This window comes from Azospirillum argentinense, from assembly GCF_000632475.1.
GTDB classification, from domain to species: domain Bacteria; phylum Pseudomonadota; class Alphaproteobacteria; order Azospirillales; family Azospirillaceae; genus Azospirillum; species Azospirillum baldaniorum.
Map to the genome: position 1 here is coordinate 305,001 of NZ_CP007794.1, position 113,200 is coordinate 418,200.

The following is a 113,200-nucleotide window of genomic DNA, read 5'->3' on the forward strand; positions in this document are numbered from 1 at the left end:
TAGGGGTGAAAGGCCAATCAAACCGGGAAATAGCTGGTTCTCCGCGAAAGCTATTTAGGTAGCGCGTCGGGCGATTGCCCACGGGGGTAGAGCACTGGATGGGCTAGGGGGCCTCGCGGCTTACCAAACCTAACCAAACTCCGAATACCGTGGAGCACAGCCCGGCAGACAGACGGTGGGTGCTAAGGTCCATCGTCGAGAGGGAAACAGCCCAGACCGCCAGCTAAGGTCCCCAAATCACGGCTAAGTGGGAAAGGATGTGGGAAGGCCATGACAACCAGGAGGTTGGCTTAGAAGCAGCCATCCTTTAAAGAAAGCGTAATAGCTCACTGGTCTAGTTAAGCCGGCCTGCGCCGAAAATGTATCGGGGCTCAAGCCGTGTACCGAAGCTGCGGATGTGATCTTTGATCACGTGGTAGCGGAGCGTTCCGTAAGCCTGCGAAGGGTGTCCGTGAGGCCGCCTGGAGGTATCGGAAGTGAGAATGCTGACATGAGTAGCGACAAACAGTGTGAGAAACACTGTCGCCGAAAGTCCAAGGGTTCCTGCGCAAGGTTAATCCACGCAGGGTGAGCCGGCCCCTAAGGCGAGGCCGAAAGGCGTAGTCGATGGGAACCACGTTAATATTCGTGGGCCAGCGGGTGTGTGACGAATGGGAAAGCGTGTCGGGCCTTATCGGATTGGCCCGGCTGGGGACCCGTTCCAGGAAACAGCCCCCGCATCAGACCGTACCCCAAACCGACACAGGTGGACTGGTAGAGCATACCCAGGCGCTTGAGAGAATGGTGTTGAAGGAACTCGGCAAATTGCCCTCGTAACTTCGGAAGAAGAGGGCCCCGTTGTGGCGCAAGCCATGGCGGGGGGCACAGACCAGGGGGTGGCGACTGTTTACTAAAAACACAGGGCTCTGCGAAGCCGTACAAGGCGACGTATAGGGTCTGACGCCTGCCCGGTGCCGGAAGGTTAAGAGGAGGGGTTCACGCTCCGAATTGAAGCCCCGGTAAACGGCGGCCGTAACTATAACGGTCCTAAGGTAGCGAAATTCCTTGTCGGGTAAGTTCCGACCTGCACGAATGGCGTAACGACTTCCCCGCTGTCTCCAACACCAACTCAGCGAAATTGAACTCTCCGTGAAGATGCGGAGTACCCGCGGTCAGACGGAAAGACCCCGTGCACCTTTACTACAGCTTTGCAGTGGTGCTAGGGATCTCATGTGTAGGATAGGTGGGAGGCTAGGAAGCCCGGGCGCCAGCTCGGGTGGAGCCACCCTTGAAATACCACCCTTGAGGTCTCTGGCATCTAACCGCGCTCCGTTCATCCGGAGCCGGGACCCTGCATGGCGGGTAGTTTGACTGGGGCGGTCGCCTCCCAAAGTGTAACGGAGGCGCGCGATGGTGGGCTCAGAGCGGTCGGAAATCGCTCGTCGAGTGCAATGGCATAAGCCCGCCTGACTGCAAGACAGACAAGTCGAGCAGAGACGAAAGTCGGCCATAGTGATCCGGTGGTTCCATGTGGACGGGCCATCGCTCAACGGATAAAAGGTACGCCGGGGATAACAGGCTGATGACTCCCAAGAGTCCATATCGACGGAGTCGTTTGGCACCTCGATGTCGGCTCATCACATCCTGGGGCTGGAGCAGGTCCCAAGGGTTCGGCTGTTCGCCGATTAAAGTGGTACGTGAGCTGGGTTTAGAACGTCGTGAGACAGTTCGGTCCCTATCTGCCGTGGGTGTCGGAGTTTTGCGAGGATCTGTCCCTAGTACGAGAGGACCGGGATGGACATACCTCTGGTGCACCGGTTGTCACGCCAGTGGCATGGCCGGGTAGCTAAGTATGGACGGGATAACCGCTGAAAGCATCTAAGCGGGAAACCCACCTCTAAACCAGAACTCCCTTGAGAGCCGTGACAGACCATCACGTCGATAGGAGGCATGTGGACGGGCGGCAACGCCTGAAGCTGAGCCTTACTAATCGCTCGATCGGCTTGATCCTTCCCAGCAGGCGGCCCGCGCGCAGCGGCAAGCCCTGGGCGCACGAGCCAACACCGCAAAGAACAAGAGCAAACGTCCTCGCTCAAACCAAACCTCTGCCGTCCCCGTCCGGATGGTTCGCGTGTGCCTTGGTGACCTGGTGGTCATGGCGAGGCTCCCAACACCCGATCCCATTCCGAACTCGGCCGTGAAACGCCTCAGCGCCGATGGTACTGCGTCTTAAGACGTGGGAGAGTAGGTCGCCGCCAGGTCACCACGGCACACGCCAAACTACACCGGACGTGGACGCAGCAAGGCTTCGCACTCGCTTGACAATCGTCGCACACGGTCCCTTCCCAAGGAACACCCGCGGGGTGGAGCAGCCCGGTAGCTCGTCAGGCTCATAACCTGAAGGTCGCAGGTTCAAATCCTGCCCCCGCAACCAAATTCAAACCCTTGAAAGCAAACAGTTTTCAGGGGCTTTCTGCATCCGGAATCACCCCTCTCCAGACCGCTTCCGGAATCAAACCGGAATCATTTGGGCGGAAAGTCCCGCGCGTTTTGGCATAGCGTTCTGGCGTAGGGCGCCGGGGCGTGGACGGGGAAATCCGCTTCGGAGCCCTCCAGCGTGCGCACGAAGGGAAACTTGGCGATGCCCAGGCCCATCTGGATGCGCCGCTCCTCCCGGTGCGCCACTTCCGCCTCGCACAGCAGGGCCAGGGTCTCGCGTAGGCTCAGCTCGCGCCGGGCGGCCTCGTCGAGCAGCGTGTCGAGGCGGTCGCGCAGCGCCGTCAGCTTCAGGCGTGCCAGCATCTCGGGTAGATGGTCGGCGTCCATCACCAGCCTCCCCCGATCAGTTGCTCGTACTCGCTCAGCGGTCGCAGCAACTCGGCCGACGGCAGGCGCGGGCCTCCGACGAGGGCCGGCGCTGGTACGACTGGCTGGCGAGTCGCTGATTCAGACCCGCCGCTCTCCCCTCCGGTAGTAGCCACCGCCATTCTCGACCGGCTGCTTCACCACAGCCACGTCATCACCATCCGCGGCGACAGCTACCGGCTGCGCGAGAAGCGGCGGGCCGGCCTGCTCAAGACGAATCCGGCCCCGGCGGTCACCGAAAACACACTATGACGTACGAGGGTCCAGTTCCTCGTGTCGTCCCCGGTCCAGTTCCTGAAGTCGTTTGACACGCGCTGTGGACAAGAGGCGGAACCTCTGCGGGATTCCCCTTAGGAAGGCGCCGGATGGTCGCCTCTGGCGGGATCCATGATACTGCCTGTCGCACGACTAAGATGGCGCAACCGTTCTGCTGCGGCCCGGGTCGAAGAGATTTCGAAGAGATTTCGCCGAGGAGTTTCCCCATGGACATTTGCGTGAAGCAGGCATGGCTTCGCCGGTTGGACGCGGAGTGCGCGCCCGATCCCGGCGATCAACCGCGTGAGGACGCACCGGGTGGGGTACCGGATGGATCGAAGGGAGGCCGAACGACCCGCTTTCGGGACGCTGCCGTCATGCGGGCCGGCTGCGGCGTCGTCCGAGCGCCGCTGCACATCAACGACGCTGCGTAACCCGGTGCCCCGGCTCCGGCGCACGTTCGTCCGTTCAACCTCGTCGCATCCGTAGACATGGGAGTCCGTGGTGGCATCCTCGGAAATCTTTGGGAAAACGCGACGCGCCTGGGACGCCTTGACGTTCTACCAGCGGTTCGAGCAGATCGTCTGCCTGATCCTGACGTTTCTCATCGCCGTCATCATCGCCGCCGCCCTCTGGCACCTCACGGTGCGGATCGTCCTGTTGGTCCTCCTCGACGCTGTGGATCCGGCCAACCAAGCGGTCTTCCAGAACGTCTTCGGCATGATCATGACGGTGCTCATCGCGCTGGAGTTCAAACACTCCCTGCTGGGCATCCTGGAACGCCGGCAGAGCGTCATCCAAGTCCGGACCGTTGTGCTGATCGCGCTTCTGGCGTTGGTGCGCAAGTTCATCATCATCGATGCCACGAAGACCGAACCGGCCACTTTGATGGGGCTGGCCATCGCCGTGCTGGCGCTGGGCGGGGTGTACTGGATGGTGCGCGAGCAGGATCCCCGGGAAAGCGAAGCCGATGCCGGCGATTCCGAACCGGCATCGCGGTTCCCGGGTGAATGATCTTAGCCCGCCGCTTCGGGGAGAGGGATATGCGCCTGGACATTGGGCCGTATGCCTACCGGATGCTCGTTACAATTCTCTTCGCAGGATTTTCCCTTTTCCTGCTGCGGATCGTCGATGTCCTTCTCCTGGCGTTCGCGGCTGTCCTGCTGGCGGTTCTCCTGCGCGGGCTCGCCGACTGGATCGGACAACGGCTTCACCTGTCCTCGGGGTGGGCGCTGGCTCTCGCCATCCTGATCCTGGTCGTCGCGATCGGCGGGAGCGTCTGGCTTTTCGGCCGGGAGGTGTCCGCCCAGGTCGACCAGTTGACGGGGATCCTTCCGGAGGCCTGGGACAAGGTGCGGAAGCGCCTGCAGGACCACGCCTGGGGACGGGGGCTGCTCCGGCAAATCCAGGACCTGGACGTCCGCACGCTGTCCGAGGGCGTCGTCAGCAACGTCACGTCCGTCGTGATGACGACGCTCGGCGCCCTTGGCAACTTTCTGCTGGTCGTGGCCGGCAGCGTCTACCTTGCCGCGCAGCCGGGGCTCTACCGCGACGGCGTGGTCGCCCTCGTCCCGCGCGATGCCGAACTTCGGACACGGGAAGCCCTTGACGGCGCAGGATACGCGCTGGGCCAGTGGCTCAAGGGGCAGGTGATCGCGATGGCGACCATCGGGATCCTGACCACGCTCGGCCTCTGGCTTCTCGGCGTCCCATCGGCGCTTGCGTTTGGCCTGCTCGCCGGACTGGCGGAGTTCGTTCCCCTCGTGGGGCCGATCGCTTCGGCGATTCCGGCCCTGCTGGTCGCCTCGTCCTCGGGGCTGGGCACGACGCTCTATGTTCTGGGGCTGTACGTTCTCGTCCAGCAGATCGAGAGCAATGTGGTAACGCCCCTGGTCGCGCGGAAACTGATCTCCATCCCGCCCGCGCTCACCCTGTTCGCCATCGTCGCCATGGGGCTGGCCTTCGGGGCCCTGGGCTTGCTGCTGGCCTCGCCGCTGACGGTGGTCCTCTTCGTGTTGGTCCGCAAGCTCTACGTCCAAGCCGCGCTCGGCAAGGGCGAGCACGCCGGCGCGGTGGACGACCGCGCCCGCTAAAGTGGATTGCAATCCGCTTTGGACCGCGACTGCGGTCCCGGCCGCACGTGCGGCCGAAGCCCGCCTCTCGCGGGAACGATGTTCCCGCGAGAGGCGGGCGGATGCCATCGGCATCCGCTGAGAGCCGGCAAGTGAGGCGATGTGAATCTAAAGCGAACGGAGGTTCGCTTTAATGGGCGATCACCAGCGGCGCCGGGGCATCGCGCAGGAGACGGTAGGTGGTGCCGCCAAGCAGCCACTCGCGCAGACGCGAGTGGCCGTAGCCGCCCATGACTATGAGGTCCGCCCCCAGTCTCCCCGCTTCCTGGATCAGGGCCGCCGAGACGCCGCCGAGGTCTGCGGCGCGATGCAACTGGGCTTCGATGCCGTGGTGCTTGAGGTAGGCGACGGCGTCGGCTCCGGCCGTGGCGTTCTGGCCGGGCGGCTCCCGGTCGACGACGATGACGGTCACAGCCCGCGACTCGTGCAGATACGGCAAGGCCTCGGCCATGGTGCGCGTGGCTTCCCGGCTGCCGTTCCAGGCGACGATGGCGTGATCGAAGCCGTTGTGAAACGGCTTCTGGCCCGTGGCCACGAACAGGTGCCGCCCGGAACCGAAGAGAACGCCTTCGTCCAGGCCTTCGGTTGGCCCGGAAGAATCGGCCGCGCCCAAGCGCAGGGTCACGAAAGCATCGGCCGTGCGCGCCTCCCGGGTGGCGACCGTCGCGACATCGCCGGCGAAGAGATCGAACCGGCGCAACTCGGCCGGTCCGTTCACCTCGGCCAGACGGTGCCGGAGCATCGCTTCCGTCGTGTCACCGGCCTTCCGTGCCTGTTGCATCAACCGAGCCCAGAACTCGGCATCGGCACCTTCCACGGTCGGCAGGGGCGTCAGGATGTTGAGGAACAGACCGACGATGCAAGCGTCGAAGAGTTTGGCCATGTCTTCGGCAGCGGTGAGGCGGACATCGTCGCCGACCGTTCCGTCAAGACGGACCATCGCCACCTTGATCATCGCGGCCTCCCGGCTTGTCGGTGAGCCGGCACCCGGAACATGACTGCCGGCGTCGTTTTCAGCATGCACAGGTACGGCAGCCTGTCCTTGACGGCCGTCAACATCGGCCGGTTTTTCTTCTACAATCGCGAAATTGTTGACGGCCATCAACGCGCAACGGTTGCACTGCGCCATAATCCGCTGCCGACGCCGGATGACCGCCACGCCGAGGCTCGGCGCGCCGAGCGGACCTCCGGTGAGCTGAGGGGCGCATTTCCAGGTCGAGAGAGGGGCCATGTCCATCAAAGACATTCTCATCCATGTCGACCCTGCTCCGGTCAGCGATGGCCGCCTCCACCTCGCCGCCGATCTTGCGCGCCGGTACGGGGCGCACATGATCGGTGTGGGCTTGGGGGACACCACCGCGGAAGGGATTTTCCGGACGACGCTGCATGGGGAGAACTTGGCGGGCGAGTGGCGTCCGACGACGGGGACAGAGGAGTCGCTGGCGTCTTTCGTCACCTGCCATGCCCGCGCCGCTGATCTCGTCGTGCTCGGGCAGTACGCCTCCGATCTGGGCATGGTCCTGGATTCCCCGGAGGATGTGATCCTCGCCTGCGGCCGTCCCGTGCTGATGGTGCCCTGCGCCGGTCACTTTGAGCGGGTTGGCGTCACCGTTCTGATTGCCTGGAACGGCGGCCGGGAGTCCATGCGCGCCCTGCACGACACGCTGCCGCTTCTGACCATGGCGGCGGGGGTGACCGTCCTGTCCGTCGATCCGGACCCCGACGAGGACTGGGGCACCGACGACGTGGTGCAGCATCTCGTCCGTCATGGCCTGAACGCCAAGGCCGAAACGCAGTCGCTGATCGACCTCACCCCGTCCGAAGCGGTGTTGTCCCGTACGGCCGACCTCGGAGCCGATCTCATAGTCATGGGCGCCTACGGACACTCGTGGATGCGCGAGGTGATCCTCGGCGGGATGACGCAGGAAATCTTGTCGACCATGACCGTTCCGATCCTGATGGCACATTGACGGTTCGATCCTTGGGACCGTTACCGAAAGCCGACCGTATTCGTGAGCCTCGTCGATGTCGTCAAGGGGCGCTGCGTCATCGCAACGCAACCGTACATCAGTATTCCCGTCCTTATCGCATCTGCTTTCCTTCCAGCAAACTTCGATCCGTGCAAGTCGAGACGGTCTATTGCTGGTATGGCGGCTATATTGGCAATTTACCTAGGGCTTTCCTGGTTCGCTTGGCACGCGACAAAGGAGACCCCTGCGACATCGTGATGGTCGCCCTCAATCCATTCCGGCGAACGGACCTCATGCCCCCACGGTCGGCATGGGACATCCAGGACCGCCTCACGAAATCACCTTCAATGCATCGATGGCGTTCTTGCGTCGCGCAGCGATTCCGAGCCGGTGGAGAACATCGATCCCCCCGTTCCTGCTTCCGGAAATCGCCCCTGCATCGGGATTCGAGTGACCTGGACCGGTCAACGTCGTTGTGAATGACGACGTTGATGGCGAAGCGGGCCGCCGCGGTTCACGGGCCTTCGCCACTCTGCACTCAAGATGTTGAGTGCATTGGGCGTTCCATAACACCTCATGTAGGGATCCAGCCCAAGACTAAGAAACTTGTCCGGACAGTCGATGGCGAATGACAGAAAGTTGATGACCGTCAAGGCGGCAAAATGATGCAGAGGCATAATCAGCCTCGCATGTGCCCAATCGATCGTTGAAACGGGAGCCTTTGACTGTGTCGGGGCTGGTTCGCGCGAACCGTGGCGATCCTTTCACCCCCAATGGGCCGAATCAAGCAGCCGAATCAAGCAGATGGCGGAGGAGAGCATGAGGAGCGACAGCGACGTCAAGCGGGATGTGGAATTCGAAATCCGCTGGACCCCGGCCCTCGATCCGACAGACATCGGGGTGGCGGTGAAGAACGGTGTCGTCACGCTGACCGGCTTCGTCCGCAGCTACCTCGAGAAGTTCGAAGCCGAGAAGGCGGTGAAGCGCGTGTCCGGCGTCGTTGGGGTCGCGAACGATCTAGAGGTGCGCATTCCCAGCGGCGAGGAGCGGCCGGATCCCGAGATCGCGCGCGACGCCGTCGCGGCGATCAAGAGCTGGCTGCCGCTGTCCTGGGAAAGCATCAAGGTCATCGTCAAGTCCGCCTGGGTGACGCTGGAAGGCACGGTCGAATGGAACTATCAGCGCGAGAGCGCCGAGAAGGCGGTCCGCCAAGTGCGCGGGGTCAAGGGCGTCACCAACCTGATCACCCTGAAGCCCCAGGTCGCCCCCTCCGAGATCAAGCAGAAGATCGAGCAGGCGTTCCGGCGCAGCGCCGAGGTCGACGCGAACCGCATCACCGTCGAGGCCAACGGCAGCGAGATCATCCTGAAGGGCACCGTCCGGTCCTGGGCGGAACGGCAGGAGGCCGAACGGGCCGCCTGGGCGGCGCCCGGCGTCACCAAGGTTGAGAACCGGATCGTCATCAGTCCGTGAGAGGAGGCTGCGATGGGCACGACTTTCAGCGCAGACAATGCCTTGCCCAATTCCGAGCTCGCGAAGTCCGGGGCGATGAACGCCATGCTGGCCCGGAACTGGTGGGTGATGGCGTTGCGCGGCGTGTGCGCTGTCCTGTTCGGCCTGATCGCGCTGCTGCTTTCGGGCGTCACGATCGCTTCCCTCGTTCTGCTTTTCGCCGCCTACATGCTGTTCGATGGCGTCTTCGCCATCGTCGCCGGCGTGCGCGCGGCGACCCGCCGCGAGCGATGGTGGCCCTTTATCCTCGAAGGGGTGATCGACCTCGCGGCTGGGGTGGTCGCCGTCGTCGCGCCGACCGCCACCATCCTCGCCTTCGTCTGGCTCAGCGGCGCCTGGGCGGTCGTTTCGGGCGTGATGATGATCGCCGCCGCCATCCGCCTGCGGACGTCGCACGGCAAGTGGTGGCTGGGCTTCGGCGGCCTGCTGTCCATCGTCTGGGGCATCCTGCTCTTCGTGGCGCCGATCGAGGGCGCGGTGGTCATGACGTGGTGGCTCGGCGCCTACGCGCTCGTCTTCGGCGGTGTGCTGATCGTGTTGGCGTTCCGGCTCAGAGGACACCGGAACGAGCCGCGGGGAGCGGTGCCACAGGGAGCCTGAGCGAGGTCCGATCCCTACCCATTCCATACCCGGCCCCATTCCATACCCGGCCAAGGCGGCGCACCCATGAACCCTGACCCGAGACGCACCGATCCCATGCCAGACGAGCCCCCCGTGGACCGTGTCGACGAGGCGTCCGCCGAGTCCTTCCCCGCGAGCGACCCGCCGGCCTGGACACCCGTTCGTGGCGAACGGGGGGCCATTCCCGAAACCGAAGGCACCGGCAAAAATAGGGACGGCAACGATGGGCGCGGCGGTGATGCGGCCCCGCCGCTCGAAGGCGAGGTGTCCCACCTCAAGGACCGGCTTTTGCGCGCGCTGGCGGAGCAGGAAAACATGCGGCGCCGGGCCGAGCGGGACCGTGAGGAGGCCGTGCGATTCGCCGCCTCGGGGTTCGCGCGGGACTTGCTGCCGACGGCCGACAATCTGCGCCGCGCCATCGAGAGCGTGCCGATGGAGTCCGCCGCGGCCGAAATGTGGGTCCAGAACCTTATGGCCGGCCTCGTGGCGACCGAGAAGGCGCTGCTCGACGCCTTTGAGAAGCACGGTATCCTCCGGATCGATCCGGTCCCCGGCGAGCCGTTTGATCCCCATCGCCATCAAGCGATGTTCGAAGTGGGGAACAGCGGGCTGCCGGCTGGCACCGTGGTGCAGGTCCTGCAACCCGGCTACGCCCAGCATGAGCGTCTGTTGCGCCCCGCGCTGGTCGGTGTCGCCGGGGACGGCACCGCGCCATCCGATCAACACCCCTGAGTGGAGGGAAGCATGACGGGCTTCAGACCGCTGCACGACCGTGTCCTGCTCAAGCGCGTCGCGGCGGAGGAAAAGACCCCAGGTGGCATCATCATCCCCGACACCGCCAAGGAGAAGCCGGACGAGGGAGAGGTGCTGGCCGTCGGCCCGGGTGCTCGGGACGAGGCCGGCAGGGTACAACCCCTCGACGTCAAGGTCGGCGACCGGGTGCTGTTCGGCAAATGGTCGGGCACGGAGGTGCGCATCTCGGGCGAGGACCGGCTGATCCTCAAGGAGTCCGACATCTTGGGCGTGATCGAACGAGGCGCGTAACGGAGGATTGATGCCATGGCTGCGAAGGACGTTCGGTTCAGCACCGATGCGCGTGAGAAGATGCTGCGCGGCGTCGACATCCTGGCGAATGCGGTCAAGGTGACGTTGGGCCCGAAGGGGCGCAACGTCGTCATCGAGAAGTCGTTCGGCGCCCCGCGCATCAGCAAGGACGGCGTCACCGTCGCCAAGGAGATCGAACTCGCCGACAGGTTCGAGAACATGGGCGCCCAGATGGTGCGCGAAGTGGCCTCGAAGACCAACGATGTGGCCGGCGACGGCACCACCACCGCGACCGTGCTGGCGCAGGCCATCGTGCGCGAGGGCGTCAAGGCCGTCGCCGCCGGCATCAACCCGATGGACCTGAAGCGCGGCATCGACGTGGCCGTGAACACGGCCATCGACGATGTCCGCAGGCGATCGCGGAAGATCGCCACCTCCGATGAGATCGCCCAGGTCGGCACGATCTCGGCGAATGGCGACCGTGAGATCGGCGAGATGATCGCCCGGGCCATGGAGAAGGTCGGCAACGAAGGCGTGATCACGGTCGAGGAGGCCAAGTCCCTCGACACCGAACTGGACGTCGTCGAGGGCATGCAGTTCGACCGCGGCTACACCAGCCCGTACTTCATCACGAACGCGGAGAAGATGATCGTCGAATTCGAGGATCTGTACATCCTGATCTATGAGAAGAAGCTCGCGAGCCTCCAGCCGCTGCTTCCCGTTCTCGAGGCGGTGGTGCAGAGCGGTCGGCCGTTGTTGATCATCGCCGAAGACGTCGAGGGTGAAGCGCTCGCCACGCTGGTGGTGAACCGGCTGCGCGGCGGGCTGAAGGTTGCGGCGGTGAAGGCGCCTGGCTTCGGCGACCGGCGCAAAGCCATGCTCGAGGACATCGCCACCGTCACCGGCGGCCAGCTGATCAGCGAAGACCTCGGCATCAAGCTGGAAAACATCACGCTGGACATGCTGGGCCGCGCCCGCCGCGCGCGGATCGACCGCGAGAGCACGACGATCGTCGATGGCGCCGGTCGGAAGGAGGACATCCAGGCCCGTGTGCAGCAGATCCGCACGCAGATCGAGGAAACTACGTCGGACTACGACCGCGAGAAGCTTCAGGAACGTTTGGCCAAGCTGGCCGGCGGCGTGGCGGTGATCCGCGTCGGCGGCGTCACCGAAGTCGAGGTGAAGGAGCGCCGGGATCGCGTCGACGATGCCATGCACGCCACCAAAGCCGCGGTCGAGGAGGGCATCGTGGCGGGTGGCGGTGTGGCGCTGCTCTACGCCACAAGGGTGTTGGACGGGCTGAAGCCGGAGAACGACGAGCAGAGGATGGGGTTCGACATCGTCCGGCGCGCCTTGCAGGCGCCGGTGCGCCAGATCGCCGAGAATGCCGGCACCGACGGCTCCATCGTCATCGGCAAGCTGCTCGACCAGAAGGACCCGAACTTCGGCTACGACGCGCAGGCCGGGAAATACTGCGACCTCGTCAAGGCGGGCATCATCGACCCCACGAAGGTGGTGCGCAGTGCCTTGCAGGACGCTGCGTCGGTGGCGGGGCTGTTGATCACCGCCGAGGCGATGGTCGCCGAAAGGCCGGAGAAGAAGGAGCCGATGCCCGCCATGCCGGGCGGCGGCATGGGTGGTATGGGCGGCATGGATTTCTGACAACCGGGACGGAACACGCCGGAGGGCGACATGGCCAAAGTTATCGGAATCGATCTCGGCACCACGAACTCGTGCGTCGCCGTCATGGAGGGCGGCCAAGCCAAGGTCATCGAGAACGCCGAGGGGATGCGGACCACGCCGTCCATCGTGGCGTTTGCCAGGGAAGGCGAAATCCTCGTCGGCACGCCGGCGAAGCGGCAGGCGGTCACCAACCCCGAGAACACCATCTTCGCGATCAAGCGCCTGATCGGCCGCCGCTACGACGACCCGATCACGGAAAAGGACAAGGCCCTCGTCCCCTATAAGATCGTGCGGGGCGACAACGGCGACGCCTGGGTCGAGGCGCAGGGCAAGAAATACAGCCCGAGCCAGATCAGCGCGCTCATCCTGACGAAGATGAAGGAGACCGCGGAAGCCTATCTCGGCGAGAAGGCAACCCAGGCGGTCATCACGGTGCCCGCCTACTTCAACGACAGTCAACGCCAAGCGACCAAGGACGCCGGTCGGATCGCCGGGCTCGAGGTGCTGCGCATCATCAACGAACCGACCGCCGCCGCGCTGACCTACGGCCTCGAGAAGAAGGGCCAGGGCAAGGTGGCGGTGTACGATCTGGGCGGCGGTACTTTCGACATTTCCGTTCTCGACATCGGCGAGGGCGTTTTCGAGGTCAGGGCCACCAACGGCGATACGTTCCTCGGCGGCGAGGATTTCGACAAACGCATCATCGACTATCTGGCCGACGAGTTCAAAAAGGAGCAGGGCATCGACCTGCGCAGCGATCGGTTGGCGCTCCAGCGCCTCAAGGAAGCCGCGGAGAAGGCGAAGATCGAGCTCAGTTCGACGGTGCAGACCGACGTCAACCTGCCCTTCATCACCGCCGATCAGCATGGGCCCAAGCACCTCAACGTCAAGCTCACCCGCGCCAAGCTGGAAGCCCTGGTTGACGACCTCGTGCAGCGCACCATCGAGCCCTGCAAGGCGGCGCTCAAGGACGCAGGCCTCAAGGCCGCGGACATTGCCGAGGTGATCCTGGTCGGCGGCATGACCCGCATGCCGAAGGTGCAGGAGGTCGTCAAAGACTTCTTCGGCAAGGAGCCGCACAAGGGCGTCAACCCGGACGAAGTCGTCGCCATCGGCGCCGCCATCCAGGCGGGCGTGCTCCAGGGCGAGGTGAAGGACGTCCTGCTGCTCGACGTGACGCCGCTGTCGCTCGGCCTCGAAACGCTGGGCGGCGTGATGACGAAGCTCATCGACCGCAACACGACCATCCCGACGAAGAAGAGCCAAGTCTTTTCGACCGCCGAGGACAACCAGACCGCGGTGACCATCCGCGTCTTCCAGGGCGAACGCGAGATGGCGGCGGACAACAAGCTGCTCGGTCAGTTCGACCTCGTCGGCATCCCGCCGGCCCCGCGCGGCGTGCCGCAGATCGAGGTGACCTTCGACATCGACGCCAACGGCATCGTCAGCGTCACGGCAAAGGACAAGGCCACCGGCAAGGAGCAGCAGATTCGCATCCAAGCCTCGGGTGGTCTGTCGGAGGCCGACATCCAGAGGATGGTCAAGGATGCCGAGGCGCACGCCGAGGAGGACCGGAAACGGCGCGAGTTGGTCGATGCCCGCAACCAGGCGGACGCCGCGATGTACACGGCCGAGAAGCAGTTGCAGGAGCATGGCAGCCGGGTGGGCGAGACGGAGCGCAAGCCCGTGGAAGACGCCCTGAACGCCCTGCGCGAGGCGGTCGGTGGCGACGACGTCGACCGCATCCGGCAGCGGATCGACACGCTCTCGCAAGCGCTCACGCGCTTCGGCGAGACGATCCACCGTGCCGCCGCCGACACCGGCACGCGCAGCGCGGCGGAGCAAGCAGCCGCCGCCAATGCCGGCCCGTCCGGTTCGTCTGGTGGCGGGGCCGGTGGCGGGAGCGAAGGCATCGTCGACGCCGAGTTCGAGGAAGTGGACGACCAGAATCGGCAGCGCGGCTGAGTGCCACGGGAAAGGAGCACCGCAGCCATGGACCTCGAAAAATACACGGATCGAGCGAAGGGTTTCCTCCAGTCGGCACAAACGCTCGCGGTGAGCCGCGGCCATCAGCGCCTGACGCCGGAGCACCTGCTCAAGGTGTTGCTGGAGGATTCGGAAGGGCTTTGCGCGAACCTCATCCGCGCGGCCGGAGGCGCCCCTAAGGCAGCGCTTTCAGCGGTCGACGCCGCGCTCGACAAGCTGCCGCGCGTCGAAGGGTCCGGCGCCGGGCAGGTTTACATGGCGCCGGAGTTGGCGCGCGTCTTCGAGGCCGCCGAGCAGCTGGCGCAGAAGGCGGGCGACAGCTTCGTCACCGTGGAGCGGCTGCTGCTGGCGATGGCCGCCGCTGCGGGCACGCCGGCCGCGAAGGCGCTGGCCTCGGCGGGTGTCAACGCCCAGGGCCTCAACAAGGCCATTGAGGACATCCGCAAGGGCCGCACCGCCGATACGGCGTCGGCCGAGGACGGTTACGACGCGCTGAAGAAGTACACGCGCGACCTCACGGCCGTGGCGCGCGACGGCAAGCTTGACCCCGTCATCGGCCGCGACGAGGAGATCCGCCGTACGATCCAGGTTCTCGCGCGCCGCACCAAGAACAACCCTGTGCTGATCGGCGAGCCGGGCGTCGGCAAGACCGCCATCGTCGAAGGCCTGGCGCAGCGCATCGTCAAAGGCGATGTGCCCGAAAGCCTGAAGGACAAGAAGCTGCTGGCGCTCGACCTTGGTTCCCTGCTGGCCGGGGCCAAGTACCGCGGCGAATTCGAGGAGCGGCTGAAGGCGGTCCTGTCGGAAGTCACCTCAGGCCGGGAAGGGGTCATCCTCTTCATCGACGAACTGCACACGCTGGTGGGAGCGGGCGGGGCGGAGGGGGCGATGGACGCCTCCAACATGCTGAAGCCGGCGCTGGCGCGCGGCGAACTGCACTGCGTCGGCGCCACCACGCTGGAGGAGTACCGCAAGCACATCGAGAAGGACGCCGCCCTGGCCCGGCGCTTCCAGCCCGTCCTTGTCGGCGAGCCGACGGTGGAGGACACCATCTCCATCCTGCGCGGGATCAAGGAGAAGTACGAAGTTCACCACGGCGTGCGCATCACGGACAGCGCCATCGTCGCCGCGGCGACGCTGTCGCATCGCTACATCACCGACCGTTTCCTCCCCGACAAGGCCATCGACCTGATGGACGAAGCGGCCTCGCGGCTTCGTATGGCGGTCGATTCCAAGCCCGAGGAGATCGACGAACTCGATCGCCGCATCGTGCAGATGAAGATCGAGCGCGAAGCGCTCAAGAGGGAGAGCGATCCGGCCTCGCGGGAGCGCCTGCAGAGGCTGGAGAAGGAACTCAGCGAACTCGAGCAGAAATCTGCCGAACTCGCGGCGACGTGGCGGGCGGAGAAGGAGAAGCTCGCCGGTGCGCGCACGCTGAAGGAGCGGCTCGACCAAGCCCGCATCGAGCTGGAGCAGACGCAGCGGGGCGGCGACTGGACCCGCGCGGGCGAACTCGCCTACGGCATCATCCCCGATCTCGAAAGGACGCTGAAGGAAGCCGAGGCACAAGGCGACCAGCGGATGCTCGAGGAGGCGGTCACCGCCGAGCACATCGCCGCCGTCGTGTCCCGCTGGACCGGGATCCCGGTCGACAAGATGCTGGAGGGCGAGCGCGAGAAGCTGCTGCACATGGAGGGCGCGCTGAGGCAGCGTGTCATCGGCCAGGACGAAGCCATCGTCGCGGTCTCGAACGCGGTGCGCCGCGCCCGCGCCGGGCTTCAGGATCCAAACCGGCCGATGGGATCCTTCCTGTTCCTCGGACCCACCGGCGTGGGCAAGACCGAGCTGACCAAGGCACTGGCCGAATTCCTCTTCGACGACGAGCACGCGATGGTGCGCATCGACATGTCGGAGTTCATGGAGAAGCACTCCGTGGCCCGCCTGATCGGCGCCCCTCCGGGCTACGTCGGCTACGAAGAGGGAGGCAGCCTGACCGAGGCGGTGCGGCGCCGGCCCTATCAGGTGATCCTGTTCGACGAGGTGGAGAAGGCGCACCCGGATGTCTTCAACGTGCTGCTCCAGGTGCTCGACGACGGGCGCCTGACCGATGGGCAGGGCCGCACGGTCGACTTCCGCAACACGCTGATCGTGATGACCTCCAACCTCGGCAGCGAGTATCTGGCGACCTTGGGGGAGGACCAGGACGTCGACACGGTGCGCGCCGAGGTGATGGAGGCGGTGCGGGCAGCGTTCCGGCCCGAGTTCCTGAACCGGCTCGACGAGATCCTGATCTTCCGCCGCCTCTCGCGCGAGGACATGAGCGGCATCGTCGACATCCAGTTCCGGCGGCTCCAACGCCTGCTCGACGACCGCAAGCTCGTGCTGGAGGTGGACGACGCGGCGAAGCGCTGGCTGGCCGACGCCGGCTACGATCCCGTGTACGGCGCCCGGCCCTTGAAGCGGGTGATCCAGCGCGAACTGCAGAATCCGCTCGCGGAGATGATCCTGCGCGGCAAAGTCCGCGACGGCGATACGGTCCGGGTCACCGCCACGGAGCTGGGTCTGCTCATCGAACCACCGCAGCATGGCGATGGGGCGACCGAGCAGCCGTCTCGAAACGCTGCGGAGTGACGCGATGTACGCCCGGATGACGCGGTTCCGTTTGAAGCTGGGAACCAGGGACGAATGGTTCCGGCTGCGGGACGGGATGGCGGCCGACATTCATGCCCTGAAGGGTCTGAAGCACTGGTTCACCCTTCAGGGGGACGACGAGGTCGTGGTCGTCGCCATCCATGACTCGGTGTGGAGCGCCGAGGCGGCCATGCCCGATGTCCTGAAGCTTTGGCAACGGATTGCGCACCTCATGGACGATCAACCCTCGACCAAGTTTTACGACGTGACGCGCTTCGACACGATCTTCGACAATGTCTAGCAAGCGCAAGGACCGGCTGCAAAAGGCGGAGGCAGGGCATGGCTTTCAGGCTGCCGCATCCACGCGATCACAACCTTTGGCGAAAGCCGCCGACCATGCCGGGCGTGTCGTTGCCGGCGACGACCGCCGTGCCGATGGCCTACATCCACCGGCCGTCGCCCTCCGTCACGCAATCGGGGCCCGGTCGCAAGCAGTGGGTTCTGGAGTTCGAGCCGACCGACCCGCCGTTTCCGCATCCGGTCATGGGGTGGACCGGGAGCGCCGACCCCTTCGCCCACATCCAGGTCTCCTTTCCGGATCTGGACAGCGCCGTGTCCTTCGCTGAGCGGCACGGCTGGCGCTTTCAGGTTGAGGAGTCGCCGAAAAGGAAAATGACCTCAAAGAATTTTTCGGACAAGTTCAAGTGCCGGTTTGCCGGATCCGTCCTAATTGCGAGACATTATAAGGAGGAGATGCCGTAAAAGCGTTGGCCTGTCGGCATTATTTTATGTTCTATGTGGAATTTATTTGTTCGGATCTTTGAAGTCATCATTTCAAAGAAACATGAAACATCAAGGAGGACAGCCATGGCGCAGCGTTCCCAACTCCCATCACTCTTCGGAGGCTCGCCGTTTGCGCGGTCGGGCGCCGATCACCGACATCGGCATCGATGACGGTTTCATGCGTGAACTCGGCGAAGCCTTCGAACCCGGCACCTCGGCGCTGTTTATCCTCGTCCGTGAGGCGAGGCTGGACAAGGTCCTGCCCGAGATCAGCCGCTACGGCGGCAAGGTTCTGCGCACCTCCCTGCCCAAAGAGCAGGAGGAGAAGATCCAGGCCGCGCTCATGGGCGAGGCGCGGAACCAAACCATGCAGCGGGCCGCCTGACGGCCGTCGGCCGTATCGCCCCATACTCATACGAATTCGGGAGAGCGAGACAATGAAGTCATTCCTAAGCATCCTGACGGGCGCGGCGCTGGGCGCCGCCGTCTTGGCCGTCCAAACCCCCTGGCCGGCGCTGTCGCAGGCCGTCACGTTGGTCGTCGTCGATGTGAAGGCCGTCGCGGCGGGCTACCGCGCGAGCAAGCTGACGGGCACGTCCGTCCTGAACGACAAGAACGAGAAGATCGGTTCACTCGACGACATCATCATCGGACGGGACAAGGTGCTCTTCGCGGTGCTCGAGGTCGGTGGCTTCCTCGGCATCGGCGCCCACATGGTGGCCATCCCGTTCAACGACCTGCAGTTGGACGAAACTGGCAAGAAGATTACACTGCCGGGAGCGTCGAAGGATGAACTCAAGAAGCTTCCGGAATTCAAGTACGTCGGTTGATAAGCCAGACCGGAGGTGAAAGTCAGCGATGGGTGTGGCCAAGTCCGAACGTTTCTTTCGCAATGCTGCGAGATTGCAGCCTTCTCTTGCGTGATCAGGCTACAGTGGAGGCGAATGGTTGCGACATTATCGGGCCATTCGACCTGCCGATCACCAAAGGACTGCAAGAGCGCATTCATGACTTCGAGCGCAGCGATGAAGAGATCCAACTGCGCTCCGTCCTGGATGGCCTGACCACGCGGCCCCGCTCGATCTCGGCTGCAGCGATGAAACCGAAGTCCGGCTTCCCCCATCGCCGGTAGACTTGGCATGGCTCTCGCCGACACCTTCAAGACGATCAATCCCGATCGCAATCCCGATCGCAATCCCGATCGCAATCCCAATGGGAAAGATCCTCAGACTGAGGATTGGGAATGCGCCTTCCGTCTTTTCGGCCTTCTGATGTGGCATCAAAGACGTTTGATGGAAGCGATCAAACGGCCTTGCTGCCATGCCGATTGCACCGGATGGCGCCATCGGCATGACCCTCTCGATCAATGCTCACGGGGCGGCATTGAGATGTGGGAGCACGTTCCGGCCGATCTCGTCGATCACCTCTGCCGCGTCGCGCGTGCCATATTTCACATTGAGAATGACATGGTTTACGCCCGCCCGGCGCAATGCGTCGAGGAATTGGAGCAGGACGTTCCGGCCGCCGCGGAATCCCAGGTGAATCGGCTGGGCAGGGTGATCCGGCTCCGTGGTCAGGTCGATGTAGAGCGATTGCACGAAGGGGGTGAAGACGCCCGGCCTCGCGGCCGCTACGGCGGCGTGCCAGTGCGCGGCGTGCTCCGCCTGTTGCGCGAGGGATCGCGGGTAGGTGATCCAGCCGTCGGCATGCCCGGCGATCCATTCCAGGCTCTGCCGGCTGGTGCCGGTGATCAGGATCGGCAGCGCGCCGACCGGCTTCGGCACGAGATCAACGGTCCCCTGCATCACGCCATAGGAGGACTGGATGCGGGGGAAGTTCTGGGTGAGCACGCTGCGCAGAACGGCGAGGTTCTCGCGGAAGAGGACGCCCCGCTTGTCCACGTCGACGCCGAACGCCGGGAATTCGATCGGTCGGTCGCCGGACGCGACCCCGAGCACGAGGCGGCCGCCGGAAAGCCGATCCACCGAAGCGGCCGCCTTCGCCGTGTGCAACGGGTGGCGCAGGGGCAGGATGATGGAACCGGTGGCGAGCGCGATGTCGCGCGTCTGCGCCGCGATCCATCCCAGATAGACCCAGGGATCGTAGACCTGCCCGATGTCGCCGAACGACGGGTCGCGCAACGGCACGTCCCGCACCCAGAGCGCGGCGAAGCCCAATTCCTCGGCCCGCTGGGCCAGGCGTTCCTGGTCGCGCATGGTCGGCTCGTCGCGCTGGAAGGCCTCGATGGGAAAGAAGACGCCGAGCGTCAACCGCCCCGGCGCGAACATCCGCCGGAAGCCCTTCGAATCGCCCGGCCGGGCCGTCGTGTTCGCCTCCAGCATGGCAGCTCCTTACTCCTTACCGAGGTGACGTCACGCCCGACCAGTTTGTCGGTCCGGGGAGCCGCATGGAGATCATGCGATCCTCGACCGTCCTGGGGGGAAGGGCGGCGAACTGCTCCGGCGTCAGGTCGACGAGAATGACCGCGGCCTGTTCCGGCGCATAGCGCGTGTTCGCCGGGCTCACGGCAACGAGATGAGCCTTGGGAACCGCCGGATGACCGCTCGCCACGACGATCTCGACCGGTTGGCTGTCGGTGCCGACGACCACATCGTGGACGACCCCCACGCGGCGGGTCCCATCCTCCGACAGGACGACGAGGCCGACCAACGTGGGTGCCGCGGGCATGGGTTCGGCCGCGGCGTATCGACGGTCTTCATGCTGGGGGCATGCGCTCGCGGTCATCAGGACGGTTGCGCACAGCAACGGCAGAATCGGTAATGGCAGAATCGGTGTCCGCATGGTCTGGATCTCCCTTCCTGGTCAACTGCCGACCGGCAGTGGCACGAACAGGGCGCCATCCTCACGCCGACGCTGGACGAGCACGTGGTCCTTCTTGGCTTTGCGCGCCTCCTCCACCGCCTTGGCCACATCGGCGGGACCGGTCACCGGGGCCGGACCGACGCGGGTGATGACGTCGCCGGGTTGCAGGCCGACACGGGCGGCCGGGCTGTTCGGTGCCACATCGACCACCACCGCGCCTTGGGCGTCGGGGTCGAGCCCGAACTCCTTGCGCAGTTCCGGGGTCACCGGCGCCAGCGCCAAACCCAACTTGCCCTCGCCCGGGTTCTGCGGCTGTGCCTCGGCCTGCCGGGTCGGTTGCAGTTCCAGGACATGGACGTTCAGCGGGATCACACGGCCGTCGCGCAGCACCGCGATCGGGACGGTGTCGCCCGGTTTGGTCTGCGCCACCATCCCGGTCAGGGCGTGCGGCTCGGACACGGGTTTGCCGGCGTATTCGGTGATGACGTCACCCGGTTGGATGCCGGCCTGGGCGGCGGGGCTGTCCTTGGTCACGTCGGCGACCAGCGCGCCCGAGCGGTCCTTGAGGCCGAGAGCATCGGCGACATCCGGTTCCACGGGCTGGATCATGACGCCGAGGTAGCCGCGCGTCACCCGCCCTTTGTCGCGCAGCGCGGCGATGACGGGCTTTGCCAAGTCCGACGGAATGGCGAAGCCGATGCCGACGTTGCCGCCGCTTTGGCTGAAGATGGCTGTGTTCACGCCGATCACCTCGCCCTGAAGGCTGAACATCGGGCCGCCGGAGTTGCCCTGGTTGATGGCGGCGTCGGTCTGCAGGAAATCGTCGTAGGGACCCGCACCGATGTCGCGGCCGCGGGCCGAGATGATGCCGGCGGTCACGGTGCCGCCGAGACCGAAGGGGTTGCCGATGGCCAGTACCCAGTCGCCGATCCGCGATCGGTCGCTGTCGCCCCACTGCACGCTGGGCAGCGGCTGTTTGGGGTCGACCTTGAGCAGGGCGAGGTCGGTCTTCTGATCGGTGCCGACGATCTTGGCGGGCAAGGTCTGCTTGTCGGACAGCGTGACCTCCACCTTGTCGGCATTCTCGACAACGTGGTTGTTGGTGACGACGTAACCGTTCGGGTCGATGACGAAGCCGGAGCCCAGCGCCCTGGCAGGCCGGCCGCGCGGCGCGGCGTCCGGGCCTTCACCCCGCTGCGGTGTCTGCCGGCGCATCAGATTTTCCAGAAAGTCGCGCAGCGGCGAATCCGGCAGCGTGGAGAACGGTCCCATGCCGGGGCCGATGTCCGGCTGCTCGGACTGCGCCGTCTGGCGTACCGGGGGAGCGCCGCTGGAGGCGATGATGGTGACGACGGTGGGCAGCTTGGCGGTGGCGAGCTCGGCGAAGGTGGGAGGCACCTCGCGCTGCTGCGCCACAGCTGGGTGCGACAGCAGCAGACAGGCGGACAGTGCAAGGCCGACGGCGTGCACATGGGCGGGCGGTGCCAGCGCGGCGGCTCGGGCACTTGATCGGCTGGGCAGGGTGTATGCGCTGGGCATGGCGGCCTCCGTGTTGCATCGGCCAAGCAGGGGTACGGGTCAGTGAGCCATCAGGACCGGCACGGTCACGTTCTCGAGGACATCTTGTGTCATCCCGCCGAGGATCATTTCGCGCAGGCGCGATCGACCGTAGGCGCCCATAACGATGAGGTCGGCTCCGATGTGGACGGCGCGGGACCGCAGGGCATCGGCATCGGCCAGTGCCTCCGGCTCGAACGTCTCCGCCCGGACGATGAGGCCGTGCCGCGCAAGATGCTGGACCACGTCGTCCGTCCCCCACTCATCGCCGGGCTCCGGATTGACGGAGAGGACGGTCACCGTCGCCGCCATCTCCATCAGCGGCAGGGCGTCGTGAACGGCGCGCGTCGCCTCGCGGCTGCCGTTCCAGCCGATCAGCACGGCCGCGCCGACCTGCTCAAAGAGTTTCGCATGCGGCACGACCAGCACGGGGCGGCCGCAGGCGAGGATGACGTCCTCCGGCGCGTCCAGGCCCGTGGGCTCATCGGGATCGTGCTGCCCGAGGATGACAAGGTCGGCGCCGCGCGCCTGACGGGCGACGAACGATTCGGGAAGCCCGATGATGCCTCGCCACTCGCCCACCACCCCGGCGCTCCGCAGCATGGTCCGGAAGCTGTCCTCGGCGGTGGGCGACTCCGGCGCGCCGGCACCGATCAGGTAGGCGTCGTACCGGCGCGCGAGATTGGCGGCGAGGGCGAGACGATCGGCGCACGCGGGCGAAGTGCCGACATGCACGAGGATGTCTTTGATGGGCATGGTGCTTCTCCCGGGCCCGACAGCCTAAAGCTGCGTGTCGATGGCTGCGACGAGATGGGGGAAGTCGAACGGGCCATCGTGTCGCCGATCGTTTATGAAGAAGGCCGGGGTGCCGTTCACCCCGCTGCGCACGCCGCCGAGGAAGTCGTCGCGGACCTTGGACATATATGTCCCTTCGGCCAGTGCGTCGCGGAGCTCGGCTTCGGACAGCCCCAACGACCGCACCGCGGCGAACAGAAGCTGAATGCTCAAGCGCTCCTGGTTCTCGAAGAGGAGGTCGTGCATCTCCCAGAACCGCCCATGCACCCCTGCGAACTCCGCACTCTCCGCCGCGCTTTGGGCATTGGGGTGGACTTCCGTCAGCGGGAAGTGCCGGAACACGAACCGGAGCTGCCTGCCGTAGTGCTTCTGCACGAGCTGGACGTGAGTGTGCGCGGCCCCGCAGTACGGACACTCGTAATCGCCATATTCGACCAGGGTAACCGGGGCGTGGGCGTCTCCCTGGATGTGGTCACTCGAAGTGACCGGCACTTTCAACACCGCCATGGCTGCTCTCCCGAAGCGAAGGTCCGTTCGGCATGAACGGCATATCGCCCTTGAGGTGAATCCGAACTAACTGGGCAACCGCTCCAGCGCATTGAGGATGCCGTCGGCACCGGGGTTGACGGCGAGCGGCGAGCGGTAGCTCCAGAAGATGACTCCGTTCCTGTCGATCACAAACAGCGCGCGTTCGCTGACCCCGTCCCCTTCCCGATAGGCCCCATAGGACTTCGAGACGCCGCCCTTGGGTTCGAAATCGGCAAGCAGCGGGAAGTGCAGGTTGCGAGCTTTTGCGAACGCCTGATGGCACCAAGCGCCGTCGACGGAAACGCCCAGCACCTCGGCTCCATGCTTCAGGAACTCGGGACGGACCTGGTTGTACAGCACCATCTGGTCGCCACAGACTGGGCTCCAATCGGCAGGGTAGAAGGCAAGGATCACCGGCCTGCCACGAAATTCAGAAAGCGACAAGCATTGATCGGGCGTGACATGGAGCGTGAAATCGGGAGCCGAAGTCCCCGGGGACAAAACTTGAGACATGTGTCACCTCGCTGGAGCAGACGGCAATGGTCTCCGCGGCGTTGCATGCATGGCATCGATTATGTTGCGGTGGCTGACGGCCGCGTTGACGAGCGTCAACATTTCTTGATTTTTGTAATTCGGATCGATCCCTACTTCGACCTATGGCCTTGCAAGCGGTTCGTCGCTGAGCCACGGGTCTGGACGCAGCGAAGCCAAGGGAAGATCCTCGAGACGTTTGTCGATCTCGATTTCATGCACACGAATGGCTTCGGCACCGTGCTCCCGCAGGATTCGCTGAGCCTTCTCCTCCTGCTCGGGCGTGCGGACGCGGACCCACAGGACGAGGCCGCCGGCAGCCATCAGCGTTTCGAGTTCCCCGGCCCGCTCCGCTCCGAGAACGCGGCTGATCAAGGCACCGACGCCGCCCCCGGCCGCCCCACCTGCGGCGGCCGCCGCGAGGGCCAGCGCCAACGTTCCTCCCGAGGCGACGACCCCAAGCGCCGCAGCCGCAGCGCCGACGTAGGAGAGGCCCCGGCGACCAGCGCGGTGGTGGTGGCCACGTCCTCATGCGCGATATAGGCGCGTCGCGGCACATCCGGCACATCGGCAAGTTCCTCGGCGGGCGCATAGACGCCGCCAAGTTTCTCCCGGATCGTGTCGGGGAGGGCCATGAGGCCAATGTCCGCTCGGTCGAAGCCTCCGTAAAGCAAGGCGCCGGCCGCTGCATCGAGCGCATCGGGCGAGCGGAATATACCAGCCACCTCGCGCACCTTGACCCGCTCGATCACCGTGTCGGAAGGCCGGTTCATTGCCATGCTCCTTTATGGCTTGCCCCACCCGAGCATCGCCTGCCCGGTGCATCGTCAGCGCAGCAGCGCCGCCATCGGGCCGCGGTCGCGCAGCAACTGTCGCGCCCGGTCGCTGCGTACCAACTCGAGTGCCGCCTTTCCGCGAGGGCCTTCTCGAGCGCCAACTCGACCACATCCTCGACGGGCTCAACCGCGTTGCTGCCGCAGTTTGGGCAATGCTGGATAACCGTTTCTCACAAAGCGGCACAGTTGCCGCAACGGGCGCCGGGCTTGGCGAATCTGTCGTCGATGGCGAGGGTCATCACCCGTCCCACGTAAAGGGCCTGGAGCGTCGGGCGCTTACCCCAGGCGGCGCTGTCCGGAGCGGCGTCGATGATCCGTTGGATGGTAGCGACCTCCTCGCGCTCCTCAACGGCACGCTGCACCGGTTCGGCTGCGGTCGCTACTTCGGCCGGCCGCGCATGGGCCTCGACGGAGAACGCGCCGCAGACGCGTTGCCGGGCCGCTTTGGAGAACTGCTCCATGAAGGCAGTGCGGAGCGCCGGATGCTGCGCCGAGACCAGCAGGTAACGGCCTTCAAACTGCGACAGGACCATCCCAGTTTCCGATGGAGCTGTTTTCGTCACCGTGACCGCTCCTGGCCCTGTTGGGCGCTCGGGCGGGCTTCCGGTGGGGGCGGCAGCATCAGCGGATCGCGCAGCGTGATGATTTGCCGGTTGTCGTCGGCATCAACGATTTCCAGACTCGCCAGGTTGCCCACGGCGAGATCGACGTACAGCTCCCGTGGCCGGTTCACCATGTGATCGACGCCTTCCAGGGCGATTTCGATGACATCGTCCTTGTGATCGTAAACGATCCCAAGCAGAGGCAGCCACTTCGCCTCGATCTGCTGGCCAAGAGCGAGGGATGTGACCTCAATCTCGGTGTGTTTGCCAACGAGGCCTTTCGATAGGTAATCGAGAAAGCTGTGCCATTCCGCCTTGTCGAGCTTCTGGAGGGCCATGGTCTATGTCCCCAATCGGGTTTTGCCTGCAGCGCTGGCGGCCAAGGAGTCGTCGCGCTGGAAGAAAGGATGCATCAATCTGTGCGGTATGACGTTGACGGATGTCAAATTGACGGATGTCATTTTGTTTGCAGTGTGTGGGGTTTATGGTTTTGTATATTTGTATGCTTATAGGAGTTTGCGTATCGGAGCTCCGGAATTATCAGATTAATGCACTTTTCTCTTTGAGAGTCATTTAAACAAATTGCTTGCCAATCCGTTCCTGTTGCTGGAGGCATCGTCGTGGAAGACCCCTATGAGGTGCTCGGGGTGAAGCGGGACGCGAGCGACGACGGCATCCGTCGCGCCTACCGCAAACTCGCCAAGAAATTCCATCCTGACCTGAACCCTGGCAACAGCCAGGCAGAGGAGCGCTTCAAGGCGGTGTCATCGGCCTACGAGCTTCTCTCCGATCCGGACAAGCGCGGCCGCTATGACCGCGGCGAGATCGATGCCTCGGGCGCAGAGCAACGGCCCGACTACTCCTATTACCGTGACTTCGCCGAGGGGCGGAACGGCGGCAAATACTACGGCGGTGATGGGGAGCAAACCGACGATTTCAGCGATCTGTTCGCGAACCTCTTCGGTGGCCGGTTTCGCACCAGGGCCACCGATGGCGGTGCCGGGCCGGAGATCCGGCTGCGCGGTGCCGACCGCCGCTATCTGCTGACGGTGGACCTCCTCGACGCGATCAATGGGACGACGCAACGACTGCAGCTGCCGGACGGAAAGACGCTCGACGTTGCGATCCCTCCCGGAATCGAGGATGGCAAGGTGCTGCGGCTCAAGGGGCAGGGTGATCCCGGTCTGGGCGGCGGCCCGCCGGGCGATGCGCTGATCGAGGTCCGCGTCACATCCCATCCGCTCTTCAAACGCGTCGGCAACGACCTTCACGTCGAGGTGCCCGTGACGCTTTCGGAGGCGGTGCTGGGCGGCTCCATCACCGTACCCACGCGGACCGGGCCGGTGACGATGACGGTGCCCGCGGGCTCGGACACCGGTCGGGTGCTGCGCTTGCGCGGCAAGGGAGTCCCGGCAGGGCGCGGTGGCCGGCCGGCTGGCGATCAGTACGTCACATTGAAGGTCGAGGTCGGGCCCGGTGCTGACGATGCTGAGCTCAAGGACTTTCTGCGGAACTGGGCGCCCAAGCATCCGTTCGATCCGCGCCGCAAACTGGGGATGACACCGTGATGATGACACTAAATGAGTTGCAACGGTCCTTCGCCGACCTCGATGCGGCGGACCTCGATCAATGGATCGACAACCGCTGGATCCGGCCGGAAGGGCGGCCGGGTGCTTATGTCTTTCATGAGATCGATGTTGCACGCACGCGCCTGGTTGCGGAGTTGCGTGAGCTGGCGATTGACGATGACGCCCTGCCGCTGGTGCTCTCGCTGCTCGACCAGCTCTACGGCGTGCGGCGGCAGATGAAACTGCTGTGCACGGCGATCAACGCTCAACCGGAGGAGGTCCGCCGGGCGCTCCTGGTTGCTGTACGCGTGAGCGCGGCGCCGATGGATGGCGCCGATGCCGATCCGGAGCGCGGTGGTGCTTGAGGATGGCGTTCGATCCGCCCGGGCGTCGATACCGCAAACGACCGACGCCTTGCTGCCGCGGAGTCCCAAGCCGCCTCGCGCCGCTCACCCCGTATGGTCGCGTGGGCACGCGTGACGATATCGCCACGATGTGTTCGTGGAGGGCGCGATGATCCTTTGTTGGACCTCTGTGAAGACGGGTGGGTGGAGCGGAAAAGAAGACGGCCACTCGCGGGGGGGAGTGGCCGTGAGTGTCCAGGAGGAAACGCAACGATGCGTTATGGCTCAAGTGTAGCGGGGCAGACCTCCTGCGCCATGACATTCGTCAAATTACTCCCCGTGTTTCCGAGCTGCGGTGCGTCCTCAGGAGTATCCCCTAGACGTGCAATGCTGTTTGATCCTGAAGTCCAGCGCAATCGGGCTTCCGGTGTCGTCTTCGATCCAAGTGTCGGTGGGATGTTGGTACAGAACCGTGCAGGCACAGTCGAGGGCGCCCGACAGCTTGGCGTATGATACCGGCTGGGCGAAAACCTCGTCTTGTCCGGCGAGAGTCCATTTCACGACGTACGGCCTGACCGCCTCTTGGTTGGATCTTTCTGCAGGAAAGGCCGGCGCCGGTCTAGTCCGCCGTTATTCCGGCGTGTTGCTGCGTCCACGCGATGAGTTGGGGCAGAGGCATGACACCGGCGGTCCGGGCGATTTCCCTGCCGTGCAGGACCAGCGCAAGCGTTGGAATGCTTCGCACCGCGAAACGCGCGGCGACATCCGGTGCGGCCTCGGTATCGACTTTTGCCAGCCGGACATGCGGCTCAAGCCGTTGCGCCGCCTGCTCGACGATCGGCGCCATCATGCGGCACGGACCGCACCAGGCGGCCCAGAAGTCGATCAGGAGCGGGATGTCGCTCCCCTCGGCGTGCTTGGCGAAGCGGCTCGGGTCGTTCAGGGGCAGGGGATGCCCCTCGAACAGCGGCCGATGGCAGGCGCCGCATTTTCCGCCAGCGCCCAGCCGCGCACGCGGTACCCGGTTGGTCGTGTCGCAGTGGGGGCAGACGACGTGCAGCGCTTCGGACATTTCATCCTCCTCGTGGAGCAGCCGGCCTCCTCATGGAGCAGCCGGCGTTTCGCCAGCGTTTCGTATGATGCGGCATGCGAAACCGCGGCGCCTTGACAGGCGTCAACGCCGTCGCCGCCCCGTTGCCTTACAGTGCTGGCTGCCGTTTCGAGGCGTAGCCCACCATGGATCAGCGTCGCACCGCAGCTTCCAGCTTCCATTCGGACGGGATCCCACCGTTCGAAGAAACGCCATCACCGGCGCGTCTGGAGGGATTCAGCGATGGCGTGTTCGCCATCATCATCACGCTGTTGGTGCTCGACATCCGCGTGCCGCGCGAGGCCACGCTGCATGGAGAACCTCTAGCTGCCGCGCTGCTGAAGCAATGGCCGGTCTATGTGGCGTACGTCCTGAGCTTTCTGCAGGTCGGGGTGGTCTGGGCCAACCATCACACGATGTTCCATCATATCCGCCGCAGCGATCACGTCCTGCTGGTCTGCAACCTCCTGCTCCTGCTCTGCGTGGCGGTGCTGCCATTCACCACGGCGCTGCTCGCGGAATACGCCCGCGCCGGTGAATCGGAACTCCGGCTGGCCGCGCTCATCTACAGCGCCGCGCTCGCCGGTGCGGGGATCTTCTTCAGCGCGATCTGGCAGCACGCGCTGAGCGCGGGGTTGGTGGACGCGCGTGCCGATCCCCACCGGCTGCACGCGCTCGGGTGGCATTGGGAATTGGTGCCGCTGTTCTACGGGGTTGCCTTCGGGCTTGCGTACGTGGCCCCGTACCTCAGCGTGGGCATGTACATGCTTCTGCTGATCTACTACGCGTTGCCCGGTCCTTTCGTCGTGCGATGGATGCGGGTGCAGCGGGCGCGACGCGCGGTGAAGACCTGAGCTGCGGCGCGGCACCGTCGTCGTTCAGGGGGCGCGCACGGTTCCCCCGTCTATTCGTCGCTGTCCTCGAGGGCGTCGTAATGGATGATTTTGACACGGCGGGTGCCCACGAGCCTGATGGCGCCGCGTTGCTTGAGGCTGGTCAAGGCGCGGCTCACCGTCTCGACCGACAGGGTAAGATAATCGGCGATGTCGTAGCGCGACATCGGCAGGAGAATCCCATCCCCGGTTTTGCTGGCCTGGGTCCTGCTGGACAGGCGCTCCGCCATCTCGAGGAGGAAGGCACTGACCTTTCCCAGCGAGCCGATACGCCCAAGGATGAGAATCCTCGTCTGCAGGCGGGCAATTTCCGCAGCCGTCACGGTACGGATTTCCCGTCCGAGATGGGGGTTGGCGTCGGCAAGGGCCTCGGCGCGCTCGCGTGGGTAGGCGGCCACGATCGTGCCCTCCACGATCGCCTCGACGGCGAAGAGATGCACGTTCCGGGATGCAAGGCCGAAAAAATCGCCGGGCAGCAGGAAGTCCACGATTTGCCGCCGTCCGTTGACCTGAACGGTAAAGCGCCGCGCCGCGCCGGAAACGACGCGGTACCAGTGCTCGGCCGGGTGATCCTGGGTATAGATCTCCTGCCCGCGGCCGTAGCGCGTGGTCATCGCCAGCGAGCTCAGAACATCGCCAGGGTTATGGCGATGCCTCGTGGGCTGGTCGTGGCGAAGCTGGCTGGAAACATGCATGAAGGCGGCTCCTCGTGCCTATCGAGACCGATCGAGCTGTCGAGACGTTGCAGTCGGAACGTGGTTGCGCCACCAGCTGCAAGACGATGTGCAATATCACGATGGGGGCGAGGCGCCGCAATCCGGCACATCCCTACGGCGTGACCCTACTCCTCCTGCGTTTCGCCCTGTGTCCGGAGCGGGGGGCGCAGGCCTGCCGCCGCGGCCATGAGCACGGCCTCGGGCAGGGTACGTGCGCCGAGCCGCTCCATCACGTGGGCCCGGTGGTTCTCCACCGTGCGCGGGCTGATCCCGAGATCCCTGGCCATGGTCTTGTTCGTACCGCCGGCGAGCAGCCCCTCCAGCACCGCCCGCTCACGGGTGGACATGTCCGCAATGCGCGCCCGCGCGATTTCCGCAACGCTGCTGCGTTCCGCCGTGTCCCGGATGTCGGCCAAGGCAGACGCCACCGCGGCCAGCAGCGCTTCACGCTCGTAAGGCACCTCCAGGAAATCCACCGCGCCCGCCTTCATGGCCCGCACCGCCAACCTGATGTCTCCATCGCAGCTGCCCATGACGATCACGGGGAGGTGTATCCGCCGTGCCCGGAGTTCCCTCGGGATCGCTAGGCCGCCCGTCTCCGGCGCCCTGATGTCGAGCAGCACGCAGCCCGGTATCAGCGCCGGCGCGATCTCGAGGAAGGCACGCGCGGACGTGAAAGCCTTCACGTCATACCCAACGCCTCGCAGCAGGAGGAGCAGCTCTCGCTGAGACGCTTCCTCGGCATTGATCACGTAGATCAGCGAGCCGCTGTGGTTCGTGATGTCCTGGGCGATACCGGCAACGCGCCGTATCCGGCCGCCCGTGCCGCGGATGGCGAAGAAGGTGTCGCGAATCCAGCGCACCGAGCCGTTGCCCCGGACGATGCGGTACTCCTGGTCGACAGTCTCGCCCCGCAGGACACGGTCCATCGCGCCGCTTGCAAGCTCCCGATCCTCCGGGTGCACGGTCCCGAGCCAGTGGGGACGCCAGTCCTGCAGCATCGCGTCCGGCGGCTCTCCCCAAACTTGCTCGTAGGCGGGACTGAGGTATTCCATGCGCATGGTCCCGACATCGACGATCCAGAGCACGCCGGCGGAGTGCGCGGCGAATTGCTGGAAGCGCTCTTCGCTCTCACGCAGGTCATCTTCCGCCCGCTTGTGCGCGGTGATGTCGAGCGCGGCCCCGATGAATCCGATGGGTCGCCCCGCGTCGAAGACGGTTTGGCCGTGCGTGGAGATCCACCGCTCAACCCCGTCCTCGATTCCGATGACGCGATAGGCGATGGCATAGACGCCGTCGCCCCGGGGATCGCGGCAGTGCGCGATGGCGGCTTCGACGCGCGGTCGGTCGTCCGGGTGAATCGCCCCCAGAAAGATGTCCACGTCCACGTGGGCCTCGGGAGGCAGGCCCCACATGGCCTTGAGGCGCTCATCCCAATCCAAGGCGTCCGTCATCGGGTCCCAGGAATAAAGCGTCATGCCGACGAGATCGACGGCCGCCCTCAGCTGCGCTTCGCTTCGGCGCACGCGGTCGGCCGCGTCGTGGCGCTGCCGTGACAGGGCAAGGGCGGAATTCACCCGAGCCAGCAGTTCGCGGGCGGCAAACGGCTTGATGACATAGTCGTCGGCTCCGGCGGCGAGCCCCTCCACCTGTGCCGCCTCGCCGGCGCGTGCGGACAGAAGAATGATCGGCACGTCCGCGAGCTTCGGTTCCCGCCGCAGAGCGGTCACTAGGTCGACTCCGCTCAGGCAGGGCATCATCACGTCCGACAGCACGAGGTCGGGCGTGCGCTGCCGCGCCGCCTCCAGCGCCTCCTGGCCATCCGGGACCGCCGCGACCTCCCAGTGCGCCGACAGCAAGCGGATCAGGTAGTCCCGCATGTCGGCGTTGTCGTCAGCCAGCAGAATCCTTGCGCGTTTCTTGGAGCGCGCTGCACCCGCCACCTCACCCGGAAGGCGCGGCATCTTGTCTGCGCGGTCGTCGCTGGGCAGCCATCGCAGCGCCTCCTCGACGTAGGCGGCCGCTCGCGCGGAGGTGGGGGACTGGGAGTGTGGAGCCCCGACCCGCTCCGCCGGCAGGGGGCCTGTCCCGAACGGCAGGGCAACCGTGAACGTCGTGCCCCGGCCGACCTTGCTCTCGGCCGTAATTGTGCCGCAATGCAGATGGACCAGTTCCTGCACGAGCGCCAGGCCGATGCCGCTGCCCTCGAACGAGCGGCCTTTCTGGCCCTCGATGCGGTGGAAGCGCTTGAAGATCTGTGGCAGGTCCGCGGTCGGAATGCCGATTCCGGTGTCGCTGACCCGCAGCGCGACGCCGTCGGCCGTCGCGGCCATGCACACGGTGATCCCGCCTTCGAAGGTATACTTGATGGCGTTGGAGAGCAGGTTGAGGACGATCTTCTCCCACATGTCCCGGTCCACATAGACCGGTTGCGGAAGCGGCGGGCAGGCGATGTCGAACCGCAAGCCGGCGCGTTCGCAGAGCGAGCCGAAGTTCGACGCCAGTTCCGCGGTGAAGCGCGAAAGGTCCGTCGGTTCGTAGGCCGCCTGCGCCCGGCCCGCTTCGATGCGGGAGAAGTCGAGCAGCATGTTCACGAGCTTGAGCAGGCGCAGGCTGTTGCGATGGGCCATCGTCACCAGAACCCGGCCGTCCTCCGGCAACTCGCCCTCGGGCTTGCCCAGCAACTCCTCGAGGGGGCTTATCATCAGGGTGAGCGGCGTGCGGAACTCGTGGCTGACGTTGGAAAAGAATATCGTTTTGGCCCGATCGATGTCCGCAAGCGCCTCCGCGCGCCGGCGTTCGCTTTCGAAAGCCCGTGCATCCGCAACACCTCCCGCGATGTGCCCCGCCACCAAGTCGAGAAAGCTGCGGTAATCCGCGTCCAGAACGCGCCGTGGGCTGATCCCGACAATGAAGAACCCCGCCAAGGCCGATTGGCTCTGCATCTCCAAGGGAAGGATGAGGGCGGTTTGGACGAGGTCGGGCCATAGGGGGGCGGTGAATATGCCGCCGCGGCTCGGGAGGTTGCGCACCTCCACGGCCTTTTGCGTCCGTGCGACCGCGGCCAACGGCCAGGGCTGGTGCGCGGCATGTTCGGAGAGCGGAAAAACCGTAGGGAACGTCGATGGATCATCGGACAGCCGCGCCCCCGCGGTCCGGCGAGCGGTTGCGCCATCCTCATCCAGGAGATAGATGGCCGCGAACGGGATGTCCAAGGGGTTGGCGTCCAGAACCTCGACGGCCTTCCGACAGGCGGCGTCGACCGTGCGTTGCTCGGACACCCGCAGGCCGAGGTCGCGCAGGGTCGAGAGCCGCCGCTCGCCGAGCACCCTCTCGGTGGTCTCCGTGCAGACACAGAAGACCCCTTCGAGCGTACGGGCATCCTCCGCCAGGATCGGGCTGTAGCTGAAGGTGACATAGACTTCTTCGAGCGGCAGCCGCCGGGCGAAGAAGAACTGGAGGTCTTCGACCCAGGTTGCTCGCCCGGCCCGGACCTCGTCGTGCATCGGGCCGATGGCCGGCCAGATCTCGCTCCAAGCCTCGCGCCCAGGGGCGCCGAGCATGGCCGGATGCTTCGTCTCGCCGAGGAACGGGATGTAGGCGTTGTTGTAGACGATGCGGAGCTCGGGGCCAAGCCAGAGCAGGATCGGGAAGCGGGAGTTTAGGCAAAGGCTGACGGCGGTCTTGATGCTCTGGGTCCAGGTCTCGGGTGATCCAAGCGGATGGGTCGACCAGTCCTTTGCGCGCATCAGCGCGCCAAGCTCTCCCCCGCCGCGGAGAAACCCTAGAGGCTCCTGTGACGATGACGCTGAGATCATGGCGAGTTCCCTCGTGTACGGTGGACGACCACGAGGCGGGAGATGGTCGCTTCATTAACTTTCCACTGCCGAAATAGTTCCTACCCCAATAGCAAGAGGATCCAAGAAGTCTGAAGTGTCCTGAAAGAATGAGGGCAGAATAAATAGTTTTGAGTCGCGCCTGGTGGAGGTGCCGGATGCGGTTGCGGCATTGCATGCCGAGCTGCCGATCAAGAAGCGGATCTTTCGGGTCTGCGCGTCCCTGCTCATCGATACGCTGGCCGCCGGACGGATCGACGTTGAGCCGTGTGCGCCCGCATCCGCCAATCCGCATCATCGCGTCCTGCGTTCACCGGCACCGGCATGTGCAAGGAATCGAGCATGGATGGCCCAGTAAAGCGCTGAGCCGCACGACGGCTGCCCGCTGTCCGAACTGTGTGGATTGGCCGCTCTCGTGGAAGCGCCTGTCGTGCAGCATCACTGAGGCCGTCGGTAAGGGATCTCCCTTAGGCACACGCCGGATGGCCGACCGGCGATGCGGCACGATCTTCGTGGCGTGAATACGGGAGAGCGGGTGTGCAGCGACCTCGTCCAGCGGCGTCAATCCCGGCGTTCCTCGAACCCACTGCCGCGCTCTCGAGGGTGACGACCGCCTCCGAAGCATGCTCTGCACACCGCCGCTGAAGGCCCTTCCACCCGCGGAAAGCTCGACCGCGGACCTCCGGCTCACCACCCCACGGTGGGCCGGAGGATCTCCGTCGACAGGCACGTTCGGGAGCATCCGATGGGCGTTTGCGTGAAGCGAGAATGGCTGCGTGAGGCACCGGGTGCCTCCGCCGAGGTGAAGGCCCCCTCCGGACTCCAGCAACGGCAGGCTGTCCGCAGTGAGGTTCCAGATCAGCCGCAGGAACGAGACGCATCGCGCGGCGAAAACACGAGGGACCGATAGCATGCCGTTCGCTCTATACAGCCCGGCCTTCCCGAACGGGCAGACGATCCCGTCAAGGCACACGGCGGGATGGCGACAACATCTCGCCACCGCTGGAATGGAGGGATGCCCCCGCCGGCACCCGCAGCTATGCCCTGATCGTCGACGACCCCGATGCGCCACGCGGCGTTTTCCATCATTGGGCCGTCTACAACGTAGCCGGCGAGCGCGACCGCCTGCCCGAGGGCGTCACCGCGGGCGCCAAGACCGAAAGCCTGGGGCACGGGATCAACGATTATGGCCACGCGCATTACGACGGCCCCAATCCCCCCCGCGGGCACGCCGCGCACCATTACCGCTTCCGCCTTATGGCGTTGGACGTGGACGCGCTCGGCCTCGGGCCCAACGCGACGGTCGACGAGGTGCGCAAGGAGGCCGGCAAACACCTGCTGGGCGAAGCCGAACTGGTCGGCACCTACGCGCACTGAAGCGGATTGCGATCCGCTTTGGCCCGCCAAAGGCGCAAAGAACGCGACAACCGATACGGAGGACAAAAATGGACAGACCAGCCGCCATCAACCGGACGGTGCAGGAAGCCGACATCTGGCTCAACGAACTCCGCGAGGACATGCAGGCCGCGAGCAAGGACACCGCCTATGCGTCCCTGCGGGCCGTTCTCCACGAACTGCGCGACCGGCTGACGGTCGATGAGGCGGCACAGCTCGCGGCACAGCTGCCGATGCTCGTCTGCGGCCTCTATTTCAACAGCTGGAAACCCGCGGCCAACCCCACGCGGGTGCGGACCGTCCAGGAATTCCTGGACGGCGTGCGCGACCGGGCTCCCGGCCACGAGGAGATCGATCCCAATCTGGCGACACGGTGCGTCTTCGCGCTGCTCGCCCGCCATGTCTCGCCGGGCGAAATCGACGATGTCATCCAGCAGCTTCCCACGGAACTGCGCGCCCTGTGGACCTTTCCGCGCGCGGAGCGCAACGCCATTGTGGAAGCCGCGGTGACGCTGGTGGAAATCGACCGTTGGACGGTCCTCGACGAGGATGCCGGCCGGGCCTCGCCGACACCGCCGACGGAGGTGGCGCGTTGATGTGTTGCGAGGGAGCCATGAACAGGATGTTGAAAGTCGACCTCAACCGCGCGAGCAAGGAGCAGTTGCTGTCGATCCCGGGCATCGGCGAAGAGCAGGCCGCCGCCATCATCGACTACCGCAAGACGCACGGCCGCTTTCGCCGCGTCGAAGAGATCGCCCTCGCCACGACACTGCCGGGCGTCACCATTGACGACCTGCTCGACCGGGTCGAGGTGTGAGACGCAGACGGATCTTGAACAGACTTTGAGAGGAGACAGCCATGACCGAAGACGACGACCATCTCCGTCGCAAGGCCGTCAGCGGCAGCAAGAGCCGACCGAACGACCGGGACGGCGGTGATCACATCCGCCAGGCGCAGGAATGGAACGGCGGGTCGAAGGGCCGCAAGGGGCCGATCACGCCCGAGGACAAGCGGAACCCGAACACCAGCGTCAAGAGCTGATCGTCGACCGTTCCCCCGGCCCTTCAGATGACGGTGATGATCCGGAGGTTTCCGGTCCGCTTGATTACGGAAACCGCAACCTGCGCGCCGTGCCGGCAGAACGACACGTCCGCGCAGGCCGGGCCGAGCGACACGCCACTCAACTGCACGGCATCAAGGAACAACGGCAGACGCGGGTTGTCGAAGCGGATTTCCCCGCCTGCAGGATCGAACGCGATGCCAAGCGACGCCTGCAGCAGGGCGAACAGCGTGGCGCTGGCCCAGGCCTGCGGCGCACAGGCGACGGGATAGAGGGTCGGGCCCTTGCCCGGCCGCCGCGAAAAGCCGCAGAACAGTTCCGGAAGCCGGCGCAGTTCCATGTACAGGCTCGCGTCGAACAGGCCGCCGAACAGGCGCAGGACCGGTTCCTTAAACCCATAGCGCGCCAATCCCAGAGCGATCAGCCCGTTGTCGTGCGGCCAGATGGAGCCGTTGTGGTAGGACATGGGGTTGTAGCGGCTCTCGCCCTGGGGAATGGTGCGGATCCCCCAGCCGGAAAAGGAATCACCGCTCATCAGGGTGGCCACAACCTGCGCTGCTTTGTGCGGGTCGGCGATGCCGCTGAACAGCGTGTGCCCGGCGTTGGAACTGCGGACCCGGCATGGGCGCTTTTGCCCGTCCAGCGCGAGCGCGTAGGTGCCGATGTCGTCGCACCAGAAGGCTTGGTTGAAGGCGAAGGCCAGTTCGGCCGCCTGATCGTCGAGGGCATCCGCCCTCGGGCCCATGTCCATCGCCCGCGCCAACCGCGCGGCCGCCCGCTTGGCGGCGTAGACGTAGCCCTGCACCTCGCACAGCGCGATCGGGGCTTGCGCCAGCGTGCCGTCGGCGTGGAAGATCGAATCGTGGCTGTCCTTCCATCCCTGGTTGGCGAGCCCTTCTTCCGTCCTGCGGCCGTATTCGACGAAGCCGTCGCCGTCGCGGTCGCCGTAGGCGTCGATCCAGGTCACCGCCGCCTCGATGTGCGGCCACAGCGCGCGGATCGTCGGCAAATCCAAGGTGCGCTCGAAATAGGCGCCGGCCAGCATCACGAACAGCGGCGTGGAATCGACGCCGCCGTAATACAGGCCGAAGGGCACCTCGCGCAGGTTGGCCATCTCGCCGCCGCGGGTTTCGTGCAGAATCTTGCCGGGCTCGGCATCGCGAAGGGGATCCTCGGCGGTCGCCTGCCGCGCGGCGAGCGCCATGAGCACGCCACGGGCAACCGTCGGATCGGCCCACAGCATCATGTGGGCGGTGATGATGGCGTCGCGCCCGAACATGGTGCTGAACCATGGGATGCCGGCGTAAGGGTAGGGACCCTCGTCGGTGTCGGTCATCAGCATGGCGAGGTCGGCCTGGGCGCGTTCCAGCGCCTCGTTGAGCAAGGCGTTGGCCGTCGTGACCGAGGCGGTCCGCCGCTTTGCCGCTCGCACCGCCCGGCGCGCCTGGCGCAGGCGGAAGAAATAGCGTTCGCCGCTGAAGGCGTGCGCCGGCTGCGCCGCACAGGTGACCGCCATCAGCACCACGTTGCGCTGCCCCGGCGCCAACGCGATGCGGAAGCGTGCGGCGGTGCCGGTCAGAAATTCCGGTTTCGGGTCGAACCGCACGGTGGTGACCCGCGTTACGTTGTCCAGTCCATCATAGGCCAGTACCACGCGCCCCGCACCGACGACGGGCTGGTGGCTTCTGCCGCGCTTCACGCGCCGCTGCCCGCGCGCCTCGAACAGGTCGGCGAAGTCGGCGGCAAAGCGGATCTCCACGGTCATCTCGTGCGCTTTGGTGTCGAAGTTCCGGAAGGCGAAGCGCTCGTAGCTGTGGCCCATCCACAGAAACTTGCTGCGCAGCAGGTGGATGCTGTCGCGGGATAGGTCGATTTGACGCCCGTCGAAGCGGTCGGGGTTGGTAAGGTCGACGGACATGAGCACATTCTCGTCATCGACCGTGGAACTCAGCAGAAGCGGGCGCTTGCCGTCGATGAGCACTTCCAACCGCGAGAGGTAGCGCGTGTCGCGGTGAAAGAGGCCCTGCGGGCTGCGGTCGGAGCGCAGGACGTCTCCGTAGTGATCGAACACCGCAAAGCTGTCGCCGTGCTTGAGGGTGCGCGGTTCCAGTTCCGCCAGCGAGGTCGTGGCCGGAATGTAGAACTCGGGCACAGGGTCGGCTTCGTCGTTCGAAATCCGATCGTCCATGGCGGTGCTCCCGTCTCAAGGCCGCGTATAGGGTGGGCCGATGGAGGTCAGGGCGGAGCTTCGGGCGCGATCCCTTCGGGACCGCGGCCACGCCCATGATGGTAGGCCCCCGTCACGCGGCATCGACCTCGACCAAAGGTTCATGACCGTCGAGCAGGCGGCGGTAGAGGGTAATATAATCCGCGGCCATGCGGGCGGCGGTGAAGCGCGTCTCGAAGCGGCGGCGGACGCCGCGCCGGTCGATTTCGCCCAGGCGTCGCACGGCGCCGACCGCGGCGTCGATGCCGTCGGCAATGAAGCCCGTGACGCCATCCTCGATCACCTCCGGCACCGATCCGCAGGGGTACGCGATCACCGGAGTCCCGGTCGCTATCGCTTCGATCATCACCAGCCCGAACGGTTCGGGCCAGTTGATCGGAAACAGCAACGCCGCCGCGTTGCCAAGGAAGGCGCTCTTCCGGTCTTCGCCGATCTCGCCGATGAAGTCGACGAGCGGATGATCCAGCAGCGGCTCGACGGTGTCCCGGAAATACTGACTGTCGGCCTTGTCCACCTTTGCGGCGATTTTCAGAGGCAGGCCGGCGCGCTTGGCGATTTCGATGGCGTGGTCCGGTTGCTTTTCGGCGGCGATGCGGCCAAGGAAGGCCAGATAGCCGCCCGGTGCGAACCGGGGGCGGAGCAGATCGGCGGGAATGCCGTGGTGCACCGTGCGGAGCCAGCGCACCGGTGGCATTGGTGCGCGCTGGTGATCGGAGATGGACACCAGCGGCATGCCGTCGAACTCCCTGTAGAACGGCTGCAGGTCCGGCAAGTCGAGCCGGCCGTGCAGCGTCGTCACCGTGCGGCCGGCGCGATCCCGGAACATGGGCATGTGCAGGTAGTCGGTGTGGAAGTGAATCAGGTCGAACGCGTCGCGTTGCTGGCGAACATGCTCCAGCATCAGGAGGTGATGGATGATCGGGTCCCGGACGGCGGAGTCGAGCCGCGTGGCCTGTCGGCAGCAGGGGGACAGGCGCGCCGTAGTGCGCGAGTCCGCCGACGCGAACAGCGTCAAGTCGTGCCCCTGCCGGACCAGTTCTTCGGTCAGATAGGAAACCACCCGCTCCGTTCCGCCGTACAGCCGCGGGGGCACCGCTTCGTAAAGGGGTGCGACCTGGGCGATGCGCAAGCCGGAGCTGCTGATTTTGATCGTGCGCATGGGGGAGCCCTTTCTTTGCACCCTCAACAGGGAAGCGCAGTCCTGTGACCCAGGGAGCATTCCCTAGGATGATACCGAAGGCGGGTGATCCCGGACGGCGTGGCGGCGGAGCAGCGGCGACCAGGCGCAGGCCTCAGTATCGCGGTTTTCAGCCGCATGCTCGATCTTGGGCGCCCGAACTCCGTCCGCGTCGTCTGAGCAAGGCGGGGGCTGGGGCAAGCCCTTGCACGTCTCGCCTCCCTGCAACACGCCGGCGTCCGTATGAGCCTACCCGGCGAGCAACTCGCGAATTGTGGTCAACCGAGTTCGCGGCAGCCGGATCGTTACGGTTGTGCCGACGTCCGGCTGGCTGTCGACATCCAAGGAACCCCCATGCTGTTCGGCCAGAGACTTTGCGATATGCAGCCCTAATCCAGTTCCGGCATACCGTCGCGAGTGTGCATCATTGTGAGCCTCCTCCGAATCGGTGGACACCGACGGCTATCCCTGGGACTTCATCCGCGGCGTTCTCGCCGACCTGTGTCAGTGCCGGGTGAATACTGGCTCTTCCGCGAATTCGACACTGCTGGCGAAATCAGGTGGCGCCTGCGAGCCCGACGAGTTGGCCGAAGTGCGAGCGCCGGGTTGGCGCGATCGGGACGCCGGCCAGCCAGTCGCCGATCCTGACCAGGTTCATGGCGGCGGCGATGGCGACGTGCTGGAGACGGGTCTTCGCGAGGCCGACGTACCGAGCCCGGCGCAGGCCGAAGCTGCGCACCCCCTGGGACAGGGTCGCTTCCACCCCGGCCCGCAGCGCGTGCACGGCCCGGAACTCCGGCGTCCGTTCGCGCTTGCGGGCGGCCTGAAGCGCTTCGAACTCCCATCGGTCGCGCAGCGTCATCACCCGGCGGGACGCCGTCGGACCGGCACAGTCCGTGCGGTTCGGACACGGTTTGCAGTCAGCCTGGGAGAACTTCACTTTCACCGTTTCCCAGCCGAACTCGGTGCTCGCTGTCCAACCCGAGCTTTTGGCCCCTCTGGGACACGTCACATGCTGGGCGTCCCAATCGACCTGGAAGGCGGCTGCGGCAAAGCCCGTTCCCCGGCGCGCCTGCCATTGCAGGTCGGGGCGGGTCGGCCCGACCAGATCAACGCCGAAGTCCCGTGTGGCCTCGATCAGAAGAGCGGCGTCGAGGTAACCAGTGTCCACCAAGTGCTGGGCGGGCAGCAGCCCTTTGGCGGCCAGAGCCCGGTGGGCCGGGGTCGTCACCTCGCCATCGGCGGTGGGCGCGGTTTCAGTCTGCACGTGGGTGATGATCCGCGGCCGTCCTTCGTCGCAAGCTTCGGTCAGGTGCGCCTTGTAGCCGACCCAGGTCGTGGTTCGCTTGCGCCCGTAGCGGGCATCCGGATCGTACGGCGAGCTGATGAAGCGTGATGACGGCGCATAGCCTTCAGCGGGACCGCGCCAGCGGACGCCGTCGTCGCACAGGTAGAATTGCTGGACCCAGATGCGGCGTAGGATTTCGACCGCGGGCAGCCGGCGCAGCCAGTCCGGAGCCTCGTCCGCCCAAATCGCCGCCAACAGGTGGTGGCCATCCTCGCCCAGTTCCCGAACATGCCCGTCGCGGCCGGCCCGCGCTTTGGCGGCGTGCCCCCAATCGCCATGCCCGCTGTAGCGATCGGCCCAGTGCGACCGCGTGTGGCCGAGCAGCCAAGCCGGCGCGGCGACGGCGAGCACGTTCAATGCCTGCCGGAACGCTTCGGTAGCGGCGTCGATACGGCTGCGCATCTTGACGGCGGCCAGAACGTGGGTGGAGTCGGTGCGTTGACGGCCCAGCGGGCGAACCAGGCGGCGGGCGATGGCCACAGTGAGCACCGTGTCCAGCAACTCGTGCTCGGCATGCCCGTCCACGAGCCTGGCCCGAAACTCACAGAGGACAGTGCTGTCGAAGCCCGGGTCATCAAGCGGCAGGGCCAGCAGGTACTTCCAATCCAGGCGGGCTCGCACCGCATCGGCGGCGTCGCGATCCGACAGGTTCTCGGCGAACTGAAGCAGGGTGATCAGCGCCAGCCGCCACGGGGCTTCGGCCGAGCGGCTGCGCGTGGAGAACAGCCGGGCAAAACGGGCGTCGTCGAAGACAGGCCCAAGGCTGTCGCGCACATCCATCAGCCGGCAGCCGCGGGGAAACGCCGCCCGGGCAACCTTGGCCGTTTCCTCGGGCACGGCAGTGGCCAAGCTAGGGCGAAGGGACATGGCTGGCGTCCTTTCGGAGAGGTCAAACCCTCTTCAACCCGACCAGCGCTGCACCATCGCAAATCCCCAAGGCATTTCGCCAGCAGTGTCGGGTTTGCGGAAGAGCCAAACTTCGTCCGGCCTTTACAACCTGACCGCGCTGACCGCAAAGGAAGCCTAGCGTGGCTCGTGCCTCTTCCACGTTTTGGGGTAGCGATTACAAGGAGTGCATCGGCTAAGGCCCGAAACCGCAGAAGCCATGTTCGGGTAGGAGAGCCGGGATCATTCGACGGCGAACAGAGGACACCTTGTTGCTGCATTGGTCGGGGGATTGCCGTCACCGTTATCGCCCGAAGGCACAGACCGAATGTGCACAATCAGGATAACACGCAGAACGCAAAGAACATTTTTCATGCGCACCGCCAGTGCGTCAAAATGACCGCCACTCTTTCGGGTGGCAGTAAAATTTATATTAACGGTTGCGGAAATATAATGATCGCCAATGATTTTGAAATCTGGAGAAAAGAGCAAGGTCGAAGGAATTTCCGCAGGAAAAAATAAATTTCCGATGAAATCTTCAGCGCCCACGATAATCTCTGTTTGTGTGAAAAATGTATGCCACCAATATTTTTAAGAAAGGAGAACGCCATCCGTTTTGATCGAAACGAATGGATGGGCAATGTGTCCATCTTAAGCGAAAGCCTACGCTTTCTGGCAAGTGCGGAAAAGGAGCCTTGTGCAGATGCGACGTCATTTTGAAGCAATCTCACCGATTCTGGAGCAAATCTTGTACGGAGGCTCCAGCGTATCGCTGAATCTGCTGTCCATTACCCAAAGTCTGCCAGAGGAGGCTCATCTCTTCCGGGCGCATGCCCTGAATCAGGTCATCCTGTTCAAGTATCCGAATTTCGACGAAAGCCAGGGCGACGGGCACGATTTCCTGAATTGCGACGCTGGGAACGCGCTCAGCAAGCGTCCGGTCGAAACCGGCATCTACATCCCCCATGACGACCGTCAATGGGAGACCGGTGGGGTCGCCATCTATCTGAGATCCCGCAACAGCACTGTTCTATTGGAGGAGCACTTCGGTCCCGAAGCGGTGGAACAGGAAAGTGTCCATAATGACCTTAGCCTCCTATCCCTGATCGACAACATTCCATCTCTGGATGCCTTTCTGCTGAAGACTTACTTCGAAGCGAAGAAAATTCGGCTCGATCAACGTTATTGGCAGATTGCCGCAGAAGAGGAGGCCCAGTTGCGTCGGCTGATCAGCCGGCGAGTGGAGCCAATCGTGCGCAAGGCCGTCAACGATGGTATCGGCAGCGAGGCAATCGTAGGTCGGTTTCTCGACGCCATCTGGAATCCCGACATGGAAGAGGCCGGGCATTTCGTATCGGCCTTCGGCATCGATCACTCCGAAGCCGACGCAATCTTCAGCGCCTGGAAGGGGATCACTTTCTATGAATATCAGCTCCGCCGCATCGCTCCGCGGGTCCGCACCATTATCACGTGGTTGAGATCCCGGGAATGCGTGCCGGCTGACTTGAAAATGCACCGTCCCTACGATGAGCATTTGCTGATGCACATTGACCGGGTGGGGCATATGCTCAACGCCACTCTGCTGGATATCCGCCACATTCTGGGCGAGTACGAGAAGAGCTTCAAAGCGCTGATGAACGGGTCCCCGTCACTGTTCCGCGAGTTTTTGCGCACAATCCATGCGCATTACTGGCTTCTGGGCTATTGCGTGTCGGCGCTGATCAGCGTGGTGCATCTGGACAACCGGTGCATGAAGAACCTGCCGTCCCGTCACGTCGATTTCGAAACGTTGAGCCGCCTGCTGCGCCAGTTCGATGTCGCTCTGGACCGGCGTCGGGAGCAGAAGTCAGCGTTTTGATTGTTCAACACCATGACGACGTCGAGCGATCGCCGCCAACGCTTCTGGGGCAGGAGATGCCCGATTGGGCTGTGCAGTCCAAGCCGGAACCTGAGACGGAGATCCGACAAGCGGGCGTCGCCCTTTATGGTGCGTTCCGTAATCTCCGTCCGGTTCGACCGAGTCCCCGCGCCTTGGCAAGCGCGGAGCAGGACGCTGAGTGGTTTGGAGCGGTCATCGGGTAGTTGTCCGGCAGTTTCCAGCGCGCCCGGTACTCCTCCGGCGACAGGCCATAGACGGTTCGTAGATGGCGCTTTAGCATCTTCAGCCTCCGGCCGTCTTCGAGACAGACGATGTAGTCGGGAGTCACCGAGCGGCGGATCGGCACCGCCGGTTCCCGTACGAGGTTAGGCGGTTCCGCGGGCGTGCCAAGGGTCGTCAGGGCCCGGCGCACGGCCGCGATCAGCGGCGGCACCTGCTCGACACCGACACGGTGGTTTCGGACGTAGGCGGCCACAATCCTGGTGGCCTGCTCGAGAACATCGGTCATGGCACAGAGCACTCGGCGTTGATGTTGCATACTATTGTATGCAATCGTTGCTGGCCGGTCAAAATCCATATTCCTTAAATGGCTTTTTGACCCTTTCGTGACGTTGCTGGGCACAAGGGCCGCTTCCACCCACGCGCTTGAGCGCTGTCACGAAAAGCCAAGCACGGTCTGGATGGCCGCGATAACCGGCGGGGGACTCACCGGTTTGGCCAGGATGACAATGCTGGCTTCCGTTGCGTCGCGCAGTTCGTCGAGGGCAGTGTCGTCCGGGGCGCCGGTCATCATGACCACCGGCAGCGCGGGGCGCGTTGCCCGTAACCGCCGGATCAGTTCCCGTCCGTCGAGGCGGGGCATCTGGAAATCGGTCATCAGCACGTCGACGGGGCCCTGGGCCTGGAGTGCGAGCGCCTGCACGCCGTCGTGGGCGAGCGTGACGTGGTAGCCAGCTTCCTCCACGATGGCGCGCAGCGCCCAGGCGACCAGCACGTCGTCCTCTGCGATGAGGACGTGGATGGGCGTGTCCTTGGTCATGGCTGATGTCCTCATTGCCCCTCGGGATGTGCCGGTTCGTACCGGCCGCGCGCCGACGATCACCGCTTCTCTTCGATCCAGGCCGACCGTGTCTTCCATACCGTTGTCGGCTCCTTCCCAGGCGTTTGCCGCCACGTGAGGCTGGGCGATGCCGGTGGCGGGGCGGGCATGTGGTCCGTCCATCACCGCTCTGTGGTCGGGAAAAGGCGGTGGACCATTGCGGCTCGGGAGTGTATCCCCATCGGCATTATAATGCGACTATAATAGTCGTCTTTGTGGCGCCGGACACGCGCTTCGGGAATGTGATCATCGATGATCACCCCCAGGCAAATACGGGCGGCGCGGGCGCTCCTCGGCTGGACGCAGGAAATGCTGGCGGACACGGCTCTGGTCGCCTTGACCGCCCTGAAGCGGCTTGAATCGGACCGCCTTGACGTGCGCGACACGACGCGCGACGCCGTGCGTAAGGCGTTGGAGGAGCATGGCGTCATCTTTCTGTCGTCGGCCCGCGGCCTCGGCGTCATGCTGGTCGATCAGCCGGAAGACACGCCCGCTGCGCCGCAGGACACCTCCGGGCAGAAGCGCGGCTGACCGCCCGTCGCCCGGCCCTTCCATTGCCTGTCTCTGTTGACCCCTTAAGGTTTCGTCCGTACGGGAGCTTATGGCCGCCGCGTGGCGGATCAGGACGACGGCTCCAGGTGGGGCAGAAGGCTCCTTAGACCGCACAGCCCGCCCCCTCTGGAGTGGGGGCGGCGGCTCAGCCCCCGGCATCTCTCAAACCGGTCGACAGCACTCCGCTCGTCGAAGCCGGAAGCGCGCTGCCTCGCTCAAGCAGAGGACGTTGCCTTGGCGGCCCGCCCCAAGCCAAGAGGGAGTCATGTGTGGACGGCCCCTCTGGCGCAAGAGGGAAATTCGTGGTGACTGGCCGAGAAGGATACATCTATGTGTCTGGCCTGTTGTTCCAGCCGCTGGCTGCTGGCCTTGACCTTGTCATCGTTCGCCCGCCCTGATGGGTCCTGCCTTGGCCGCCCTCCGGAGGAGGACAAGGAGCCCGTCCCCGCCGCGCCGGCGGAACCCGGGAACGCTGACGTCCAGCCTTCCGAGCCGATGAACCCGGCCTGACCCAAAGCGGGGCTTTTTCGCAAGGGGTTGGAGGTGCGCCTCATGCCGTCCCGGCCGCATGGGCTTTTTGAACCAAGCCAAAGAATCCGCGGACGGGTCCACGACCGATTTGGCGTCATCGGGTAAGCGGGACGAGCGTTTCATCCATTCGGTCGACCGGCACGCCAGCATCCACCGAGACGATCCCCGGCAGCATCCGTTTACACGGCAAGGTCGCCGGCCTCGGGCTCGACCATGAGCTGGAGGAATTGATCATGCTGTTTCGTGATGTCGGCAAAGATGTGATCGCCATCCCGCAGCCGAGCCATGCCTGGCTGTCAGGCCAGTTGCTCCGTGCCTGGGGCAACGGGATCTTCGCTCCGGTCATACCCTACGAGGAGGTCTGCCTTGGGGCGGAGCTGCATGACATCGGCTGGCTGTCCTGGGAAGCCGCCCCGACGCTGAACCCCCAGACCGCCCGCCCACACAGCTTCCAGGAACTCGGCGCCGCCATCCATACGAGCCTTTGGACGGAGGGTGTGCGCCGCGCGCTCGCGTTCGGGCGTTATCCGGCCCTTCTCGTCTCGCTGCACGCCGACACCATCTACGGCAGCCTTTTCAACTTCGCCAAAGCGCCGCCGGAGGATGCTGCGCTGGTTCGCCGCTTCCTGGACGACCAGCACCGCTTCCAAAGCGCCTGCGTCGAGGCGATGACGGACAACCCCCGTTATGCGACGATCCTCTCCCCGCAGGCGATCGAGCGCAACCGATTGCTCGTCGCTGCGGTGGACCGCATGTCTTTGCAGATCGGATGGGGTCTCACCAGCGAAGCGTGCATTCCCAATGTCCCGACCATTGGCGAGGCCCGGACGGAAATCCGCCTCCACTCACTGTCTGGCGACCCGGCGGAACTGGTCGTCGATCCCTGGCCCTTCGCTGCCGACCATGTCGAGGTGGTCTGCGAGGGACGGCTCCTGCGCGGCCGTTTCACCGACGAGCGAGCGATGCGTCAGGCGCTGGATAATGCGGAGACCGTCACCATCCCAACGGTGTTGAGGCACCCGTAACGCCGATTCCCCGCTCGGGCTGGAGCCTTATGGAGTGTTCGGCGTGATGGGTGCGCCGACCCGCAACAGGTTGCCGTCCGGATCGATGTGGGCAAACTCGCGCAGGCCATAGGGCGTGGCGGCGATCGCGGTCAGGCGGCCATCGACTTCGGCGGCCTGCCATGCCGCATGCAACGCGTCAACGTCGTCGACGTAGAGATAGCAGGCCGCAACCGAGCGTGCTGGGTCCAGGTCGGGAACCCGCGCCAGGTGGAGGCTCACGCTGCCCCAGGCAAGAAACCCGTAAATGGGATCGGCGGCCGCTTCCTCGTAAGCGGTCGCCTCGAAACCAAGACGCCGGTAGTGGGCGAGCGCCGCACGGACATCCCGGACTGGCAAAATCGGTGCTACCCTCGCGAACTGAACAGCCATTGCCCTTTTCCCTCCAGTCTCCAACCACAGTCCATGATGCAGAAGCAGCGCGGCGGACCACAAGCTTGAGGAGGCTGATCGGTAGGGGTTCGAAAGCGGCATTGTGGCGAAAGGAGAACTTGGCGCTTCGCTTCCGTTCGTTCGTCGATTGGCGGGTGCCCGCACAGGGCGGTGCTGCAACATCACCCCAATGTGAAGGCTTCGTGCACGGCGGACTGGACGGAGCCGCCGAGGACTGCACCACCACCCGCTACATGGATCCAGTCGCCGATCGTCACGGCTCCAACCGCATGGCGCGGCGTCGGCATCGGCGCATGGTGTTGCCAGCTGTCGCTGCCCGGATCATAGCTTTCCATCTGCCCGAACACTTTTGCCTGCCGCGGTACCCCGCCGTTGAGAATTCCGCCTTCTCCCCCCATGGCGAAGAGGCGGTCACGGTAAACGACAAGCCCATGGCCCGACCGGGCCGTCGGCAACGGCGCCCGCATCTCCCATGTGTCCCGATCCGGGAGGTAAACGTGGTGCAGATCGGTGTTGTACTCGAACGTGTTGAAGCGGCCGCCAACGACGTGGATCGCGCCGGCATGAACAACGCACCCGACATGATCGCGCCCCCCCCGGGAGCGGTTTGCGGGCCGACCAGCGATCGGTCTTTGGGTCATAGACTTCGTGCCAACCGACGCTCGCCCGTTCGCTGGCCGGCTCCGATGCGCCACCGATCAGATGAATGGCGCCATCGAGTACCACAGCCGCCGCACCGCGGGGGCGTGGCAGGGGCGCAATGGGGGTCCAGGCGTTGGTGGCCACATCGTAGGCGTAGGCGTTCGTATCGGACCGCCGGTTTTGCTCGATGAACCCGCCAAGCGCGTAGACGCGGCCAGCTTCTGCGGCGACCGCGACATGGTTGGCGCCACGCGGCAAGGCAGCGCCCTCATACCAGAGGTCGGCCACCGGGGTATAGATGTGGTGGTAGGCCCGATTGACGGCACCTTCGCCATAGCCGCCCACGACATGCATCCGTTCCGCACTGACGGTGGCCCAGGCCATTTCGCTGCGTGGGATCGGAAGCGCGGCGCGGCTGACCCAACGACCCGGCGGGCCGGCCGGAACTGGACTGTCGAAGACACGTTGCGCTTCCTGATCCGGCGTCAGATGGTGCGGCATGCCACCTTGGAGGCGAGCATAGGGGTCTGCGGCGGGCCGCAACTCCGGCAAGGGCGATTGCGCGTGTGACAATGGCACCCGGACAGCACCAAGCGCCAAAGCTCCAGCACTTGCGCCAAGGAATGTCCTGCGATCCATGTGACCTCGCTTTCTGCCTGTGTTGTCGTGATGACCCCGGTTTCGCCATGGAGGCCCACCGCTTTGCACTGTTCGCAGATTTGCAGGATCATCGTTCCTGATTTCAGCCGTTTTAGCCATCGACCAGAACGCCCATCCATATAACGTGCGCGTCCGACACCTTGGAACGCGTGGTTGCAGGCGGATGCACACATGAACACCATCCCTCCCACCGCAGAAAGCCAGTTTCTCTTTCCAAACGGACGGGAAACCCGCTGCCTTGAGATGATTTTCCCCGAGCAGGCCAACCATTACGGCACGCTGTTCGGAGGCACGGCCCTCAGCCTCATGGGAAAGGCCGCCTTCATCACCGCCAGCCGCGCCGCCCGCCATGCGGTCGTGATGGCCTCCTCAGAGCGGATCACATTCCATACCCCCGTCATGGTCGGCCAACTGGCCGACTTGGTCGGACGGGTCGACACGGTCGGGAAACGGTCGATGACCGTCCATGTCTCCCTCGTCGCCGAGACTTTGGCGACCGGGGAGCGCCGGCTGGCTGCCGAGGGATGGTTCGTCCTGGTCGCCGTCGACGGTCAGGGGCGGCCGGTTCCAGTCCCGGCCTTCCAAGACATCCAGCACGGCACGCAGCAGGGATGATCCGGAAAGCCCCCGGCGCGACGACTGGGAAAGACGAGGGTGGACACCGTGAAGCCTTGAGGCCTCCGACCGAAGCCAGCCGCGGGATGTCCGGACGCGCTTGATGCCGCCATCGTCGCAACAACGGTGGCGCTCGGCGCAGAGAAACATAAAGATGTCTTTATGTTTCTCTTGACAGGATTGCGGCGTTGCGGTTGGATCGCGGCGTCATGGTTCTGCCGGTTCCGCTCGGGGCCGGGAGCTAAGAGGGAAGCCGGTGCCGCCAGATCCGATGGCCAGTCCGGCGCTGCCCCCGCAACTGTAAGCGGAGAGTCATTTCGTCGCCTCAGCGCCACTGGTGCCTCGTTGGGCACCGGGAAGGCCGGACGGAATGGTGCCGACCTGCGAGCCAGGAGACCTGCCGTGACCGTTCGTTCGTCCTCGGGCGGGGTGTCCCGGTGGTCGCGTGGGCCGTGTCCAGCGTCTGTCGCCGGTCCCCTCTCGTGCGCCTGCTTGGGTTTCCTTTCCCGGACGTCCTTCTCACGACACCGATCCGCTGGCCGAGCGCTTGGCCGGACAGGGGAGAACCATGCCGATCGTCTTCTGCAGGCTCGGTTACCCGTTCATGGGACCACGCCGCGACGTGAGCCGAGAGCGGCGTTGGACATCCGTCGGGCCGGAGCGAACGCCGCCGCCGAGGCCGCCTGCCGGCCTTCGATCACCCTTCCGCTTGTGGAGAAACCGTCTTGGCCGGCTGCGGCACCTATGTGATCACCGTCCGGGGTTTTGTCGCCCCTTTCCAGATCGGGGTCTACGCCCACGAACGTGGCCGCCGTCAGCGCTTGCGCATCGATGTGCGGCTGGTCGTCGAACGCGGCCGACCGCGTTTCCTCGACGACGTGGCGACCGTCCTGTCCTACGAAGGGTTGGTCCTGGCGCTGGAGAAGCTGGCCGACGGGCCACACACCCAGCTCCTGGAATGCCTGGCGGACCGCATCGGCGACCTCTGCCTTGCCGACCAGCGCGTCGTCGAGGCCGAGGTGTCCATCGAGAAGCCCAACGTGCTCCCGCAGATCGATTCGGCCGGGGTGACCATCACCTACCGGCGGGACGCCGCCGCTCAAGCCGCGCCGGGAGAGCAGTGATGACCGCCCCTCTGTCCGCACCGCCGTCGATCAGCTTCGAGTTCTTTCCGCCGAAGACGGAGACGATGGAGCAGGGCCTGTGGCAGTCGATCCGGCGGCTGGCCCCATTGGCTCCAAGCTTCGTGTCGGTGACCCACGGGGCCGGCGGTTCGACCCGCGAACGCACCCACGCCACCGTCTGCCGAATCCAGGACGAGACCGGCCTTCCGGCGGCAGCGCATGTCACCTGCATCGGCGCGACGCGGGACGAGATCGACGCCATCGCCCACAGTTACTGGAATGCCGGCATCCGCCATCTGGTGGCGCTGCGCGGTGACCCGTCGGACATGCCCGGCGGCGGGCGTTGCGAACCGTCTCCCGGCGGCTACGCCTACGCCGCCGATCTGGTGACGGGAATGAGGCGCATCGCTGATTTCGAGATCTCGGTCGCCGCCTATCCGGAGTCCCACCCGGAAGCGCCAAGCGCGCAGTTCGACCTGGACAATCTGAAGCGCAAGGTGGACGCTGGGGCGACTCGTGCCATCACCCAGTTCTTCTTCGACAACGACGTCTATTTCCGTTTTCTCGACCGCTGCGCCGCGGCGGGCATCCATGTGCCGGTGATTCCCGGCATCCTGCCGATCACCAACGTCGCCCGTGCCGTGGAATTTGCTGCCAAATGCGGCGCCTCGATGCCGGCCAGGCTGGTCGAAACCTTCGAAGGGTTGGACGACGACCCAGAGACCCGCAGGCTCGTCGCCGCGACGGTGGCGGCGGAGCAGTGTCAGGCCCTTCAGGCTCAGGGCGTCCGGGATTTCCACCTCCACACCCTGAACCGTTCCGACATCACCCTCGCCACCTGCCACATGCTGGGGATAAGGGCCGCGGTTCCGGTACCGTGATCGCCACACGCGCCACGGCTACGCCGCCTTCGGCGCGTAGCCGTGGCGCTCGTTGAGGATGCGCAGCAGGTCTACCGCCGCCTCGCTGATGACGGTGCCCGGCGGGAAGATCGCCGTGGCGCCGGCGGCGTGGAGCGCGTCGTAATCCTGCGGCGGCACCACGCCGCCGACCACGATCAGAATGTCGCCGGCCCCGTGGCGCTCCAGCTCCGCCTTCAGTTGCGGCACCAGCGTCAGGTGCCCCGCCGCCAGCGAGCTGACGCCGACGATGTGGCAGTCGTTCTCCACCGCCTGCCGCGCGGCCTCCTCCGGCGTCTGGAACAGCGGCCCGACGTCCACGTCGAAGCCCAAGTCGGCGAAGGCGGTGGCGATCACTTTCTGGCCGCGGTCGTGGCCGTCCTGGCCCATCTTCGCCACCATAATGCGCGGGCGGCGGCCATCCCGCTCGGCGAACTCCGCCACCAGCGCCCGCACCCTGGCGATGGCGTCGGACTGCCGCCCCACCTCGCCGGCGTAGATGCCGGTGATGGTGCGGATCTCGGCCTTGTGACGGCCATACACCTTTTCCAGCGCGTCGGAGATCTCGCCGACCGTGGCGCGGGCGCGGATGGCGTCCACCGACAGGGCCAGCAGGTTGCCGTCGCCGGCGGCCGCCGCGTTGGTCAAGGCCTCCAGCGTCTGGCGGCAGCGGATGGGATCGCGCTCGGCGCGCAGCCGTTCGAACTGGGCGATCTGCTGGGCGCGGACGGCGGAGTTGTCCACCTTCAGCACCTCGATGGCCTCCTCCTGCTCCAGCCGGTACTTGTTGACGCCGACGACGGTCTGGCGGCCGGAATCGATGCGGGCCTGGGTGCGGGCGGCGGCCTCCTCGACGCGCATCTTGGGGATGCCGGTCTCGATCGCCTTCGCCATGCCGCCGGTCTCCTCGACCTCGCGGATGTGGCCCCAGGCGCGGGCGGCCAGTTCGCGGGTCAGCCGCTCGACGTAATAGCTGCCGCCCCAGGGGTCGATCACCCGGCAGGTACCGCTCTCCTGCTGGAGGAAAAGCTGGGTGTTGCGGGCGATGCGCGCGGAGAAGTCGGTCGGCAGCGCCAGGGCCTCGTCGAGCGCGTTGGTGTGAAGCGACTGGGTGTGGCCCTGCGTGGAGGCCATCGCCTCGATGCAGGTGCGCGTCACGTTGTTGAAGACGTCCTGCGCCGTCAGGCTCCAGCCCGAGGTCTGGGAATGGGTGCGCAGCGACAGCGACTTGTCGCTCTTCGGGGCGAACTCCTTGATCAGCTTGGCCCACAGCATGCGGCCGGCGCGCATTTTGGCGACTTCCATGAAGAAGTTCATGCCGATCGCCCAGAAGAAGGACAGGCGCGGCGCGAACTGGTCGATGGTCAGCCCGGCGGCCAGCCCGGCACGCGCGTACTCCACGCCGTCGGCCAGCGTGTAGGCCAGTTCCAGGTCGGCGGTCGCCCCCGCCTCCTGCAGGTGATAGCCGGAGATTGAGATCGAGTTGAACTTCGGCATGTGCTGCGAGGTGAAGGCGAAGATGTCGGAGATGATCCGCATCGAGGGCTTGGGCGGGTAGATGTAGGTGTTGCGGACCATGAACTCCTTGAGGATGTCGTTCTGGATGGTGCCGCTCAACTTGTCGGCGGTCACCCCCTGCTCCTCGGCGGCGACGATGTAGCCAGCCAGCACCGGCAGCACCGCGCCGTTCATCGTCATCGACACCGACATCTGGTCGAGCGGGATGCCGTCGAACAGCGTCTTCATGTCCAGGATGGAGTCGATGGCGACCCCCGCCATGCCGACGTCGCCGGTGACGCGCGGATGGTCACTGTCATAGCCGCGGTGGGTGGCGAGGTCGAAGGCGACCGACAAGCCCTTCTGCCCGGCCGCGAGGTTGCGCCGGTAGAAGGCGTTGGATTCCTGCGCGGTGGAGAAACCGGCGTACTGCCGCACCGTCCAGGGCTTGTCGACATACATCGTCGGGTAGGGGCCGCGCAGGAAGGGCGCCATCCCCGGCATGGCCGCCAGATGGTCGAGCCCGTCGAGGTCGGCCGCCGTGTAGAGCGGCTTGACGTCCAGCATCTCCGGCGTGCGCCACAGCGCCGTGGCCGGGTCGGTCCCGGTCTCCGCCGCGAAACGTCGGCTCCACTCGGCGGGAGAGGCGTTGGAAACGGCGGCGTCCAGGGGCAGCGTGGAGAAGTCCGGCAGACTGGTCATCGCGCTTTTCATCACGCTTTCCATCACAAGGGCACTCCCAAACGGGCCAGGGTCGCGCGCAGGACCGAGAGAACGTCGCAGCCGACCGACACGAATTCGTCGATGCCGGCGGCCGTGAGATCGGCGCGGCGGTCGCCGGGGTTTCCGGCCAGGAACAGGTGCTCGACACCCGCCGCCTTCAGGGCCTGGGCGAAGGGTGCGGCGTGGGCCTCGTAGAGCGCGTCGGAGCCGCACAGCACGGCGATGCGCGCTCCGGAGACACGGAAGGCCGCGGCCATGGATTCGGCGTCGGGGAAGCCGTTGTTGCCGAGCGCCTGGATGCCGCCGGCCTCGAAGAGGTTCTTGGCGTAGGTGGCGCGCGCCGTGTGCTGGGCGACCGGCCCGATGTTGGCGAGGAAGACCGTCGGCCAGGACCCATGGGCGAGCTTGTGGCGGTCGGCGGCGTCGCGCAGGGCCTCGAAGGATTCGTGCAGGCGGTGGCGTGGCAGCGGCTCGACGCGGGCCGGGGTTCCCCGCGCCAGGGCCGCCGTCAGGCCGGCCCGCGTCGCCCCGCCGGTGGCAGCCTCCACGAGATCGTCCAGCGACCCGGAGCCGACCGCTGCCGGTGCCACGGCGACGTCGTCATGGTGGCGCGGTACGGGGGATGGGCGGACGACCGGCTGCTCAAGGAGGTTGGGAAACTCGCTGACGCCGGTCAGCGGGTCCTTGCGGCGGGCGATGTTGGCTTCCCGTTGCGCCCAGGACCCGGCGATGGTGCGGGCGAGGCTGCCATCGGCCAGCACGGCGGCGATGCCGCCCCGCCGCTCGATGTCCTGGAATTCGGCCCAGGCGGCCTGGGCCAATTGCTCGGTCAGCGTTTCGACGTACCAGGAGCCGCCGGCCGGATCGGCGACGCGGGCCAGCGAGGATTCCTCCTTCAGCAGGATCTGGCTGTTGCGGGCGATGCGGCGGGCGAAGTCGTCGGATTCGCCCAGCGCCGCGTCGAAGGGCAGCACCGCCACCGCGTCGGCCCCGCCGACCCCGGCGGCGAAGCCGGCCACCGTGGTGCGCAGCATGTTCACCCAGGGATCGCGCCGCGCCATGATGCGCCGCGCCGTGCGGGCGGTCAGGTGCATGGCGCGGGCCGACTCCGAGGCGCCCGACGCCTCGGCGATGCGCCCCCACAGGCGCCGCGCGGCGCGCAGCTTGGCGATGGAGAGGAATTGGTCGCAGCCGACGGATAGGGTGAAGGCGATCTGCCGGCAGGCGGTGTCGATGTCCAGCCCGGCAGCGGTCAGGGCGCGCAGATAGGCGACCCCGGTCGCCATGGCGGCGGCGAGGTCCTGGCTTTCGGTCGCCCCGGCGTCGTGCCAGGGGGAACTGTCCACCCCGACGGCGGTGACGTGAGGGAAATTGCGGGCGGTCCAGGCGGCCAAGGCCGCCGTGTCGGCGAGCGCCGCCTCCAGACTGCCCGGCAGGGCGTCGGCCGCGGCCAGAGTCCCGATGGGATCGGCGTTGAAGGCGCCCCGCGCCTTGTCCGGCATCACCGAGCGGCGGCGCCACAGGGCGGCGAGCAGCGCCGCGCCGGCCACTGCGTCGCCTCCCGCCTCCAGCGACAGTGGCACCATCTCCGGATAGACGTTGGCCAGCGTGCGGTCGAGATCGTCCAACCGGTCGATGGCGATGCCGGGGCTGTCCGGCCTGTCGAGGCGCAGCCGGATGGCGGTGGCGCCGCGCAGCAGATCGGTCAGGATGGCGGCGTTGGCCGCCTTGGGATCGGCGGCGTCGTGTTCGGTCAGGATGTCCCAGCCGTCCGGTCCAGCGCCTCCGGCATGGCCGCCGCGGGTGAACGGGGCGAAGCCTGGCAAACCGGACGGATCGCCCGCGGCCGGCCAGTCTTCCGCCGTATAGAGGGGCTGCACGGCGATGCCTTCGTACAGCCGGGTGACCAACCGCTTCTCGAAGGGGGCGCCCTTCAGCCCCTTGTCGACGAGAACCCGCCATTGCTCGCGCGTGGCCGGAGGGAATTCGGTGGCGAAGATCGTCTCGGCATCGTCCCGGCGGTCGTCCATGCTGGCGAGATTCCTTCCCATCCGTGTTCCGAACATTTGCAAGATACGCCGAACGACCCGTGGGAATCAGGCGGAAATTGGCAAAATTTGGCGAAGGGCTGCGGGCAATCTTGCGAATTTTGCAAAAGGGACTTGCCGTGGCGCTCGCGCTTGACGCCGCCGGGTGCACCCTCTTACCGTTCCCGCCGGATACGGTCCCCGTTCGCCCCAGGGCGTCCGGGGCTAAGAGGGAAGCCGGTGAACCGTTCGCCTCGCCACGAGGATGATGGCGAAGCCGGCGCTGCCCCCGCAACTGTGAGCGGAGAGTGGGTCCGCCGTTTCAGCGCCACTGGTGCCCATCCCGGTTCGGGACGACGGCACCGGGAAGGCCGGACGGTCCCGCGACGACCCGTGAGCCAGGAGACCTGCCGGATCTGTCGAACGCGAGTCGGGCGGGGTGTCCCGGCGGGTGCGGCGTCGCCGGAGGTCTCCCGTGCCGCGTCGGCGTCCGTCCCATCCTTGCCCTTTGGGAGCGAGGGGTGCCACCGCCGATGTCCGTCCAACCAACGCCCGTTCCACCCAATCTCATCCGTCTGGCGTTCCGACGCCGTCCGGTGACGCCGACCCCCGCCGACCGGTCGGCACCCTTTGTCCTGACGGCGACGGAGGGACGCTGGTCCCTGCGGGGAACCAGGGAGCCGCTGGACGCCGCCGGGCTGGTCGCGGCGGCCGACACCCTGCGGGAGATCGCCCGCGCCCTGGTCGAGCAGGCGCATGCGGAAGCCGGCCAACCGGCGAACCGCTGCGTCGCCGAATTCGTGCTGCACCAGGACGGCGGCATCGACCATTGGCTGGCGCCGGGCGGGGATGCGGACGAGCGCCGCACCATTGCGCTCGGCCTGCGCAACGCCATCGGCAGCTTGCGGATGGGTGGCTGACCGGCGCGGCTTCGCCTGCCGCTACAACTGGGCGGTTCCACCGTCGCGATGGGCAAGCGCCAGATCGATGAAACCCCGCAGATAGCCGATGTCGGCGTCCGCCTCGCGGAAGCCCAGGAAAATCTGCTTGGCGACACCGTCCCGGCCCAGGCGCACCGGGCTCACGTCGAACTTGGCGCCATACTCCTCGACCAGCCAGCGCGGCAGGGCGGCGACGCCACGGCCGTGGGCCACCATCAGCAGCATGATGTCGGTCGTCTCGATCGGCTTGTGCTGCCTCGGGCTGATCCCGGCCGGCATCAGGAACTGGGTGTAGATGTCGAGACGGTCGGGCGCCACCGGGTAGGTGATCAGGACTTCGTCCGCCATCTGCTGCGGTTCGACGAAGGCGGCATGGCGCAGACGGTGCCCCGGCCCGACCACCAGAACCTGTTCGTAGTCGAACACCGGCTCGAAGCACAGTCCGGGCTTGAACAGCGGATCCGGTGTCACCAGCATGTCGATGTCGTGGCCGAACAGGGCCCCGATGCCGCCGAACTGAAACTTCTGCCGGACGTCCACGTCGACCTTCGGCCAAGCATCGACGTAGGGAGCGACGATCTTCAGGAGCCACTGATAGCAGGGATGGCATTCCATCCCGATGCGCAGGGTCCCGCGCCCGCCCTGGGCGAACTGCTGGAGGCGTTCTTCAGCATGGGCCAGTTGCGGCAGCAAGCGGTTGGCGACCGCCAGCAGCCATTCCCCGGCCTGGGTCGGCCGCAAGCGGCGGCCTTCGCGGTGCCACACATCCACGCCGAGCTGCTCTTCCAGCTTGCGGATGGCGTGGCTCAGCGCCGGTTGGGTCAGGTTCAAATGGCTGGCCGCCGCCGTCAGCGAGCCGTGACGATCAACCTCGCGGATGATCGAGAGATGGATGCGCTCCAGGATCGCCATACCGTCCACCTCATCCATGAATGAAATTTATCGAACGATAAAATCATACCATTTTTCATTCATGTTCTGAACTCCGTATGGTCCGCGCCGATCCCTCTTTTCAAGGCGCCCCCCATGGCAATGACCCACACCCTCGGATTCCCCCGCATCGGCGCCAAGCGCGAGTTGAAGTTCGCCTTGGAGGCTTATTGGAAGGGGGCGTCCTCCCGCGACGAGCTGGTCCGCGTCGGCGCTGACCTCCGCAAGCGCCACTGGCGGGACCAGGGCGCGCTCGACCTCGTTCCCGTGGGCGATTTCGCCTTCTACGATCAGGTGCTCGACATGAGCTTCACGCTCGGCAACCTGCCGGAGCGCGTGAAGGGCTTCCATGGCGATGCCCTGGACAATTACTTCCGCGTGGCGCGCGGCCGTTCGGCCGAGACCGCCGCCCATAGTGCCGAAGAGCACGGCGGATGCTGCAGTGGCGTCGCTGCCGGCGAGATGACCAAGTGGTTCGACACCAACTACCACTACATCGTCCCCGAGTTCGACGCCGAAACCCAGTTCAACCTCGACGCCTCCCGTCTGCTGCAGCAACTCGCTGAAGCCAAGGAGCAGGGTGTCAAGGCCAAGCCGGTGATCATCGGCCCGGTCACCTACCTCGCGCTGGGCAAGGCCAAGGACGGTTCGGACAAGCTGGCTCTGCTGCCCCGCCTGCTGCCCGTCTACGCCGAACTGCTGCAGGCCCTGGCCGATCAGGGCGTCGAGTGGGTGCAGATCGACGAACCCATCCTGGTGACCGAGCTGGAAGCGGCGTGGCGGGACGCCTTCACCCAGGCCTATCGGGATCTCGGTACCGGCGCGGTCAAGCTGCTGCTGGCGACCTATTTCGGCCAGCTCCAGGAGAATTTGCCACTGGTCTGCTCCCTACCGGTGCAGGGCCTCCATCTCGACGCCATCAACGCCCGCGACGAGGTCGATGCCCTGATCCAGGCCCTCCCGACCGACCGCGTCGTGTCGCTGGGCGTCGTCAACGGCCGGAACATCTGGAAGACCGACCTACACGCAACGCTCGACTGGCTGGAGCCGGTGGCCGAGAGGCTCGGTGAGCGGCTGTGGATCGCACCGTCCTGCTCGCTGCTGCACGTGCCGGTCGACCTCGCCGGCGAGCGCAAGCTGGATGAGGAGGTCCGCTCATGGCTGGCCTTTGCGGTGCAGAAGCTGGAGGAGATCCGGGTTCTGGCGACCGCGCTGACCCCGGGATGGGATAGGGGCCGTGCCGCCGTCGCGGCCGAGTTGGAGGCCAACCGCACCGCCATCGAAGCGCGCCGCCATTCGCCGCGGGTCAACAACCCGGCGGTGAAGGCGGCGGTTGCCGCCATCGACGCCCAGCTCGGACGGCGCAAGAGCGCCTTCGCCGAGCGCGCCGCCAAGCAGGCCGCCCGCCTGAATCTGCCGACGTTCCCGACCACCACCATCGGCTCCTTCCCGCAGACCAAGGAGATCCGTCAGGCGCGCAGCCAGTTCAAGGCCGGGACGATCGACGCGGTGGCCTACACCGAGGCGATGCGCGGCGAGATCGCGCGGAGCGTGCGCGAGCAGGAGGCGCTGGGCCTCGACGTGCTGGTTCACGGTGAGGCCGAGCGCAACGACATGGTCGAGTATTTCGGCGAGCAGCTCGATGGCTACGTCTTCAGCCAGTCGGGCTGGGTGCAGTCCTATGGCTCGCGCTGCGTGAAGCCGCCGATCCTGTTCGGCGACATCAGCCGCCCCAAGGCGATGACCGTGGACTGGATCACCTACGCCGCCTCGCTGACGGACAAGCCGATGAAGGGCATGCTCACCGGCCCGGTGACCATCCTCAACTGGTCCTTCGTGCGCGACGACCAGCCGCGTTCGGAATCCTGCCGCCAGCTGGCGCTCGCCATCCGGGAGGAGGTGCTGGACCTGGAGAAGGCCGGCGTCGGCGTGATCCAGATCGACGAGGCCGCCCTTCGTGAAGGTCTGCCGCTGCGCAGGTCCCAGTGGCAGGCGTATCTGGACTGGGCGGTGGAGTCGTTCCGCATCACCGCCAACGGGGTGGCGGACGAGACGCAGATCCACACCCACATGTGCTATTCGGAGTTCAACGACATCATCGCGTCGATCGCGGCGATGGACGCTGACGTCATCACCATCGAGACCTCACGGTCGGACATGGAACTGCTCGACGCCTTCGACGACTTCAAGTACCCGAACGAGATCGGTCCCGGCGTCTACGACATCCACTCGCCGAACATCCCGACCGAAGGGCACATCGTCGATCTGATGAAGAAGGCGGCCGAGCGCATTCCCGCCGAGCGGCTGTGGGTCAATCCGGACTGCGGTCTCAAGACCCGCCAGTGGGCCGAGGTGCTGCCGGCCCTGACCAACATGGTCAGTGCGGCCAAGACCCTGCGCGCCACCATCGCCTGACGTGGTCCGCACGGGGGCAAGCGGCCGGACGCCGCTTGCCCCTGTGTCTTTGCACCCTGAAGCTGCTGATGGCGGAACTTGCCTGGTAGCCGCGTCCTTTGCAATATACGCAGACCGCTTGTTTGGATGACCGCTGACATTGCCAAGATTTGCAAGGTGTTTTCAGTGAGTCGGCGAATTTTGCAAATGGGATTCCTGGTATGGCCAAGGCGTTCATGGGGGTGCGGCTGCAGCGGCTGCGCGAGGAGCGGGGGCTGACCCAGACAGCCCTGGCCCGCATCCTGGAGATTTCGCCGAGCTATCTGAACCAGCTCGAACGCAACCAGCGGCCTCTGACGGTGCCGCTGCTGCTGCGGATCAACGCCGCCTTCGGCATCGACGTCCAGATCTTCTCGGAGGACGAGGAAGCCCGGCTGGTCGCCGATCTGCGAGAGGCCCTGTCGGAGGCCGGAACCGGCGAGACCATCGCCATGGCCGAGATCAAGGCGCTCGCCACCAACATGCCGGCGGTCGGCCGGGCGCTGGTGGCGCTGCACCGGCGCGGGCGCGGGCTCGCGGAACGGCTGGATGCGCTCGCCTCGGGGATCGTCCCAGCCGGGCCGGACAGCGGGCGGCCGCCGCCGATGCCCTACGAAGAGGTGCGCGACTTCTTCTACCGCCATCACAACCACATCGCCGCGCTGGACGACGCGGCGGAACGGCTGTTCGGCGAGGCCGGTTTGGAGATCGGGGCGGTGGACCGCGGGCTGGAACGGCTGCTGGCGGACCGCCACGGCATCCGCACGCTGGTGACCGACGACACGGCCATGCCGGAGGGCGCGCTGCGCCAGTATGACGGCGATGCCCGGACGTTGCGGATCGCCCGGTCGCTGGAGCCTGGCCGCCGCGCCTTCCAGATGGCGACCCAGCTCGCCTTCCACCAGGAACCGGCCCTCCTGCTCCGGCTGGTCGAGGAGGGACGCTTCTCCGGCCCGCAGGCCCGCTCGGTCGCCCGCATCGGGCTTGCCAACTATTACGCCGGCGCCGTGGTCATGCCCTACCGCGCCTTTCAGGAGACGGCGGAGGCCGTGGCCTACGACATTGAGTTGCTGGGACAGCGCTTCGGCACCGGCTTCGAGACCGTCTGCCACCGGCTGAGCACCCTCCAGCGGCCGGGGATGCCGGGCGTTCCCTTCTTCTTCGTCCGGGTCGATCGCGCCGGCAACATGTCGAAGCGCCAGTCCGCCACCAGCTTCCACTTTTCCCGTGTCGGCGGAACCTGCCCGCTGTGGAACGTCTACGAGGCCTTCTCGACGCCCGGTCGTCTGCTGACCCAGTTGGCGCGGATGCCGGACGGGCGGGCCTATCTGTGGATCGCCCGCACGGTGGTCCATGGCCGCAGCGGTTACGGCGCGCCGTCGAAGAGCTTCGCGATCGGACTCGGTTGCGACATCCAGCACGCCGGCCGGCTGATCTATTCCCGTGGGCTGGCGCTGGGCGATCCCGACGCCGCCACGCCGATCGGGGCCGGTTGCAAGGTCTGTGAGCGTCCATCCTGCCCGCAACGCGCCTTTCCGCCGATCGGACGCACCGTGACGGTTGACGAAAGCCTCAGCCGGTTCGAACCTTATCCGGTGGCCCAGCCTCCGGTTTGATCGAGGACCCGCAGCATGGTTGCCGATGGCGCCGGCGTTTGGAAAAGTCGTTTTCTGGACATCCATCTTTGCGGGCGGACGGTGGCGGTGTCTCATCAGCGTTGCCTGGAGGAATGCTTCGGCCTGAGGGCGCGTGAACGGGAGTTGCGCCGGCGCATCCGTTCGGCGCTGAAGCGGCTTGGACCGCTCGAAGGACCGGCGCACGCCCACGTCCTGACGCTTGCGCCAAAGCCCGAGGCCGTGGCGACCGTTCCGGCAGCCCTGGCCGGCCTTGACGGTGCGATCGAGCGGATCGCGAAACGCCCTTTCTCTCCCCGTCAGATCGAGGAGGCGTTGGGCATCACCGCCCGGGAACGGTTGCGTTGGACAAAGGACGGGCGGCTGCCGCAATCGGGGTCGGCAACCATCATGAGGGGGCAGCGGATTACCCTCAGCACTTACGCGGTGGACACGGTCGCCAAGCTGGCGGGTGACGCCTCCATCATCGACGATTGGCGGCGAACCGACCGGGTCGGCTGCCTCGGCTGAGGCTGCGCCGGAGCGGGCGGTGACCCATGGCGGTGGCTTGCCCAACCTCCGCGCCGGCCCTGAGGAGGCAGCCCCCGCCATCCGTATGGCTTGACAGGCTGCGGGCTTCCCGCTACTTCATCTTGCGTTACGGTTCTCTGGATATCCAATATCTAGGGCTAAGAGGGAAGCCGGTGCGTCGTCACCCCGGACGGGGAATGGCGGCAATGCCGGCGCTGCCCCCGCAACTGTGAGCGGAGAGCGGTTTCGTCGTTTCAGCGTCACTGGTGCCCCCCATCCGTTGCGGAATGGGCCGGCGCCGGGAAGGCCAGACGAAACCGCCGTGACCCGTGAGCCAGGAGACCTGCCGTAACCGAATGAACGTCCACGGGCGGGGTGTCCCGGTGGTGCGCTTGCCCCCGCGCGGCGTTCCCGTCCGCGTTTGCGCAAGTCGTGCTCCCGTGCCTTCCCGCCGCACAAGAACAAGGGATCACGGATGCCGGCGCTCGCTCAAGACCTTGCCCAGGACTTCGCCAACGGCTTCGACCGTCACGGAAACCTGCTGACGCTGCCTCGCCGGACGCCCGAGCGGTCCGGCGGTCGTGCCCCGGCGGAGCGCTGGACGCCGCCCGATCCCTCCGTCATCCGCATCGACCGCAGCCGGGACGCCCTGCTGACCGCCTTTGGCAAGGCGACGCTGGACGACCGTTACCTGTTGCCGGGGGAAAGCTATCAGGACCTGTTCGCCCGAGTCGCCGCGGCCTATGCCGACGACGCGGCGCACGCCCAGCGCCTGTACGACGCGATTTCCCGCCTGTGGTTCATGCCGGCCACGCCGGTTCTCAGCAACGGCGGCACCACGCGCGGCCTGCCGATCTCCTGCTTCCTCAACGCGGTGCCTGATTCGCTCGACGGGATCGTCGACATCTGGAACGAGAACGTCCGGCTGGCCTCCAACGGTGGTGGCATCGGCACCTATTGGGGCGGGGTGCGCTCCATCGGTGAGCCGGTGAAGGGCTGCGGCAGTACGTCGGGCATCATTCCCTTCATCCGTGTGATGGACAGCCTGACGCTGGCGATCAGCCAGGGCTCGCTGCGGCGCGGCTCGGCCGCCGTCTACCTGGACATCCACCACCCGGAGATCGAGGAGTTCCTGGAGATCCGCAAGTCGTCGGGCGACTTCAACCGCAAGAGCCTGAACCTGCACCACGCTGTCATCGTCACCGACGCCTTCATGCAGGCGGTGCGCGACGACAGGCCCTTCTCGCTGATCAGCCCTAAGACCGGCGCCGTCCTGAAGCACATCAACGCCCGTCAGGTCTGGCAGAAGATCCTGGAAGCCCGCATGCAGACCGGCGAGCCGTACCTGCTGTTCGGCGACACGGTGAACCGCGCCCTGCCCAAGCACCAGCGCGACCTCGGCCTGCGCGTCTCCACCTCCAACCTGTGCAGCGAAATCACCCTGCCGACCGGCAAGGACCATCTGGGTAAGGAGCGCACGGCGGTGTGCTGCCTCGCCTCGATGAACCTGGAGACCTGGGACGAGTGGAACGGCGAGGAGGGACTGGTCGAGGACGTGCTGCGCTTCCTCGACAACGTGCTGACCCGCTTCATCGAGGAAGCGCCGGAGGGGATGGAGAACGCCGTCTATTCGGCGATGCGCGAACGCTCGGTCGGGTTGGGGGTGATGGGCTTCCACTCCTTCCTTCAGGCGCGGGGCATTCCCTTCGAAAGCGCCATGGCCAAGGTGTGGAACCTGCGCTTCTTCCGCAAGATCCGCCGCGACGCCGACGCCGCCTCGGTCCTGCTGGCCGAGGAGCGCGGCGCCTGCCCGGACGCCGCCGAACGCGGGGTCAAAGCGCGCTTCAGCCACAAGCTGGCGATCGCGCCGACCGCCTCCATCAGCATCATCTGCGGCGGCACCAGCGCCTGCATCGAGCCGATCCCGGCCAACGTCTACACCCACAAGACGCTGTCCGGCTCGATCAGCGTGCGCAACCCGCATCTGGAGAAGCTGCTGGCCGCCAAGGGCGCCGACCGGCCGGAGGTCTGGCAGTCGATCATCGAGCACGAGGGCTCGGTCCAGCATCTCGACATTCTGACCGCCGACGAAAAGGCGGTCTTCCGCACCGCCTTCGAGATCGACCAGCGCTGGATCATCGAGTTCGCCGCCGACCGCACGCCCTTCATCTGCCAGAGCCAGTCGATCAACCTCTACCTGCCGGGCGACATCGAGAAATGGGACCTGCACATGCTGCACTGGACCGCCTGGGAGAAGGGCCTGAAGAGCCTCTATTATTGCCGCTCCAAGTCGGTGCAGCGCGCTGCCTTCGCTGGCAAGGACCGGGCGACGGGCACGACGGAGATCCAGGCAACGTCGCGCACCGATTACGAGGAATGCCTCGCCTGCCAGTGATCGTCGGCCCTCCCGTCCGCCGCCCGTTCCCTTGCCATCACGGACCCCTTCGCATGAGCTCGCTTCTCCACATCAACCCGGTCAGCCTGATCGGCACCGGCCGCGTCGGCCTGTTGCAGGGCTCGGCCGCCTACAACGTCTCCCGCTACCCCTGGGCCTACGCCTACTGGAAGAAGCAGCAGCAGGTCCACTGGATGGGCGAGGAGGTGCCGCTGGGCGAGGACATCAAGGACTGGACCTCTGACCGCGTCACTGACGGCGAACGCAACCTGCTGACCCAGATCTTCCGCTTCTTCACCCAGAGCGACGTGGAGGTCAGCGACAATTACCTGAAGCGCTACATGCCGATCTTCCAGCCGCTGGAAGTGCAGATGATGATGGCCGCCTTCACCAACATGGAGACGGTGCACATCGACGCCTACGCCCTGCTGCTGACCACCATTGGGATGCCGGAGACCGAGTTCGCCGCCTTCCGCGACTATGCGGAGATGCGCGACAAGGCCGACTACATGCACAGCTTCGGCGTCGGCACGGTGGCCGACGTGTCGCGCACCCTGGCGATGTTCGGCGCCTTCACCGAAGGGATGGCCCTGTTCGCCAGCTTCGCCATGCTGCTGAACTTCCCGCGCCACAACAAGATGAAGGGGATGGGCCAGATCGTCACCTGGTCGGTGCGCGACGAGAGCCTGCACTGCGAGGGCATCATCCGGCTGTTCCACGAATGGAACCGCGAGACCGGCGCGATGACGCCCGCGGTGCGCGACGACATCCTGGACGTCTGCCGCACCATGGTCGGGCTGGAGGAGCGCTTCATCGACCTGGCCTTCGGGCTGGGCGCGGTGGAGGGCATGACGCCCGAGGACATCCGCGCCTATGTCCACTACATCGCCGACTGGCGGCTGACGCAGCTTCGGCTGCCGACGCTCTACGGCTATTTCAAGCCGGTGGACGGCGGCTACGAGCCGGCGAAGCCGCACCCGCTGCCCTGGCTGGTGGAGATCCTGAACGGGGTCGAGCACGCCAACTTCTTCGAGCAGCGCGCCACCGAATATTCCAAGGGTGCGACCAGCGGCCAGTGGGACGGGGCGGATGGCGTCTGGGCCGCCTTCGACCGTCTGCAAGCGCCCGGCACGGCGACGCCCTGAAGTCGGTGGAGCGCGCCGACATCCGGACGCGGTCTTCGCAAATTTTGCCAATTTGCAAGTTCCCCTCGGCAAATCTCCACCTTTTCAGCCATTCCCGGCGCGGGGTTCCGTTCCGATGATGCGCGTGTCGGTAGACGACGGGTCGGACAGGCCTGCCGTCCGCCGACAGGCAGATCTCGAACAGGGAACCACCCGATGTCCATGACCGCGCCCGAGACGGCAGCGCTTCCCCCCTTCAAGCCCAAGAAATCCGTGGCCCTTTCGGGTGTCACCGCCGGCAACACCGCGCTCTGCACCGTCGGCAAGTCCGGCAACGATCTGCATTACCGGGGTTACGACATCCTCGACATCGCCGAGCGCTGCGAGTTCGAGGAGGTGGCGTATCTGCTGGTGCATGGCAAGCTGCCGACCTTCGCCGAGTTGAAGGCCTACAAGGCCAAGCTCAAATCGCTGCGCGGCCTGCCGACCAACGTCAAACAGGCGCTGGAATGCCTGCCGGCCTCGGCCCACCCGATGGACGTGATGCGTACCGGCGTGTCGGCGCTGGGCTGCGCGCTGCCGGAAAAGGACGATCACAACGTCCCCGGCGCCCGCGACATCGCCGACCGCCTGATGGCCTCGCTGGGCTCCATGCTGCTCTACTGGTACCACTGGTCGAGCAACGGCCGACGCATCGAGGTCGAAACCGACGACGAGTCCATCGGAGCCCACTTCCTGCATCTGCTGCACGGCCGCAAGCCGTCGGCGCTGTGGGAGCGGGCCATGCACACCTCGCTGATCCTCTACGCCGAGCACGAGTTCAACGCCTCGACCTTCACCGGGCGGGTCATCGCCGGCACGGGTTCCGACCTGTACTCGGCGATCACCGGCGCCATCGGCGCCTTGCGCGGGCCGAAACACGGCGGCGCCAACGAGGTCGCCTTCGAGATCCAGAAGCGCTACGACACCCCCGACGAGGCGGAGGCCGACATCCGCCGCCGTGTCGAGAGCAAGGAGGTGGTGATCGGCTTCGGCCACCCGGTCTACACCGTTTCCGATCCGCGCAACGACGTCATCAAGGGCGTCGCCCACAAGCTGTCGGTGGACGCCGGGTCGACCCGGATGTTCGACATCGCCGCCCGGCTCGAAGCCGTGATGTGGGACGTCAAGCGGATGTTCCCCAACCTCGATTGGTTCAGCGCCGTCAGCTATCACATGATGGGTGTGCCGACGGCCATGTTCACGCCGTTGTTCGTCATCGCCCGCACGTCGGGCTGGGCCGCCCACATCATCGAACAGCGCATCGACAACAAGATCATCCGCCCCAGCGCCAACTATGTCGGGCCGGACGATCGCGTTTTCGTGGCCATCGACCAGCGCCAGTGAGGACGCGCCATGAACACCGCCCACCGCAAGCCGCTGCCGGGAACGCCGCTCGACCACTTCGACGCCCGTGCCGCCGTGAACGCCCTCCGTCCGGGGGCCTGGGACGGGTTGCCCTACGTGTCGCGCGTCCTGGCCGAGCAACTGGTGCGCCGCTGCGACCCGGCGCTGCTCGACGACGCCCTGCAGCAGCTCGTCGAACGCCGGCGCGACCGCGATTTCCCCTGGTACCCGGCCCGCGTCGTCTGCCACGACATCCTCGGCCAGACCGCCCTGGTCGATCTGGCCGGCCTGCGCGACGCCATTGCCGAGCAGGGCGGCGACCCGGCCAAGATCAACCCGGTGGTGCCGACGCAGCTCATCGTCGATCATTCGCTGGCCGTCGAGTATGGCGGCGATGACCCGCAGGCGTTCGAGAAGAACCGTGCCGTCGAAGACCGCCGCAACGAGGACCGTTTCCATTTCATCGACTGGACCAGACGCGCCTTCGAGAACGTCGATGTGATCCCGGCCGGCAACGGCATCATGCACCAGATCAACCTTGAGACGATGTCGCCGGTGATCCAGGTCCGTGACGGGGTGGCCTTTCCCGACACCTGCGTCGGCACCGACAGCCACACCCCGCACGTCGACGCCCTGGGCGTCATCGGCATCGGCGTCGGCGGGCTCGAGGCCGAAACGGTGATGCTCGGCCGCGCCTCGATGATGCGGCTGCCGGACATCGTCGGCGTCCGCCTGACCGGCGCGCGCCAGCCCGGCATCACCGCGACCGACATCGTGCTGGCCCTCACCGCGTTCCTGCGTGAACAGCGCGTGGTCGGCGCCTGGATCGAGTTCTTCGGCGAGGGCGCCGCCGGCCTGTCCGTCGGGGACCGGGCGACGATCTCCAACATGTGCCCGGAATACGGGGCCACCGCGGCGCTGTTCCACATCGACCAGCAGACCATCGACTATCTGAGGCTGACCGGCCGCGCGCCGGAGCAGGTGGCTTTGGTCGAGACCTACGCCAAGACCCTTGGCCTCTGGGCCGACGCGCTGCGGACCGCCGAGTACGAGCGCGTGCTGGCGTTCGATCTGGCCAGCGTCGAACGGACCATGGCCGGCCCGTCCAACCCGCACCGGCGTCTGCCGACCGCGGCGCTGAAGGAGCGCGGCATCGCCGTCGGTCTCGACACGGCGCAGGAGGAGGAGCGCGCCGGCCTGCTGCCGGATGGTGCAGTGGTCATCGCGGCCATCACCAGCTGCACCAACACGTCAAACCCGCGCAACGTGGTGGCGGCCGGCCTCCTGGCGAAGAAGGCCAACGCGCTGGGGCTGGTCCGCAAGCCTTGGGTCAAGACCTCCTTCGCGCCGGGGTCCAAGGTCGCCCGGCTGTACCTGGAGGAGGCCGGCCTGCTGGCCGAGCTGGAGACGCTCGGCTTCGGCATCGTCGCCTACGCCTGCACCACCTGCAACGGCATGTCCGGCGCGCTCGACCCGGCGATCCAGCGGGAGATCGTCGACCGCGATCTGTACGCGACCGCCGTCCTGTCCGGAAACCGCAACTTCGACGGCCGCATCCACCCCCACGCCAAGCAGGCGTTCCTCGCCTCGCCGCCGCTGGTCGTCGCCTACGCCATCGCCGGCACCGTGCGTTTCGACATCGAGCGGGACGCCCTGGGCGTGGACCGGGACGGCAAGCCGATCACGTTGAAGGACCTGTGGCCGTCCGACGCGGAGATCGATGCCATCGTCGCCTCCTGTGTCCGGCCCGAGCAGTTCCGCGCGGTGTACGATCCGATGTTCGCGGCGAACCGCGACGGTGTTGAAAAGACCAGCCCGCTCTACGACTGGCGCCCGGCGTCCACCTACATCCGCCGGCCGCCCTATTGGGACACCGAAGGGGTGGGCGCTTTGGCCGCCACCCCGCGCACCCTCACCGGCATGCGCCCGCTGGCGGTGCTGCCGGACAACATCACCACCGACCACCTGTCGCCGTCGAACGCCATCCTCGCCAATTCGGCGGCGGGTGAATATCTGGCGCGGATGGGGCTGCCGGAAGAGGATTTCAACTCCTACGCCACCCACCGCGGCGACCATCTGACCGCCCTGCGCGCCACCTTCGCCAACCCGCAGCTGGTCAATGAAATGGCCGTGGTGGAGGGGGCGGTGAGGAAGGGCTCGCTGACCCGTTTGGAACCCGACGGCACGGTCATGCGCATGTGGGAGGCCATCGAGACCTACCTGGAGCGCCGGCAGCCGCTGATCGTCGTCGCCGGAGCCGACTACGGCCAGGGGTCGAGCCGCGACTGGGCCGCCAAGGGTGTGCGTCTGGCCGGCGTCGAGGCCATCGTCGCCGAGGGCTTCGAGCGCATCCACCGCACCAACCTGATCGGCATGGGGGTGCTGCCGCTGGAGTTCAAGCCGGGCACGACGCGGCTGACGCTGGGCCTGGACGGCAGCGAGACCTACGATGTGACCGGCGAACGCCGGCCGCGCACCGACCTGACCCTGGTCGTCCATCGCCGCGACGGTGAAACCTTGCGGGTTCCGGTGACATGCCGCCTCGACACCGCCGAGGAGGTGTCGATCCATGAGGCCGGAGGCGTGCTGCAACGGTTCGCGCAGGATTTCCTGGCCTCGGAAAGCGCGCAGAAAGGAGCCGCCTGATGGCCTTCGCACCGCAAATCCGCATTCCCGCCACCTATATGCGCGGCGGCACCAGCAAGGGGGTGTTCTTCCGCCTCGACGATCTGCCGGAGCGCTGCCGCGTGCCGGGCGAGGCGCGCGACCGGCTGTTCCTGCGGGTGATCGGCAGCCCCGACCCCTACGCCAAGCACATCGACGGCATGGGCGGCGCCAGCTCCAGCACCAGCAAGTGCGTCATCCTGTCGAAGAGCGCGCGCCCTGGCCACGACGTCGATTACCTGTACGGGCAGGTCGCCATCGACGCCGCCTTCGTTGACTGGTCGGGCAATTGCGGCAACCTGTCCACCGCGGCGGGCGCCTTCGCCATCCACGCCGGGCTGGTCGATCCGGCGCGCGTTCCGGAGAACGGCGTCTGCACGGTGCGCATTTGGCAGGCCAACATCGGCAAGACCATCATCGCCCATGTGCCGGTCACTGCCGGGCAGGTCCAGGAAACCGGCAGTTTCGCGCTGGATGGCGTGACCTTCCCGGCGGCCGAGATCGTGCTGGAGTTCATCGACCCCGCCGACGAGGGAGAGAGCGAGGGCGGCGGGTCGATGCTCCCGACCGGCAATCCGATCGACGACCTCGACGTCCCGGACTCCCTCGTCCCCGGTGGCCGGCTGAAGGCGACGCTGATCAATGCCGGCATCCCGACGATCTTCATCGATGCCGCCGACCTCGGCTATCGCGGCACCGAATCGCAGGCCGCGATCAACGGCGATGCCACGGCTCTCGCCCGCTTCGAGGCGCTGCGCACCATTGGCGCGCTCCGCATGGGACTGATCCGGGAACCGGGTGAGGCCGCAAGGCGCCAGCACACGCCGAAGATCGCCTTCGTCGCCCCGCCCGACGCCTACACCGCGTCCAGCGGAAAGCGGGTGGAGGCCGGCGACATCGACCTGCTGGTGCGGGCCTTGTCCATGGGCAAGCTGCACCACGCGATGATGGGAACGGCGTCGGTCGCCATCGCCGCCGCCGCCGCGGTGCCCGGCACGCTGGTCAACCGGGCGGCCGGTGGCGGCACGCGCAACGCGGTCCGCTTCGGCCACCCGTCCGGCACGCTGCGCGTCGGTGCCGAGGCGGCGCTGGTGGACGGCCGATGGACCGTCACCAAGGCGATCATGAGCCGCAGCGCCCGTGTGCTGATGGAAGGCTGGGTGTGTGTGCCCGCCGATTCGTTTTGAACCCCAACGTTCGAAATTCCAAGGAAACGCCATGTCCACCCGCAAGTCGCTCAAGACCCTCGTCGAAGCCCGCCGCGGCGCCATCGTTCCCGGCGCCTTCAACGCCCTGTCCGCCAAGGTGGTGGAGGATCTGGGATTCGAGGCCATCTACATCACCGGCGCCGGCGTGACCAACATGTGGTTCGGCATGCCCGACCAGGGCTTCATGGGGCTGGCCGAGATCGCCGACCACACGGCGCGCATCCGCGACGCGGTGAGCGTTCCTCTGATCGTCGACGCCGACACCGGCTTCGGCAACGCGCTCAACGTCTACCACACCGTCCGCACGCTGGAGCGCGCGGGCGCCGACTGCATCCAGCTCGAAGATCAGGTGGCGCCCAAGCGCTGCGGCCATTTCTCCGGCAAGGACGTGATCTCCACCGAGGAGGCGGTGAGCAAGATCAAGGCCGCGGCCGATGCCCGCCGCGACGCGGATCTCCTGATCATGGCGCGCACCGACGCCGCCGCCGTGCACGGTTTCGAGGCGGCCGTCGAGCGCGCCCAGCGCTTCGCCGAGGCCGGCGCCGACATCCTCTTTGTCGAGGCCGTGACGACGGCCGACGACATCCGCGCTCTGCCGCGTCGTTTGGAAAAGCCGCAATTGATGAACATGGTGATCGGCGGCCGGACGCCGATCGTCAATGCGACCGAACTGGCGGAACTTGGCTATGGCATCGTCCTCTATGCCAACGCCGCCTTGCAGGGTGCCGTGGCAGGCATGCAGAAGGCGCTGACCGTGCTGCGCGACGACAAGGAGGTCAAGGAGTCGAGTGGCCTCGTCACGCCGTTCGCCGAGCGCCAGCGTCTGGTTGGCAAGCCCGAGTGGGATGCTCTCGAAAAGATCTACAGCTGATCCGTCGCCGGTGCGATGGATGAGGTGGAGTTGGTGCTAAATCTGCCGCACCAACTGGGATGGTCCTGCTGTGTGAGCGGCCGTACATTCAGCCTCAGGAACGCATGGCCAACTCCGTGCAACAGGTGGGCCGATGCAACGTGCATGCTTTAACTCCCATTATGGACGGACTCGGCCAGGACATTCCAGAGGTCTGGGAGCAGCACCATCCTTCGCTGATGAGGGCTTGCCGTGCCACTTGTGCTTTCCTTCATTAACCCTTGCCGACAAACGTTTCTGGAAAGGCCCCCCTGCACGGTGCGCCGCTCCGAACCGTGCAGGCTGACAGAAAGCACCTCTGATCGATCGGACCGTCAGAAGGTCATGGAGAAGGCCAGTTCGGCCGAGCGCGGTCGGCCCAACTTCCAGCTCGTCGTTCCACTGGCCACCGCGTAGACCTCGTCGAACAGGTTGAAGGCGCGCAGGCTGAGCTTGGTGTTGTCGGTGGGCCGGTAATCCAGGCCGGCGTTGACCACTGTATAGGCGGGCCGCGTGACGGTGTTGGCGACGTCGGCGTAGGTCTTGCCGATATACTGCACGCCGGCCCGCGCCTCCCAGCCCGGCAGGAAGGCCCAGCTTGCCCAGGCATTGGCGGTGTGTTCCGGCACGCCGAGCGGCACGTTTGCGGCGTAGGACACCGCGCGGCCTGACACCGTCTGGATGAAGTCGTCGTACTTCGTCCGCAGCAGCGCGCCGTTCACGTCCCCCCGCACCCCCTCCCACAGGCCAAGCGACAGGGACGCCTCCAGTCCACGTGACGACTGCTGGCCGACCTGCACGGTGATCCCCGGCCGGTTCGGATCGGTGGTCAGCAGCTTGTTCTTGACGATGTGGTAGGCGGCGAGCGTCCATTCGCCGCGTCCCTCCAGGAAGGACTGCTTGACGCCCACTTCGATCTGGCGGCCGGTAAACAGGTCGAAATCCCTCTGGGCAGGGGACAGCGAGATCAGATTGCCGACCGGATCGACCGCCGTGGCGTAGTCCGCCGACCAGCGCGAGGCGGTCGGTCACCGACAGCCGATCCTCCAGGAACAGCGCGTACTGGTCGGTCTTCGACCGGAGCCGCGCTGTGGTGCCGGCGAGGTTGACGAACAGGCCGGGCGAGGGGTCGAAGGGATCGACGCTGCTGGTTCCTCTATAGGGCGAATTCCTGCTGTTCTGGAAGTGATCCGGTTGACGTCGAAGCCGCCGACCAACTCGTTCCTCATGCCAAACAGCTGGCTGCGCCACGTCGCGTCGAAGCGGTCGCCGACCTGTCGCTGGTCGTGATAGATCTCGATGTAGCTGCTGCGGTTGACCCGCCGCGTGGCGGCGTTCCAGGCGTAGCTCTCCACATTCTTCCAGTGCCGATGGCTCGTCAGGTGATATGCAGTGATGCGCAGGGTGAGGGCGTCCGACACTGCCCATTCTGTCTCGAGTTGGGTCCAGTTGTCGCGGTAGCGGATCGCGCTGTCGACCACGTTGAAATTTCGGTGCCGCAGCGCGCGGTCGAGGCTGCCGTTAATGAGCGGCTTCCCGAAGTACTTAGTGTGTGTGGTAGTGTGGGTCTGGGATATTATTTGCCCTCATTGGCAACGGTTGCTGTTCAGATCAACATCGATATCCCACGTCTGTTCACAGCGTGGACCGCCTAACGGTCTACGCTGCTTCGATGCCATAAGGGTGTTATTGCTTAACCTCCAAATTCTTTTGCATCTTCTCGATGATCTGGTCGACCGTAAAGCTCGCTGCACGCTGCCGCGGTGGGAATTCCCGGAATGTTTCCAGAAATTTCCCAACCTCCGTCTGCGCGGCAAAGATGATGTATGGCTGGGATACGAACCAATCATAGTAGGTGTTGGAGGTGATGTCCGCCCGCTCATACGGGTCGGCGCGCAGGTCGAACAGCTTGGGCAGACGCAACGTCGTGAACGGCTCGGCCCAGATGCGCATGGTTCCCGGCGCTCGCTGCTCGGAGAACACGATCTTCCAGTTCTCGAACCTCATGGCAACCAGATCGCCGTCATCGTCGAAATAGAAGAACTCCCTTCTGGCGCCACGGTCCTGCTGGCCAAGCAGGTGTGGGAGCTGGTTGTAGCCATCGAGATGGACTTTGAAGGTTTTGCCGCCGGCACCGTGTCCTTTCAGCAGCTTGTCCTTGACGTCCGTATCCCCGGCGGCGGCCATGAAGGTTGGAACCCAGTCCAGGCCACTGACGATCTCGTTCGATACGGTCCCCGCTCGGATTTTCCCAGGCCAACGGATCATGCAGGGCACACGGAAGGCCCCCTCCCAATTCGTGTCCTTCTCGCTGCGAAAGGGGGTCATGGCACTGTCGGGCCAAGCGTTCATGTGCGGCCCGTTGTCCGTCGTGTAGAGCACGATGGTGTTGTCGGTGATTCCGAGGTCGTCGAGTTTCTTGAGCAGCAACCCGATGTGACCGTCGTGCTCGACCATGCCGTCCGCGTATTCGGTCCGGGCGGTCAAGCCGGGTGGGCTGCGGTGCTCCTCACGCACATGCGTTCGGAAATGCATGCGGGTGCTGTTGAACCAGCAGAAGAAGGGCTTGTTTGCCTTGACCTGCCGGTCGATGAAATCCATCGCCGCGGCCGAGGTCTCGTCGTCGATCGTCTCCATCCGCTTCTTTGTGAGCGGGCCGGTGTCCTCGATCTTGCCGTCGGCGGATGCCTTGAGCACGCCGCGCGGACCAAACCGCTTGCGGAATTCGGGGTCCCGCGGGTAGGTGCGCTGTTCCGGTTCCTCTTCCGCGTTCAGGTGGTAGAGATTGCCGAAGAACTCATCGAAGCCGTGGTTGGTCGGCAGAAATTCGTCGCGGTCCCCCAGATGGTTCTTCCCGAATTGGCCGGTCGCGTAGCCGAGGGGCTTGAGCAGTTCGGCGAGGGTGGCGTCCTCCTTCTGCAGGCCCACCGTGGCTCCTGGCACGCCGACCTTGGACAGGCCGGTGCGCAGCGTCGATTGCCCGGTGATGAAGGACGACCGCCCCGCGGTGCAGCTCTGCTCCGCATAGTAGTCGGTGAACATCATGCCTTCGCGGGCGATGCGGTCGATGTTCGGAGTCCGGTAGCCCATCAGGCCGAAGGTGTAGGCGCTGATGTTCGATTGCCCGACATCGTCGCCGAAGATCACCAGAATGTTGGGATGGGCGCCGGACGGCTGGGCTTGCGGCTGCCCCGGCTGTGGTTGGGGCTGGGCTTGCTGAGCTTTGGCGGAACCGATCAGGGCCGCGGGGTCGAGGGCGGATGCCGCGGCGAGGGTCGTCCCCGTCAGCAGCATGTTGCGGCGGCTGAGGACCCTTGGTTTTGGCTGCTCATCATCGTGGTTTGCGGAACCGCTCACATTTCCCTCCCTTTTCGGATGATGCACCGGAACCCGATGTGGGACATGGCGCTGTCGATCATCTGCGGCTGACGGGCCGCGGGCCGGTACCGCTCGCAATAGCTAGGGGCGCACAGGAACGAGCCCCCTTTCACCACCTTGCGCGGAATGCGGATGTTGGGCTGGGCCGGGTCGAGGCTGCTCTCCCGCGGGGCGCCGCGTGGGTTGCTCGGAATGCAGCAGGGCTTGCCCGCGTCGGCCGGATGCCGGGCGCTGTACCAGTCGCAAGTCCATTCCCACACATTGCCCGCCATGTCGAACAGGCCGTAGCCGTTGGCGGGATAGGAACCGACCGGAGCGGTGCGCTCGAACCCGTCGGACACCTGATTTTGCCAAGGAAACTGCCCTTGCCACGTGTTGGCCATGTAACGGCCGCCCGGCGTGAACTCGTCGCCCCAGCAATAGATCGTGCCGTCCAGGCCGCCACGCGCCGCGAACTCCCATTCGGCCTCCGTGGGCAGCGTCTTCCCGGCCCAGCGGGCATAGGCCTCGGCATCATCGTACGCGACGTGGACGACCGGATGGTCCAAGCGGTCGTCGATGCCGCTGCCCGGCCCTTCCGGATTGCGCCAGTTCGCCCCTGGCACATACGACCACCAGTTGGCGAGGTTCCGGAGGTCGACGGGGCGGCTCGCCTTGTGGAACACCAGGGCTCCGGGTTGCAGCATGCCGGGCAAGGCGCCCGGATAATCCGCCGGGTCGAGCGGGCGCTCGGCGACCGTGACATAACACGTGGCCGCGACGAAGCGCCGGAACTGTTCGTTGGTCACGGCAACGGCGTCCATCCAGAAGCCATCGACGGCGACGCGGTGGGTGGGGCTTTCTTCCCGGTAATGCCGATCGGACCCCATCCGAAAGGTGCCTCCGGGAATCCAGACCATTCCCTGGTCCTGAAGGTGATCCTGGCCCTGGTCCAGGGGCGTGGCTGGCTTCGGGCAGCACGCTGGCGCACCGGTGCTCATGGCTGACGTGTCATCCTCGTTCAAGGAATGGCGTTCGCAGGTCGACGCAACGGAAGCTGCAAAGCACCGGTCTCGCTGGCCCCCGACAACCGCGCCGATCGAGGCGTGGGCGGCTTCGCCAGAAGCGTGGTGCGGTGGTTGTGTTGCGGCAATCCTCGGCGGGGTAACTTACACGTAACGTTGAAGGGCATTGCGAGCCCCGCTCACCCCCGCAACCTGGTCGGCTCTCGCGTGTGCGGCTGCGGCTTGCTGCATTCCAGCATCGGTGGAGCGTCATCGAGGAGTGACCGGCATCCATCCATCGGATGGATCGTAGGCCCAGATGGACTGCGCAACCGCCACCGTGTCATTCCCCAGATCCTTTTGCAGAACATGGCCGTCCCGGCCGACCTGGAAACTCATGATGCCGTTTTCTCCGTAGTCGGATGGCCAAGCCAGGATGGCGAACCCCTTCTCAAGACGGTCGTTGACCAGATAGCTCATCGCTCCGCCCGGAGCGCCCGGCCCCTGCGCCGTCAGAATGCGGAACCAGTACCCACGGTACGGATCGCCGGGCCGCCGGCCCTCCAGAAAGGCACGCTGCCTTTCGACAAAGGCCGACAACGGGCTCGCGTGCGTGGCCTCGGTTCCGTTTCCAGCGGCTTTGCTATGGCCGGCTTGCGCGGGCCACCACAGCCCATCGGTGCTGCCCGGCGTGCTCTGGATGTAGCGCGCATAGGCGGCTGGGCGGCCTCCCGCTTTCGACCGCTCCATGTAATCCCGCTGAGCCTGGACGAAGGCGTGCAAAGCCGCGATGGCGTCCAGTTCGTCGGCGCCGATCCGGCGCACGAATATCTCTTCTTCGCCGGCGGGCGTGTCGAAGAACCACCGCGGGCCGATGCGCACGAGCGGTATCGGGAAGGGCCAGTTCTGGTGCCCAAGAAGAATGCCAGCCACGTTGCCCTCTTCCTGCAGGCGCATTCCTTCCTTCGCGGCGCGCGCCGCGCGTTGCCGATCCACGCGGGCGCTTGCCGGGTCGGGGCCTTCGACAAGGTCGGCATTGCCTGGGCCGAACATCGCCAACAGGCTTCGCGTGTCGTCCGCGGCAAGGGCGGCCACAAAGGCGTCCGCGGCTTCCCGAGCCGTTGCGAAGCTGCGCTGATCGGCGGACGGTGCAGGTGCTCCCATGGCGGGCGGCGTGGTCTGCGACTGGGCGAAGGCCGCCGCAATGGTGAACATAGCCACGATTGGCGCCAGGATGCCGGCCAGAATTGTTCGTCTCAGGCGGTGCGCTCCAGTCATCGTGATCCTCCGGATGCCGTCGTCGCGAACCGTTCAGCGTCTGTGGAAGCCGCCGTGAAAGCCTCCACCATGGAAACCGCCGCCATGGAATCCCCCAAATCCTCCCGCCCCCTGGAACCCACCCGCTCCCCCAAGGCTCTGGAGACCGCGCAGACTCTGATGCTCCGCAAGCGATCCATGTTCGATGTTGGAGAAGGCGTTGTGTCCGCCGGGATTGAAATGCTCCCCAGCCCCGGCAATGCCGCGGTTGGCCAGCGAGGCGGGCGCCCGGTCCAGACCCGCCGCCCCCTGTGGGCGCTGAGAGAATGCCCGGCGTTCCGGCGTTGCGTTGGCCAGCCCGCGGCGAACCTGCTCGGCGTTCAACGGCGCAACCGCGCGTCCTGCACCGCCCATCCGGTTCACATGGGCCTGCCGTCCCAGCTCGGTGTTGGCCGAATGCCAGCGATTTTCGCGATTTTGCGAAATGCCGTCGATCCGTGCGCGGACATTCTGCGTGTTGATGTTGACGTTGCGGTTGATGTTCACATCGCCATGGTAGATGTCGTGATTGTCCCATGACAGGGCGAAGCCCAAGGCCGTACCGAACACCGCCCCGGTGAAGAAAGCCGCCGCAGGGTCGTAATAATACGGATAAGGCGGTGACCAATAGTAAGGAGGCGGGGCGGCGGGCGGCGTTACATAAACGACCGTCGCGGGGTTGTAGGTCGGCACGTAAATCACCGTGGGGTCAGCCGAGTGCACCACGATGCTTTCCTTCTGCTTGGTCACCGTCTGCTTGTCGTTGGACACCAGATTGCCAGCCGCGTAGGCCTTCTGACGAAAGCTTTGGATCGCATCCATGACTTCGCTCTGCTGTCGCACCACGGCTTCGCCCAACTGCTGGGTCCAATCGAGGTCGTCGTTCATCACCTTGAGAGCATCCGGGTAATTGAGAAGCGCGACGACGCTCGGGTCCCAGCTCTTGGGAGGGCTGACCTTCGGATTGCCGCGGCGCTGCTCAAAGAGCCGTTGTGCTTCGACGACTTGAAGGGGTTGGGTGGAGGCAGGAAGCACGATCGCCAGAAGGTCGTCTGGGTATAGGGCCACCCGGCTCACCAGCGTCTGAAGCTGTGCGCTGCTCAGTTTGGCCGGCTCACTCGGCGGCGATTGTGCCTTGGCGGAAAAAGTGAAGAGAAGCATAAGCATCAGCGATGCGGTGACAACAATCAACTGGCCGCCGCTGGTCAGCCGGTGCAGCCAGGTCCAGGCATTCAATGATGCTCCTCCGTACGCATCGGATGAGCGCACGACGGATAAAGGTACGGGAACCATGGCGCTCTCCTTTTCCGGTCCCAGCCCGCTACAGCGGGCACATGGCGACGCGACGCGCGAGCGCTCACCTGGGAGAGCGGACCTGCGTGGCAGCGGAGCGAAGTAGGCAACCTTTGATGGGTAAGCCGTAACAGAGATGGACCGGACCGTCTTCTCCGAAACAGGTTAGTTACCGTTTCAATCGGGTGGGTGCTGTTTCAGCGTACGGCAAACACGTACAGCAACGGCAATGGAACTTTGCTCGTCATCAGGGCTGCCCCCAGACCACGCATCGCAATGCGCAAACCTACCGAGCCTGCCGGCTCCCACAAACGTTCGCCCCCTCCTGTGCCGACGGGGCCTCTCATAGGTAATAAACGCTCGGCGTTACGGTAAAATGCTTTCTCGTTCAGAAAATTATGCCAGACACCAACCTGAGATGGCGATGCATCAAATTCTCAGTCGGATAGCTATTCCAGAAATCAAAAAATTGTCAGAGAAAATGTAGATTGTTCTAGCGGTGCACATTGACCAAGCTGTGTCTCCGTTAATGGGCTATGTTTACATTAATGGTATGAATTATTGCCCTGAGTTAGCCAAGCTTTTTAGTGAGGTGTGGGCAAAAGGTGAACGGGCCTTAAAGGGCCGTTGCGTGATGCCAATCGGTCAATGCAAGGGGTGGCTCCCTTGTCAGGAGAAGTCAATGGATGACACGTCTCGCGGTTCGCTCGGAAGAGTGAGCAGCGTCTTTGTGGTCTTTGCTGCGTATGCCGCTCTCGCATCGACCTCGACGGCACAGGAGGCTGCAAAGCAGCCCAATGCGCCGAACAGCGGACAGAATGAGGCCAACAACCCATTGACTCCCAAGATCACTTTCAATCTTCAGGATTATTACATTCCCTCTTTCATCAGGGGGCCGGATCAGGACGCCAACCAGCTTCTGTTGCGTGGGTTGGTACCGTCCGACCTGTTCGGCGCTCCACAACTTTTCCGGTTCACGTTGCCCATCGCGACCGCTCCGACGCTTCCCGATGGCTCGGAAACGGGCTTGGGTGACTTGACGCTGATGGATCTTTTCATGTTTCCGGGAAAGGACGTTTCATTCGGCCTCGGTCCGATGCTGGTCGCGCCGACCGCTAGCAGCCGGGTGCTTGGCGCTGGAAAATGGCAAGCGGGGGCGGCAGGCGTTGCGGTCGCACCACAGTCGTGGGGGCTGGTCGGCGGTCTGTTGACCTATCAACAATCCTTCGCAGGCGACGACGATCGGGAAGCGGTCAAGTTGCTGACCGTCCAGCCCATACTCTTCTACAATTTGCCGGACGGGTATTATTTGCGGTCCTCCGCCATCTGGAACTTCGATATCGAGAACGACACACGCTATGCCCCCTTGGGGTTTGGCGTGGGCAAGGTCTGGCAAGTCAGCCGGACCGCATCGGTGAACGCCTATATCGAGCCCCAATACACAGTCCTGCACCATGGGGCGGGCATTCCCCGCTGGCAGGTCTTCGCAGGCCTCAATCTTCAGTTCAGCCTGGGGCAATGAAGGAACAACGGGGTAGGCCACCACCGGATAGGCCATCGGAACAGCCTGACAAAAGGGGCCGCCGGATAAGATCTCGAACCAGAACAGGATGGTGCCATGCCTTTCGACGTTGGCGCAGTCGGACCCGATCCGTGTGGCGATGTGCGGATGGTCCGCCAGCAGATCTCGCTCGGGCTTTCCTTGGGAACGTGGCTGTGCGGAGTCTGGGCCGCTGCGATCGGATGCGGCCTTCCGGTGCAGGAGGCACGCGCGGCCGAGAATGGGACCGGATTCTATCTGCTTGGATCACGCGGGCCGTTGGCCGCGGCCGTTCCGCCGCAAGGCGTCTTCTTCCAGAACGACCTCTACGTCTTCCACGCGGACCGAAGCAGTTCGCGGACGCTTCCGGTGCACGGCAATCTCGCCACGGATTTCCGCTCAAGCGCGTACATTGACCTGCCTACATTCCTGTGGTCGACGCCCTTGACAGTGGGCGGTGCCCGGCTCGCCTTTTCCGCGACCATCCCGTTCGGAGGGCCGGACGTATCGGCGAGCGCGGTGGTCGGTCCCTACAGCAGTTCCACCAGCGACAGCGCCTTCACCATCGGCGACCCGGTGTTTTCCGGCATGCTCGGCTGGGAGTCCGGGCGGTTTCGTGCCACGGGCATCGTGTCGGTCAACACGCCCGTCGGCGACTACCGCAAGGGCGCGCTCGCCAACATCTCCTTCAATCGCTGGGCGACCGACGTCAGCGGCGCGGTCACTTGGCTCGACACGGAGCGGGGGCTCGACCTGTCTGGGGTTATCGGCGTGACGTTCAACGGCGAGAACCCGGCGACCGACTACCGGACCGGCACGGAGCTGCATCTGGAATGGGCGGCGTCCCAGTATCTGTCGAAGGACTTCTCGATCGGGATCGTCGGCTACCATTACCAGCAGATCAGCGGCGACAGCGGCTCCGGCGCCGTGCTGGGCGACTTCAAAGGGCGCGTGACCGCGCTTGGCGGCACCGCGGGGTACAATTTCCAGATCGGTAAGGCGCCGGTCTCCACCCGCATCAAGGTCTACCGCGAGTTCGCCGTGGAAAACCGCGTCCCCGGCGGGACGACCGGGTTTCTCACCGTCTCCTTGCCGCTGTGGGTGCCTCAACCATCCTCGACACAGCACTGAGCGGCCATGCCGTTTCGGTTGAACAACAGGGGTGCGACCATGCCGTTGTCGTGTTGCCGGATGCCCTGGGTCCGATTGGCCGCTGCCCGATGGGTTGCCATGGCCTGCATCCTGGCGTTGGCCTCCGGCCTCCTCGCCGGACCGGGCGGAGCGGCGGAGCGCGATCCGCTGCCTTCGTGGAACGACGGCGCGGCCAAGGCCGCGATCATGGCGTTCGTCGCGCGGGTGACGACCGAGGGCGGTGCGGACTTCGTTCCAACCGAGCAGCGCATCGCCACCTTCGACAACGACGGTACGCTGTGGGCGGAACAACCCGGCTACGTCCAGGCCGCCTTCCTGATGGACCGCCTGAAGGACATGGCGCCGCAGCATCCGGAATGGCGAACTGAGCAGCCCTACAAGGCAGCACTGGAAGGCGACCAGAAAGCCGTCGCCGCGGGTGGCATGCGGGCCATCGACAGCTTGGTCATGGCCACGCACGCGGGCATGACCTCGGAGGAGTTCGCGGAGGCCGTCCGGTCCTGGATCACGACGGCCCGGCACTCGCGCTTCGACCGTCCCTACACCGACTTGGCCTACCAGCCGATGATCGAGCTGGTGACCTACCTGAAGGACCAGCGTTTCAAGGTCTACATCGTGTCCGGCGGCGGGGTCGAATTCATGCGCCCGTGGACGGAGGCCATCTACGGCATTCCGCCGGAGCAGGTCGTCGGCTCCAGCATCAAGCTCCGCTACGAGCTGACCGGCGACAGCCCGGCGCTGCGCCGGTTGCCGGAGATCGACTTCATCGACGACGGCCCCGGCAAGCCGGTCGGAATCGCCAAGGCCATCGGGCGCCGGCCGATCTTCGCGGCGGGCAACTCGGACGGCGACCTGCAGATGCTGCAATGGACCACCCTGGCACCGGGACCTCACTTCGCCCTGCTCGTCCACCACACGGACGCCGAGCGGGAATGGGCCTACGACCGCAACTCGGCGGTCGGAAAGCTGGACAAGGCGCTGGACGAGGCGCCGGGGCGCGGCTGGCTCGTCGTCGACATGAAGACGGATTGGAAGGCCGTCTTTCCCTTTCAGCGGTGAACATACATCGTGAACAATGGGCGGGGAGCGCCGACATGACGGCACGCGAGTCCATCCAGGAGCTTCAACAGCGAGTCAACCGGTCCATCATCGGACAGGCGCGCGTCGTCGAGCGGCTCGTCATCGCGCTTCTCGCGGATGGCAACGTGCTGATGGAGGGCCTGCCCGGCCTTGCCAAGACCCGCGCGATCAAGAGCCTGTCGAAGAGCCTGGAGTCCGACTTCAGCCGCATCCAGTTCACCCCGGACCTCCTCCCCTCCGACATCACGGGCGGCGAGATCTACCGCAGCGACGGCGTGGGCGATGCGGCCTTCAGCTTTCGCCAGGGCCCGATCTTCGGGAACCTGATCCTCGCCGACGAGATCAACCGAGCGCCGGCCAAGGTGCAGTCCGCCCTGTTGGAGGCGATGGAGGAGCGGCAGGTGACCGTTGCCGGCAAGCGGTACCCGCTGCCCGGCCTGTTCATGGTGCTGGCGACGCAGAATCCGATCGAGCAGGAAGGCACATACCCGCTCCCCGAGGCGCAGATGGACCGCTTTCTCATGCATGTCCGGATCGATTATCCGAGCGATGCCGACGAGGTGGAGGTGCTGCGGCTGGTGCGCCGGGAGCAGGCGGTAGCCCCCGAAGCGGACCGTGCGCCGCAAGAGGAGCGCATCGCCCAACGCTGTGTTTTCGACGCGCGGGCGGAGATCGCCGAGGTGACGACCGCCGAGGCGATCGAGAGCTACATCGTGGCCCTGATCGCGGCGACCCGGCGGCCCGAGGAGTATGGCGACACGCTCAAGGCCTGGATCGCGGTGGGCGCCAGTCCGCGCGGCTCGCTGGCGCTCGACCGTTGTTCGCGCACCCATGCGTGGCTGCAGGGGCGGACCTACGTGGTGCCCGAGGACGTGCAGGCCGTCGCCCATGACTGTCTGCGCCACCGCGTGTCCCTGACCTACGACGCCATCGCCGACGGCGTGACCAGCAATGGGGTGATCGACGAGATCCTGCGGCAGGTTGCCGTCGCGGCCTGAACCGGCGTGCGGAGGACGACGAATGGCGATGGATGAACCGAAGCGTTGGCAACGCAAGGCGCCGTCCGACGGCGCGGCGCGGGCCTATGTCACGCTCGACGCCCTGCAGCGCCTCCGGCATCGGGCGCGCGGCTTCAGCTTCCTGCCGCGGCAGCCGGTCCACAGCATCCTGACCGGACGCCACGCCTCACGGCTGCGCGGGCGCGGGCTGAACTTCGAGGAACTGCGCCGCTACGTCGAAGGCGACGACATCCGGACCATCGACTGGCCCGCCACCGCCCGGCTCGGCAGCCCCTACGTGCGCGTCTACACGGAGGAGCGGGACCGGAGCGTGCTGCTGCTGGTGGACCAGCGCCTGTCCATGTTCTTCGGCAGCCGGCGGGCCATGAAGTCGGTCGCCGCCGCGGAGGTCGCGGCACTGTCGGCCTGGCGCGTCACATCGCTCGGCGACCGCGTCGGAGCCATCGTCTTTTCCGAGAGTGAGGTGACTGAAATCAGGCCGCAGGCCCGGAGCGGGGCGGTCCCCCGCATCCTGGAAACTGTGGTCCGTCAGAACCGGGCATTGCGCGCCGGCGGCGAAACCCTGGCCGATCCGGTCCTCTTCAACGATGCCCTGCGGCGGGCCATCCGCCTGCTCCCGCATGACGGCCTGCTGTGCCTCATCACCGACTCCTTCGGCGCCGACGACGAGACTGTCCGGCTCGTCACGCGGATCGCCGCGCACAACGACGTGCTGACGGTGTTCATTCACGACCCGATGGAAGCGGCCTTGCCGGATATGGGCCGGGTGGTGGTCGCGGAGGGACCGGGTCAGATCGAGGTCGACACGGCGGCGCGCGGCCTGCGCGACCGCTTCGCCGCCGGCTTTGCCGAGCGTCGGGCGCGCATCGCCGGCTTCGCACGCGACCACGCCATTCCGGTCCTGCCCATCGCCACCGACCACGATGTGGTCGATCAGCTCCGCGACTTGCTTGGGCACCGCGTGGCACCTTCCGTGGCGGAGCGGAGAGGAGCGCGCGGATGAGCGACGATCCGGCGAGCCTGTCCAACCTCCGCGATCTTGCGCTTCCCGCCCCGGTTCCCTGGTGGCCCCCCGCGCCGGGCTGGTGGATTCTGGCCGCGGGGGTTCTGCTGGCCGGTTTCCTGTTGGCCGTCCACGCCATCGCCCGTTATCGCGCCAACGCTTACCGCCGGGAGGCCCTGCGTGTCCTCGACGCGCTGGAGGGTGACATCGGCAAAGCCGATGCGGGCCTGCTCGCCCAACGCATGGCCTCGCTGCTGAAGCGGGCAGCGCTTGCCGCCTATCCTCGGTCGGAGGTCGCCAGCCTCAACGGAGCCTTGTGGCTCAGCTTTCTCGACCGCACCGCGGGAACCGACCGTTTCACCACGGGGCCGGCGCGACGTCTTCCCGACCTCGCCTACGGGACCGGCGCCGAGGGCGGCACGGATGCCTTGCGGGAGATCGCTGCCGCGGCTCGCCTGTGGCTCCGGACCCACCGTGCTCCGGCATCGGGAGGGAGCGGCTGGCTATGCTGACGTTGGCCTATCCGTGGCTGCTGCTCCTGTTGCCCCTGCCGTGGATCGTCCACCGGATGGTGCCGCCGCGCATCGAACGGCGACCGGCGGTGCGCGTGCCCTTCTTCGCCACCCTGGTCGCGCTCACCGGAGCGGCACCCCAGGGGGGAGCCGCCGTTGCCCGGCGGGGCATCTGGCAGACCGCCGTGCTGATCCTGTGCTGGTGCCTATCGGTCGGGGCCCTGGCACGCCCGCAATGGATTGAGCCGCCGCTGCACCGGGACCGGCCGGCGCGAGACCTCCTGCTGCTGGTCGATCTGTCCGGTTCCATGGAGACGCGCGATTTTACCGACGCCACCGGAGCGGCGGTGGACCGGCTGACGGCGGTGAAGCAGGTGCTCGACGATTTCCTGTCGCGCCGTGACGGCGACCGGGTCGGCGTGGTGGTCTTCGGCAACGCGCCCTTCACGCTGGTGCCCTTCACCGCCGATCTTGGGCTCTGCCGCCGCCTCGTTCAGGAGATGCAGGTCGGCATGGCCGGTCCGCGCACCGTGTTCGGCGACGCCATCGGATTGGGCATCACGCTGTTCGAACGCTCGACGGTGCCGGCCAAGACGATCATCGCCCTGACCGACGGCAACGACACGGCGAGCCGCGTCCCGCCGGCGGAGGCCGCCCGCGTCGCCAAGGACAAAGCGATCACCATCCACACCGTCGCCATCGGCGATCCGACCGCGGTCGGCGAGGACGCGCTCGACGAGAAGGCCCTGCGGGACGTGGCGGACGCAACCGGCGGCGGGTTCTTCCGCGCGCTCGACCGGGCCCAACTCGCTGAGGTCTACCAACGGCTCGACGCTATCGAAACCCGGAAGGTCGACACCGTGTCCGTCCGGCCGAGGACCGACCTGTTCTGGGTGCCGCTGGCGGCGCTCACCATCCTGAGCATGGCGACCCAGATGTTCATCCTGCTGCCGAGGCTGCGCCGCGGCTCCCCGTCCGGGCGCGCCGATGGCCATTCAGCCGCGACGCCGGGAGTGCGCCCATGACCGATCCGTTGTCCGAGCTGCATGTGCTGCGTCCCTGGTGGTTGCTGCTGCTGATCCCCGCGGTAGCCTTGTGGTGGCTCGACCGCCGGACGGGCGATCCGCTGCGGCCCTGGCGGGCCGCCATGGCTCCGGAGCTGCTGGCCCACCTGACCGTCGGCGGCGGAGCCAATCGGCGCTTCGCACCCGGTACGCTGCTGCTGCTCGGGTGGTTCGTGGGGATCGTGGCAATGGCTGGACCAACGTGGCGGCGGGAGCCCTCCCTGTTCGCCGACGCAGCCCCGCCCGCCATGATCGTCCTGCGCGTGACGCCGACCATGACGACGCCCGACCTGCCGCCGACCCGGCTGGAACGGGCCCGGCAGAAAATCTCCGACCTCCTGGACCAGCGGGAGGGGGCGGCCACCGGCCTCGTCGCCTACAGCGGCTCGGCGCATCTGGTCCTGCCGCCGACGACGGACAAGGAGGTGGTGCTGACCATGGCCCGCGCCCTCTCTCCGGAGATCATGCCGCGCGAAGGCGATCAGCTTGCCCAGGCGGTGAACCTGGCGGCGCGGGTGCTGGCGGAGGGCAAGCGCGGCGGTTCGCTGGTCGTGCTGGCCGATGCGGTGGCGCCCGATCAGGCCAACGCGTTGCGGGGCACGGGCCAGAGCGCCGATCGGCCGCCAACCGTCCTATGGGTCATGCTGCCCCCGGACCACGTCGCCCAGGACACGGCTTTGCAGAACGCTGCCACCGCCTTGGACGCCCGCGTGGTGGAGGTGACCCCCGATCCCACCGACGCCGCATCCGTCGCCCGTCGCCTGGACTCCGCGACCGCCCCGGCGGCCACCGCCCATGGGGATGAGGCTCGTTGGCAGGATGCGGGCTACTGGCTGACCCCCTTGATCGCCGCGCTGGTGCTCGGGTGGTTCCGGCGCGGCTGGAGGCTGGCGGCATGAGGAACGCCATGGTTGGCATTCTCGCCATCGTTCTCCTATCGCTGGCCGGCGCCACGCTGCTCCTCGGCTGGAAAGACCTGTGGACGACGCCCGACCAGCGTGGTCGCTGGCTTATGGAACGGGGGCGGTACGCCGAAGCCGCCGACGCCTTCATCGATCCGATGTGGCGCGGCGTGGCGCTGATGAAGGCCGGCAACTTCAAGGACGCGGCGTCGCAGTTCGCCGGCATCGACACCGCGGACGCCGCCTACGATCAGGGCAACGCCTTGGTGATGCGGGGAAAATACGACGATGCGGTCGCCCGCTACGACCGGGCGCTCGCCCTCATGCCCGGCTGGGCGGATGCCGAGGCCAATCGGACGCTCGCCCGTCTGCGCGCGGACCGTGTCCGGGCGAAAGGGGGCGACGACGGCGACACCGAGGATGACCCGGACGACGTCGTCTATGACCGGACCAAGAAGGACGGCGGCAAGGACACGGAGGCCTCCGGCGGTGCCCCGATGAGCGACGAGGCGATCCGCGCCCTGTGGCTCAAGCGGGTGCAGACACAACCGGCCGACTTCCTGCGGGCGCGCTTCGCCTACCAGCTTCAGGCAGCGCCCGAACCCGGCACTGCTCCGGGAGGTGTGCCATGAGCCTGGCTCGCAAGCCGCAGCGGTGCGGTTGGATGGCGGTCTGGCTGGCAATGGTGCTGTCCATCGGCGGCATGGCCACCGGTTCGGCGCGCGCGGAGGAGGGAACGGACACGCCCCCGGTCGTGGTTCGCATGTCGAGCCGCCCGGACCAGACCGCCATCATCGGGCAGCATGTTCGCGTGTTCGTTGACGTCCTGTTTCTGGACGGGATGATCTACCCGCCGCGTGTCACGTTGCCGGCCATGGACGCCGCGCAGATCTTCCGCTTCGAGACCCAGGCGACCTCGCTGAGCGACGGCATCCGGGGGCGGACCTATGTCGGCCAACGCTTTGAATTTGCCCTGTACGCACGGCGCGGTGGCACCCTGACCATCCCGGCAGCCAATGTCGTGCTTCTCGACCGCGACGGACATGAAAGCGGCGTGGTTTCCGGCACCGCGCTGACGCTGTCCGTCACCGTGCCCCCGGGGGTCGACCCGTCGCAGGCGGTGACCGCGTCCACACGGCTGAGCGCGCATGAGACCTGGGCGCCGGCGCCGGACGCGGCATACAAGGCCGGGGACGCCCTGGTCCGCACCATCACGCGGGAGGTTGCCGATGCTCCAGGCAGCGCGCTCCCGGACATCCGCATTTCGGCGCCGGACGGGGTGCGCGTCTATGGGGAGCCTGCCCGGATCGACGACCGGATCGAACGCGGCGATCTGACCGGGGAGCGCACCGACCGGGCGACCTACGTTTTCGAGACGGCAGGCCGCTTCAACCTGCCGGCCGTGTCGCAGACATGGTGGGACCTGGAGTCCGACCGTCTGCGCACCGTCACTTTCCCGGCGGTTCGCGTGACCGTTGCCGCTCCGCCGCCATCGGCCATGCCGCCGGGCGGTTCGCCGGCTGCTGGTCCAGTGCGGGCCTGGATGCTGGCAGTGGTTTTCGGCGGCATTATCCTGCTGACCGTCCTCGCCGTTTTGGCAAGGGACCGTCTTGCTCAAGCATGGAAAGCGTGGCGCCTTCGGCGGCAGCAATCGGAACGCAGTATGTTCAATACACTGCTGCAAGCTTGCCGGGGGAACGACCCACGCGCCATCTACACGACCTTCACCCGATGGCGTGATCGGTTGGCCGGACGGTGCCGGCTGGAGGATCACCCGGAAGGGGCAACCCTCATGCTTGCCACAAAGGACTTGGAGCGTGTCCTGTTTTGTGGTGGGGGTTCGCCGCAGATGTGGTCGGTGGAACAAAGCCGGAGTTTGGCGAAGGCCTTGCGGACCCTCCGCCCGGATGTCCTGCAAAGGCTAACCTCGGCAAACACCCGCAACCTTCCACCACTCAATCCTGCCCGCCTCTCGTCCATCCGGCCTCGGCTGCTGACAGCCCGTTTCAAAAGCTTGGTGAAGGAAGCCGCTTGCGACCCTTGACCTTCCTGGCCGCGTCGAAGCCACGCGCGCCCCCTTCCCGTGGTTTTAACGTTCTGGGTGTCGAGAATGGCGGCCGAGGGGGTCGGATCGCGGCCCTCCTGCTCGCGCAGCATCACCACCAGATGGTGGCGCAAGGTCTCCCACACGCCGGCTTCCAGGAAGGCGCGGAAGTAGTGGTAGACCGTGGGCCAGGGCGGGAAGGCTGGCGGGGGCGGTAGGGGGCGCCATTGGCAGCCGGTCCGCACCACGTAGAACAAAGACAGCCGGTGCATGTCCGTGCTGCGGGGGGCGTCCGCCGGGCTTGGCCGACGGGATCAGGGGTTCGATCAACCGGTACTGGTCATTGCTCAGCGCTTGGCTGGTGCCGTAATCGCCAACCAACCGGCGTTCCTCGGGCGTCCACATCGGCGGCCTCCGGCAGTGGGGTTCAGCGCGCCATTATCAAAGCCAAAGCCGCCGCTCAACTTGCGATGTGCATCGCCAAGGATGAGCCATCGTTCGGAAGGGTTGGGGTGGATTATTTTGAGAATGAAGAAGCAACAGTAAAGTTACGTTTATGTATTTTAACCAAACAAGCATATCTTCATAGTTAACAAATATTCACCGCCTCCGTAGCTAATCGTCGATTGAATGCAGCGCATTGTTGACTCTCGGTATTTATAGGTTATGTTTGCGCGGAGTTTGGGTTTTCAACTCATAATCCGTCACCCGCAAAGATTGTTGTTCGAGCCCATCAGAATGATTCGGAAAGCGCCATTTGCCTCAATGTCCTTGCAGCGGCAGTTCATGGCCCTGATCGGGATCGGCCTGTCGTTGCTGTCGGCTGTCTGCCTGTTTGGCGTCGCCTGGCTCCAGACGGACCAGATGGAGCACAACATGGAAGAGTTTAGCCGCAATGAGTTGGACTCGCTGCACGCGCTCATCGTGAGCGTGATGGCCAAACGCCCGACCGACGCCGAGGATGTCGGGATCGGGGTGTTCAACGACTGGTTCCGCCAGCGCAACACCGACTATCCCGGTCAGATCTGGAGCGCCTGGTCGCCGTCGGTCGCCAGCCACATGGCCGAGGGCTCCCCGAGCACCCCGCCCAAGGAACCGCGCGACGACATCGACCGGGAAGCGCTCCGTTCGGGCAAACCGGTCGGCCGGTATGTGCGCGACGCCTACCGGATGACGCTGCCCATTGTTCTGGGTGAGACGCCGGGTGCCGACCAGGAGGTCTGCTTCACGTGCCACAGTGCGATGGGACTGCGGAAGGGCGACGTCATCGCCGTGCTGTCCAGCCAGCTCGACGTCGGTGCGGAGCAAAGCCGCCTGCGCGACATTCTGCTGAAATTGCTCGGCTGCGGCGTGCTGCTGACCGTGACCAGCATGCTGGTGGTCCGCTGGACCTTGGTGAAGCGCGTCACCGGCCCGGTCGCCACCATCACCCGCTCGATGGAGCGCATGGCCGCCGGGGATTGGGTGGTCGATATCGCGGGCGCGGAACGCCGCGACGAGGTCGGCGCCATGGCCCGCGCCCTAGCGGTGTTCCGCGGCAATGCGGAGAAGCGGGCCGAACTCGAAGCCGGTCAAGCGGCCCAGACAGCGGAACGGGAGCGGCGCATGCGTCACATCGAAGAGTTGGTCCACCATTTCGAAGGCACGATCGCCCAGGTCCTGGGCAACCTCTCCTCGTCCACCGAACAATTGGTCGGTACGGCGCGCAGCATGACCGAAACGGCCGATGCCGCCACGCACACGTCCGAGCGGACCGCGGAGGCGGCCGGGACGGCGTGCGGCAGCGTGCAATCGGTCTTCGCGGCCGCGGATCAGTTGGCAAGCTCCATCCACGCCATCGGCGACGAGGTGTCGCGCTCCACCCGGGTGTCGAAGGACGCCGTCGCTTCAGTGGTGCGTTCGACAGAACGGGTCCGCGCGTTGGAGGAAACGGCGCGGCAGGTCGCCGGCATCGTCGATCTCATCTCCAGCATCGCCGGGCAGACCAACCTTCTCGCCCTCAATGCGACCATCGAGGCGTCGCGGGCCGGTGCCGCCGGGCGCGGGTTCGCGGTGGTGGCCTCCGAGGTCAAGGCGCTCGCCGCGCAGACCATGGGGGCGACGCGCGAGATCATGGAGCGCGTCGGCGCCATCACCGAAAGCACCGCCGAAGCCGTTCAGGCGGTGCGGACGGTTGCGGCCACCATCGATTCCATCGACGGCGCTCTGGTGACGATCGCGGAGTCCGTGGAGCAGCAGGACGCCGCCACGCGCGAGATTGCAGCCAACAGCCGGCAAGCTGCGGAAGGTACCGAGACCGTGACGGACAACATCCGCATCGTCGGCTCAAGCATCCATAAGGTCGAAGAGGTCGGCCATACCCTTCAGGCCGTTGTCGATGATCTCGACCGGCAGGCAAAAGTCCTCCGCGAGGAGGTTGATCTCTTCCTTTCCGGTATTCGCACCGCATAAGGCCCTTCTTCTCGTTTCGGGACCCAACCCATGCTGAACGTCATTCGAAAAACCCGCCTCGCCAGCCGGATCACGGCAACCACCATATTTGGTCTTCTGCTCATGTCGGGGACGCTCATTCTGCTGGTGGGCAACGATCTGAACGCCCACCTGTCCAAGCAGGCGAACCAGCGCCTGGACGAAAACGTCTCTGCGATGCGGGAACTGGTGCTGTCGCATGGAGGCGCGTTTCGATCCGAGGAAGGGACCCTCTGGGTCGGTGCCCGCAAGCTCGACGGGCAGAACGCGCTGCTGGACCGATTTGCCGGCGCTGTCGGTGGCGTCGCGACGATCTTTCATGGGGATGTCCGGGTGGCGACGACCATCGTGACGGACGGCAAGCGTGCGACCGGCACCCGACTGGCGCCGGGACCGGCCTACGAGGCGGTGTTCACGCACGGTCGGTCGTATCGTGGCGAGAACACGATTCTCGGCAGGCACTACATGACGGCCTATGATCCGATCCGCGACGATTCCGGCCGCGTCATCGGCATCCTGTTCGTCGGCGTGGAGAAGAGCCAGTTCTACGCAGCCATCGACGCGCTGATCCGGCGGGTGACGCTGGCCGCCTTGCTGGTGACGGCCATCGTCGCGGTCGCCGTGTTCGTTGCGATGCGGGTCACCTTCCGCCCCTTCGACGCGCTCCGCCGGGTCATGCTCGACCTTTCGGAAGGCCGCAAGGTGGCGTCCATCCCCGGACTCGGCCGTGGGGACGAGCTTGGCGACATGGCGCGCACCTTGGAGGGCTTCCGCGAGAACCTTCTTCGGGTGGAGCGGCTGCGGGCCGAGCAGGAGGAGCATGAGCAGCAGGTCGTCATCGAGCGGAAGCGCTCGATGCTCGCGATGGCCGACACCATGGAGCAGCGGGTCAAGGGCATGATCGCCGCCATCGGCCGGCAGATCGAAAGCCTGCACACGGCGTCCGGCGCCATGTCCGCCGAGGCGCAGCAGACCAGCGCCCAGAGCGCGGCCGTTTCCAGCGCCTCGCAGCAGGCCTCGGCCAATGTGCAGACCGTCGCCTCGGCCACCGAAGAGCTGAATGCGGCCAGCCAGGAAATCAGCCAACAGATCGAGCGGTCGACCGATGTCGCCCGTCTGGCGGCGGACCGCTCCCGCCGCACCGATCAGATCGTCCAGGGGCTGGCGCACGCCGCCGGGCGGATCGGCGAGGTGGTGGACATCATCCGTCAGATCGCCAGCCAGACGAACCTGCTGGCGTTGAACGCCACCATCGAGGCCGCCCGCGCCGGCGAGGCCGGCAAGGGCTTCGCCGTGGTGGCGCACGAGGTGAAGAACCTGTCCAGCCAGACCGCCCGTTCCACCGACGAGATCGCCCAGCAGATTGCGGTGGTGCAGGACGCGACCGAAAAGGCCGTAGCGGCCATCGAGAACATCGTCGGCACCATCCAGGAGGTCCACGAGACCTCCTCGTCCATCGCCGCGGCCATCCATGAGCAGCACGCCGCCATTGCGGAGATCAGCCGCAACGTCCAGCAGACCGCGGCCGGAACCGCGGACATCAACAGGCACATCGCCGACGTCTCCGCGGGCGCACAGGGAACGTTGCAAGCCGCCCACATCGTCACCCTGGCGGCGGACGAGCTGGTCCGGCAGTCCGAAGCCCTGGAACAGCAGGTCGAGGACTTCCTGAGCGAGGTTCGCCAGTCGAACCGCCTGAGCGAGGCAGCGTGAGCAAGGGCACAGCAAGCAAGGATATGGCCCGATGGCAAACAGGCATCACCCGCTGACCGGGTTTGAACGCACCTTCGATCCCGGAGAGCTGATCGTCACGAAAACCGATCTGAAGGGCCGGATCACTTACGCAAACCGGGTTTTCCTGCGCATCTCCGGGTATGACGAACATGAAGTGATCGGAGCGCCGCACAACATCCTGCGCCACCCGGACATGCCGGCCTGCGTGTTCAAGCTTTTGTGGGACACCATCGGTGCCGGCCGGGAAATTTTCGCCTATGTCGACAACCGTGCGAAGACCGGCGACCATTACTGGGTGTTCGCCCACGTGACGCCGAGCTTCGACGAAAACGGCACAGCCATCGGCTATCACTCGAACCGGCGCGTTCCTCGCCGTGACGCCGTCGAAACGATCCGGCCGCTGTACGCGCAACTCCTGGCCGAGGAGCGACGCCACGCAAACCCCAAGGCCGCCATGGTCGCCTCCACCGCTCTGTTGAGCGACCTCCTCAAGCGGAATGGCACAACCTATGATAAATTTATCTTCGCTTTATAGGTCGGGCATCCTCACCGCCGGCTCGACCGCCCTGCTGTTGGGGTCGGCCCTGTGGGAAACCGCGACGGGCGGAGCGGCGCTGCCGATGGCCGTGGTCACGCTGCCGGCGGGGGCGGCATTGCTCGCCGCCTTCTTCTTCCAATGGCGGGTGGGGGAGGCGATCAAGAGGGCGACCGAGGTGTGCCGCCAGGGGGCTTCCGGACGGTTCGAGGCCCGCCTTGTCCGCATGCGCGAGAGCGGAGAGGTCGGGGCTCTGTTCGATGCCATCAACGACCTCCTCGACCCGGTGGACGCGTTCGTCCGTGAGGCGACCGCCTCCCTGGACGTCGTCGCCAGGGGCGAGTTCAGCCGTTGTCTGGTCGAAACCGGCCTGCACGGCGCCTTCGCGCGGGCGGCCGGGGCGATCAACCGCTCCTCCGCGCACATGGCCGCCCGGATGGCCGATCTGGAGCGCAGGACCGCCGATTTCGAGAACCGCACGCTCGCCATCGCCACGACGATGGCCGACGCGGCGGCGTCGCTGCGCGCGGACGCAGCCATTCTGGCGGAAAGCTCCGAAGGGACCGTAGCGATCGTGTCGGACGTCGGCGCTGCCGGCCGGGCCACGTCCGATGTGGTTCGCCGGGCGCTGGAAACCCTGTCCGCCTTCGCCGAACGGGTGACGGAGGTCGAGCGCCATTCCGCCGTGTCCGCGGCGCAGATCGTGCGGACGGTCGCGCAGGCTCGCGAAACGGATGAGCGCATGAACACGCTGGCGACGGCGGCCCACCGCATCGACGACGTCATCGCCGTCATCGAGACGGTGGCCAAGCAGACCAACCTGCTGGCGCTGAACGCCACCATCGAGGCGGCCCGCGCCGGCGAGGCCGGAAAAGGCTTCGCGGTCGTTGCCGGCGAGGTCAAGCACCTCGCCAACCGGACGGCCGAGGCGACCGGTGAGATCACCAGGGAAGTCGCGCACATGCAGCAAGCCACGGCCGCCGCCGTCACAGCCATCCAGGGCATCATCGCGATGGTCGGGAGCCTGGACGGGCTGGCCAAGTCCACGGCGACCGAGATGCGGACCCAGAAGGAAGGCCTGAGCCATGTGTCCACAATGCTGGCGGACGCGGTCTCCACGGCGGACACGGCCGTGTCGCAGGTGTCCGGGATCGCGATGGCCGCCAGCGACACGGAACGCAAAGCCGGCGCGGTGCTCGACGCGGCGGATCGCATGCGCACCGAAGCCTGCGCCTTGCGCAGGGAAGTCGACGCTTTCCTGACGGCGGTGCGCTCCACATGATTTCGAGGACGGCGACGACAACCGGTGGCGCCCGTGGCGCCGCCTGCGACCCCGCGGCGGGTGTCCGCTTCAGCGGTTGAAGGGCATGACCATGGCAGACCAAACTCAGAAACCATCCGACTCCCAGACCGTGCTCGGCCGCGACCGTTTCGTGGCCTTTGCCTTCGCGTCGGCCCATCTCCTGTTGGAGACCGATAATGAGGGCCGCATCGTCTTTGCGGCGGGCGCGCGATGCGGACTGACGGACCGGCGCGCCGAGGACTTGGTCGGCTGTTCCTTGTTCGACCTTTTGCCGCCTGGGGAGCACACCTTCTTCCGCATGCTGCTGACGCGGCTGATCGACTCCGGAAAGCTCGACCCCACCCACGTCTTCCTAAAGACCGTCGCCGGGCAACCCTTTGCGATGCTGATGGGCGGATGCCGCCTGCCGAATTACGCGGATCGCTGCTTTCTGGGGTTCTCGATTGCCGCGCGGGTGTCAGGGCGGACCGTCGGCCGCTGCCTGTCCGACCTGAAATCCTTCGCAGAGAGCTTGGAAAGCCGCCTGTGCGCGGCGGGCGCGACCGAGCGGGGCCAGCGGCTGTCCCTGCTGGACATCGTCGGGCTTGCCGATCGGGACAACGCTCCTGAAATGCGCAACTCCCTGGAGGCTTATCTGCTTTCCGTTTCGACGGACGGGGACGCGGCGGTCCGCCTCAACGACGAGCGCTACGCCGTTCTCCACCGCGACGACCTGACGCGCGAGGAGATCATTCTCGACATCGGCCGCCTGCTGGCCCGACACGGTGCGGACGAACTGCGCGATGCCCTGCATGTCTGGCAAATCCCCGTGCAGGGTGGCGAAATGCCGATGTCTGATGTCGCGCGGGCTCTGTCCTACACCCTGCATAAGTTCGCCGCCGAGGAACCCGGGGCTTTCGGCATCGCCGACATCAACGAGGCGGTGGTGGACATGCTCCACAATACGGTCGGCCGGGTTGCCCAAGTCCGGCGCATCCTGGAACAGCGCGATTTCCATCTGGCGTTCCAGCCCATCGTGAGTCTGGCGACGGGGAAGCTGCACCATGTCGAAGCCCTGATCCGGGTCGGCGATTGCGGCTCCCCCGCCGAGTTCATCGCCTTCGCCGAACGGATCGGGCTGATCTGCGATCTGGACCTTCTGGTCTGCCAAGCCGCCCTCGACGTGCTGAAGCAGGCCGAAGATCAGGGGCGTACCGTGCCGGACATCGCCATCAACCTTTCGGCCGTGTCCCTGGCCAGCCCGCTGATCATCGAGCAGCTGCAGGCGCTGCTCCGGCCCCACCAGGGGCTCACCCGCAAGCTGCTGGTCGAGGTGACCGAGACGGCCACGGTCAACGACTTCCAAGGTTTGAACCGGGTTCTGGGGCACCTGCGCAAGCTCGGCCTGCGGATCTGCCTGGACGACGTCGGCAGCGGCACGACGTCGTTCATGTCGCTCAACGAGCTGCGTGTGGATTACGCCAAGCTGGACGGTCGGATCGTGCAAGGGGCGCTGACCAACAGCCGTGATCTGACCATTCTGCGGTCCATCGTCGAGATTGCCCGTCATCTCGGCACCGACCTCGTTGCGGAGCAGATCGAAACCGAGGAGCAGCTTCGATACCTGCGCAAGCTCGGGGTCCGCTACGGACAGGGCTACTTGTTCGGGAAGCCGTCGCCCGTCCTGCCCGGCTTTGTCCTCGCAACCCCCAGTCGGCCGTCGCGGAGAACCGGAGAGCGCGTGTCCTGGGAGTGAGGGAATGAGCGCCTGTCGTTCGGATGCGGCATGTCCTTCAGCGTACGTGGGAGGGGAGCCCATGGTCAGGATCGAGCTTCATATCGGGTCGTTTTCGGAGGATTGCTTTTACGCCATGGGGGAAATGCCGTTTTTGGACATGAAGGAACCGCTGGGACACCAAGGCGGCCTCTCCTATGCCGTCGCTCGGTTCAGCTTTGAAACATGGGAACATTTTTTTGGCGAACTGAAGAAGGTGGCCCCAGCGTTTGCTGCGGAACTCCGGTCCATGCGGGAGGCGGAGCGTAGGGCTTTCTTTGACAATCCCTCAGGGAAGGCTGTCTTGCGCATTCTTTGGAGGCATACGGATTTCGGCATGAGTTGCCGCGGCTGATGGGCCAATCATATATTATAATGAATATTGAATATTTCTTCTATTCATGGACTGTTTTGCCATACATGGAAAGTCTATATTGATAGTATCAAATATTATTTTATTTGTTCTTTCTAAGTATGGGGTTGGCAATGGAATTGCGGCAACTGCGTTATTTAAATATTCTGGCTGAAGCTGGCAGCTTTCATCGTGCTGCCCATTGGCTCGGCCTACGCGCAACCAGCGCTCAGCCAGTCGATCCGAGCATTGGAAATGGATATTGGTGTGCAACTGGTGACACGTACCAGTTCAGGCAGCCGCTTGACGGCTGCCGGCAGTGCCTTCTTGAGCGAAGCACAACGCATTCTTGCTGCTTTGGATGCGGCGGCCGTCATTGCTCGGACCACAGCAAGCAGAGGAAGTGCGCCGATGCGTCTTGGTATAGCCGCTGACGCTGCCACAGGATGGATGGCAAAGACGCTTCAAGCATTCCTACATGGAGATCCGGAATATGGTTTGGTTGTCTATGGTGGATCCCTCCAAAATCTTCTGGCCATGCTCGATAACGGGCATTTAGATTTATGTCTAATCCCGTTTTTAGATCCTGTTGGCAATGCAACGACTGAGCCGTTATGGCGAGAAGATGTTCATCTTGCATTGCCGGCTACTCATCCGTTGGCGGCGGAGCCGTCCGTCGATGTTCGTCGCCTGGCTGACGAACTTCTACTCGTCGGATCCGTGGAGTACGATAGTATGGCAGCCAGATTGCTAGTATGGCAGCCAGATTGCTGCTTGATGCTTGCTATTCAGTAGGTGTCAAGCCGCGCATTACCACAGCTCTTCCCCACCAGGAAGTTCGGCTGGCGTTGGTGGCGGCTGGCTTTGGCATCGCTGTGCTGCCTGCTTCCAACCAATCCCTTGTAACTGCGATCGGAATCACCAGTCGTCCGTTGACGCCACCGCTGGTTATGACTATCGCCGCTGTTTGGCCGGCAACTGGTCTAGTTCCATCTGCTCAACATTTTATCAAGGTCGCACGTTCGTTCGAAACAGGTCCTAGGATTGATGGGGGTGCAGGGTTGTGAATGAGGGCGCTTTATTCTCATGATGGTGCTCAGGATTGACTGATTCAATCAGCTTTGATGTGTGGCCTTTCTGAGAGGGTGGGCGAGGGCGCTTGCGATAGCATCCGCTACTTTGTCGGCTGCAGCTTTGATCGGATCGGTCTTCAGGTGAGCATACCGGGCGGTCGTCTGAACCTGGGTATGTCCCAGCAGGCGGCCGATCATCGGCAGGTCCTCGCCGAGTTGTAGCGCGTCGGAGGCGAAGGAATGCCGCAGGTCGTGGATGCGCACATCCTCCAGCTTGGCGCGCTTGCGCAGCCGGCGCCAGGGACGCTGCATATCGGTCAGATGCTGGCCTTCTATTCGGCCGGTGATGACATAGGGGTTGTCTGTCACCTTGGGGATGTCCTTGAGCACCTCGACGGCGGCTTTCCCGATCGTCACCAGTTTTGCCCCGGTCTTGGAGTCAGGCAACCGGAGCACACCGGCGTTGAGATCGACGTAGTCCCATTTGAGCGTCTGGATCTCGCTGAGGCGGCAGCCTGTCAGAAGGAGAAGGTGGATGCAGTTGACCGCTTCCGGTTCGGAAGTGGATTCGCGCAGCACCTTGCCAAGGCGGGCGAGTTCATCCGGTGTGAGGTAGCGTTCGCGCTTGACCTCCTTGTAGCGCTTCACCTTCCAGCACGGATTGACGCCATCGGTCCGGACGCCCCAGGTGTGGGCAACGGTGAACATGACGGAGAGAACGCCCAGGGTGCGGTTGGCCTGATAAGGGGTAGCTTTCAGGGATTGGTGAAGCTCGACCACCTCGGCGCGGCTCACATCGATGATGCGGTGGCTGCCGAGCTTGGGGTTGATGAACAGTTCGATGGAGCGTTTGTATTCGGCCCGGGTCGTCGGCTTGCAGTGGGAGGCGACGTGGTCCTCCAGGAAGCGCTTGCCGAATTCCTTCATGGTGGGGGATGCCTTGCGTCGGTCGTGCTCGGACGCTGGGTCGCTGCCGCGCCGCACATCGGACAGGTGCTTCATGGCCTCGGTCCGGGCGACGTCGGGCGTCAGGACGCCGTGGGGGCCGATGTTGACGCGGCGCAGGCGGCCGCCGGCCCGAAACTGGGCCAGATACATCTTCCGGCCGGAGGGATAGATGCGCAGTCCGAAGCCCTTCAGCTCTTCGTCCCAAAGGAAGAATTCCTGCTCGCCGGGGACGGCGGCATCGACGGACCGTTTCGTGATCTTGGTCATGGAGCACCCCACGAGCGCCGGAATCTCCGGAATCAAATCGGAATCACTTGGGAGGAAATGAGAGCGTTTCCGATGAAGCTGTAGCGTAGTTTGCCTTCCAAAAAAACGTCAATAGTAACAGAGTATTATAGCGCAATCGGATGTTCTGGCGTGGTGCCGGAAATGTGTGAGGAGGGGCTTGAAAACGAACTCATAACCTGAAGGTCGCAGGTTCAAATCCTGCCCCCGCAACCAAAAAGCGTTGAAAGCCCGTCTCGCAAGAGACGGGCTTTTGGCATTTCAGACCAGCGGCGCCCGAGCCGGACTTGGTGTGTGGGAGGCCTGCATCAGGCCCCATCGAACGTTTTCCTGTTTTTTATCGCGTCGGCGCGGGTCACTTCGCTCAGCGTGTCCCGGTGACCTTGCTGTGGGTGGACAGCTGTTGCGCTATGGCCGTTGGTGGATGGCAGGTGCATCGGAAATTCACCTCCCATACACGGCCGTGACCAACGCTCTGGTGGCGTGGTTGGACGAACCCGTCATCGATGCCCAGGCAAGTCCATGCTTTCGGCGTTAGTATTTACTAATATAACAGTTGTTTTTTGTGGCATACCAGAGATGCTTTTGTGTGAAATCATATTGACCTCCCGGCGGTCGCTGGGCTTAATCGGCCGCCTTACACAGTTCGCGCCGGAGAGCAGCATGATGGGACGGGATTCGCGGGTCGCAGGTGGCATCCGCCGGAGGTTGGTGGTGGCCGTGGCGGCGATGATGACGGCCGCGGTGGTGGTCGGCGTGCTCCCCGGCTCGATGGGAGGCGCCGCGGCGCAGGAAGCGCGCCAGGGCGGCACCCTCAGCATCATCCTGCAGCCGGAACCCGTGACGCTCACGCCCTCGACCAACATGGCGCAGCCGACCCAGGTGGTCGCCGGCAACATCTTCGACGGTCTCGTCACCTACGACTTCGAATTGAAGCCGAAGCCCGCGCTGGCCGAACGCTGGGAGGTGGCGCCCGATGGCCTGACCATCACGTTCCACCTGCGCAGCGGTGTGAAATGGCATGACGGCAAGCCCTTCACCGCCGCCGATGTGAAATGGTCGCTGGAGAATGTCTGGAAGACCATCCACCCGCGCAACAAGTCGCTGTTCGAGAACGTCACCCAGGTCGATACTCCGGACGACGCCACCGTCATCCTGCGCCTGTCCAAGCCGTCGCTGCCGATCCTGTCGGTGCTGAACGGCGTCGGCGCCCCGATCCTGCCCAAGCACCTCTACGAGGGCACCGACGTTCTCAACAACCCGTACAACAACAAGCCGGTCGGCACCGGCCCCTTCGTCTTCAAGGAATGGAAGCGCGGCGAGTTTGTCGAACTGACCCGCAACCCCGATTATTGGGAGGCCGGCAAGCCGCACCTCGACCGGCTGCTGTTCCGCATGATCCCCGACGCCGCCGCCCGCGCCGCCGCCATCGAGAAGGGGGAGATCCAGTACGCCCCCTACAACCCGGTGCCCTTCCGCGACGCCGAGCGGCTGGCCAAGCTGCCGCGCCTGAAGGTGGACACCCGCGGTTATGAATGGCTGTCGCCGCTGCTCTATCTCGATTTCAACGTCGAGAACCAGTATCTGAAGGACGTGCGCGTGCGCCGGGCCATCGCCCACGCCATCGACCGCGCCGCCCTGGCGAAGATCGTGTGGTTCGGCTACGCCAAGCCGGCGATCAGCCCGGTGCCGTCGTCGCTCGTCACCTTCCACAACGCCAAGCTGCCGCAGTACCCCTTCGACGTGAAGAAGGCCGAGGCGCTGCTGGACGAGGCCGGCCTCAAGCGCGACGCCAACGGCGTGCGCTTCACGCTGACCCATGACTTCCTGCCCTACGGCGACGATTACCGCCGCACTGGCGAGTTCCTCAAGCAGGCGCTGAAGCGCGTCGGCATCGAGGTGACCATCCGCTCGCAGGACAGCGCCGCCTTCATCAAGCGGGTCTATGTCGACCGCGATTTCGACTTCGCCATCTCCTACAACAACGCCTTCCCCGATCCGCAGATCGGCGTGGTGCGCGCCTTCTGGTCGGGCTGGCTCGGCACCGGCACGCCCTGGACCAACGGTTCGGGCTACCGCAACACCAAGGCCGATGCCCTGATCCAGGAAGCCGGTGTCGAGGGCGATCCGGCCAAGCGCGTCGCCCAGTTCAACGAGTTCCAGGACATCGTCCTGAGCGATGTGCCCTCATTGCCGCTGCTGGAGCTGAACTTCTTCTCGGTCTATTCGGCCGATCTCGAGGGCATCGTCGAGCAGGGCGATCAGGTCTATTCCTCGCTGAAGAACGCCCGCTTCGTGAACGCCCCGAAGGGGAACTGACGCGCCGTGCTGACCTATCTCAGGCGCAGCGCCGCCCAGGTGGTCTTCGTCCTCCTGGGCATCGCGCTGATCAACTTCTTCCTGCTGCATCTGGCGCCCGGCGACGCGGCCCAGGTGCTGGCGGGGGAGTCCGGGGCGGCGACGCCGGAGTATATGGAGGCGCTGCGGCGGCAGTTCGGGCTGGACCAGCCGCTCTACGTCCAGTTCCTCCGCTATCTCGGCAATCTGGTGACCTTCGACCTCGGCTATTCCTTCCGCCAGTCGCTGCCGGTGTCGGAGCTGATCCTGCAACGCCTGCCGGCGACGCTGCTGCTGATGGGAACCGCCATCGGCTTCGCGCTGGTCGCCGGCTGCGCGCTGGGCTTCCTCGCCGCCCGGCGGGCGGGGAAGCTGACCGACACGGTGATCTCCATCGTGGCGCTGCTGTTCTACGCCACCCCGGTCTTCTGGGTCGGCATCATGCTGATCGTCGTCTTCTCCGTCATGCTGGATTGGCTGCCGGTCGGCGGGATGACCAGCGTCGAGGCCAACCTGAGCGGCCTCGCCCTGGTCGGCGACGTGGCGCTGCATCTGGTGCTGCCGGCGGTGACGCTGGGGCTGTTCTACCTCGCCATCTACGCCCGGCTGATGCGGGCGGCGATGCTGGAGGTCTACGGCCAGGACTTCGTCCGCACCGCGCGGGCCAAGGGGGTGCGGCCCCGCCGCATCGCCTGGCGCCATGTGCTGCGCAACGCCCTGCTGCCGATCGTCACCACGCTCGGCGTGCAGCTCGGCTCCATCCTCGGCGGGGCGGTTCTGGTCGAGACGGTGTTCTCCTGGCCGGGGCTGGGCCGGCTGGCCTTCGCGGCGCTCTTCCAGCGCGACCTCAACCTGCTGCTCGGCATCCTCTTCTGCTCGTCGGTGGTCGTGGTCCTCGTCAACATCGCGGTCGATCTCGTCTACACGCTGCTCGACCCGCGCATTGAACTCAACTGACCAATGGCGCTTCCCGAGATTGTTTCCCTCCCGCCGGCGCGGACGGATTTCCGCGACACCACCGTCGGACGGCTGCTGCGCCGCCCGTCGGCGCTGCTGGGGCTGATCCTGCTGGCCGGCATCCTGGCCATGGCAGCCTTCGCCGACATCGCCTTTACCGGCGACCCGCTTGACATGGCGGGGATGCCGCTGCTGCGTCCGGGCGAGGACGCCACGTTCCCGCTCGGCACCGACATGATGGGCCGCGATCTGGCGTCGGGCATCTTCCACGGCGCCCGCGTCTCGCTGCTGATCGGCGGGGTGGCGGCGCTGGTGTCGCTGGTGATCGGCATCGGCATCGGTGCGCTGTCCGGCTATTACGGCGGGCGGATCGACCGGGCGCTGATGCGGGTGACCGAGCTGTTCCAGACCATCCCGCCCTTCCTGTTCACGCTGGCGCTGGTCGCCATCCTGCAGCCGTCCATCGCCACCATCACCGCCGCCATTGGCATCACCTCTTGGTCGGGGCTGGCGCGGCTGGTGCGGGCGGAGGTGCTGCGCCTGCGCAACAGTGAGCTGGCCCAGGCCTCGATCATCCTCGGCGCGTCCGACGCGCGGATCATCTTCCGGCACATCCTGCCGAACGCGCTGGCGCCGGTGATCGTCTCGGCCTCGATCCTGGTGGCGACCGCCATCCTCACCGAATCCTCGCTGTCCTTCCTCGGGCTCGGCGATCCCAACGTCGTCAGCTGGGGTGGTATGGTCGGGGCGGGGCGCGAGACGATCCGCACCGATCCGCACGTCGCCGCCATCCCTGGCGTCGCCATCGTCATCGCCGTTCTGGCGCTGAACCTGCTGGGCGATGGCCTGAACGACGTGCTGAACACAAAGGGCGAGCGGCGATGAGCGGTCCTGTGTCGAGCGAGCCGGTCCTGGCCGTCGACGGCCTATCGATCGGCTTCCAGACCCGCCGCGGCCTGCTGCCGGCGGTGCGCGAGCTGTCCTTTTCGGTCAAGAGCGGCGAAATGCTCGCCATTGTCGGCGAGAGCGGCTGCGGCAAGTCGCTGACCGCGCTGGCGCTGCTCGGCCTCGTGCCACCGCCCGGCCGGGTGACCGGCGGCACGGTGCGGCTGGAGGGCCGCGACCTGCTGGCGCTCGACGAGGCGGCGTTGCGGCGCGTGCGCGGTGCCCGCATCTCGATGATCTTCCAGGAGCCGATGACCGCGCTCAACCCGGTGCTGACCGTGGGCGAGCAGATCATGGAGGCGATCCTCGAACATGAGCCGGTCAGCCGCAAGGCGGCGCGTGAGCGGACTCTGGCGCTTTTGGAGCGGGTGCGCATTCCCGATCCGGAGCGCCGCTTCGCCGAGTATCCGCACCGCCTGTCGGGCGGGATGCGCCAGCGGGTGATGATCGCCATGGCGCTGGCCGGCACCCCGGCCGTGCTGGTCGCCGACGAGCCGACCACCGCGCTCGACGTCACCATCCAGGCGCAGATCCTCGGCCTGATCGACGAGCTGCGGCGCGAGCAGGGGACCGCGGTGGTCTTCATCACCCACGACCTCGGCGTGGTGTCGCGCTACGTCGACCGCGTGCTGGTGATGTACGCCGGCCGCAAGGTGGAGGAGCGAGACACCCGCGACCTCTTCTCCGACCCTCTCCATCCCTACACCCGCGGCCTGATCGCCGCGCAGCCGCGCGCGGGGAGCGGCGCGGCCGGCGCGGTGCGGGAGCGTCTGGCCGAAATTCCCGGCACCGTGCCGGCGCTGGCGGCGATGCCCCAGGGTTGCGCCTTCGCTCCGCGCTGTCCGCTGGCCGACGCGCGTTGCGTCCAGGCCGTTCCGCCGCCGCGCCGGGCCGGCAGCGGCCTCATCGCCTGCCATCATGCGGGAGAGACCCATGCCGTCTGACGCCGCCCTCGCCATGCCCGCGGTTGCCGCCACCGAAGCGTCCACCGTCGCCCCGGTGCTGCGGGTGAGCGGGCTGTCCGTCGAGTACCGGACGGCGCGCGGCGTGGTCCACGCGCTGGACGATGTGTCCTTCGATCTCGCGCCCGGCGAGACGCTGGGCATCGTCGGCGAATCCGGCTGCGGGAAATCGACGCTGGCGCGGGCGGTGGTCCGGCTGCTCGACCCCAGCGCCGGGACCATCCGTCTCGGGGACACGGACATCACGCACGCCTCGCGGCGGCGGATGCGCGCGGCGCGGCGCGACCTCCAGATGGTGTTGCAGGACCCGGCGGCCTCGCTCGACCCGCGCTGGACGGTCGGCGACCTGCTGGCTGAGCCGCTGGAGATCCATGGCATCGGCAGCCGGGCCGAGCGGCGCGCGCGCGTCGCCGACCTGCTGCGCAAGGTGGGGCTGCCGCCCGAAGCGGCGCAGCGGCGGCCGCATGAATTTTCCGGCGGCCAACGCCAGCGCATCGGCATCGCCCGCGCGCTGGCACTGGAGCCGAAGATCGTGGTCCTGGATGAGCCCGTCTCGGCGCTCGACGTTTCGGTCCAGGCGCAAATTCTCAATTTGCTGAGCGATCTCCAGCGCACGCTGGGCGTCAGCTTCCTGTTCATCGGCCATGACCTGTCGGTGGTGGAGCACATCTCCGACCGGGTGGCGGTGATGTATCTCGGCCGGATCGTCGAGCTGGGTGGCCGCGACAGCCTGTGGCGCCGGCCGGCCCACCCCTACACCCGCGCCCTGCTCGACGCGGCGCCACGGATTGACGGTCCCTCCGCTCCCGCCGGACCGGGACTGACCGGCGACACACCCAGCCCCTACGATCTGCCGTCGGGCTGCCGCTTCCACACCCGTTGCCCGATCGCCGCCGATCGGTGCCGGCGCGAGGCGCCGGTCACGCGGGCGCTGTCGCCGGGCCACCTCGTCGCCTGCCATTTCGCGGAGGGTGGGACGCCGTCGTCGGGTTGACCCGCGGGCTGACCGGCCATACGGGGAATCGCGTATTCCCGTCCACCAGCCACTCCCCGATGATCGGTCGGGACGAAGAAGCGTGCGAAAACAATGCGGAAACCGGATGTCGAACCCGCTTCCCGCGCGCGCCGCCCCGTGCCCCCGTCACGCAAGGGAGATCGAGATGATCCACGGCGATATCACCAGCAGCAACGACACCGTCGGCGTCGCCGTCGTCAATTACAAGATGCCGCGCCTTCACACCAAGGCGGAGGTGCTGGAGAACGCGCAGAAGATCGCCGACATGCTGATCGGCATGAAGACGGGCCTGCCCGGCCTCGACCTCGTGATCTTCCCCGAATATTCCACCCACGGAATCATGTATGATTCCAAGGAGATGTACGAGTCCGCCGCGACCATCCCCGGCGACGAGACGGCGATCTTTGCCGCCGCCTGCCGCAAGGCGAAGGTGTGGGGCGTCTTCTCCCTGACCGGGGAGCGGCACGAGGAGCACCCCCACAAGGCGCCTTACAACACGCTCATCCTGATGAACGATCAGGGCGAGATCGTGCAGAAATACCGCAAGATCATGCCCTGGGTGCCGATCGAGGGTTGGTACCCCGGCACCTGCACCTACGTGTCTGAGGGGCCGAAGGGGCTGAAGATCAGCCTGATCATCTGCGACGACGGCAATTATCCCGAAATCTGGCGCGACTGCGCCATGAAGGGGGCGGAGCTGATCGTCCGCTGCCAGGGCTACATGTACCCGGCCAAGGACCAGCAGGTGCTGATGGCCAAGGCGATGGCCTGGGCCAACAACACCTACGTCGCGGTGGCCAACGCCGCCGGCTTCGACGGCGTCTATTCCTACTTCGGCCATTCCGCCATCGTCGGCTTCGACGGCCGCACGCTCGGCGAATGCGGCGAGGAGGAGTACGGCATCCAGTACGCCCAGCTCTCCAAGTCGCTGATCCGCGACTTCCGCAAGCACGGGCAGTCGGAGAACCACCTCTTCAAGCTGGTCCACCGCGGCTACACCGGCATGATCAACAGCCACGACGGGGTGAAGGGGGAGGCGGCCTGCCCTTACGACTTCTACCGGCAATGGGTGAGCGATCCTGAGGGCACGCGGGCCATGGTGGAGTCCTTCACCCGCCCGACGGTCGGCACGCCCGAATGCCCGATCGACGGCATCCCGGCGGATGAGCCGGCGCACCGCTGATCCCCGGCAAGCGCATCGCGAAAGGCGGACGGCATGGCGCTCCAGACCTACCGGATCGCGCGGGAACCCTATTACTGCCCGGCCGGTGACGAAATCGCCCTGTTCGAGGCGGCCCACGCCGACCGCCTGCCGGTGATGCTGAAGGGGCCGACCGGCTGCGGCAAGACCCGCTTCGTCGAGCATATGGCGTGGCGGCTCGGCCGGCCGCTCGTCACCGTGGCCTGCAACGAGGACCTGACCGCCGCCGACCTCGTCGGCCGTTACCTGCTGGAGGCGGAGGGGACGGTGTGGCAGGACGGGCCGCTGACTTTGGCGGTGCGCCACGGCGCCATCTGCTACCTCGACGAGATCGTCGAGGCGCGCGCCGACACCACGGTCGTCATCCATCCGCTGACCGACGACCGGCGGGCGCTGCCGCTCGACAAGCGCAACGAGCTGCTGGCCGCCCACCCCGACTTCCAGCTCGTCGTCGCCTACAACCCAGGCTACCAGAGCGTGGCGAAGGATTTGAAGGAATCCACCAAGCAGCGCTTCGCCGCGCTGGAGTTCGGCTATCCAACGGCGCCCGTCGAGGCCGCGATCGTCGCTCACGAGGCCGGGATCGAACCGGCCCTGGCCCGGCGCGTGGTGGCGGTGGCGGAGCGCAGCCGCAACCTGCGTGGCCGCGGGCTGGAGGAGGGCGCCTCGACCCGCATGCTGATCCACGCCGGCCGGCTGATCGCCCGCGGCGTCGCGCCCGAGGCCGCCTGCCGGATGGCCATCGTCCTGCCGTTGACCGACGATCCCGACCTGCGCGACGCGCTGGCGGCGGCGGTCGGCGCCTGCTTCTGACCGGCGATGGACAGCGTTGGTGGAGACATCGCCCTGGCCGATGTCGAACGCCGGCTGAGGGCCTACGGGGCGGCGCTGTGGGGAAGCGATCCGCCCTTGCGGCCCTTGGTCCAGGACGGCGATCCGGCGGCGCTGCGCTCCTGCTTCGACGCCGACCTCGTCCGGCTGCCGGCGGTCTGGCCCTCCCTGGAGCTCTACCGGGCGGCGCTGGCGCATGTCGGGGCGCATCGGATGTTCTCGCGTTCCTGGCCGGCCAAGGGGCTGAAGCCCCTGCTGACCATCGTCGTCTCGCTGGTCGAGGACGCGCGGGTCGAGCATCTGGCCATGCGGCGCCTTCCCGGCCTGCGGCGGCTGTGGGCGCCGTTCCATCGCGTCGAACCCTCGCCGTCTTTGATGGCGGCGGACCTGCTGGAGCGGCTGGCGCGCGCCCTGTTCGATCCCGGCTTCCGGGACGGCAACGCCTGGGTCGACAAGGGGCAGCGCCTGTTCTTCGAGCGGCCGGATCGCTGGGACGAGCCAGAGTTCAGCCTGCGGCTCGGCGGTGATCTGGCCGGCGACCTGGGAAAGACGCGGGTCCAGATCAACGCCCGGGGTCACCGTGTCGACCCCGCCTACCGCGACGACAACAGCGGCCTCTGGCTGTACGACACCCCGCCGGAGCCGCCGCGCGGCGCCGACGACCCGTTGGAGGCGGTTCGGCCGGAGCCGGCGGAGGGGGAGGGGAACCGCCGAAACGGACCGCCGCAGGCCATACCGGCCCCGGCCCCGCTTGCCGTCGCCGAAACCACCGCGCTGCGGCCGGTGGCGCGCTACCCGGAATGGGACCACCGCATCGGCCTGCACCGGCCCGACTTCGTCCAGGTGATCGAGGGCGTCCCTGAGCATGGACCGCCGCTGGACGCGCCCGCCGATCCCCGCCTCGTCCATCGGGTCCGCGCGCTGGTCCGCCACGCGGTGGTGGCGCGGCCGGAGCGGGTGCGGCGGCAGCGGGAGGGTGACGCTCTCGACCTCGACGCCTGCATCGCCGCGAGCGCGGCCCGGCGGCATGGCCATGTTCCGGACATGCGGGTCTACCGGCGGGTGCGGCGGCAGGGCCGCGACCTGTCGGTCCTGCTGCTGCTCGACGCCTCGCACTCCACCAACGACCCGGCGGGGGACGGTACGGTGCTGGACCTCGAACGCCGGTCGGTCGATTTGCTGGCCGGTGCGCTGGCCGCGGCCGGCGACCGCTTCGCCCTGGCCGCCTTCCGCTCCGACGGGCGGGAGGCGGTGCACTGGCTGCCGGTCAAGCGCTTCGCCGACGCCTACGACGCGGCGGCGCGCGGGCGTCTGGCCGGGCTGGACGGGCGCTGGTCGACGCGCATGGGGGCGGCGATCCGCCACGCCGGCGCGACGCTCGCCGCCCAGCCGACGCTGCGCCGCCTGCTGCTGCTGGTCACCGACGGCGAGCCGTCCGACATCGACTGCCCCGATCCCCGCCATCTGGTGGAGGACGCCCGCAAGGCGGTGCTGGAACTGGCCGGGCGGGGCATTGACGTGGTCTGCGTGGCGCTGGGCGGCGATCCTCACACGCATCACCGCATCTTCGGCCGGCGCAACGTGCTGCCGGTCGACCGGGTGGAGCGGCTGCCCGAGATCCTGCCGGCCGTCTATGTCCGGCTGACCGGCTGAGGCTCCCTACCGGCCGTTCAGCGCCCGCACCGCCATCGCGGCGGCGGCGGCGCGGTTCTCGACGCCGAGCTTCGCATAGATCTGCTCCAGATGCTTGTCGACCGTGCGCGGGCTGAGGCCGAGGATTTCGGCGATGTCGCGGTTGGGCTTGCCGTTGGCGACCCACATCAGCACCTCCGCCTCGCGCGGGGTCAGGGACAGCTTGTCCTTGAGCTGCGTGTCCTCGCCGGCGCCCGACTCCTCGGCCAGTTGAAGAAGGATTTCGTCGGGACCGGTCTGGCCGACCGGGCTCAGGCGCAGGCGGCGACCGTCCGCGCCGGTGGCGATCACCACGCTGTCGGCCTTGCGCCCCGGCCCGCCGGCCTGACGGTCGGCCAGCCAGCGCCGCGCCTCCTCCGGCAAGGAGACGCCGCCCCCTCCGGCGGTTCCGAAGGCCGCCTCCAGCATGCGGGTGGTCTGCGGCGTGCACCACAGCACCTCGCCGCGGTGGTTGGCGGCCAGCAGGGTGCGGCCGGTGACGTCCAGCGCCGCCCGCGTGCTCTGGGCGACGCGGGCGTTGGCGAGGTGGGCGTACATGCGGGCGATCAGGGTCTCGGCGACGATGGGCTTGGTGACGTAATCGACCCCGCCGGCGGCGAAGCCCTTCAGGATGTGCTCCGTCTCGGTCAGCCCGGTCATGAAGATCACCGGGACATGGGCGACCTGGCTGCTGCGCTTCAACTGCCGGCAGGTCTCGAAACCGTCCAGCCCCGGCATGATGGCGTCCATCAGGATGACGTCGGGCGTCACCTGCTCCAGCAGGGCCAGCGCCTTGCGGCCGTCCAGCGCCACCAGCACGGTCACCCCGGCCTCCTCCAGCGCGTCGGTCAGGAAGCTGAGGGCTTCGGGTGAATCGTCGACGACCAGGACGACGTCACGCGGTTTGGTTACGGGCTTCATCGTCATGGCTGGACTCGTCATGGCAGGAATTGTCATGGCGGGGTTTGTCATGGCTGTCATCGCGGTACACCGCCTCCAGCGCGGCCATATACTGGTTGAGGTCGTAATTGCTGACGAGCGTGCGCATGCGGCCGACGAAGCGCTCCAGCTCCGGATGGGCGGCGGCGATCTCGGCGAGCTTGGCCTGCATGCCGCGGACATAGCCGATGCGGCCGAGATGGATCAGCTCCGCGATGTGGTGCTGCGGCGGCAGTTCCGCCGCGGCGAAGGCCGGCGGCCCGGCATCGGTGTCGGCCGGCGCCTCGTACTCCCATGCGATGCCGCGCAGGCGGCCGATGCAGGCCAGCAGCTTCGGGATGGACACCGGCTTGGCGGCGAAGCCGTCGTGGGGCTGATCGCCGTCGGCGCCGGAGCGGTCCTCCCGCGTGTCGGCGGACACCAGAATGATGGTGGTGTCGCTGTGGCCGGCGGCGCGCAGGCGCCGCGCCACCTCCAGCCCGTTCATGCCGGGCATGGAGATGTCGAGCAGCAGGATGTCCGGCCGGTGCAGCTCCGCCATGGCGAGGCAGGTCGGTCCGTCGGTCGCCTTGAACACGGTGAAGCCCAGCTCCGCCAGCAGGTCGGACAGCAGGCTGCGGTGGGCGAGGTCGTCGTCGGTGACCAGCACGGTCAGGCGCGGGCCGCGATAGCCGCGGATCGGATGGTCGGGCTGGCTGGCGGCGTTGGACAGCATCGCCGCCGACATCATCAGCCGCACCCGGAACAGGCTGCCCTTGCCGGGGGTGCTGCTCACGGTGATCTCGCCGCCCATCACCTCGGTCAGCAGCTTGGTGATGGTCAGGCCGAGCCCCATGCCCGGCACCATCGGGTTGGCGGCCGACCCGCGCTCGAACGGTTCGAAGATGCGCTCGCGGTCGGCCTCGGCGATGCCGGGGCCGGTGTCCTCCACCTCGAACTCGGCGATCTGGCTGCGGTGGCGCACGCGCAGGCAGACCGAGCCGGAATCGGTGAACTTGATGGCGTTGGACAGCAGGTTGATGAGGATCTGGCGGATGCGCCCCTCGTCGGTGAAGACGACGGGCGGCAGATCCTCCGGCGCGTCGAAGCGGAAGGCGATGCCCTTGGCCTCCGCCTGCAGATGGAACATGCCGACGAGCTGGTCGAGCAGGTCGCCGAAGCGCACCTCTCCGCGGTTCAGTTGCAGCCGGCCGCTTTCGATCTTCGACACGTCGAGCAGCCCGTCGAGCAGTCCGGCCAGATGCTCGGCGCTGCGCCGGATGACGCGGACGGCGTCGACCCGGTGCGGCGGCATGGCGGAGTCGCGCTCCAGGATCTGCGCATAGCCGAAGATGGCGCTCAGCGGCGTGCGGAACTCATGGCCGATGCCGACCAGATAGCGGCTCTTGGCGAGGTTGGCCGCCTCCGCCGCCTCCTTGGCCTTCTGGAGCTGGGCGTCGGTGCGCTCGTGGGCCTCGATCTCCTGGATCAGCAGGGCGGTCTGCTTCTGCGTTTCCTCCTGCGCCACCTTGCGGCTTTCCCGCGCCAGAACGAACAGCCAGGTGGCGACGCCGGCGACGATCATCAGGATGAAGTAGACCTTCCACAGCGTGCTGCCGATCAGCGCCTGCGCCTCGGCGTTGACCGAGGCGACCTCGACATAGACCAGCGCCAGCACCGCGCCGACCGCCAGCGCCAGCATCAGCAGGACGCCCAGATAATGGCCGAGCCGCGCCTTCAGCGCCGTCGCCGCCCGCGGCGGCAGCACGGCGTCCAGCGCGCGGCGCAACTGCACGCCCAGCCGGGCGTCGGTCTTGCAGCCGTCGCCGCAGCGGGCGTCCAGCGAGCAGCAGAGCGAGCAGATCGCCCCGGCATAGACCGGGCAGTGGGCCATGTCCTCCGGTTCGAAGGCGTGCTGGCAGATGCAGCAGCGGATCGCCTCCGCGCCGTTCCAGTCGTCGAAGGGGCGGCGCGCGATGTAGGTGCCGCCGCGCGTTGCCCAGGCGATGGCGGGGGCCGCGACGAAGGCGGTGGCGAAGGCGACGAAGGGCGCGCAGACCTTCAGCGTCGGCCCCAGCGCGTCGAGGAAGGCCAGCATCGACAGCACCGTCGCCAGCAGCATCGCGCCGACGCCCACCGGGTTGATGTCGTAGAGGTGGGCGCGCTTGAACTCGACGTGGCGCGGGCTGAGGCCCAGCGGCTTGTTGACCACCAGATCGGCGACCAGCGCGCCGATCCAGGAGGCGGCGACGCTGGAATAGAGGCCCAGCACCGGCTCCAGCGTCTTGTAGATGCCCAGCTCCATCAGCATCAGGCCGATGACGACGTTGAACACCACCCACACCACCCGGCCGGGATGGCTGTGGGTCAGGCGCGAGAAGAAGTTCGACCAGGCGATGGAGCCGGCGTAGGTGTTGGTGACGTTGATCTTGAGTTGCGACAGCACGACGAACAGGCCGGTCAGGCCGAGGGCCAACTGCGGCGACGGCGTCACATACTGGAAGGCGACGAGGTACATCTGCGTCGGCTCCGCCGCCATCTCCAACGGCACGGCGTTCTGCAGCGCCAGCACCACCAGGAAGGAGCCGAGCAGCAGCTTGATCGTGCCGATGACGATCCAGCCCGGCCCGGCGGCGACCAGCGCCGCCCACCAGCGCAGCCGCTTGGTGCCGGTGGCGGCGGGGTCGTAGGGCAGGAAGCGGATGAAATCGACCTGCTCGCCGATCTGCGCCAGCAACGAGAACACCACCGACGCCGCAGCACCAAACAGCATCAGGTCGAAGGCGCCGCCGGCGTCGGCCGCTTGGCCGTTGAAGCTGGTCCAGGCGCTGAAGGCCTCGCGGTCCTGGACGGCGATGAACAGGAAGGGCAGGGCGTGCAGCGCCAGCCACAGCGGCTGGGTCCACAGCTGGAGGCGGCTGATGACGGTGAAGCCATAGGCGACCAGCGGGATGACCAGAAGCGAGCTGACGACGTAGCCGGCGGCCAGCGGCAGGCCGAAGACCATCTCCAGCGCCGTCGCCATGATTGCCGCCTCGATGGCGAAGAAGATAAAGGTGAAGGAGGCGTAGATCAGCGACGTGATGGTCGAGCCGATGTAGCCGAAGCCGGCGCCGCGCGTCAGCAGGTCCATGTCCACGCCGTAGCGGCTGGC

General features: G+C 66.1%; 99 protein-coding genes, 1 tRNA gene, 2 rRNA genes, 3 pseudogenes and 3 riboswitches (2 of these 108 only partly in view). Of the genes and pseudogenes, 68 read left to right on the top strand and 37 right to left on the bottom strand.

Annotated features, from left to right (window positions below):
* The 3 genes from ABAZ39_RS15600 to ABAZ39_RS15610 form a co-directional block, all read left to right on the top strand.
* Window positions 1-1,990, top strand: a 23S ribosomal RNA gene (locus ABAZ39_RS15600); it begins 757 nt to the left of the window's first position.
* A 134-nt stretch (window positions 1,991-2,124) separates the two neighbouring features.
* Window positions 2,125-2,240, top strand: a 5S ribosomal RNA gene (gene rrf, locus ABAZ39_RS15605).
* Window positions 2,241-2,336: 96 nt separating this feature from the next.
* A tRNA-Met gene (locus ABAZ39_RS15610) sits at window positions 2,337-2,413 on the top strand.
* An 89-nt stretch (window positions 2,414-2,502) separates the two neighbouring features.
* On the opposite strand, the gene ABAZ39_RS15615 is transcribed toward ABAZ39_RS15610, so the two are convergent.
* The gene (locus ABAZ39_RS15615) at window positions 2,503-2,805 is read right to left on the bottom strand and encodes an ATP-binding protein (protein ID WP_051658156.1); all 303 of its coding nucleotides are present in this window, start codon (window positions 2,803-2,805) and stop codon (window positions 2,503-2,505) included.
* A gap of 144 nt (window positions 2,806-2,949) precedes the next feature.
* Here ABAZ39_RS15615 and ABAZ39_RS34205 point away from each other — a divergent pair.
* The 3 genes and pseudogenes from ABAZ39_RS34205 to ABAZ39_RS15625 all read left to right on the top strand — a co-directional run.
* Window positions 2,950-3,096 (top strand): annotated as a pseudogene (locus tag ABAZ39_RS34205) (ATP-binding protein); the annotation flags it as partial.
* A gap of 504 nt (window positions 3,097-3,600) precedes the next feature.
* Window positions 3,601-4,113, top strand: a complete 513-nt coding sequence (locus ABAZ39_RS15620; protein WP_014197836.1) for a phosphate-starvation-inducible PsiE family protein — start codon at window positions 3,601-3,603, stop codon at window positions 4,111-4,113.
* A gap of 29 nt (window positions 4,114-4,142) precedes the next feature.
* Window positions 4,143-5,192: an AI-2E family transporter gene (locus tag ABAZ39_RS15625; protein WP_014197835.1), complete on the top strand. Its 1,050-nt coding sequence runs from the start codon at window positions 4,143-4,145 to the stop codon at window positions 5,190-5,192.
* 169 nt (window positions 5,193-5,361) lie between these two features.
* Here ABAZ39_RS15625 and ABAZ39_RS15630 read toward each other — a convergent pair whose 3' ends face one another.
* Window positions 5,362-6,468: a universal stress protein gene (locus ABAZ39_RS15630; protein WP_247881693.1), complete on the bottom strand. Its 1,107-nt coding sequence runs from the start codon at window positions 6,466-6,468 to the stop codon at window positions 5,362-5,364.
* Here ABAZ39_RS15630 and ABAZ39_RS15635 point away from each other — a divergent pair.
* From ABAZ39_RS15635 to ABAZ39_RS34215, 13 genes are all read left to right on the top strand, one after another.
* The gene (locus ABAZ39_RS15635; RefSeq protein WP_040133923.1) at window positions 6,461-7,201 is read left to right on the top strand and encodes a universal stress protein; all 741 of its coding nucleotides are present in this window, start codon (window positions 6,461-6,463) and stop codon (window positions 7,199-7,201) included. The genes ABAZ39_RS15630 and ABAZ39_RS15635 overlap by 8 nt on opposite strands.
* 819 nt (window positions 7,202-8,020) lie before the next feature.
* Window positions 8,021-8,674, top strand: coding sequence for a BON domain-containing protein (locus ABAZ39_RS15640; RefSeq protein ID WP_081863220.1), 654 nt, complete (start codon window positions 8,021-8,023; stop codon window positions 8,672-8,674).
* A 12-nt stretch (window positions 8,675-8,686) separates the two neighbouring features.
* The gene (locus ABAZ39_RS15645) at window positions 8,687-9,313 is read left to right on the top strand and encodes an HdeD family acid-resistance protein (RefSeq protein WP_040133925.1); all 627 of its coding nucleotides are present in this window, start codon (window positions 8,687-8,689) and stop codon (window positions 9,311-9,313) included.
* A gap of 114 nt (window positions 9,314-9,427) precedes the next feature.
* Window positions 9,428-10,066, top strand: coding sequence for a nucleotide exchange factor GrpE (locus tag ABAZ39_RS15650; protein ID WP_051658157.1), 639 nt, complete (start codon window positions 9,428-9,430; stop codon window positions 10,064-10,066).
* 12 nt (window positions 10,067-10,078) lie between these two features.
* Window positions 10,079-10,378: a co-chaperone GroES gene (locus tag ABAZ39_RS15655; RefSeq protein ID WP_040133926.1), complete on the top strand. Its 300-nt coding sequence runs from the start codon at window positions 10,079-10,081 to the stop codon at window positions 10,376-10,378.
* Window positions 10,379-10,393: 15 nt separating this feature from the next.
* Window positions 10,394-12,040 (top strand): chaperonin GroEL, encoded by a 1,647-nt coding sequence (groL, locus tag ABAZ39_RS15660; RefSeq protein WP_040133927.1) that lies wholly within the window; start codon window positions 10,394-10,396, stop codon window positions 12,038-12,040.
* A 30-nt stretch (window positions 12,041-12,070) separates the two neighbouring features.
* Complete coding sequence (dnaK, locus tag ABAZ39_RS15665) at window positions 12,071-14,026, top strand: molecular chaperone DnaK (protein ID WP_040133928.1); 1,956 nt, start codon at window positions 12,071-12,073, stop codon at window positions 14,024-14,026.
* Window positions 14,027-14,053: 27 nt separating this feature from the next.
* A complete protein-coding gene (gene clpB / locus ABAZ39_RS15670) occupies window positions 14,054-16,678 on the top strand; it encodes an ATP-dependent chaperone ClpB (protein WP_040133929.1) in 2,625 nt (874 codons plus the stop codon).
* Window positions 16,679-16,682: 4 nt separating this feature from the next.
* A complete protein-coding gene (locus ABAZ39_RS15675; RefSeq protein WP_040133930.1) occupies window positions 16,683-16,979 on the top strand; it encodes a hypothetical protein in 297 nt (98 codons plus the stop codon).
* Window positions 16,980-17,017: 38 nt separating this feature from the next.
* Window positions 17,018-17,440 carry an NADH dehydrogenase ubiquinone Fe-S protein 4 gene (locus ABAZ39_RS15680; RefSeq protein ID WP_014197819.1) on the top strand — a complete coding sequence of 141 codons (423 nt, stop codon included), beginning with the start codon at window positions 17,018-17,020 and terminating at the stop codon, window positions 17,438-17,440.
* Between the two features lie 151 nt (window positions 17,441-17,591).
* The gene (locus ABAZ39_RS15685) at window positions 17,592-17,846 is read left to right on the top strand and encodes a DUF1269 domain-containing protein (protein ID WP_014197818.1); all 255 of its coding nucleotides are present in this window, start codon (window positions 17,592-17,594) and stop codon (window positions 17,844-17,846) included.
* A gap of 52 nt (window positions 17,847-17,898) precedes the next feature.
* Window positions 17,899-18,291, top strand: coding sequence for a PRC-barrel domain-containing protein (locus ABAZ39_RS15690; RefSeq protein WP_014197817.1), 393 nt, complete (start codon window positions 17,899-17,901; stop codon window positions 18,289-18,291).
* Between the two features lie 86 nt (window positions 18,292-18,377).
* A complete protein-coding gene (locus ABAZ39_RS34215; protein WP_201042961.1) occupies window positions 18,378-18,593 on the top strand; it encodes a DUF1931 family protein in 216 nt (71 codons plus the stop codon).
* A 238-nt stretch (window positions 18,594-18,831) separates the two neighbouring features.
* Here the strand turns inward: ABAZ39_RS34215 and ABAZ39_RS15700 are convergent, their stop codons facing one another.
* The 10 genes from ABAZ39_RS15700 to ABAZ39_RS15740 all read right to left on the bottom strand — a co-directional run bounded on the left by ABAZ39_RS15700 (window position 18,832) and on the right by ABAZ39_RS15740 (window position 25,471).
* Complete coding sequence (locus ABAZ39_RS15700) at window positions 18,832-19,803, bottom strand: LLM class oxidoreductase (protein WP_014197816.1); 972 nt, start codon at window positions 19,801-19,803, stop codon at window positions 18,832-18,834.
* Between the two features lie 16 nt (window positions 19,804-19,819).
* Window positions 19,820-20,263, bottom strand: a complete 444-nt coding sequence (locus ABAZ39_RS15705) for a hypothetical protein (RefSeq protein WP_081863079.1) — start codon at window positions 20,261-20,263, stop codon at window positions 19,820-19,822.
* Window positions 20,264-20,284: 21 nt separating this feature from the next.
* Window positions 20,285-21,823: a DegQ family serine endoprotease gene (locus tag ABAZ39_RS15710; protein WP_040133931.1), complete on the bottom strand. Its 1,539-nt coding sequence runs from the start codon at window positions 21,821-21,823 to the stop codon at window positions 20,285-20,287.
* Window positions 21,824-21,862: 39 nt separating this feature from the next.
* Complete coding sequence (locus ABAZ39_RS15715; protein WP_040133932.1) at window positions 21,863-22,597, bottom strand: universal stress protein; 735 nt, start codon at window positions 22,595-22,597, stop codon at window positions 21,863-21,865.
* A gap of 24 nt (window positions 22,598-22,621) precedes the next feature.
* Window positions 22,622-23,143, bottom strand: coding sequence for a DsbA family protein (locus ABAZ39_RS15720; protein WP_040133933.1), 522 nt, complete (start codon window positions 23,141-23,143; stop codon window positions 22,622-22,624).
* 66 nt (window positions 23,144-23,209) lie between these two features.
* Window positions 23,210-23,677: a redoxin domain-containing protein gene (locus tag ABAZ39_RS15725; protein ID WP_040133934.1), complete on the bottom strand. Its 468-nt coding sequence runs from the start codon at window positions 23,675-23,677 to the stop codon at window positions 23,210-23,212.
* 141 nt (window positions 23,678-23,818) lie between these two features.
* Window positions 23,819-24,070, bottom strand: a complete 252-nt coding sequence (locus ABAZ39_RS36925; protein WP_247881694.1) for a hypothetical protein — start codon at window positions 24,068-24,070, stop codon at window positions 23,819-23,821.
* Window positions 24,067-24,468, bottom strand: coding sequence for a hypothetical protein (locus ABAZ39_RS36930; RefSeq protein ID WP_247881695.1), 402 nt, complete (start codon window positions 24,466-24,468; stop codon window positions 24,067-24,069). Before ABAZ39_RS36930 ends, ABAZ39_RS36925 begins: the two co-directional genes overlap by 4 nt.
* A gap of 233 nt (window positions 24,469-24,701) precedes the next feature.
* Window positions 24,702-25,064 carry a hypothetical protein gene (locus ABAZ39_RS15735; protein WP_040133936.1) on the bottom strand — a complete coding sequence of 121 codons (363 nt, stop codon included), beginning with the start codon at window positions 25,062-25,064 and terminating at the stop codon, window positions 24,702-24,704.
* A gap of 26 nt (window positions 25,065-25,090) precedes the next feature.
* Complete coding sequence (locus tag ABAZ39_RS15740; protein ID WP_040133937.1) at window positions 25,091-25,471, bottom strand: DUF5335 domain-containing protein; 381 nt, start codon at window positions 25,469-25,471, stop codon at window positions 25,091-25,093.
* A 282-nt stretch (window positions 25,472-25,753) separates the two neighbouring features.
* On the opposite strand from ABAZ39_RS15740, the gene ABAZ39_RS15745 reads away from it, so the two are divergent.
* Window positions 25,754-26,701 carry a DnaJ C-terminal domain-containing protein gene (locus ABAZ39_RS15745; protein WP_040133938.1) on the top strand — a complete coding sequence of 316 codons (948 nt, stop codon included), beginning with the start codon at window positions 25,754-25,756 and terminating at the stop codon, window positions 26,699-26,701.
* The gene (locus tag ABAZ39_RS15750; protein ID WP_063922670.1) at window positions 26,701-27,066 is read left to right on the top strand and encodes a hypothetical protein; all 366 of its coding nucleotides are present in this window, start codon (window positions 26,701-26,703) and stop codon (window positions 27,064-27,066) included. Before ABAZ39_RS15745 ends, ABAZ39_RS15750 begins: the two co-directional genes overlap by 1 nt.
* 598 nt (window positions 27,067-27,664) lie before the next feature.
* Here the strand turns inward: ABAZ39_RS15750 and trxC are convergent.
* Window positions 27,665-28,117, bottom strand: coding sequence for a thioredoxin TrxC (trxC, locus tag ABAZ39_RS15755; RefSeq protein ID WP_040133939.1), 453 nt, complete (start codon window positions 28,115-28,117; stop codon window positions 27,665-27,667).
* Between the two features lie 164 nt (window positions 28,118-28,281).
* On the opposite strand from trxC, the gene ABAZ39_RS15760 reads away from it, so the two are divergent.
* Complete coding sequence (locus ABAZ39_RS15760) at window positions 28,282-28,989, top strand: TMEM175 family protein (protein ID WP_040133940.1); 708 nt, start codon at window positions 28,282-28,284, stop codon at window positions 28,987-28,989.
* A gap of 50 nt (window positions 28,990-29,039) precedes the next feature.
* Here the strand turns inward: ABAZ39_RS15760 and ABAZ39_RS15765 are convergent, their stop codons facing one another.
* A complete protein-coding gene (locus tag ABAZ39_RS15765) occupies window positions 29,040-29,723 on the bottom strand; it encodes a helix-turn-helix domain-containing protein (protein WP_051658160.1) in 684 nt (227 codons plus the stop codon).
* 146 nt (window positions 29,724-29,869) lie between these two features.
* Entirely contained in the window at window positions 29,870-33,493 is a 3,624-nt protein-coding gene (locus tag ABAZ39_RS15770; RefSeq protein WP_051658161.1) for a response regulator, read from the bottom strand.
* Between the two features lie 1,089 nt (window positions 33,494-34,582).
* Here ABAZ39_RS15770 and ABAZ39_RS34240 point away from each other — a divergent pair.
* The 4 genes from ABAZ39_RS34240 to ABAZ39_RS15785 all read left to right on the top strand — a co-directional run bounded on the left by ABAZ39_RS34240 (window position 34,583) and on the right by ABAZ39_RS15785 (window position 36,016).
* Window positions 34,583-34,957, top strand: coding sequence for a YbhB/YbcL family Raf kinase inhibitor-like protein (locus tag ABAZ39_RS34240; protein ID WP_308217015.1), 375 nt, complete (start codon window positions 34,583-34,585; stop codon window positions 34,955-34,957).
* A 68-nt stretch (window positions 34,958-35,025) separates the two neighbouring features.
* Complete coding sequence (locus ABAZ39_RS15775) at window positions 35,026-35,571, top strand: DUF2267 domain-containing protein (RefSeq protein WP_051658162.1); 546 nt, start codon at window positions 35,026-35,028, stop codon at window positions 35,569-35,571.
* Window positions 35,572-35,588: 17 nt separating this feature from the next.
* Window positions 35,589-35,792: a ComEA family DNA-binding protein gene (locus tag ABAZ39_RS15780; protein WP_014197792.1), complete on the top strand. Its 204-nt coding sequence runs from the start codon at window positions 35,589-35,591 to the stop codon at window positions 35,790-35,792.
* Window positions 35,793-35,833: 41 nt separating this feature from the next.
* Window positions 35,834-36,016 (top strand): hypothetical protein, encoded by a 183-nt coding sequence (locus ABAZ39_RS15785; RefSeq protein WP_014197791.1) that lies wholly within the window; start codon window positions 35,834-35,836, stop codon window positions 36,014-36,016.
* Window positions 36,017-36,039: 23 nt separating this feature from the next.
* Here the strand turns inward: ABAZ39_RS15785 and ABAZ39_RS15790 are convergent, their stop codons facing one another.
* From ABAZ39_RS15790 to ABAZ39_RS35640, 5 genes are all read right to left on the bottom strand, one after another.
* The gene (locus ABAZ39_RS15790; RefSeq protein ID WP_040133942.1) at window positions 36,040-38,223 is read right to left on the bottom strand and encodes an amylo-alpha-1,6-glucosidase; all 2,184 of its coding nucleotides are present in this window, start codon (window positions 38,221-38,223) and stop codon (window positions 36,040-36,042) included.
* A 112-nt stretch (window positions 38,224-38,335) separates the two neighbouring features.
* Window positions 38,336-39,391 carry a glycosyltransferase family 4 protein gene (locus ABAZ39_RS15795; protein ID WP_040135290.1) on the bottom strand — a complete coding sequence of 352 codons (1,056 nt, stop codon included), beginning with the start codon at window positions 39,389-39,391 and terminating at the stop codon, window positions 38,336-38,338.
* Between the two features lie 297 nt (window positions 39,392-39,688).
* Complete coding sequence (locus ABAZ39_RS34245; RefSeq protein ID WP_081863084.1) at window positions 39,689-39,895, bottom strand: ATP-binding protein; 207 nt, start codon at window positions 39,893-39,895, stop codon at window positions 39,689-39,691.
* Between the two features lie 100 nt (window positions 39,896-39,995).
* Complete coding sequence (locus tag ABAZ39_RS15800; protein WP_040133943.1) at window positions 39,996-41,654, bottom strand: IS1182 family transposase; 1,659 nt, start codon at window positions 41,652-41,654, stop codon at window positions 39,996-39,998.
* A 261-nt stretch (window positions 41,655-41,915) separates the two neighbouring features.
* Entirely contained in the window at window positions 41,916-42,221 is a 306-nt protein-coding gene (locus ABAZ39_RS35640) for a hypothetical protein (protein WP_144243569.1), read from the bottom strand.
* A gap of 154 nt (window positions 42,222-42,375) precedes the next feature.
* On the opposite strand from ABAZ39_RS35640, the gene ABAZ39_RS15805 reads away from it, so the two are divergent.
* Window positions 42,376-43,530 carry a hypothetical protein gene (locus ABAZ39_RS15805; protein WP_051658383.1) on the top strand — a complete coding sequence of 385 codons (1,155 nt, stop codon included), beginning with the start codon at window positions 42,376-42,378 and terminating at the stop codon, window positions 43,528-43,530.
* 124 nt (window positions 43,531-43,654) lie between these two features.
* Here the strand turns inward: ABAZ39_RS15805 and ABAZ39_RS34250 are convergent, their stop codons facing one another.
* Entirely contained in the window at window positions 43,655-44,059 is a 405-nt protein-coding gene (locus ABAZ39_RS34250; RefSeq protein WP_081863085.1) for a Ros/MucR family transcriptional regulator, read from the bottom strand.
* A gap of 147 nt (window positions 44,060-44,206) precedes the next feature.
* A complete protein-coding gene (locus ABAZ39_RS15810; RefSeq protein ID WP_040133945.1) occupies window positions 44,207-44,590 on the bottom strand; it encodes a response regulator in 384 nt (127 codons plus the stop codon).
* A gap of 312 nt (window positions 44,591-44,902) precedes the next feature.
* On the opposite strand from ABAZ39_RS15810, the gene ABAZ39_RS15815 reads away from it, so the two are divergent.
* Both ABAZ39_RS15815 and ABAZ39_RS15820 read left to right on the top strand, forming a co-directional pair.
* Window positions 44,903-45,181, top strand: coding sequence for a helix-turn-helix domain-containing protein (locus ABAZ39_RS15815; RefSeq protein ID WP_040133946.1), 279 nt, complete (start codon window positions 44,903-44,905; stop codon window positions 45,179-45,181).
* 785 nt (window positions 45,182-45,966) lie between these two features.
* Window positions 45,967-46,758 (top strand): DUF3891 family protein, encoded by a 792-nt coding sequence (locus tag ABAZ39_RS15820; RefSeq protein WP_040133947.1) that lies wholly within the window; start codon window positions 45,967-45,969, stop codon window positions 46,756-46,758.
* Between the two features lie 27 nt (window positions 46,759-46,785).
* On the opposite strand, the gene ABAZ39_RS15825 is transcribed toward ABAZ39_RS15820, so the two are convergent.
* Entirely contained in the window at window positions 46,786-47,169 is a 384-nt protein-coding gene (locus tag ABAZ39_RS15825) for a bleomycin resistance protein (RefSeq protein WP_051658163.1), read from the bottom strand.
* Between the two features lie 182 nt (window positions 47,170-47,351).
* Window positions 47,352-48,471 (bottom strand): annotated as a pseudogene (locus tag ABAZ39_RS37830) (Kelch repeat-containing protein).
* 264 nt (window positions 48,472-48,735) lie between these two features.
* Between ABAZ39_RS37830 and ABAZ39_RS15835 the strand changes: the two are divergent.
* The 3 genes from ABAZ39_RS15835 to metF all read left to right on the top strand — a co-directional run bounded on the left by ABAZ39_RS15835 (window position 48,736) and on the right by metF (window position 51,112).
* Window positions 48,736-49,107 (top strand): acyl-CoA thioesterase, encoded by a 372-nt coding sequence (locus ABAZ39_RS15835; RefSeq protein WP_040133948.1) that lies wholly within the window; start codon window positions 48,736-48,738, stop codon window positions 49,105-49,107.
* 194 nt (window positions 49,108-49,301) lie between these two features.
* A riboswitch (cobalamin riboswitch) is annotated at window positions 49,302-49,526 on the top strand.
* Window positions 49,527-49,832: 306 nt separating this feature from the next.
* Window positions 49,833-50,231 carry a dihydroneopterin aldolase gene (locus ABAZ39_RS15840; RefSeq protein WP_051658164.1) on the top strand — a complete coding sequence of 133 codons (399 nt, stop codon included), beginning with the start codon at window positions 49,833-49,835 and terminating at the stop codon, window positions 50,229-50,231.
* Window positions 50,231-51,112: a methylenetetrahydrofolate reductase [NAD(P)H] gene (gene metF / locus ABAZ39_RS15845; RefSeq protein WP_040133949.1), complete on the top strand. Its 882-nt coding sequence runs from the start codon at window positions 50,231-50,233 to the stop codon at window positions 51,110-51,112. Before ABAZ39_RS15840 ends, metF begins: the two co-directional genes overlap by 1 nt.
* Before the next feature lie 18 nt (window positions 51,113-51,130).
* Here metF and scpA read toward each other — a convergent pair whose 3' ends face one another.
* Together scpA and ABAZ39_RS15855 are read right to left on the bottom strand one after the other, a co-directional pair.
* Window positions 51,131-53,329 (bottom strand): methylmalonyl-CoA mutase, encoded by a 2,199-nt coding sequence (gene scpA, locus ABAZ39_RS15850; RefSeq protein WP_040135297.1) that lies wholly within the window; start codon window positions 53,327-53,329, stop codon window positions 51,131-51,133.
* A gap of 23 nt (window positions 53,330-53,352) precedes the next feature.
* Complete coding sequence (locus tag ABAZ39_RS15855; protein WP_051658165.1) at window positions 53,353-55,380, bottom strand: methylmalonyl-CoA mutase family protein; 2,028 nt, start codon at window positions 55,378-55,380, stop codon at window positions 53,353-53,355.
* Window positions 55,381-55,555: 175 nt separating this feature from the next.
* Window positions 55,556-55,806: riboswitch (cobalamin riboswitch) on the top strand.
* A gap of 104 nt (window positions 55,807-55,910) precedes the next feature.
* Here ABAZ39_RS15855 and ABAZ39_RS15860 point away from each other — a divergent pair.
* Window positions 55,911-56,297 carry a hypothetical protein gene (locus ABAZ39_RS15860; protein WP_081863089.1) on the top strand — a complete coding sequence of 129 codons (387 nt, stop codon included), beginning with the start codon at window positions 55,911-55,913 and terminating at the stop codon, window positions 56,295-56,297.
* Between the two features lie 21 nt (window positions 56,298-56,318).
* Here ABAZ39_RS15860 and ABAZ39_RS15865 read toward each other — a convergent pair whose 3' ends face one another.
* Window positions 56,319-57,248, bottom strand: coding sequence for a LysR family transcriptional regulator (locus ABAZ39_RS15865; protein WP_247881697.1), 930 nt, complete (start codon window positions 57,246-57,248; stop codon window positions 56,319-56,321).
* A gap of 96 nt (window positions 57,249-57,344) precedes the next feature.
* Between ABAZ39_RS15865 and metE the strand changes: the two genes are divergently transcribed.
* The 9 genes from metE to ABAZ39_RS15910 all read left to right on the top strand — a co-directional run bounded on the left by metE (window position 57,345) and on the right by ABAZ39_RS15910 (window position 71,473).
* Window positions 57,345-59,663 (top strand): 5-methyltetrahydropteroyltriglutamate--homocysteine S-methyltransferase, encoded by a 2,319-nt coding sequence (gene metE / locus ABAZ39_RS15870; RefSeq protein WP_040133951.1) that lies wholly within the window; start codon window positions 57,345-57,347, stop codon window positions 59,661-59,663.
* Window positions 59,664-59,863: 200 nt separating this feature from the next.
* The gene (locus ABAZ39_RS15875; protein ID WP_040133952.1) at window positions 59,864-61,297 is read left to right on the top strand and encodes a short-chain fatty acyl-CoA regulator family protein; all 1,434 of its coding nucleotides are present in this window, start codon (window positions 59,864-59,866) and stop codon (window positions 61,295-61,297) included.
* Window positions 61,298-61,312: 15 nt separating this feature from the next.
* Window positions 61,313-61,825, top strand: coding sequence for a hypothetical protein (locus ABAZ39_RS33075; protein ID WP_051658166.1), 513 nt, complete (start codon window positions 61,313-61,315; stop codon window positions 61,823-61,825).
* Between the two features lie 113 nt (window positions 61,826-61,938).
* A riboswitch (cobalamin riboswitch) is annotated at window positions 61,939-62,190 on the top strand.
* A 110-nt stretch (window positions 62,191-62,300) separates the two neighbouring features.
* Window positions 62,301-64,220, top strand: coding sequence for a ribonucleoside-diphosphate reductase subunit alpha (locus ABAZ39_RS15885; RefSeq protein ID WP_040133953.1), 1,920 nt, complete (start codon window positions 62,301-62,303; stop codon window positions 64,218-64,220).
* A gap of 53 nt (window positions 64,221-64,273) precedes the next feature.
* Window positions 64,274-65,365: a ribonucleotide-diphosphate reductase subunit beta gene (locus tag ABAZ39_RS15890; protein ID WP_081863090.1), complete on the top strand. Its 1,092-nt coding sequence runs from the start codon at window positions 64,274-64,276 to the stop codon at window positions 65,363-65,365.
* 201 nt (window positions 65,366-65,566) lie between these two features.
* Window positions 65,567-66,730 (top strand): bifunctional 2-methylcitrate synthase/citrate synthase, encoded by a 1,164-nt coding sequence (gene prpC, locus ABAZ39_RS15895; protein ID WP_040135308.1) that lies wholly within the window; start codon window positions 65,567-65,569, stop codon window positions 66,728-66,730.
* A 9-nt stretch (window positions 66,731-66,739) separates the two neighbouring features.
* A complete protein-coding gene (gene acnD, locus ABAZ39_RS15900) occupies window positions 66,740-69,376 on the top strand; it encodes a Fe/S-dependent 2-methylisocitrate dehydratase AcnD (protein WP_040133954.1) in 2,637 nt (878 codons plus the stop codon).
* Window positions 69,376-70,581, top strand: coding sequence for a 2-methylaconitate cis-trans isomerase PrpF (prpF, locus tag ABAZ39_RS15905; RefSeq protein ID WP_014242174.1), 1,206 nt, complete (start codon window positions 69,376-69,378; stop codon window positions 70,579-70,581). The genes acnD and prpF overlap by 1 nt, the downstream gene beginning before the upstream one ends.
* 31 nt (window positions 70,582-70,612) lie before the next feature.
* Window positions 70,613-71,473, top strand: a complete 861-nt coding sequence (locus tag ABAZ39_RS15910; protein WP_014242175.1) for an isocitrate lyase/PEP mutase family protein — start codon at window positions 70,613-70,615, stop codon at window positions 71,471-71,473.
* Between the two features lie 353 nt (window positions 71,474-71,826).
* On the opposite strand, the gene ABAZ39_RS36945 is transcribed toward ABAZ39_RS15910, so the two are convergent.
* From ABAZ39_RS36945 to ABAZ39_RS33080, 6 genes are all read right to left on the bottom strand, one after another.
* On the bottom strand, window positions 71,827-72,402 hold the full coding sequence (locus ABAZ39_RS36945; RefSeq protein WP_247881698.1) for a TonB-dependent receptor domain-containing protein: 576 nt from the start codon (window positions 72,400-72,402) through the stop codon (window positions 71,827-71,829).
* A gap of 117 nt (window positions 72,403-72,519) precedes the next feature.
* Window positions 72,520-72,972 carry a hypothetical protein gene (locus ABAZ39_RS36950; protein WP_308217012.1) on the bottom strand — a complete coding sequence of 151 codons (453 nt, stop codon included), beginning with the start codon at window positions 72,970-72,972 and terminating at the stop codon, window positions 72,520-72,522.
* A gap of 205 nt (window positions 72,973-73,177) precedes the next feature.
* Complete coding sequence (locus tag ABAZ39_RS15920) at window positions 73,178-74,785, bottom strand: arylsulfatase (RefSeq protein ID WP_051658167.1); 1,608 nt, start codon at window positions 74,783-74,785, stop codon at window positions 73,178-73,180.
* Between the two features lie 59 nt (window positions 74,786-74,844).
* On the bottom strand, window positions 74,845-75,768 hold the full coding sequence (locus tag ABAZ39_RS15925) for a formylglycine-generating enzyme family protein (protein ID WP_247874771.1): 924 nt from the start codon (window positions 75,766-75,768) through the stop codon (window positions 74,845-74,847).
* A gap of 354 nt (window positions 75,769-76,122) precedes the next feature.
* Window positions 76,123-77,130: a DUF2950 domain-containing protein gene (locus ABAZ39_RS15930; protein ID WP_051658169.1), complete on the bottom strand. Its 1,008-nt coding sequence runs from the start codon at window positions 77,128-77,130 to the stop codon at window positions 76,123-76,125.
* A gap of 33 nt (window positions 77,131-77,163) precedes the next feature.
* On the bottom strand, window positions 77,164-78,441 hold the full coding sequence (locus tag ABAZ39_RS33080) for a DUF3300 domain-containing protein (RefSeq protein ID WP_247881699.1): 1,278 nt from the start codon (window positions 78,439-78,441) through the stop codon (window positions 77,164-77,166).
* Window positions 78,442-79,123: 682 nt separating this feature from the next.
* Between ABAZ39_RS33080 and ABAZ39_RS15940 the strand changes: the two genes are divergently transcribed.
* The 10 genes from ABAZ39_RS15940 (at window position 79,124) to ABAZ39_RS15985 (ending at window position 88,757) form a co-directional block, all read left to right on the top strand.
* On the top strand, window positions 79,124-79,963 hold the full coding sequence (locus ABAZ39_RS15940) for a hypothetical protein (protein WP_040133956.1): 840 nt from the start codon (window positions 79,124-79,126) through the stop codon (window positions 79,961-79,963).
* 96 nt (window positions 79,964-80,059) lie between these two features.
* The gene (locus ABAZ39_RS15945) at window positions 80,060-81,112 is read left to right on the top strand and encodes a SphA family protein (protein WP_040133957.1); all 1,053 of its coding nucleotides are present in this window, start codon (window positions 80,060-80,062) and stop codon (window positions 81,110-81,112) included.
* A gap of 99 nt (window positions 81,113-81,211) precedes the next feature.
* On the top strand, window positions 81,212-82,192 hold the full coding sequence (locus ABAZ39_RS15950) for an HAD family hydrolase (protein WP_247881700.1): 981 nt from the start codon (window positions 81,212-81,214) through the stop codon (window positions 82,190-82,192).
* 35 nt (window positions 82,193-82,227) lie between these two features.
* On the top strand, window positions 82,228-83,211 hold the full coding sequence (locus tag ABAZ39_RS15955) for an AAA family ATPase (protein WP_040133959.1): 984 nt from the start codon (window positions 82,228-82,230) through the stop codon (window positions 83,209-83,211).
* A 22-nt stretch (window positions 83,212-83,233) separates the two neighbouring features.
* On the top strand, window positions 83,234-84,235 hold the full coding sequence (locus ABAZ39_RS15960; RefSeq protein WP_040133960.1) for a DUF58 domain-containing protein: 1,002 nt from the start codon (window positions 83,234-83,236) through the stop codon (window positions 84,233-84,235).
* Complete coding sequence (locus ABAZ39_RS15965) at window positions 84,232-84,747, top strand: DUF4381 domain-containing protein (protein ID WP_040133961.1); 516 nt, start codon at window positions 84,232-84,234, stop codon at window positions 84,745-84,747. The genes ABAZ39_RS15960 and ABAZ39_RS15965 overlap by 4 nt, the downstream gene beginning before the upstream one ends.
* The gene (locus ABAZ39_RS15970) at window positions 84,741-85,772 is read left to right on the top strand and encodes a VWA domain-containing protein (RefSeq protein ID WP_051658171.1); all 1,032 of its coding nucleotides are present in this window, start codon (window positions 84,741-84,743) and stop codon (window positions 85,770-85,772) included. Before ABAZ39_RS15965 ends, ABAZ39_RS15970 begins: the two co-directional genes overlap by 7 nt.
* Window positions 85,769-86,710 carry a VWA domain-containing protein gene (locus ABAZ39_RS15975; RefSeq protein ID WP_040133963.1) on the top strand — a complete coding sequence of 314 codons (942 nt, stop codon included), beginning with the start codon at window positions 85,769-85,771 and terminating at the stop codon, window positions 86,708-86,710. The genes ABAZ39_RS15970 and ABAZ39_RS15975 overlap by 4 nt, the downstream gene beginning before the upstream one ends.
* Entirely contained in the window at window positions 86,707-87,345 is a 639-nt protein-coding gene (locus ABAZ39_RS15980) for a tetratricopeptide repeat protein (RefSeq protein WP_051658172.1), read from the top strand. The genes ABAZ39_RS15975 and ABAZ39_RS15980 overlap by 4 nt, the downstream gene beginning before the upstream one ends.
* Window positions 87,342-88,757, top strand: a complete 1,416-nt coding sequence (locus ABAZ39_RS15985; protein WP_051658173.1) for a BatD family protein — start codon at window positions 87,342-87,344, stop codon at window positions 88,755-88,757. Before ABAZ39_RS15980 ends, ABAZ39_RS15985 begins: the two co-directional genes overlap by 4 nt.
* A gap of 143 nt (window positions 88,758-88,900) precedes the next feature.
* Here ABAZ39_RS15985 and ABAZ39_RS37720 read toward each other — a convergent pair.
* A pseudogene (locus ABAZ39_RS37720) lies at window positions 88,901-89,029 on the bottom strand (transposase); the annotation flags it as partial.
* Window positions 89,030-89,543: 514 nt separating this feature from the next.
* Between ABAZ39_RS37720 and ABAZ39_RS15990 the strand changes: the two are divergent.
* The 8 genes from ABAZ39_RS15990 to ABAZ39_RS37725 all read left to right on the top strand — a co-directional run bounded on the left by ABAZ39_RS15990 (window position 89,544) and on the right by ABAZ39_RS37725 (window position 97,970).
* A complete protein-coding gene (locus ABAZ39_RS15990) occupies window positions 89,544-91,208 on the top strand; it encodes a methyl-accepting chemotaxis protein (RefSeq protein ID WP_247881701.1) in 1,665 nt (554 codons plus the stop codon).
* Between the two features lie 102 nt (window positions 91,209-91,310).
* Window positions 91,311-92,939 (top strand): methyl-accepting chemotaxis protein, encoded by a 1,629-nt coding sequence (locus tag ABAZ39_RS15995; protein ID WP_051658175.1) that lies wholly within the window; start codon window positions 91,311-91,313, stop codon window positions 92,937-92,939.
* 31 nt (window positions 92,940-92,970) lie between these two features.
* Window positions 92,971-93,495 (top strand): PAS domain-containing protein, encoded by a 525-nt coding sequence (locus tag ABAZ39_RS16000; RefSeq protein WP_014242200.1) that lies wholly within the window; start codon window positions 92,971-92,973, stop codon window positions 93,493-93,495.
* Window positions 93,470-94,777 (top strand): methyl-accepting chemotaxis protein, encoded by a 1,308-nt coding sequence (locus ABAZ39_RS16005; RefSeq protein WP_081863093.1) that lies wholly within the window; start codon window positions 93,470-93,472, stop codon window positions 94,775-94,777. The genes ABAZ39_RS16000 and ABAZ39_RS16005 overlap by 26 nt, the downstream gene beginning before the upstream one ends.
* Before the next feature lie 85 nt (window positions 94,778-94,862).
* Entirely contained in the window at window positions 94,863-96,533 is a 1,671-nt protein-coding gene (locus tag ABAZ39_RS16010) for a sensor domain-containing phosphodiesterase (RefSeq protein WP_051658176.1), read from the top strand.
* A 61-nt stretch (window positions 96,534-96,594) separates the two neighbouring features.
* Entirely contained in the window at window positions 96,595-96,906 is a 312-nt protein-coding gene (locus ABAZ39_RS36545; protein WP_040133966.1) for a hypothetical protein, read from the top strand.
* A gap of 189 nt (window positions 96,907-97,095) precedes the next feature.
* On the top strand, window positions 97,096-97,698 hold the full coding sequence (locus ABAZ39_RS34285) for a LysR family transcriptional regulator (protein WP_160174832.1): 603 nt from the start codon (window positions 97,096-97,098) through the stop codon (window positions 97,696-97,698).
* On the top strand, window positions 97,659-97,970 hold the full coding sequence (locus ABAZ39_RS37725; protein ID WP_081863095.1) for a LysR substrate-binding domain-containing protein: 312 nt from the start codon (window positions 97,659-97,661) through the stop codon (window positions 97,968-97,970). Before ABAZ39_RS34285 ends, ABAZ39_RS37725 begins: the two co-directional genes overlap by 40 nt.
* A gap of 48 nt (window positions 97,971-98,018) precedes the next feature.
* On the opposite strand, the gene ABAZ39_RS16020 is transcribed toward ABAZ39_RS37725, so the two are convergent.
* A complete protein-coding gene (locus ABAZ39_RS16020) occupies window positions 98,019-99,191 on the bottom strand; it encodes a tyrosine-type recombinase/integrase (protein ID WP_040135325.1) in 1,173 nt (390 codons plus the stop codon).
* A 684-nt stretch (window positions 99,192-99,875) separates the two neighbouring features.
* On the opposite strand from ABAZ39_RS16020, the gene ABAZ39_RS16025 reads away from it, so the two are divergent.
* From ABAZ39_RS16025 to ABAZ39_RS16060, 8 genes are all read left to right on the top strand, one after another.
* Window positions 99,876-101,528 carry an ABC transporter substrate-binding protein gene (locus ABAZ39_RS16025; protein WP_372684169.1) on the top strand — a complete coding sequence of 551 codons (1,653 nt, stop codon included), beginning with the start codon at window positions 99,876-99,878 and terminating at the stop codon, window positions 101,526-101,528.
* Window positions 101,529-101,534: 6 nt separating this feature from the next.
* Complete coding sequence (locus tag ABAZ39_RS16030) at window positions 101,535-102,503, top strand: ABC transporter permease (protein WP_040133967.1); 969 nt, start codon at window positions 101,535-101,537, stop codon at window positions 102,501-102,503.
* A gap of 3 nt (window positions 102,504-102,506) precedes the next feature.
* A complete protein-coding gene (locus tag ABAZ39_RS16035; RefSeq protein ID WP_040133968.1) occupies window positions 102,507-103,388 on the top strand; it encodes an ABC transporter permease in 882 nt (293 codons plus the stop codon).
* Complete coding sequence (locus ABAZ39_RS16040) at window positions 103,385-104,392, top strand: ABC transporter ATP-binding protein (protein WP_040133969.1); 1,008 nt, start codon at window positions 103,385-103,387, stop codon at window positions 104,390-104,392. Before ABAZ39_RS16035 ends, ABAZ39_RS16040 begins: the two co-directional genes overlap by 4 nt.
* Window positions 104,382-105,404, top strand: coding sequence for an ABC transporter ATP-binding protein (locus ABAZ39_RS16045; protein ID WP_247874983.1), 1,023 nt, complete (start codon window positions 104,382-104,384; stop codon window positions 105,402-105,404). Before ABAZ39_RS16040 ends, ABAZ39_RS16045 begins: the two co-directional genes overlap by 11 nt.
* A 166-nt stretch (window positions 105,405-105,570) precedes the next feature.
* Window positions 105,571-106,608, top strand: coding sequence for an aliphatic amidase (locus ABAZ39_RS16050; protein ID WP_040133971.1), 1,038 nt, complete (start codon window positions 105,571-105,573; stop codon window positions 106,606-106,608).
* Between the two features lie 33 nt (window positions 106,609-106,641).
* Window positions 106,642-107,439: a CbbQ/NirQ/NorQ/GpvN family protein gene (locus ABAZ39_RS16055; protein WP_040133972.1), complete on the top strand. Its 798-nt coding sequence runs from the start codon at window positions 106,642-106,644 to the stop codon at window positions 107,437-107,439.
* 6 nt (window positions 107,440-107,445) lie between these two features.
* The gene (locus ABAZ39_RS16060) at window positions 107,446-109,110 is read left to right on the top strand and encodes a nitric oxide reductase activation protein NorD (RefSeq protein ID WP_051658177.1); all 1,665 of its coding nucleotides are present in this window, start codon (window positions 107,446-107,448) and stop codon (window positions 109,108-109,110) included.
* Window positions 109,111-109,116: 6 nt separating this feature from the next.
* On the opposite strand, the gene ABAZ39_RS16065 is transcribed toward ABAZ39_RS16060, so the two are convergent.
* Together ABAZ39_RS16065 and ABAZ39_RS16070 are read right to left on the bottom strand one after the other, a co-directional pair.
* On the bottom strand, window positions 109,117-110,055 hold the full coding sequence (locus ABAZ39_RS16065; RefSeq protein ID WP_040133973.1) for a response regulator transcription factor: 939 nt from the start codon (window positions 110,053-110,055) through the stop codon (window positions 109,117-109,119).
* On the bottom strand, window positions 110,024-113,200 hold the 3' portion of the coding sequence (locus tag ABAZ39_RS16070; RefSeq protein ID WP_081863224.1) for a hybrid sensor histidine kinase/response regulator. The gene runs 279 nt beyond the window's last position; only the last 3,177 of its 3,456 coding nucleotides appear in the window; its start codon lies beyond the right edge, outside the window — the gene reads right to left on this strand; the stop codon is at window positions 110,024-110,026. Before ABAZ39_RS16070 ends, ABAZ39_RS16065 begins: the two co-directional genes overlap by 32 nt.

What these genes read in the sequence shown, in the direction of transcription:
- ABAZ39_RS16055 (WP_040133972.1), top strand. Translation starts at nt 106,642, where the DNA reads ATGGCGCTCCAGACCTACCGGATCGCGCGGGAACCCTATTACTGCCCG.
- ABAZ39_RS15790 (WP_040133942.1), bottom strand. Translation starts at nt 38,223, where the DNA reads ATGGACGATCGGATTTCGAACGACGAAGCCGACCCTGTGCCCGAGTTC.
- ABAZ39_RS16010 (WP_051658176.1), top strand. Translation starts at nt 94,863, where the DNA reads ATGACCATGGCAGACCAAACTCAGAAACCATCCGACTCCCAGACCGTG.
- prpC (WP_040135308.1), top strand. Translation starts at nt 65,567, where the DNA reads ATGACCGCGCCCGAGACGGCAGCGCTTCCCCCCTTCAAGCCCAAGAAA.
- ABAZ39_RS15640 (WP_081863220.1), top strand. Translation starts at nt 8,021, where the DNA reads ATGAGGAGCGACAGCGACGTCAAGCGGGATGTGGAATTCGAAATCCGC.
- ABAZ39_RS15785 (WP_014197791.1), top strand. Translation starts at nt 35,834, where the DNA reads ATGACCGAAGACGACGACCATCTCCGTCGCAAGGCCGTCAGCGGCAGC.
- ABAZ39_RS15710 (WP_040133931.1), bottom strand. Translation starts at nt 21,823, where the DNA reads ATGCCCAGCGCATACACCCTGCCCAGCCGATCAAGTGCCCGAGCCGCC.
- ABAZ39_RS15835 (WP_040133948.1), top strand. Translation starts at nt 48,736, where the DNA reads ATGATTTTCCCCGAGCAGGCCAACCATTACGGCACGCTGTTCGGAGGC.
- ABAZ39_RS15805 (WP_051658383.1), top strand. Translation starts at nt 42,376, where the DNA reads ATGCGACGTCATTTTGAAGCAATCTCACCGATTCTGGAGCAAATCTTG.
- ABAZ39_RS15810 (WP_040133945.1), bottom strand. Translation starts at nt 44,590, where the DNA reads ATGACCAAGGACACGCCCATCCACGTCCTCATCGCAGAGGACGACGTG.
- ABAZ39_RS15740 (WP_040133937.1), bottom strand. Translation starts at nt 25,471, where the DNA reads ATGGCCCTCCAGAAGCTCGACAAGGCGGAATGGCACAGCTTTCTCGAT.
- ABAZ39_RS15760 (WP_040133940.1), top strand. Translation starts at nt 28,282, where the DNA reads ATGGATCAGCGTCGCACCGCAGCTTCCAGCTTCCATTCGGACGGGATC.
- ABAZ39_RS15635 (WP_040133923.1), top strand. Translation starts at nt 6,461, where the DNA reads ATGTCCATCAAAGACATTCTCATCCATGTCGACCCTGCTCCGGTCAGC.
- ABAZ39_RS36545 (WP_040133966.1), top strand. Translation starts at nt 96,595, where the DNA reads ATGGTCAGGATCGAGCTTCATATCGGGTCGTTTTCGGAGGATTGCTTT.
- ABAZ39_RS16020 (WP_040135325.1), bottom strand. Translation starts at nt 99,191, where the DNA reads ATGACCAAGATCACGAAACGGTCCGTCGATGCCGCCGTCCCCGGCGAG.
- ABAZ39_RS15855 (WP_051658165.1), bottom strand. Translation starts at nt 55,380, where the DNA reads ATGGACGACCGCCGGGACGATGCCGAGACGATCTTCGCCACCGAATTC.
- ABAZ39_RS15690 (WP_014197817.1), top strand. Translation starts at nt 17,899, where the DNA reads ATGAAGTCATTCCTAAGCATCCTGACGGGCGCGGCGCTGGGCGCCGCC.
- ABAZ39_RS15955 (WP_040133959.1), top strand. Translation starts at nt 82,228, where the DNA reads ATGACGGCACGCGAGTCCATCCAGGAGCTTCAACAGCGAGTCAACCGG.
- ABAZ39_RS15750 (WP_063922670.1), top strand. Translation starts at nt 26,701, where the DNA reads ATGATGACACTAAATGAGTTGCAACGGTCCTTCGCCGACCTCGATGCG.
- ABAZ39_RS16005 (WP_081863093.1), top strand. Translation starts at nt 93,470, where the DNA reads ATGATAAATTTATCTTCGCTTTATAGGTCGGGCATCCTCACCGCCGGC.
- ABAZ39_RS34250 (WP_081863085.1), bottom strand. Translation starts at nt 44,059, where the DNA reads ATGACCGATGTTCTCGAGCAGGCCACCAGGATTGTGGCCGCCTACGTC.
- ABAZ39_RS16045 (WP_247874983.1), top strand. Translation starts at nt 104,382, where the DNA reads ATGCCGTCTGACGCCGCCCTCGCCATGCCCGCGGTTGCCGCCACCGAA.
- clpB (WP_040133929.1), top strand. Translation starts at nt 14,054, where the DNA reads ATGGACCTCGAAAAATACACGGATCGAGCGAAGGGTTTCCTCCAGTCG.
- ABAZ39_RS15700 (WP_014197816.1), bottom strand. Translation starts at nt 19,803, where the DNA reads ATGCTGGAGGCGAACACGACGGCCCGGCCGGGCGATTCGAAGGGCTTC.
- ABAZ39_RS16060 (WP_051658177.1), top strand. Translation starts at nt 107,446, where the DNA reads ATGGACAGCGTTGGTGGAGACATCGCCCTGGCCGATGTCGAACGCCGG.
- dnaK (WP_040133928.1), top strand. Translation starts at nt 12,071, where the DNA reads ATGGCCAAAGTTATCGGAATCGATCTCGGCACCACGAACTCGTGCGTC.
- ABAZ39_RS15925 (WP_247874771.1), bottom strand. Translation starts at nt 75,768, where the DNA reads ATGGTCTGGATTCCCGGAGGCACCTTTCGGATGGGGTCCGATCGGCAT.
- ABAZ39_RS16035 (WP_040133968.1), top strand. Translation starts at nt 102,507, where the DNA reads ATGGCGCTTCCCGAGATTGTTTCCCTCCCGCCGGCGCGGACGGATTTC.
- metE (WP_040133951.1), top strand. Translation starts at nt 57,345, where the DNA reads ATGGCAATGACCCACACCCTCGGATTCCCCCGCATCGGCGCCAAGCGC.
- scpA (WP_040135297.1), bottom strand. Translation starts at nt 53,329, where the DNA reads ATGACCAGTCTGCCGGACTTCTCCACGCTGCCCCTGGACGCCGCCGTT.
- ABAZ39_RS16050 (WP_040133971.1), top strand. Translation starts at nt 105,571, where the DNA reads ATGATCCACGGCGATATCACCAGCAGCAACGACACCGTCGGCGTCGCC.
- ABAZ39_RS15720 (WP_040133933.1), bottom strand. Translation starts at nt 23,143, where the DNA reads ATGGCGGTGTTGAAAGTGCCGGTCACTTCGAGTGACCACATCCAGGGA.
- ABAZ39_RS15705 (WP_081863079.1), bottom strand. Translation starts at nt 20,263, where the DNA reads ATGCGGACACCGATTCTGCCATTACCGATTCTGCCGTTGCTGTGCGCA.
- ABAZ39_RS16000 (WP_014242200.1), top strand. Translation starts at nt 92,971, where the DNA reads ATGGCAAACAGGCATCACCCGCTGACCGGGTTTGAACGCACCTTCGAT.
- prpF (WP_014242174.1), top strand. Translation starts at nt 69,376, where the DNA reads ATGGCCTTCGCACCGCAAATCCGCATTCCCGCCACCTATATGCGCGGC.
- groL (WP_040133927.1), top strand. Translation starts at nt 10,394, where the DNA reads ATGGCTGCGAAGGACGTTCGGTTCAGCACCGATGCGCGTGAGAAGATG.
- ABAZ39_RS15980 (WP_051658172.1), top strand. Translation starts at nt 86,707, where the DNA reads ATGAGGAACGCCATGGTTGGCATTCTCGCCATCGTTCTCCTATCGCTG.
- ABAZ39_RS15865 (WP_247881697.1), bottom strand. Translation starts at nt 57,248, where the DNA reads ATGGATGAGGTGGACGGTATGGCGATCCTGGAGCGCATCCATCTCTCG.
- ABAZ39_RS16065 (WP_040133973.1), bottom strand. Translation starts at nt 110,055, where the DNA reads ATGACGATGAAGCCCGTAACCAAACCGCGTGACGTCGTCCTGGTCGTC.
- ABAZ39_RS15680 (WP_014197819.1), top strand. Translation starts at nt 17,018, where the DNA reads ATGGCTTTCAGGCTGCCGCATCCACGCGATCACAACCTTTGGCGAAAG.
- ABAZ39_RS15990 (WP_247881701.1), top strand. Translation starts at nt 89,544, where the DNA reads ATGGCCCTGATCGGGATCGGCCTGTCGTTGCTGTCGGCTGTCTGCCTG.
- ABAZ39_RS15675 (WP_040133930.1), top strand. Translation starts at nt 16,683, where the DNA reads ATGTACGCCCGGATGACGCGGTTCCGTTTGAAGCTGGGAACCAGGGAC.
- ABAZ39_RS15615 (WP_051658156.1), bottom strand. Translation starts at nt 2,805, where the DNA reads ATGGACGCCGACCATCTACCCGAGATGCTGGCACGCCTGAAGCTGACG.
- ABAZ39_RS37725 (WP_081863095.1), top strand. Translation starts at nt 97,659, where the DNA reads ATGGCAGCCAGATTGCTGCTTGATGCTTGCTATTCAGTAGGTGTCAAG.
- ABAZ39_RS15920 (WP_051658167.1), bottom strand. Translation starts at nt 74,785, where the DNA reads ATGCTGCTGACGGGGACGACCCTCGCCGCGGCATCCGCCCTCGACCCC.
- ABAZ39_RS15890 (WP_081863090.1), top strand. Translation starts at nt 64,274, where the DNA reads ATGAGCTCGCTTCTCCACATCAACCCGGTCAGCCTGATCGGCACCGGC.
- ABAZ39_RS15625 (WP_014197835.1), top strand. Translation starts at nt 4,143, where the DNA reads ATGCGCCTGGACATTGGGCCGTATGCCTACCGGATGCTCGTTACAATT.
- ABAZ39_RS15825 (WP_051658163.1), bottom strand. Translation starts at nt 47,169, where the DNA reads ATGGCTGTTCAGTTCGCGAGGGTAGCACCGATTTTGCCAGTCCGGGAT.
- ABAZ39_RS15780 (WP_014197792.1), top strand. Translation starts at nt 35,589, where the DNA reads ATGAACAGGATGTTGAAAGTCGACCTCAACCGCGCGAGCAAGGAGCAG.
- ABAZ39_RS15655 (WP_040133926.1), top strand. Translation starts at nt 10,079, where the DNA reads ATGACGGGCTTCAGACCGCTGCACGACCGTGTCCTGCTCAAGCGCGTC.
- ABAZ39_RS15965 (WP_040133961.1), top strand. Translation starts at nt 84,232, where the DNA reads ATGAGCGACGATCCGGCGAGCCTGTCCAACCTCCGCGATCTTGCGCTT.
- ABAZ39_RS36930 (WP_247881695.1), bottom strand. Translation starts at nt 24,468, where the DNA reads ATGAACCGGCCTTCCGACACGGTGATCGAGCGGGTCAAGGTGCGCGAG.
- ABAZ39_RS15875 (WP_040133952.1), top strand. Translation starts at nt 59,864, where the DNA reads ATGGCCAAGGCGTTCATGGGGGTGCGGCTGCAGCGGCTGCGCGAGGAG.
- ABAZ39_RS15735 (WP_040133936.1), bottom strand. Translation starts at nt 25,064, where the DNA reads ATGGTCCTGTCGCAGTTTGAAGGCCGTTACCTGCTGGTCTCGGCGCAG.
- acnD (WP_040133954.1), top strand. Translation starts at nt 66,740, where the DNA reads ATGAACACCGCCCACCGCAAGCCGCTGCCGGGAACGCCGCTCGACCAC.
- ABAZ39_RS15970 (WP_051658171.1), top strand. Translation starts at nt 84,741, where the DNA reads ATGCTGACGTTGGCCTATCCGTGGCTGCTGCTCCTGTTGCCCCTGCCG.
- ABAZ39_RS15860 (WP_081863089.1), top strand. Translation starts at nt 55,911, where the DNA reads ATGTCCGTCCAACCAACGCCCGTTCCACCCAATCTCATCCGTCTGGCG.
- trxC (WP_040133939.1), bottom strand. Translation starts at nt 28,117, where the DNA reads ATGTCCGAAGCGCTGCACGTCGTCTGCCCCCACTGCGACACGACCAAC.
- ABAZ39_RS16040 (WP_040133969.1), top strand. Translation starts at nt 103,385, where the DNA reads ATGAGCGGTCCTGTGTCGAGCGAGCCGGTCCTGGCCGTCGACGGCCTA.
- ABAZ39_RS15725 (WP_040133934.1), bottom strand. Translation starts at nt 23,677, where the DNA reads ATGTCTCAAGTTTTGTCCCCGGGGACTTCGGCTCCCGATTTCACGCTC.
- ABAZ39_RS33080 (WP_247881699.1), bottom strand. Translation starts at nt 78,441, where the DNA reads ATGGTTCCCGTACCTTTATCCGTCGTGCGCTCATCCGATGCGTACGGA.
- metF (WP_040133949.1), top strand. Translation starts at nt 50,231, where the DNA reads ATGACCGCCCCTCTGTCCGCACCGCCGTCGATCAGCTTCGAGTTCTTT.
- ABAZ39_RS16025 (WP_372684169.1), top strand. Translation starts at nt 99,876, where the DNA reads ATGGGACGGGATTCGCGGGTCGCAGGTGGCATCCGCCGGAGGTTGGTG.
- ABAZ39_RS15975 (WP_040133963.1), top strand. Translation starts at nt 85,769, where the DNA reads ATGACCGATCCGTTGTCCGAGCTGCATGTGCTGCGTCCCTGGTGGTTG.
- ABAZ39_RS15770 (WP_051658161.1), bottom strand. Translation starts at nt 33,493, where the DNA reads ATGCGCGCAAAGGACTGGTCGACCCATCCGCTTGGATCACCCGAGACC.
- ABAZ39_RS15800 (WP_040133943.1), bottom strand. Translation starts at nt 41,654, where the DNA reads ATGTCCCTTCGCCCTAGCTTGGCCACTGCCGTGCCCGAGGAAACGGCC.
- ABAZ39_RS15765 (WP_051658160.1), bottom strand. Translation starts at nt 29,723, where the DNA reads ATGCATGTTTCCAGCCAGCTTCGCCACGACCAGCCCACGAGGCATCGC.
- ABAZ39_RS15940 (WP_040133956.1), top strand. Translation starts at nt 79,124, where the DNA reads ATGGATGACACGTCTCGCGGTTCGCTCGGAAGAGTGAGCAGCGTCTTT.
- ABAZ39_RS15910 (WP_014242175.1), top strand. Translation starts at nt 70,613, where the DNA reads ATGTCCACCCGCAAGTCGCTCAAGACCCTCGTCGAAGCCCGCCGCGGC.
- ABAZ39_RS15960 (WP_040133960.1), top strand. Translation starts at nt 83,234, where the DNA reads ATGGCGATGGATGAACCGAAGCGTTGGCAACGCAAGGCGCCGTCCGAC.
- ABAZ39_RS15995 (WP_051658175.1), top strand. Translation starts at nt 91,311, where the DNA reads ATGTCGGGGACGCTCATTCTGCTGGTGGGCAACGATCTGAACGCCCAC.
- ABAZ39_RS15985 (WP_051658173.1), top strand. Translation starts at nt 87,342, where the DNA reads ATGAGCCTGGCTCGCAAGCCGCAGCGGTGCGGTTGGATGGCGGTCTGG.
- ABAZ39_RS15775 (WP_051658162.1), top strand. Translation starts at nt 35,026, where the DNA reads ATGGACAGACCAGCCGCCATCAACCGGACGGTGCAGGAAGCCGACATC.
- ABAZ39_RS15885 (WP_040133953.1), top strand. Translation starts at nt 62,301, where the DNA reads ATGCCGGCGCTCGCTCAAGACCTTGCCCAGGACTTCGCCAACGGCTTC.
- ABAZ39_RS15820 (WP_040133947.1), top strand. Translation starts at nt 45,967, where the DNA reads ATGCTGTTTCGTGATGTCGGCAAAGATGTGATCGCCATCCCGCAGCCG.
- ABAZ39_RS15815 (WP_040133946.1), top strand. Translation starts at nt 44,903, where the DNA reads ATGATCACCCCCAGGCAAATACGGGCGGCGCGGGCGCTCCTCGGCTGG.
- ABAZ39_RS15715 (WP_040133932.1), bottom strand. Translation starts at nt 22,597, where the DNA reads ATGCCCATCAAAGACATCCTCGTGCATGTCGGCACTTCGCCCGCGTGC.
- ABAZ39_RS15950 (WP_247881700.1), top strand. Translation starts at nt 81,212, where the DNA reads ATGGCCTGCATCCTGGCGTTGGCCTCCGGCCTCCTCGCCGGACCGGGC.
- ABAZ39_RS33075 (WP_051658166.1), top strand. Translation starts at nt 61,313, where the DNA reads ATGGTTGCCGATGGCGCCGGCGTTTGGAAAAGTCGTTTTCTGGACATC.
- ABAZ39_RS15630 (WP_247881693.1), bottom strand. Translation starts at nt 6,468, where the DNA reads ATGGACATGGCCCCTCTCTCGACCTGGAAATGCGCCCCTCAGCTCACC.
- ABAZ39_RS15645 (WP_040133925.1), top strand. Translation starts at nt 8,687, where the DNA reads ATGGGCACGACTTTCAGCGCAGACAATGCCTTGCCCAATTCCGAGCTC.
- ABAZ39_RS15930 (WP_051658169.1), bottom strand. Translation starts at nt 77,130, where the DNA reads ATGACTGGAGCGCACCGCCTGAGACGAACAATTCTGGCCGGCATCCTG.
- ABAZ39_RS15945 (WP_040133957.1), top strand. Translation starts at nt 80,060, where the DNA reads ATGCCTTTCGACGTTGGCGCAGTCGGACCCGATCCGTGTGGCGATGTG.